Source organism: Paracoccus fontiphilus (assembly GCF_017356265.1).
Classification (GTDB): domain Bacteria; phylum Pseudomonadota; class Alphaproteobacteria; order Rhodobacterales; family Rhodobacteraceae; genus Paracoccus; species Paracoccus fontiphilus.
The window spans coordinates 1-108,537 of the sequence record NZ_JAFNAW010000001.1 but is presented as its reverse complement, the minus strand read 5'-3'; the positions used below and the strand labels follow the sequence as shown (position 1 = coordinate 108,537).

At 66.6% G+C, this 108,537-nt stretch carries 122 protein-coding genes and 1 tRNA gene (1 of these 123 only partly in view); 89 read left to right on the top strand and 34 right to left on the bottom strand.

Features of this window, described 5'->3' with window-relative positions:
* Nucleotides 1–620 carry the 5' portion of a choline ABC transporter substrate-binding protein gene (gene choX, locus J0F76_RS00605; protein WP_207464585.1) on the bottom strand. 322 nt of this gene lie to the left of the window's left edge, so 620 of the gene's 942 nt are visible here — the first part of the coding sequence; its start codon is at nt 618–620; its stop codon lies beyond the left edge, outside the window.
* Nucleotides 621–703: 83 nt separating this feature from the next.
* On the opposite strand from choX, the gene betI reads away from it, so the two are divergent.
* Genes betI through betA form a run of 3 tightly spaced genes read left to right on the top strand, consistent with a single transcriptional unit; the run spans nt 704 to nt 4,339 of the window.
* Nucleotides 704–1,270, top strand: a complete 567-nt coding sequence (gene betI, locus J0F76_RS00600; RefSeq protein WP_207464576.1) for a choline-binding transcriptional repressor BetI — start codon at nt 704–706, stop codon at nt 1,268–1,270.
* Complete coding sequence (gene betB, locus J0F76_RS00595; RefSeq protein ID WP_207464574.1) at nt 1,267–2,712, top strand: betaine-aldehyde dehydrogenase; 1,446 nt, start codon at nt 1,267–1,269, stop codon at nt 2,710–2,712. Before betI ends, betB begins: the two co-directional genes overlap by 4 nt.
* A 10-nt stretch (nt 2,713–2,722) precedes the next feature.
* Nucleotides 2,723–4,339, top strand: a complete 1,617-nt coding sequence (gene betA, locus J0F76_RS00590) for a choline dehydrogenase (RefSeq protein ID WP_207464572.1) — start codon at nt 2,723–2,725, stop codon at nt 4,337–4,339.
* Between the two features lie 75 nt (nt 4,340–4,414).
* On the opposite strand, the gene J0F76_RS00585 is transcribed toward betA, so the two are convergent.
* Nucleotides 4,415–5,155 (bottom strand): DsbA family protein, encoded by a 741-nt coding sequence (locus tag J0F76_RS00585; protein WP_207464563.1) that lies wholly within the window; start codon nt 5,153–5,155, stop codon nt 4,415–4,417.
* Nucleotides 5,156–5,325: 170 nt separating this feature from the next.
* On the opposite strand from J0F76_RS00585, the gene J0F76_RS00580 reads away from it, so the two are divergent.
* The 3 genes from J0F76_RS00580 to J0F76_RS00570 all read left to right on the top strand — a co-directional run bounded on the left by J0F76_RS00580 (nt 5,326) and on the right by J0F76_RS00570 (nt 10,295).
* The gene (locus tag J0F76_RS00580; RefSeq protein ID WP_207464560.1) at nt 5,326–6,462 is read left to right on the top strand and encodes a pyridoxal phosphate-dependent aminotransferase; all 1,137 of its coding nucleotides are present in this window, start codon (nt 5,326–5,328) and stop codon (nt 6,460–6,462) included.
* On the top strand, nt 6,459–7,655 hold the full coding sequence (locus J0F76_RS00575; RefSeq protein ID WP_207464553.1) for an N-acetylmuramoyl-L-alanine amidase: 1,197 nt from the start codon (nt 6,459–6,461) through the stop codon (nt 7,653–7,655). The genes J0F76_RS00580 and J0F76_RS00575 overlap by 4 nt, the downstream gene beginning before the upstream one ends.
* A 90-nt stretch (nt 7,656–7,745) precedes the next feature.
* Nucleotides 7,746–10,295 carry a penicillin-binding protein 1A gene (locus tag J0F76_RS00570; protein ID WP_207464544.1) on the top strand — a complete coding sequence of 850 codons (2,550 nt, stop codon included), beginning with the start codon at nt 7,746–7,748 and terminating at the stop codon, nt 10,293–10,295.
* Here the strand turns inward: J0F76_RS00570 and J0F76_RS00565 are convergent.
* On the bottom strand, nt 10,289–12,535 hold the full coding sequence (locus J0F76_RS00565; protein ID WP_207464542.1) for a patatin-like phospholipase family protein: 2,247 nt from the start codon (nt 12,533–12,535) through the stop codon (nt 10,289–10,291). The genes J0F76_RS00570 and J0F76_RS00565 overlap by 7 nt on opposite strands.
* 64 nt (nt 12,536–12,599) lie before the next feature.
* Nucleotides 12,600–13,115, bottom strand: a complete 516-nt coding sequence (locus J0F76_RS00560; RefSeq protein WP_207464540.1) for an MgtC/SapB family protein — start codon at nt 13,113–13,115, stop codon at nt 12,600–12,602.
* A 139-nt stretch (nt 13,116–13,254) separates the two neighbouring features.
* Between J0F76_RS00560 and prfB the strand changes: the two genes are divergently transcribed.
* The 4 genes from prfB (at nt 13,255) to J0F76_RS00540 (ending at nt 16,197) form a co-directional block, all read left to right on the top strand.
* A complete protein-coding gene (prfB, locus tag J0F76_RS00555) occupies nt 13,255–14,382 on the top strand; it encodes a peptide chain release factor 2 (RefSeq protein ID WP_207464537.1) in 1,128 nt (375 codons plus the stop codon).
* Nucleotides 14,383–14,449: 67 nt separating this feature from the next.
* Nucleotides 14,450–15,517, top strand: coding sequence for a patatin-like phospholipase family protein (locus J0F76_RS00550; RefSeq protein ID WP_207464780.1), 1,068 nt, complete (start codon nt 14,450–14,452; stop codon nt 15,515–15,517).
* On the top strand, nt 15,517–16,131 hold the full coding sequence (locus J0F76_RS00545) for a histidine phosphatase family protein (protein WP_207464535.1): 615 nt from the start codon (nt 15,517–15,519) through the stop codon (nt 16,129–16,131). The genes J0F76_RS00550 and J0F76_RS00545 overlap by 1 nt, the downstream gene beginning before the upstream one ends.
* Nucleotides 16,122–16,197, top strand: a tRNA-Val gene (locus J0F76_RS00540). Before J0F76_RS00545 ends, J0F76_RS00540 begins: the two co-directional genes overlap by 10 nt.
* Nucleotides 16,198–16,217: 20 nt before the next feature.
* Here J0F76_RS00540 and J0F76_RS00535 read toward each other — a convergent pair.
* From J0F76_RS00535 to J0F76_RS00470, 14 genes are all read right to left on the bottom strand, one after another.
* The gene (locus tag J0F76_RS00535) at nt 16,218–17,363 is read right to left on the bottom strand and encodes a tyrosine-type recombinase/integrase (protein WP_207464527.1); all 1,146 of its coding nucleotides are present in this window, start codon (nt 17,361–17,363) and stop codon (nt 16,218–16,220) included.
* Nucleotides 17,353–17,625 carry a helix-turn-helix transcriptional regulator gene (locus tag J0F76_RS00530; RefSeq protein WP_242689892.1) on the bottom strand — a complete coding sequence of 91 codons (273 nt, stop codon included), beginning with the start codon at nt 17,623–17,625 and terminating at the stop codon, nt 17,353–17,355. The genes J0F76_RS00535 and J0F76_RS00530 overlap by 11 nt, the downstream gene beginning before the upstream one ends.
* Nucleotides 17,625–18,329, bottom strand: coding sequence for a hypothetical protein (locus J0F76_RS00525; protein WP_207464519.1), 705 nt, complete (start codon nt 18,327–18,329; stop codon nt 17,625–17,627). The genes J0F76_RS00530 and J0F76_RS00525 overlap by 1 nt, the downstream gene beginning before the upstream one ends.
* Nucleotides 18,326–20,494, bottom strand: coding sequence for a DNA cytosine methyltransferase (locus J0F76_RS00520; protein ID WP_207464517.1), 2,169 nt, complete (start codon nt 20,492–20,494; stop codon nt 18,326–18,328). Before J0F76_RS00520 ends, J0F76_RS00525 begins: the two co-directional genes overlap by 4 nt.
* Nucleotides 20,495–20,595: 101 nt before the next feature.
* Nucleotides 20,596–21,648 (bottom strand): recombinase family protein, encoded by a 1,053-nt coding sequence (locus J0F76_RS00515; protein ID WP_207464515.1) that lies wholly within the window; start codon nt 21,646–21,648, stop codon nt 20,596–20,598.
* A gap of 2 nt (nt 21,649–21,650) precedes the next feature.
* Entirely contained in the window at nt 21,651–22,616 is a 966-nt protein-coding gene (locus J0F76_RS00510) for a YqaJ viral recombinase family nuclease (protein WP_207464513.1), read from the bottom strand.
* On the bottom strand, nt 22,613–22,924 hold the full coding sequence (locus tag J0F76_RS00505; protein ID WP_207464511.1) for a hypothetical protein: 312 nt from the start codon (nt 22,922–22,924) through the stop codon (nt 22,613–22,615). The genes J0F76_RS00510 and J0F76_RS00505 overlap by 4 nt, the downstream gene beginning before the upstream one ends.
* Entirely contained in the window at nt 22,921–23,235 is a 315-nt protein-coding gene (locus J0F76_RS00500; protein WP_207464509.1) for a hypothetical protein, read from the bottom strand. The genes J0F76_RS00505 and J0F76_RS00500 overlap by 4 nt, the downstream gene beginning before the upstream one ends.
* Nucleotides 23,232–23,531, bottom strand: a complete 300-nt coding sequence (locus tag J0F76_RS00495; protein ID WP_207464507.1) for a hypothetical protein — start codon at nt 23,529–23,531, stop codon at nt 23,232–23,234. Before J0F76_RS00495 ends, J0F76_RS00500 begins: the two co-directional genes overlap by 4 nt.
* On the bottom strand, nt 23,528–23,737 hold the full coding sequence (locus J0F76_RS00490; protein WP_207464506.1) for a hypothetical protein: 210 nt from the start codon (nt 23,735–23,737) through the stop codon (nt 23,528–23,530). The genes J0F76_RS00495 and J0F76_RS00490 overlap by 4 nt, the downstream gene beginning before the upstream one ends.
* Entirely contained in the window at nt 23,737–24,117 is a 381-nt protein-coding gene (locus J0F76_RS00485) for a hypothetical protein (RefSeq protein ID WP_207464504.1), read from the bottom strand. The genes J0F76_RS00490 and J0F76_RS00485 overlap by 1 nt, the downstream gene beginning before the upstream one ends.
* A gap of 94 nt (nt 24,118–24,211) precedes the next feature.
* A complete protein-coding gene (locus J0F76_RS00480) occupies nt 24,212–24,436 on the bottom strand; it encodes a hypothetical protein (protein ID WP_207464502.1) in 225 nt (74 codons plus the stop codon).
* Nucleotides 24,436–24,636 carry a hypothetical protein gene (locus tag J0F76_RS00475; RefSeq protein WP_207464500.1) on the bottom strand — a complete coding sequence of 67 codons (201 nt, stop codon included), beginning with the start codon at nt 24,634–24,636 and terminating at the stop codon, nt 24,436–24,438. The genes J0F76_RS00480 and J0F76_RS00475 overlap by 1 nt, the downstream gene beginning before the upstream one ends.
* Nucleotides 24,636–24,821 carry a hypothetical protein gene (locus J0F76_RS00470; RefSeq protein ID WP_207464498.1) on the bottom strand — a complete coding sequence of 62 codons (186 nt, stop codon included), beginning with the start codon at nt 24,819–24,821 and terminating at the stop codon, nt 24,636–24,638. The genes J0F76_RS00475 and J0F76_RS00470 overlap by 1 nt, the downstream gene beginning before the upstream one ends.
* Before the next feature lie 193 nt (nt 24,822–25,014).
* On the opposite strand from J0F76_RS00470, the gene J0F76_RS00465 reads away from it, so the two are divergent.
* Entirely contained in the window at nt 25,015–25,212 is a 198-nt protein-coding gene (locus J0F76_RS00465; RefSeq protein ID WP_207464496.1) for a hypothetical protein, read from the top strand.
* 48 nt (nt 25,213–25,260) lie between these two features.
* Here the strand turns inward: J0F76_RS00465 and J0F76_RS00460 are convergent, their stop codons facing one another.
* The 3 genes from J0F76_RS00460 to J0F76_RS00450 form a co-directional block, all read right to left on the bottom strand.
* Nucleotides 25,261–25,956, bottom strand: coding sequence for a DUF1828 domain-containing protein (locus tag J0F76_RS00460; RefSeq protein ID WP_207464494.1), 696 nt, complete (start codon nt 25,954–25,956; stop codon nt 25,261–25,263).
* Between the two features lie 553 nt (nt 25,957–26,509).
* The gene (locus J0F76_RS00455; RefSeq protein WP_207464492.1) at nt 26,510–26,746 is read right to left on the bottom strand and encodes a hypothetical protein; all 237 of its coding nucleotides are present in this window, start codon (nt 26,744–26,746) and stop codon (nt 26,510–26,512) included.
* Nucleotides 26,747–27,093: 347 nt separating this feature from the next.
* Nucleotides 27,094–27,354 (bottom strand): helix-turn-helix domain-containing protein, encoded by a 261-nt coding sequence (locus J0F76_RS00450; RefSeq protein WP_207464490.1) that lies wholly within the window; start codon nt 27,352–27,354, stop codon nt 27,094–27,096.
* A gap of 105 nt (nt 27,355–27,459) precedes the next feature.
* On the opposite strand from J0F76_RS00450, the gene J0F76_RS00445 reads away from it, so the two are divergent.
* From J0F76_RS00445 to J0F76_RS00215, 48 genes are all read left to right on the top strand, one after another.
* Nucleotides 27,460–27,693, top strand: a complete 234-nt coding sequence (locus J0F76_RS00445; protein WP_207464488.1) for a hypothetical protein — start codon at nt 27,460–27,462, stop codon at nt 27,691–27,693.
* 156 nt (nt 27,694–27,849) lie between these two features.
* Nucleotides 27,850–28,287: a hypothetical protein gene (locus tag J0F76_RS00440; RefSeq protein ID WP_207464485.1), complete on the top strand. Its 438-nt coding sequence runs from the start codon at nt 27,850–27,852 to the stop codon at nt 28,285–28,287.
* Between the two features lie 2 nt (nt 28,288–28,289).
* On the top strand, nt 28,290–28,691 hold the full coding sequence (locus J0F76_RS00435) for a DUF2312 domain-containing protein (protein WP_242689891.1): 402 nt from the start codon (nt 28,290–28,292) through the stop codon (nt 28,689–28,691).
* Nucleotides 28,691–29,128, top strand: coding sequence for a VRR-NUC domain-containing protein (locus J0F76_RS00430; protein WP_207464483.1), 438 nt, complete (start codon nt 28,691–28,693; stop codon nt 29,126–29,128). Before J0F76_RS00435 ends, J0F76_RS00430 begins: the two co-directional genes overlap by 1 nt.
* Before the next feature lie 142 nt (nt 29,129–29,270).
* Nucleotides 29,271–30,665 carry a replicative DNA helicase gene (locus J0F76_RS00425; RefSeq protein ID WP_207464481.1) on the top strand — a complete coding sequence of 465 codons (1,395 nt, stop codon included), beginning with the start codon at nt 29,271–29,273 and terminating at the stop codon, nt 30,663–30,665.
* A gap of 4 nt (nt 30,666–30,669) precedes the next feature.
* Nucleotides 30,670–31,494 carry a helix-turn-helix domain-containing protein gene (locus J0F76_RS00420; protein WP_207464479.1) on the top strand — a complete coding sequence of 275 codons (825 nt, stop codon included), beginning with the start codon at nt 30,670–30,672 and terminating at the stop codon, nt 31,492–31,494.
* A 54-nt stretch (nt 31,495–31,548) separates the two neighbouring features.
* Entirely contained in the window at nt 31,549–32,322 is a 774-nt protein-coding gene (locus J0F76_RS00415; protein WP_207464477.1) for a hypothetical protein, read from the top strand.
* Entirely contained in the window at nt 32,319–33,152 is an 834-nt protein-coding gene (locus J0F76_RS00410; RefSeq protein WP_207464475.1) for a hypothetical protein, read from the top strand. The genes J0F76_RS00415 and J0F76_RS00410 overlap by 4 nt, the downstream gene beginning before the upstream one ends.
* A 109-nt stretch (nt 33,153–33,261) precedes the next feature.
* A complete protein-coding gene (locus tag J0F76_RS00405; protein WP_207464473.1) occupies nt 33,262–33,456 on the top strand; it encodes a hypothetical protein in 195 nt (64 codons plus the stop codon).
* A gap of 77 nt (nt 33,457–33,533) precedes the next feature.
* Entirely contained in the window at nt 33,534–33,848 is a 315-nt protein-coding gene (locus tag J0F76_RS00400; protein WP_207464471.1) for a hypothetical protein, read from the top strand.
* 209 nt (nt 33,849–34,057) lie between these two features.
* Nucleotides 34,058–34,180 carry a hypothetical protein gene (locus J0F76_RS21115; RefSeq protein ID WP_278250389.1) on the top strand — a complete coding sequence of 41 codons (123 nt, stop codon included), beginning with the start codon at nt 34,058–34,060 and terminating at the stop codon, nt 34,178–34,180.
* Between the two features lie 96 nt (nt 34,181–34,276).
* Entirely contained in the window at nt 34,277–34,909 is a 633-nt protein-coding gene (locus J0F76_RS00395; RefSeq protein ID WP_207464469.1) for a putative metallopeptidase, read from the top strand.
* Between the two features lie 272 nt (nt 34,910–35,181).
* Nucleotides 35,182–35,658, top strand: coding sequence for a DUF2280 domain-containing protein (locus J0F76_RS00390; protein WP_207464467.1), 477 nt, complete (start codon nt 35,182–35,184; stop codon nt 35,656–35,658).
* A gap of 7 nt (nt 35,659–35,665) precedes the next feature.
* Nucleotides 35,666–37,012: a PBSX family phage terminase large subunit gene (locus J0F76_RS00385; protein ID WP_207464465.1), complete on the top strand. Its 1,347-nt coding sequence runs from the start codon at nt 35,666–35,668 to the stop codon at nt 37,010–37,012.
* The gene (locus tag J0F76_RS00380) at nt 37,009–38,334 is read left to right on the top strand and encodes an anti-CBASS protein Acb1 family protein (protein ID WP_207464462.1); all 1,326 of its coding nucleotides are present in this window, start codon (nt 37,009–37,011) and stop codon (nt 38,332–38,334) included. Before J0F76_RS00385 ends, J0F76_RS00380 begins: the two co-directional genes overlap by 4 nt.
* A 2-nt stretch (nt 38,335–38,336) precedes the next feature.
* Nucleotides 38,337–39,449 (top strand): hypothetical protein, encoded by a 1,113-nt coding sequence (locus J0F76_RS00375; RefSeq protein ID WP_207464461.1) that lies wholly within the window; start codon nt 38,337–38,339, stop codon nt 39,447–39,449.
* Nucleotides 39,449–39,889, top strand: a complete 441-nt coding sequence (locus tag J0F76_RS00370) for a hypothetical protein (protein ID WP_207464453.1) — start codon at nt 39,449–39,451, stop codon at nt 39,887–39,889. Before J0F76_RS00375 ends, J0F76_RS00370 begins: the two co-directional genes overlap by 1 nt.
* A 10-nt stretch (nt 39,890–39,899) precedes the next feature.
* Complete coding sequence (locus tag J0F76_RS00365; RefSeq protein ID WP_207464451.1) at nt 39,900–40,895, top strand: major capsid protein; 996 nt, start codon at nt 39,900–39,902, stop codon at nt 40,893–40,895.
* Between the two features lie 58 nt (nt 40,896–40,953).
* Nucleotides 40,954–41,142: a hypothetical protein gene (locus J0F76_RS00360; RefSeq protein ID WP_207464443.1), complete on the top strand. Its 189-nt coding sequence runs from the start codon at nt 40,954–40,956 to the stop codon at nt 41,140–41,142.
* 52 nt (nt 41,143–41,194) lie between these two features.
* Nucleotides 41,195–41,614, top strand: a complete 420-nt coding sequence (locus J0F76_RS00355; RefSeq protein ID WP_207464441.1) for a head-tail connector protein — start codon at nt 41,195–41,197, stop codon at nt 41,612–41,614.
* Between the two features lies 1 nt (nt 41,615).
* Nucleotides 41,616–41,969 (top strand): hypothetical protein, encoded by a 354-nt coding sequence (locus J0F76_RS00350; RefSeq protein WP_207464439.1) that lies wholly within the window; start codon nt 41,616–41,618, stop codon nt 41,967–41,969.
* Nucleotides 41,970–42,276: 307 nt separating this feature from the next.
* Entirely contained in the window at nt 42,277–43,362 is a 1,086-nt protein-coding gene (locus tag J0F76_RS00345) for a phage minor head protein (protein WP_207464437.1), read from the top strand.
* A 2-nt stretch (nt 43,363–43,364) separates the two neighbouring features.
* Nucleotides 43,365–43,817 carry a hypothetical protein gene (locus J0F76_RS00340; protein WP_207464435.1) on the top strand — a complete coding sequence of 151 codons (453 nt, stop codon included), beginning with the start codon at nt 43,365–43,367 and terminating at the stop codon, nt 43,815–43,817.
* Nucleotides 43,814–44,233 carry a phage tail terminator-like protein gene (locus J0F76_RS00335; RefSeq protein ID WP_207464433.1) on the top strand — a complete coding sequence of 140 codons (420 nt, stop codon included), beginning with the start codon at nt 43,814–43,816 and terminating at the stop codon, nt 44,231–44,233. Before J0F76_RS00340 ends, J0F76_RS00335 begins: the two co-directional genes overlap by 4 nt.
* Nucleotides 44,234–44,247: 14 nt before the next feature.
* Nucleotides 44,248–44,703, top strand: coding sequence for a hypothetical protein (locus J0F76_RS00330; RefSeq protein WP_207464431.1), 456 nt, complete (start codon nt 44,248–44,250; stop codon nt 44,701–44,703).
* 97 nt (nt 44,704–44,800) lie between these two features.
* The gene (locus J0F76_RS00325; protein WP_207464428.1) at nt 44,801–45,343 is read left to right on the top strand and encodes a hypothetical protein; all 543 of its coding nucleotides are present in this window, start codon (nt 44,801–44,803) and stop codon (nt 45,341–45,343) included.
* Nucleotides 45,344–45,414: 71 nt separating this feature from the next.
* Entirely contained in the window at nt 45,415–45,612 is a 198-nt protein-coding gene (locus J0F76_RS00320; RefSeq protein ID WP_207464426.1) for a hypothetical protein, read from the top strand.
* Nucleotides 45,613–45,651: 39 nt separating this feature from the next.
* Nucleotides 45,652–45,927 carry a hypothetical protein gene (locus J0F76_RS00315; protein WP_207464424.1) on the top strand — a complete coding sequence of 92 codons (276 nt, stop codon included), beginning with the start codon at nt 45,652–45,654 and terminating at the stop codon, nt 45,925–45,927.
* 348 nt (nt 45,928–46,275) lie between these two features.
* The gene (locus J0F76_RS00310; RefSeq protein ID WP_207464421.1) at nt 46,276–48,816 is read left to right on the top strand and encodes a hypothetical protein; all 2,541 of its coding nucleotides are present in this window, start codon (nt 46,276–46,278) and stop codon (nt 48,814–48,816) included.
* On the top strand, nt 48,817–49,479 hold the full coding sequence (locus J0F76_RS00305; protein WP_207464418.1) for a hypothetical protein: 663 nt from the start codon (nt 48,817–48,819) through the stop codon (nt 49,477–49,479).
* Nucleotides 49,479–50,075 carry a hypothetical protein gene (locus J0F76_RS00300; RefSeq protein WP_207464415.1) on the top strand — a complete coding sequence of 199 codons (597 nt, stop codon included), beginning with the start codon at nt 49,479–49,481 and terminating at the stop codon, nt 50,073–50,075. Before J0F76_RS00305 ends, J0F76_RS00300 begins: the two co-directional genes overlap by 1 nt.
* Nucleotides 50,057–50,458, top strand: coding sequence for a GNAT family N-acetyltransferase (locus tag J0F76_RS00295; protein ID WP_207464406.1), 402 nt, complete (start codon nt 50,057–50,059; stop codon nt 50,456–50,458). Before J0F76_RS00300 ends, J0F76_RS00295 begins: the two co-directional genes overlap by 19 nt.
* A complete protein-coding gene (locus J0F76_RS00290) occupies nt 50,458–52,527 on the top strand; it encodes a phage tail protein (RefSeq protein WP_207464404.1) in 2,070 nt (689 codons plus the stop codon). The genes J0F76_RS00295 and J0F76_RS00290 overlap by 1 nt, the downstream gene beginning before the upstream one ends.
* Nucleotides 52,528–52,590: 63 nt before the next feature.
* A complete protein-coding gene (locus J0F76_RS00285) occupies nt 52,591–54,261 on the top strand; it encodes a hypothetical protein (protein WP_207464402.1) in 1,671 nt (556 codons plus the stop codon).
* The gene (locus J0F76_RS00280; protein ID WP_278250388.1) at nt 54,261–56,033 is read left to right on the top strand and encodes an FAD-dependent oxidoreductase; all 1,773 of its coding nucleotides are present in this window, start codon (nt 54,261–54,263) and stop codon (nt 56,031–56,033) included. The genes J0F76_RS00285 and J0F76_RS00280 overlap by 1 nt, the downstream gene beginning before the upstream one ends.
* Nucleotides 56,030–56,551, top strand: a complete 522-nt coding sequence (locus J0F76_RS00275) for a hypothetical protein (protein ID WP_207464398.1) — start codon at nt 56,030–56,032, stop codon at nt 56,549–56,551. The genes J0F76_RS00280 and J0F76_RS00275 overlap by 4 nt, the downstream gene beginning before the upstream one ends.
* A 2-nt stretch (nt 56,552–56,553) precedes the next feature.
* Nucleotides 56,554–56,841, top strand: coding sequence for a hypothetical protein (locus J0F76_RS00270; RefSeq protein WP_207464396.1), 288 nt, complete (start codon nt 56,554–56,556; stop codon nt 56,839–56,841).
* Nucleotides 56,841–57,464, top strand: a complete 624-nt coding sequence (locus J0F76_RS00265) for a collagen-like protein (protein WP_207464395.1) — start codon at nt 56,841–56,843, stop codon at nt 57,462–57,464. The genes J0F76_RS00270 and J0F76_RS00265 overlap by 1 nt, the downstream gene beginning before the upstream one ends.
* Before the next feature lie 15 nt (nt 57,465–57,479).
* On the top strand, nt 57,480–57,965 hold the full coding sequence (locus J0F76_RS00260) for a hypothetical protein (RefSeq protein ID WP_207464393.1): 486 nt from the start codon (nt 57,480–57,482) through the stop codon (nt 57,963–57,965).
* Between the two features lie 5 nt (nt 57,966–57,970).
* Nucleotides 57,971–58,906 carry a glycine-rich domain-containing protein gene (locus tag J0F76_RS00255; protein WP_207464390.1) on the top strand — a complete coding sequence of 312 codons (936 nt, stop codon included), beginning with the start codon at nt 57,971–57,973 and terminating at the stop codon, nt 58,904–58,906.
* On the top strand, nt 58,903–59,238 hold the full coding sequence (locus tag J0F76_RS00250) for a hypothetical protein (protein WP_207464388.1): 336 nt from the start codon (nt 58,903–58,905) through the stop codon (nt 59,236–59,238). The genes J0F76_RS00255 and J0F76_RS00250 overlap by 4 nt, the downstream gene beginning before the upstream one ends.
* The gene (locus tag J0F76_RS00245) at nt 59,235–59,729 is read left to right on the top strand and encodes a helix-turn-helix domain-containing protein (protein ID WP_207464386.1); all 495 of its coding nucleotides are present in this window, start codon (nt 59,235–59,237) and stop codon (nt 59,727–59,729) included. Before J0F76_RS00250 ends, J0F76_RS00245 begins: the two co-directional genes overlap by 4 nt.
* A gap of 2 nt (nt 59,730–59,731) precedes the next feature.
* The gene (locus tag J0F76_RS00240) at nt 59,732–59,908 is read left to right on the top strand and encodes a hypothetical protein (RefSeq protein WP_207464372.1); all 177 of its coding nucleotides are present in this window, start codon (nt 59,732–59,734) and stop codon (nt 59,906–59,908) included.
* Nucleotides 59,908–60,150: a hypothetical protein gene (locus tag J0F76_RS00235; RefSeq protein ID WP_207464370.1), complete on the top strand. Its 243-nt coding sequence runs from the start codon at nt 59,908–59,910 to the stop codon at nt 60,148–60,150. The genes J0F76_RS00240 and J0F76_RS00235 overlap by 1 nt, the downstream gene beginning before the upstream one ends.
* A 163-nt stretch (nt 60,151–60,313) precedes the next feature.
* Complete coding sequence (locus tag J0F76_RS00230) at nt 60,314–60,712, top strand: hypothetical protein (RefSeq protein WP_207464368.1); 399 nt, start codon at nt 60,314–60,316, stop codon at nt 60,710–60,712.
* Between the two features lie 148 nt (nt 60,713–60,860).
* A complete protein-coding gene (locus J0F76_RS00225) occupies nt 60,861–61,691 on the top strand; it encodes an N-acetylmuramidase domain-containing protein (protein ID WP_207464366.1) in 831 nt (276 codons plus the stop codon).
* A complete protein-coding gene (locus J0F76_RS00220; RefSeq protein WP_207464359.1) occupies nt 61,688–62,059 on the top strand; it encodes a hypothetical protein in 372 nt (123 codons plus the stop codon). The genes J0F76_RS00225 and J0F76_RS00220 overlap by 4 nt, the downstream gene beginning before the upstream one ends.
* A gap of 1,043 nt (nt 62,060–63,102) precedes the next feature.
* Nucleotides 63,103–64,512 (top strand): DUF6538 domain-containing protein, encoded by a 1,410-nt coding sequence (locus J0F76_RS00215; RefSeq protein ID WP_207464357.1) that lies wholly within the window; start codon nt 63,103–63,105, stop codon nt 64,510–64,512.
* Here the strand turns inward: J0F76_RS00215 and J0F76_RS00210 are convergent.
* Nucleotides 64,454–65,893, bottom strand: a complete 1,440-nt coding sequence (locus J0F76_RS00210) for an IS1182 family transposase (protein WP_207464355.1) — start codon at nt 65,891–65,893, stop codon at nt 64,454–64,456. The genes J0F76_RS00215 and J0F76_RS00210 overlap by 59 nt on opposite strands.
* A gap of 152 nt (nt 65,894–66,045) precedes the next feature.
* On the bottom strand, nt 66,046–66,810 hold the full coding sequence (locus tag J0F76_RS00205) for a bestrophin-like domain (RefSeq protein ID WP_207464353.1): 765 nt from the start codon (nt 66,808–66,810) through the stop codon (nt 66,046–66,048).
* 124 nt (nt 66,811–66,934) lie between these two features.
* Between J0F76_RS00205 and J0F76_RS00200 the strand changes: the two genes are divergently transcribed.
* Nucleotides 66,935–67,951 (top strand): GlxA family transcriptional regulator, encoded by a 1,017-nt coding sequence (locus tag J0F76_RS00200; RefSeq protein WP_207464352.1) that lies wholly within the window; start codon nt 66,935–66,937, stop codon nt 67,949–67,951.
* 48 nt (nt 67,952–67,999) lie between these two features.
* Here the strand turns inward: J0F76_RS00200 and J0F76_RS00195 are convergent, their stop codons facing one another.
* Entirely contained in the window at nt 68,000–68,989 is a 990-nt protein-coding gene (locus J0F76_RS00195; RefSeq protein ID WP_242689890.1) for a GlxA family transcriptional regulator, read from the bottom strand.
* 110 nt (nt 68,990–69,099) lie between these two features.
* On the opposite strand from J0F76_RS00195, the gene J0F76_RS00190 reads away from it, so the two are divergent.
* The 4 genes from J0F76_RS00190 to J0F76_RS00175 are packed head-to-tail and all read left to right on the top strand — an operon-like array spanning nt 69,100 to nt 74,176.
* The gene (locus tag J0F76_RS00190) at nt 69,100–70,353 is read left to right on the top strand and encodes a sarcosine oxidase subunit beta family protein (RefSeq protein WP_207464348.1); all 1,254 of its coding nucleotides are present in this window, start codon (nt 69,100–69,102) and stop codon (nt 70,351–70,353) included.
* Nucleotides 70,354–70,363: 10 nt separating this feature from the next.
* A complete protein-coding gene (locus J0F76_RS00185) occupies nt 70,364–70,657 on the top strand; it encodes a sarcosine oxidase subunit delta (protein ID WP_207464346.1) in 294 nt (97 codons plus the stop codon).
* Nucleotides 70,654–73,635, top strand: coding sequence for a sarcosine oxidase subunit alpha (locus tag J0F76_RS00180; protein ID WP_207464343.1), 2,982 nt, complete (start codon nt 70,654–70,656; stop codon nt 73,633–73,635). The genes J0F76_RS00185 and J0F76_RS00180 overlap by 4 nt, the downstream gene beginning before the upstream one ends.
* Before the next feature lie 10 nt (nt 73,636–73,645).
* A complete protein-coding gene (locus J0F76_RS00175; RefSeq protein WP_207464341.1) occupies nt 73,646–74,176 on the top strand; it encodes a sarcosine oxidase subunit gamma in 531 nt (176 codons plus the stop codon).
* An 81-nt stretch (nt 74,177–74,257) separates the two neighbouring features.
* On the opposite strand, the gene J0F76_RS00170 is transcribed toward J0F76_RS00175, so the two are convergent.
* Nucleotides 74,258–74,500 (bottom strand): hypothetical protein, encoded by a 243-nt coding sequence (locus tag J0F76_RS00170; protein WP_207464339.1) that lies wholly within the window; start codon nt 74,498–74,500, stop codon nt 74,258–74,260.
* Nucleotides 74,501–74,574: 74 nt separating this feature from the next.
* On the bottom strand, nt 74,575–75,816 hold the full coding sequence (locus J0F76_RS00165) for a S8 family peptidase (protein WP_207464337.1): 1,242 nt from the start codon (nt 75,814–75,816) through the stop codon (nt 74,575–74,577).
* Nucleotides 75,817–76,157: 341 nt separating this feature from the next.
* On the opposite strand from J0F76_RS00165, the gene J0F76_RS00160 reads away from it, so the two are divergent.
* The 3 genes from J0F76_RS00160 to J0F76_RS00150 all read left to right on the top strand — a co-directional run bounded on the left by J0F76_RS00160 (nt 76,158) and on the right by J0F76_RS00150 (nt 80,074).
* Entirely contained in the window at nt 76,158–78,194 is a 2,037-nt protein-coding gene (locus J0F76_RS00160) for an HAD-IIB family hydrolase (protein WP_207464335.1), read from the top strand.
* Between the two features lie 131 nt (nt 78,195–78,325).
* Nucleotides 78,326–79,258, top strand: coding sequence for a DMT family transporter (locus J0F76_RS00155; RefSeq protein WP_207464333.1), 933 nt, complete (start codon nt 78,326–78,328; stop codon nt 79,256–79,258).
* 84 nt (nt 79,259–79,342) lie between these two features.
* Nucleotides 79,343–80,074 (top strand): peptidoglycan-binding domain-containing protein, encoded by a 732-nt coding sequence (locus J0F76_RS00150; protein WP_207464330.1) that lies wholly within the window; start codon nt 79,343–79,345, stop codon nt 80,072–80,074.
* 17 nt (nt 80,075–80,091) lie between these two features.
* On the opposite strand, the gene J0F76_RS00145 is transcribed toward J0F76_RS00150, so the two are convergent.
* Together J0F76_RS00145 and J0F76_RS00140 are read right to left on the bottom strand one after the other, a co-directional pair.
* Nucleotides 80,092–81,489 carry a sensor histidine kinase gene (locus J0F76_RS00145; protein WP_207464328.1) on the bottom strand — a complete coding sequence of 466 codons (1,398 nt, stop codon included), beginning with the start codon at nt 81,487–81,489 and terminating at the stop codon, nt 80,092–80,094.
* Nucleotides 81,489–82,157 carry a response regulator transcription factor gene (locus J0F76_RS00140; protein ID WP_207464326.1) on the bottom strand — a complete coding sequence of 223 codons (669 nt, stop codon included), beginning with the start codon at nt 82,155–82,157 and terminating at the stop codon, nt 81,489–81,491. Before J0F76_RS00140 ends, J0F76_RS00145 begins: the two co-directional genes overlap by 1 nt.
* 76 nt (nt 82,158–82,233) lie before the next feature.
* Between J0F76_RS00140 and J0F76_RS00135 the strand changes: the two genes are divergently transcribed.
* The 6 genes from J0F76_RS00135 to J0F76_RS00115 all read left to right on the top strand — a co-directional run bounded on the left by J0F76_RS00135 (nt 82,234) and on the right by J0F76_RS00115 (nt 88,007).
* The gene (locus tag J0F76_RS00135) at nt 82,234–83,310 is read left to right on the top strand and encodes an ABC transporter substrate-binding protein (RefSeq protein ID WP_207464325.1); all 1,077 of its coding nucleotides are present in this window, start codon (nt 82,234–82,236) and stop codon (nt 83,308–83,310) included.
* Between the two features lie 65 nt (nt 83,311–83,375).
* Nucleotides 83,376–83,738: a UxaA family hydrolase gene (locus J0F76_RS21235; RefSeq protein WP_341351539.1), complete on the top strand. Its 363-nt coding sequence runs from the start codon at nt 83,376–83,378 to the stop codon at nt 83,736–83,738.
* A 32-nt stretch (nt 83,739–83,770) separates the two neighbouring features.
* A complete protein-coding gene (locus J0F76_RS00130) occupies nt 83,771–84,901 on the top strand; it encodes a UxaA family hydrolase (protein ID WP_341351538.1) in 1,131 nt (376 codons plus the stop codon).
* A gap of 144 nt (nt 84,902–85,045) precedes the next feature.
* The gene (locus tag J0F76_RS00125) at nt 85,046–85,990 is read left to right on the top strand and encodes a tripartite tricarboxylate transporter substrate binding protein (RefSeq protein WP_207464323.1); all 945 of its coding nucleotides are present in this window, start codon (nt 85,046–85,048) and stop codon (nt 85,988–85,990) included.
* Nucleotides 85,987–86,493: a tripartite tricarboxylate transporter TctB family protein gene (locus J0F76_RS00120; RefSeq protein ID WP_207464320.1), complete on the top strand. Its 507-nt coding sequence runs from the start codon at nt 85,987–85,989 to the stop codon at nt 86,491–86,493. The genes J0F76_RS00125 and J0F76_RS00120 overlap by 4 nt, the downstream gene beginning before the upstream one ends.
* Entirely contained in the window at nt 86,490–88,007 is a 1,518-nt protein-coding gene (locus J0F76_RS00115) for a tripartite tricarboxylate transporter permease (RefSeq protein WP_207464318.1), read from the top strand. Before J0F76_RS00120 ends, J0F76_RS00115 begins: the two co-directional genes overlap by 4 nt.
* 34 nt (nt 88,008–88,041) lie before the next feature.
* Here the strand turns inward: J0F76_RS00115 and J0F76_RS00110 are convergent, their stop codons facing one another.
* Nucleotides 88,042–89,556 (bottom strand): winged helix-turn-helix domain-containing tetratricopeptide repeat protein, encoded by a 1,515-nt coding sequence (locus J0F76_RS00110; RefSeq protein ID WP_207464316.1) that lies wholly within the window; start codon nt 89,554–89,556, stop codon nt 88,042–88,044.
* Nucleotides 89,557–89,670: 114 nt separating this feature from the next.
* Here J0F76_RS00110 and J0F76_RS00105 point away from each other — a divergent pair, with 114 nt between their 5' ends.
* The 6 genes from J0F76_RS00105 to J0F76_RS00080 all read left to right on the top strand — a co-directional run bounded on the left by J0F76_RS00105 (nt 89,671) and on the right by J0F76_RS00080 (nt 94,456).
* A complete protein-coding gene (locus tag J0F76_RS00105; RefSeq protein WP_207464314.1) occupies nt 89,671–90,747 on the top strand; it encodes a PLP-dependent cysteine synthase family protein in 1,077 nt (358 codons plus the stop codon).
* A 5-nt stretch (nt 90,748–90,752) separates the two neighbouring features.
* Nucleotides 90,753–92,207, top strand: coding sequence for a pyridoxal phosphate-dependent decarboxylase family protein (locus J0F76_RS00100; RefSeq protein WP_242689889.1), 1,455 nt, complete (start codon nt 90,753–90,755; stop codon nt 92,205–92,207).
* A gap of 86 nt (nt 92,208–92,293) precedes the next feature.
* On the top strand, nt 92,294–92,467 hold the full coding sequence (locus tag J0F76_RS00095) for a hypothetical protein (RefSeq protein WP_207464310.1): 174 nt from the start codon (nt 92,294–92,296) through the stop codon (nt 92,465–92,467).
* 145 nt (nt 92,468–92,612) lie between these two features.
* Nucleotides 92,613–93,479: an EamA family transporter gene (locus tag J0F76_RS00090; RefSeq protein ID WP_207464308.1), complete on the top strand. Its 867-nt coding sequence runs from the start codon at nt 92,613–92,615 to the stop codon at nt 93,477–93,479.
* Between the two features lie 76 nt (nt 93,480–93,555).
* Complete coding sequence (locus J0F76_RS00085; protein ID WP_207464305.1) at nt 93,556–94,269, top strand: SHOCT domain-containing protein; 714 nt, start codon at nt 93,556–93,558, stop codon at nt 94,267–94,269.
* Nucleotides 94,270–94,300: 31 nt separating this feature from the next.
* The gene (locus J0F76_RS00080; protein WP_207464303.1) at nt 94,301–94,456 is read left to right on the top strand and encodes a hypothetical protein; all 156 of its coding nucleotides are present in this window, start codon (nt 94,301–94,303) and stop codon (nt 94,454–94,456) included.
* A 149-nt stretch (nt 94,457–94,605) separates the two neighbouring features.
* Here the strand turns inward: J0F76_RS00080 and J0F76_RS00075 are convergent, their stop codons facing one another.
* Nucleotides 94,606–95,358: a DUF2243 domain-containing protein gene (locus J0F76_RS00075; RefSeq protein WP_207464300.1), complete on the bottom strand. Its 753-nt coding sequence runs from the start codon at nt 95,356–95,358 to the stop codon at nt 94,606–94,608.
* Between the two features lie 200 nt (nt 95,359–95,558).
* Between J0F76_RS00075 and msuE the strand changes: the two genes are divergently transcribed.
* The 7 genes from msuE (at nt 95,559) to J0F76_RS00040 (ending at nt 101,639) form a co-directional block, all read left to right on the top strand.
* Nucleotides 95,559–96,116, top strand: coding sequence for an FMN reductase (gene msuE / locus J0F76_RS00070; RefSeq protein WP_207464298.1), 558 nt, complete (start codon nt 95,559–95,561; stop codon nt 96,114–96,116).
* Between the two features lie 18 nt (nt 96,117–96,134).
* A complete protein-coding gene (locus J0F76_RS00065) occupies nt 96,135–97,040 on the top strand; it encodes a TauD/TfdA dioxygenase family protein (protein ID WP_207464296.1) in 906 nt (301 codons plus the stop codon).
* A gap of 11 nt (nt 97,041–97,051) precedes the next feature.
* The gene (locus J0F76_RS00060) at nt 97,052–98,398 is read left to right on the top strand and encodes an LLM class flavin-dependent oxidoreductase (RefSeq protein ID WP_207464294.1); all 1,347 of its coding nucleotides are present in this window, start codon (nt 97,052–97,054) and stop codon (nt 98,396–98,398) included.
* A 4-nt stretch (nt 98,399–98,402) separates the two neighbouring features.
* Nucleotides 98,403–99,209 carry an ABC transporter permease gene (locus tag J0F76_RS00055; protein ID WP_207464292.1) on the top strand — a complete coding sequence of 269 codons (807 nt, stop codon included), beginning with the start codon at nt 98,403–98,405 and terminating at the stop codon, nt 99,207–99,209.
* Between the two features lie 26 nt (nt 99,210–99,235).
* Nucleotides 99,236–100,204: an ABC transporter substrate-binding protein gene (locus J0F76_RS00050; protein WP_207464290.1), complete on the top strand. Its 969-nt coding sequence runs from the start codon at nt 99,236–99,238 to the stop codon at nt 100,202–100,204.
* Nucleotides 100,201–100,977 carry an ABC transporter ATP-binding protein gene (locus tag J0F76_RS00045; RefSeq protein ID WP_207464288.1) on the top strand — a complete coding sequence of 259 codons (777 nt, stop codon included), beginning with the start codon at nt 100,201–100,203 and terminating at the stop codon, nt 100,975–100,977. Before J0F76_RS00050 ends, J0F76_RS00045 begins: the two co-directional genes overlap by 4 nt.
* Before the next feature lie 116 nt (nt 100,978–101,093).
* Complete coding sequence (locus J0F76_RS00040; RefSeq protein ID WP_207464284.1) at nt 101,094–101,639, top strand: PRC-barrel domain-containing protein; 546 nt, start codon at nt 101,094–101,096, stop codon at nt 101,637–101,639.
* 252 nt (nt 101,640–101,891) lie between these two features.
* Here the strand turns inward: J0F76_RS00040 and J0F76_RS00035 are convergent, their stop codons facing one another.
* On the bottom strand, nt 101,892–102,995 hold the full coding sequence (locus tag J0F76_RS00035) for a ParB/RepB/Spo0J family partition protein (RefSeq protein ID WP_207464282.1): 1,104 nt from the start codon (nt 102,993–102,995) through the stop codon (nt 101,892–101,894).
* Nucleotides 102,988–104,394, bottom strand: coding sequence for an AAA family ATPase (locus tag J0F76_RS00030; RefSeq protein ID WP_207464274.1), 1,407 nt, complete (start codon nt 104,392–104,394; stop codon nt 102,988–102,990). Before J0F76_RS00030 ends, J0F76_RS00035 begins: the two co-directional genes overlap by 8 nt.
* A 527-nt stretch (nt 104,395–104,921) precedes the next feature.
* On the opposite strand from J0F76_RS00030, the gene J0F76_RS00025 reads away from it, so the two are divergent.
* From J0F76_RS00025 to J0F76_RS00015, 3 genes are all read left to right on the top strand, one after another.
* Nucleotides 104,922–106,115, top strand: a complete 1,194-nt coding sequence (locus J0F76_RS00025) for a replication initiation protein (protein ID WP_207464273.1) — start codon at nt 104,922–104,924, stop codon at nt 106,113–106,115.
* 63 nt (nt 106,116–106,178) lie between these two features.
* Nucleotides 106,179–107,156, top strand: coding sequence for an SDR family oxidoreductase (locus J0F76_RS00020; RefSeq protein WP_207464270.1), 978 nt, complete (start codon nt 106,179–106,181; stop codon nt 107,154–107,156).
* A gap of 2 nt (nt 107,157–107,158) precedes the next feature.
* A complete protein-coding gene (locus tag J0F76_RS00015) occupies nt 107,159–107,896 on the top strand; it encodes a DUF4336 domain-containing protein (RefSeq protein WP_207464268.1) in 738 nt (245 codons plus the stop codon).
* A 12-nt stretch (nt 107,897–107,908) separates the two neighbouring features.
* Here J0F76_RS00015 and J0F76_RS00010 read toward each other — a convergent pair whose 3' ends face one another.
* Both J0F76_RS00010 and J0F76_RS00005 read right to left on the bottom strand, forming a co-directional pair.
* Nucleotides 107,909–108,220, bottom strand: coding sequence for a hypothetical protein (locus J0F76_RS00010; protein WP_207464266.1), 312 nt, complete (start codon nt 108,218–108,220; stop codon nt 107,909–107,911).
* Nucleotides 108,220–108,516: a hypothetical protein gene (locus tag J0F76_RS00005; protein ID WP_207464264.1), complete on the bottom strand. Its 297-nt coding sequence runs from the start codon at nt 108,514–108,516 to the stop codon at nt 108,220–108,222. Before J0F76_RS00005 ends, J0F76_RS00010 begins: the two co-directional genes overlap by 1 nt.
* Nucleotides 108,517–108,537: the final 21 nt, after the last annotated feature.

Sequence of the window (108,537 nt, the reverse complement as noted above, 5' to 3'; positions counted from 1 at the left end):
GCGTTCATCGGATGGGGCTCCCATCCCAGGAACACGACCGGCTGGCCTGCCGCGTCGGCGCGGGCGACCTGCGCCAGCATCCCCTGTTCGCTGGATTCGACCACCTCGAAGGTGCCAAGGCCGAACTTGTCCTCGGCCACCATCTCCAGCAGCAGGCGGTTGCCGTCGTTGCCCGGCTCGATCCCGTAGATCTGGCCCGACAGCGCGTCCTTGTGTTCCGCGATCTTGTCGAAATCGGTGATGCCCAGATCGGCGCCCGCCTTGTTGGTGGCCAGCGTGTATTTCGCGCCCGTCAGGTTGGTGCGCACCGTGTCCACCGTGCCCGCGTCGCGATAGGGGGCGATGTCGGCCTCCATCGTGGGCATCCAGTTGCCCAGGAAGACATCCACATCGTCGGTGGACAGCGCCGTATAGGTCACGGGCACGGACAAAAGCTTTATTTCCGTCTCGTATCCCAAGGCCTGCAGGACCGTCGTGGCAAGCGCCGTGGTCGCGGTGATGTCGGTCCAGCCCACGTCGGAAAAGACCACCTGGCGGCATTCGTCGGGTTCTGCCGCGACGGCGGGTCCGGCAAGCACGGCGCCGACCGCAAGGGCGTTGATCAGACGGATGGGGGTCATGGATGCTCCCTGTTCTTGATTGGTTGATCAATTAACGATACACGGGCTTCGAATAGCAACACATTCTTTCAACAGGTGCCACCTTGCCCAAGATTGGGGCCGAGCCTATCCGAAAAGCCGCGCTAATCAACGCCACGATCTTCGAGGTCGGGCGGACGGGGTCGCTGGACGTCACCGTGGCGCAGATCGCCAGGCGGGCCGGGATGTCGCCGGCGTTGGCGCATCACTATTTCGGATCGAAGGAAAAAATCTTTTTATCGGCAATGCGTTACATCCTGCGGACCTATGGCAGGTCGGTCGCGGAACGGCTGCCGGGGCATGGCAGGCGCGGGCGTCTGGACGCCATCGTGCGGGCCAGTTTCGCGCCGCAGAATTTCCAGCGCGAGACCGTCAGCGCCTGGATCAACTTTTACGCATTGGCGCTGATCAACCCCGAGGCCGGTCGTCTTCTGCGCGTTTATCACCGCCGGCTGCGGTCGAATCTGGTGCTGGCGCTGCGGCCCCTGGCCGCCGATCCGGTCCGCGTGGCCGAGACGGTCGGGGCGCTGATCGACGGGGTTTACCTGCGCGCGGTGCTGACCCCCGGCGGGATAGATGCCGTGACGGCCGAGAAACTGATCTTCGATTACCTGGACGAGGTCCTGCAATGACCCGCGACGCCCAACCTGCCGCCAGCCTGTTCATCGACGGTCAGTTCGTCGAGGGCGAAGGCGCGGTGCTGCCCGTTCTTTACCCCTACACGGGCGAGCAGATCGCCTCGCTGCGCGAGGCATCGGCCGGACAGGTCGCGCTGGCCTGCCAGGCGGCCGCCCGCGCGCAGCCCGAATGGGCGGCGATGGCGCCTGCGGACCGGGGCCGCGTGCTGTCCCGCGCCGCCGCGATCATCCGCGACCGGAACGAGGCGTTGTCGCGGCTGGAAACGCTGGACACCGGCAAGCCGATCCAGGAAACGCTGGTGGCCGACTGGGCCTCGGGTGCCGCCGCGCTGGAATATTTCGGCGGATTGGCCGCGACCGTGACCGGCCAGATGATCCCCCTGGGCCGCGACTGGGCCTATACCCGGCGCGAGGCGCTTGGCGTCTGCGCGGGCATCGGCGCCTGGAACTATCCCAGCCAGATCGCCTGCTGGAAGGCCGCCCCCGCGCTGGCCATGGGCAACGCCATGGTCTTCAAGCCCTCCGAGGAAACGCCGCTGGGTGCGCTGAAGCTGGCGGAGATCCTGCTTGAGGCGGGTGCGCCCCCCGGCATCTTCAATGTCGTGCAGGGGCGCGGCCATGTCGGCGCGGCGCTTGTCACCGACCCGCATGTCGCCAAGGTCTCGCTGACCGGATCGGTGCCCACGGGCCGCCGCGTCTATGCCGCCGCCGCCGAGGGGATGCGCCACGTCACCATGGAACTTGGCGGCAAGTCGCCCTTGATCGTCTTCGACGACGCCAGCCTTGAGGATGCGGTCGGCGCGGCGATCCTGGCGAACTTCTACTCCTCGGGGCAGATCTGTTCCAACGGCACGCGGGTGTTCCTGCAGCAGGGCATCGCCGCGCGCTTCCTGGACCGGCTGGCCGAACGGCTGGCCGCGATCCGCACCGGCGACCCGCTGGACCCGGAGACGCAGTTCGGCCCGATCATCAACGGGACGCAAGCCGCCAAGATTCGCGCCGCCATCGTCGCCGGGCAGCAGGCAGGCGCGCGGCTGGTCTGCGGCGGCGCGGGAGAGGGGGCCTTCATCCCGCCGACCGTCTTCGCCGACGCTTCCGACGCCATGGCGATCACCCGCGACGAGATCTTCGGCCCGGTGATGACCACCCTGACCTTCGCCGACGAAGCCGAGGCCGTGGCCCGCGCCAATGCGACCGGCTTCGGCCTTGCCGCCGGGGTCTTTACCCGGGACCTGACCCGCGCGCATCGCGTGGTTGCGGCGCTGGAGGCCGGCACCTGCTGGATCAACGCCTACAACCTGACGCCGGTGGAAATGCCCTTCGGCGGCGTCAAGATGTCGGGCCTGGGGCGCGAGAACGGCACCGCCGCCATCGAGCATTATTCGCAACTCAAGACCGTCTATGTCGGCATGGGCGCCGTCGAGGCGCCATATTAGGGGACCAGCCATGACCGCTGATTACGTCATCGTCGGCGCCGGGTCCGCTGGCTGCGCGCTGGCCTATCGCCTGACCGAGGCGGGGCACAGCGTCACCCTGATAGAATACGGCGGCACCGACATCGGGATCTTCATCCAGATGCCCGGCGCGCTGTCATACCCGATGAACATGCCGCGATACGACTGGGGCTTTTCCAGCCAGCCCGAACCGCATCTGGGCGGGCGCAGGCTGGCTACGCCGCGCGGCAAGGTGCTGGGGGGGTCGTCGTCGATCAACGGCATGGTCTTCGTGCGCGGCCACCGCAAGGATTTCGACCACTGGCGCGACAGCGGCGCGGCAGGCTGGGGCTACGCGGACGTGCTGCCCTATTTCAAGCGGATGGAAACCTGGCACGGCGGCGCGTCGGAATGGCGCGGCACCGACGGCCCGCTGCACGTGACGCGGGGCCGCCGCCGCAACCCGCTGTTCGACACCTTCATCCAGGCAGGACAGCAGGCGGGCTGGCCCTATACGCCCGACTACAACGGCGAACGGCAGGAAGGCTTCGGCCCGATGGAGGCCACGATCTGGAAAGGTCGCCGCTGGTCCGCCGCCAATGCCTATCTGCGCCCGGCGATGAAGGCGGGACGGCTGCGGGTCGTCCGCGCCCTGGCCCGCCGCATCCTGTTTCAAGGAAAGCGTGCCTACGGGGTTGAGGTCGAAGGCAAGCGCGGGATCGAGGAGATCCGGGCCGGACGAGAGGTCATCGTCTCGGCCAGTTCGATCAACACGCCCAAGCTGCTGATGCTGTCGGGCGTCGGACCCGCCGACCACCTGCGGAGCCACGGCATCACGCCCCTGGCCGACCGTCCAGGCGTGGGCGCGAACCTTCAGGACCACCTTGAAATATACATGCAGTACAAGGCGCTGAAGCCGATCACGCTTTACACCTACTACAACCTCCTGGGCAAAAGCCGGGTGGGCGTCGAATGGCTGCTGCAAAAGACCGGCCTTGGCGCGTCGAACCAGTTCGAAAGCTGCGGCTTCATCCGGTCATCGGACGCGGTGGACTATCCCGACATCCAGTATCACTTCCTGCCGCTGGCCGTGCGCTATGACGGCAAGGCGGCGGCGCAGGGTCACGGCTTCCAGGCCCATGTCGGGCCCATGCGGTCCAAGTCGCGCGGCACGGTGCGGCTGGCCTCGGCCGATCCGGCAGCCGCGCCCGAGATCCGCTTCAACTACATGGCCCACCCCGACGACTGGGCCGAATTCCGCGCCTGCGTCCGCCTGACCCGCCGGATCTTCGACCAGCCGGCCTTCGAACCCTACCGAGGGGACGAAATCCAGCCCGGCGCGCAAATCCGGACCGACGACCAGATCGACGCCTTTATCCGCGACCATGCCGAATCGGCCTATCACCCCTGCGGCACCGCCCGCATGGGTGCCGCGACCGATCCCATAGCCGTGGTCGATCCCGACCTGCGGGTGATCGGGGTGGAAGGCCTGCGCGTGGCCGACAGCTCGATCTTCCCGCGCATCACCAACGGCAACCTGAACGGCCCGTCGATCATGGTTGGCGAAAAGGCCGCCGACCACATCCTCGGCCGCGCCGCCCGTGCCGACGAACGCCTGGCTGCCGAATAGCCGCTTCTTCGTTGTCCAAATACCCCCGCCGGAGGCACCCGCCAGCGCCACGGGCGCCGGCGGGCCGGGGTCGGATCAGCCCTTGCCCTCCCGGGCTGCGGCGACGCTCGGCTCCAGCCCTTCGGCGGGCATCCCGCGCAGCAGGGTGTCGCCGATCACGAAGGTGGGCGTGCCCATGATCGCCATGCGCTCGGCCAGTTGCCGGTTGTCGCGCAGCACCGCCGTCACGGATTCGGCGTTCATCGTGTTCATGACCTCGTCCGGCTCCAGGCCGATGTCCGAGGCGATCTCGCGCAACGCCTCGGGCGAGGGGGCGCCGCGCAGCGCCATCAGCGCCTCATGGGCCTGAACATAGGCCTCGTCCCCGCCGACCTGCTTGACCGCCACCGCGAACCGGGCCGAGGTCTCGCTCTCCGGCCCAAGGATCGGGAATTCCTTCAGGATCAGCCGGATATTGCCGTCGTCCTTGACGATGTCATGGACCTGATCGTTGAACTTGCGGCAATAGCCGCAGCGATAGTCGATGAACTCGACCATCGTGACATCCCCCTCGGGATTGCCGCCGATCCAGCTGTGCCCGTCGTTGAAGATCGCGTCGTGGTTCGACGCGACCAGGGTCACGTCGTTCTGGGCCTCGGTCGCGACGCGGCGTTCCTCCAGCACGTTGATGGATTCGACCAGGACCTCGGGGTTGGCCATCAGGTATTCGCGTACGGCCTGGCCGAAGGCGGCCTTCTCATCCTCGGACATGGCGCCGATGTCGAAGGCCATGGCGGGGGTCGCGGTCAGAAGCAGCGCGGCGATCAGGCGTTTCATCGAAGTCCTCGTTGTCGGGTCGCCCCAAGCTTGCCGCGCGCGGCCGGGCTTGGCAAGGAACCGGCTGACAAAGCTGCGTGACCGGCAGGGCCCAGGGGGCTTTTCGTGCAGGCCGCGCCCGCGTAAGACAGGAAAAAAATACAAAAGGCCCCCAGGGCACGAGGAGAGCAATGAGGAAATCCGCCCGCGGACAGGTCGATCCCTTCATCGTCATGGACGTGATGGAGGCAGCAAGCCGCGCCGAAGCCCAGGGCCGCCACATCATCCACATGGAGGTCGGCCAGCCTTCCACCCCCGCCCCCGAGGGCGCGCGCCGCGCGCTGGCGGCGGCACTGGAACATCCGCTGGGCTATACCGTGGCGCTTGGCCTGCCCGCGCTGCGGCAGGGGATCGCGGACCTTTACGGGCGCTGGTACGGTGTCGATCTGGACCCGGCCCGCGTGGTCGTGACGCCCGGCAGCAGCGGGGCCTTCATCCTGGCCTTTTCGGCCCTGTTCGACGCGGGCGACCGGGTGGCGATGGGCTATCCCGGCTATCCCAGCTATCGCCAGATCCTGCGGGCCATGTCGCTGGAGCCGGTGGGCATCCCGACCCGGCCCGAGGACCGCTATCAGCCGCGCCCGGCCGACCTGCCGGATGGCTGCGCGGGGCTGATCCTCGCCTCTCCCGGCAATCCCTCGGGGACGGTGCTGCGGACGGACGAGCTTCGCGCACTGTCCGATGCGGCGAAGGCCAGGGGCATGGCGCTGATCTCGGACGAGATCTACCATGGCCTGTCCTATGGCGACCGATGCCATTCCGCGCTGGAGGTGACGGACGAGGTGTTCGTCATCAACAGCTTCAGCAAGTATTTCTCGATGACGGGCTGGCGGGTCGGCTGGATGGTCGTGCCGCCGGACCACGTCCGCACGGTCGAACGGCTGGCGCAGAACATGTTCATCTGCCCGCCCCATGCCAGCCAGGTCGCGGCACTGGCCGCGCTGGACTGCACCGGGGAAGCCGACGCCAACCTGGCCGTCTATGCCGAGAACCGCCGGCTGATGCTGGAAGGGCTGCCCCGGGCGGGTTTCGACCGCATCGCCCCGCCGGAAGGGGCGTTCTACATCTATGCCGACGTGTCGCACCTGACCGGGGACTCCGTCAGCCTTGCGGCGGAAATCCTTGAAAAGGCGGGCGTGGCCGTCACGCCGGGGCTGGACTTCGACCCTGAACGCGGACGGCAGACCCTGCGCTTTTCCTATGCACGGGCGACGGCCGACATCGCCGAAGGCTTGCGCCGGCTGCAGGATTTCATGGCCGCGCGATGAGATGGCTTGCGCTGATCCTGTCCCTGCTGCTGGCGCTGCCCGCATGGGCGGACCCGGCGCGGCTGGATCTGGGCGGATCGGCTCTGGTCGCGACGGGGCGGGGATGGGGCGGCCCCAGGCCGCTGGAACTGCGCCTGTCGCTGACGAAGGCGGTGCCATACCGCGCCTATCTGGTGGGCGATCCGGCGCGGCTGGTCATCGACCTGCAGGACGCCGACCTGGGCATGGCCCGGCCCCAGGATCTGTTCGGCGCCAACTTGGCTTCCGCGATCCGGTGGGGTCCTTGGCGCGACGGGTGGTCGCGGATCGTCGTTGAACTGCCCGGTCCCTATCGCATCGACACGGCGGGCCAGCAGGCACGGGCGGCCTTGTCCCAGATCACCGTCGCGCTTGCCCCGGTGGCCGAGGAGGACTTTGCGCCCCGCCCTTCGGCCGTTGCCGCCTTGCGCGACGTGCCGGAACCGGCGGACCTGCCCGACCCCGGGCCTGACGACCGCTTCACCGTCATGCTGGACCCCGGCCATGGCGGCTTCGACCCCGGCGCCCTGGCCGAGGGCGAAAGCGAGGCAAACCTGGTGCTGGTCTTTTCGCTGGAACTGCGCGCGGCCCTGCAGGCGCGGGGCGTGGACGTCCAGATGACCCGGCAGGACGACAGCTTTGTCGCGCTTGAACAGCGCATGACCGCAGCGCGGAAGGCGCGGGCCGACCTGTTCATCTCGCTTCATGCCGATGCGCTGCCGCAGGGGCAGGCGGCGGGGGCGACCGTCTATGTCTGGAACCCGGCCGCCGACAGCCGCGCCGACGAACAGCTTGTGACCCGCCACGGGCGCGACGACCTTCTGGCGGGCATCGACCTGACCGGCCATGACGACGCGCTGACGGGGGTCCTGATGGACTTCGCGCGCACGGACACGCAGCCCCGGTCGCGCAGCTTTGCAAGCTGGCTCGTCTCGCGCATGTCGTTGATGGGGATCGGAATGCACGGGCGGCCGGTGCAGGGGGCCACCTATTCGGTCCTGAAGTCGCCCGACATCCCCTCGGTCCTGCTGGAGCTTGGCTTCATCTCGGACCATGACGACCGGGCGAACCTGCTGAACCCCGAATGGCGCGGGCGCATGGTGCAGGTCGTGGCCGAGGCCATCACCGGCTGGGCGCGGGACGAGGCCGCGCGGGCCGCGATGCTGCGCCGGTAGGGGACACGGGCGCGTGATCGGCCAGTGTTGTTTTGACCGGAACGGCAGGCAAGGCTATAGACGGGCCAAGTCCACGAAAGGCCCATGTCCTTGCTGCGCCCCATCCTGTCCTTTTTCGGTGCCATCTTCTCGTGGTTCGTCACCGCGAGCTTTTTCATCGCGCTGACGCTGGGCGCGATCTTCTGGATCTATTCGCGCGACCTGCCCAGCCACGAAACGCTGGCCCAGTACACGCCCAAGACCATCAGCCGGATCTATTCGGGCGAGGGGATGCTGATCGACGAGTTCGCGGAAGAACGCCGCCTGTTCGTCCCGATCGAGGAGATCCCCGACCTGGTCAAGCACGCCTTCATCAGCGCCGAGGACAAGAACTTCTACAACCACCCCGGCTATGACGTGCGCGGCATTATCGGCGCGGCCTATCAAGCGGTGGCATCGCGCGGATCGTCGGTGCGGGGCGCGTCCACGATCACGCAGCAGGTGATGAAGAACTTCCTGCTGTCATCCGACCGCAGCGTGGAACGCAAGGTCAAGGAACTGATCCTGGCCTCGCGGCTGGAGCGCACGCTGTCCAAGGACCAGATCTTGGAACTGTACCTGAACGAGATCTTCCTGGGCCAGAACAGCTTCGGCGTCGCCGCAGCCGCCCAGACCTATTTCAACAGGTCGTTGGCCGAGCTTGCCCCGCACGAGGCCGCGATGCTGGCCGCCATGCCGCAGGCCCCTGGCCGCTACCATCCCGTGCGCGCCAAGGGCCGCGTGACGGAACGGCGCAACTATGTCCTGCGCGAGATGTGGCAGAACGGCTATATCGACGAGCCGACCTACGAGGCCGAGGCCACGCTGCCGCTGAAATCGGTGCAGAACGGCGATTATCCCGCGTTCCAGCAGCAACTGCCGCCGCGCGATTACTTCACCGACGAAATCCGCCGCCAGTTGTCAGCCCAGTTCGGCAATGAGGAATTCTTCGGCGGCGGGCTGACCATCCGCGCGACCGTCTCGCCCGATCTGCAGGCGGCGGCGGCCGACGCGCTGCGCGAGGCGCTGGAGGATTACGACCGCGGCACCGGCGTCTGGCGCGGCACGCGCGAAACGATTCCGGCCGACCAGTTGGGGAACGAGGCCGCATGGCGCGGCGCCCTGTGGCAGGCGCAGGTTCCGCGCGACATTCCCGGCTGGCACCCCGCCGTCGTGCTGGAGGTGGGCGAGAGCGACGCCCGCATCGGCATCGAAGGGATCGAGGAAGACGCGGACGGCCACTGGATCCCGGCCAAGGACGTGCAATGGGCGCGCAAGCGCGGCCCCGACGGGCGGCTTGGCCCGCGCGCGCAGGTGGCGGGCGATCTGGTCGCGGTGGGCGACGTGGTGCTGGTCCGCGCCATGACGCAGGACGGCGACGGCAGCTTCATTCGCTGGACCCTGCGCCAAGTCCCCGAGGTGCAGGGCGGCTTCATGGCCATGGACGTGAACACGGGCCGCGTCATGGCGATGCAGGGCGGCTTTTCCTACCAGTCGTCGGTCTTCAACCGCGCGACGCAGGCGCAGCGCCAGCCGGGATCGTCCTTCAAGCCCTTCGTCTATGCCGCCGCGCTGGACAACAACTACACCCCCGCCACCATCGTCGTGGACGAGCCGATCAGCATCAACACGCCCTATGGGCTGTGGGAGCCCAAGAACTCCAGCGGCAAGCACTACGGGCCGACGCCCCTGCGCACCGGCATCGAGATGTCGCGGAACCTGATGACCATCCGCATCGCTCAGGACATCGGGATGGAGCGGGTGGCCGAATACGCCGAACGCTTCGGCGTCTATGACGACCTGAAGCCGTTCCTGGCGAACGCCCTGGGCGCGCAGGAAACCACGCTGTTCAAGATGGTCGCGGCCTATGCCATGTTCGCCAACGGAGGCGAGCGGGTGGAACCGACGCTGGTGGACCGCGTGCAGGACCGGCGCGGGCGCACCATCTATCGCCACGACCAGCGGGTCTGCGAGACCTGCGGCCAGCAGGCATTGCCGGCGGGTCAGGGTCCGGTGATCGACACCAACCGCGAACGGGTCATGGACGCGGTGACGGCCTATCAGCTGACCTCGATGCTGGAAGGCGCGGTGGAACGCGGGTCGGGCAGCGGGGTCGATCTGCCGGTGCCGATCGCGGGCAAGACCGGGACCACGAACGACGCCAAGGACGTGTGGTTCATCGGCTATTCGTCGAACATCGTCGCGGGCTGCTATCTGGGCTATGACCAGCCGCGCACGCTGGGCTCCAACGCCTATGGCGGGACGCTGTGCGTGCCGGTGTTCAACGCCTTCATGCGCAAGGCCGTGGCGGAATTCGGCGGCACTGAGTTCGCCGTCCCGCCGGGCGGCTATTGGGTCAAGATCGACCGCACGACCGGGCAGCGGCTGTCGGACGACGCTTCCGGCCCCAACGTCGTGGCCGAGTATTTCCGCGACGGCACCGACCCGGACTGGGGATCGCCGCTGATCGTGTCGGGCTTCGGCGACGGCAATGTCGTCCTGCCCTGGCAGGCGGGGGCCGGTTCGGGGGCGGGGACCGCCATCACCACCTCGACCGGGGAACGCAAGGTGATCCCCCGGCAGACCGACTTCGGGACCATGTCCTCGGGCGGGCTTTACTGACAGCGCGGCCCTTCGCCGTTCAGCGCCTGGGCGCGGTGGGAAAGCTTGCGTTGCCGATAGCCTTCCAGCAGCAGATCGTTCAGGTCCTTCTCGATCCCGCAGAAGGTGTTCTGGTTCAGGTACCAGCTGACGGTGTAGTTGTGCCCGTTCAGCGGCAGAAGGTACTGGACGATCGGCACCGCCTGGTCGCTGTTCAGCTGCCTGCGCGTCGTGTCCCAGTAATCCGCCGCCCGGTGGCGCGACATCTGCATCCGCGAATGCCAGGCGCCCAGGAAGGTGGTGACCGGGGCGCCCAGCGGGCCCTGCATCCGGTCGGGCGCGCATGGCCGGTAGGGCTCGTCCAACGGACCGGGAGGGGCGACGGTGGCGCAGGGCCTGTAGGGTTCCGCGTTCTTCAGCGTGGTCAGCATGATGACCCGGATGTTCCGCCAGGGCGCGTCGTCGGGCAGGCGGCGCAGAAGGTCATGGATCGTCTCGATCCCGGAATTGTCGAAATAGCCGCCATCGACGAACTGCCGGACGCCGCCGTCCACCAGGATGCGGGCGGGTGCCGTGACGCCGGGAAACCGGGCCGAGATGAACGCCCCTGTCGCTACCGTGATGTCCCCGCCGCCATCGGGTTCGATCCGCAGGGGCAGGTCGGGATAGAACGGCGACTGCGCCGTGGCGAAGGGCGACTGGATGATCCGGTTGCCGCTTTCCACCCGCGTGGCGTTCAGGAACAGCGCCGGCACCTGCGCCGGGGGCGTCCAGCTTGACGCGAGGCCTTGTGCCAGGCCGCTGCCCGAGGGTCCGGCATGGCGGACCAGTTCGCGTTCCAGTTGCGTCGCCCGCTCCAGCCGCCAGGTGGCGTCCAGCGACGACACGGGCAGCACCGTGTCCAGCAGATCCCAGGTGAACAGGCGTGCCAGCACCGGGCTGAGGTAGTCGCGCGCCAGCATCTCGCGCACCTTCTGCTGGTGGCAGTCGGGCGCCGCGTCCGGCACCGCGCAGATGCCCGAATGGCGGATGGCCCAGAACGCCGCCGCGCCGACTGAGCCGCCGGATACCCCGCTGATGGCAAAGACCGACCGGGCGAAATCCTCGCCCTCGGCATCGCTGCGTTTGGCCAGATACATGGCGGTGTAATAGGCCGCGAACAATCCGCCCCCTTCGGCCGCGATGAAATGGATCGGGGTGTTCGCCTGGTCCGGCGGGCGGGCGGCCTGCCAGGCGGTGAAGGAGGACCGGAATTCCTGCGGGGCAGGGGCGGCCACGCCCGCGATCAGGTTGCATCCGGCCAGCGACGGACAGACGCGGTGGTTCCGGAAGGCCCAGAAGCTGATCGCCGCCGCCGTCAGCAGCAGGACAAGCGCAAGCCCGCGTTCACCGCGCGATGCCTTGCCGGGATGGATGAAGCACGCAAGGCCATAGATCAGCATCGCCGCAAGAAAGACGGCGCTGCCCGTCCTGCCGGTGGCGGCGACGCCAAGCCCGACAACGGCAAGGATCAGGGGGATGCGGCCATAGCTGAACCGCGACGACATCCGCGTCAGGCCCGCCAGCGCCATCGCCGCCACCGCGACGAACAGCGCGGCCACGGTGATCGGGCCCAGCCATGCCGCGATGGGGGGATGGATGCCGATCACCAGCAGCAGGACCGCCGCCGCGACGCAGACCGCGACATGGTATCTTTCGCCCAGGGCCTCGACCCGGCGATACAGGCCCCAGAGCGGCGCAAGCAGCCGTCCCGTCCGGCCATCGCGCCACCGGCCCTGGCCGAAGACGTGCAGCCCGGTCAGGACGAAGAACAGAAGGACCGGCAGCACCACGAGGATGGCACCGCGTGCGAAGGTCGTGATGTCGTCCTGTCCCGCCAGGATATGCACCAGGGCGGCAATGGCGGCGATCAGCGGAAGCCGCCCGACCCAGGCGAGGATGATCGGCTCGACCAGCCTGCAATGCGGGCCGAAATGGCGGGGCGTATGAAGCGCGTGCCGGGCTGCCGAATGAAGGATCGCCGGCAGGAACAGGAACATGACCAACGTCGCCCCTGCGGCGACCATGCCCGCGGTATCGCGCCAGGTATTCTCGATCACGCTTGTCAGCGCCTCGTGCGAGGGATCGGGAACCGCCAGGGCCAGTGAAAACAGGACGGAACACAGCACCGGGCACCAGGCATGTTCCAGCGCATTGCCGATTTCCTCGCTGCAGGACGGATGCTTGGCGGATTCGCGCCGGATATGACCTGAAACACCCATTACCAAACGCCTTCGAAAATATAATGGGTGAATGATTGTTTATATTTTCGATTCGTTCAATAAATCACTCGGGCGTTTTTATATTATCTTTTGCTTGGCGTTTTCTATTTGCATGGGCCGGCGTGCTGATGAACCGGGCCATCCACAGGATGACGACCGCCAGCCCCGCGCCGATCACCGCCAGCAGCCCGTTCCCCGTGCCCGAGGCAAGGCCCACCGCCCCCGCCAGCCACATGGAGGCGCCCGTCGTCACCCCGCGCACGCTGCCGCCGCTGAAGATGATCGAGCCGGCGGCAAGAAAGGCCACGCCTGCGGTCACCGCCTCGATCAGGCGCAGGGGATCGATCCGGAGCGTGTCGTCCCCCTCCACGGGGAAATGCGTCAGCTCCATCGCGACAATCGTGAACATGGCCGCCGCCAGAGAGATCAGCATATGGGTGCGCAGGCCTGCCGCCCGGGCGCTGATTTCCCGCTCCCACCCGATGATGCCGCCAAGCACCACGGCAAGCGCAAGCCGCATCGCCACCACCGGCAAGGGCATGGATTGCAGCGGCTGAAACAGGTCCTGAAGATGTGTCATGACGGCAGTGTGACGATTCGGTGACGCTTGTGTCGCAACGCCCGGCGGGGCGGCGCAGTTGCACGGGACCCCGACCCTTGCCGCGCGGGGCGGCCCGCGTTATCACCCCTGACCTGACGCCAGCCTTAAGGATTCCGCCATGCGCGCCGAGACGCAGTCCACCATCGAGGCCATCAAACGCTCGCTGACCCTGCTGGGGCAGCGGATGGACTGGCAGACCGCCCCTCACCGGCTGGAGGAGATGAACGCCATGATCGAGGCGGGCGACCTGTGGTCCGATCCCGCCCGCGCGCAGAAGCTGATGCGCGAACGCCAGGCCCTGTCGGACGCGATCGAGACCTATCGCCGGATCGACGGCGACCTGTCCGCCAATGCCGAGATGGTCGAGCTGGCCGAGGCCGAGGGCGATCCCGAGCTGGTGGCCGAGGCCGAGGCGAACCTGAAGGCCCTGGCCGAGATGGCCGCGCAAAAGGAACTGGAGGCCCTGCTGAACGGCGAGGCCGACGGCAACGACACCTTCCTGGAAATCAACGCGGGGGCGGGCGGCACGGAAAGTTGCGACTGGGCGTCGATGCTGGCGCGCATGTATGTGCGCTGGGCCGAGAAGAAGGGCTACGAGGTCGAGCTTCTGTCCGAAACGTCGGGGGACGAGGCGGGCATCCGCAGCGCCGCCTACAAGATCAGCGGGCGCAACGCCTATGGCTGGCTGAAGTCGGAATCGGGCGTGCACCGCCTGGTCCGCATCAGCCCCTATGACAGCGCCGCGCGCCGCCATACCAGCTTTTCCAGCGTCTGGGTCTATCCGGTCGTGGACGACAACATCGAGATCGACATCCCCGACCGCGACATCCGCATCGACACCTACCGGTCGTCGGGCGCGGGCGGGCAGCACGTCAACACCACCGACTCGGCCGTGCGGATCACGCACCTTCCGACCGGCATCGTGGTGACGTCGTCGGAAAAGTCGCAGCACCAGAACCGCGCCAACGCCATGGCCGCGCTGAAGTCGCGCCTCTACCAGATGGAACTGGACCGCCGCAACGCCGAGATCAACGCCCAGCACGCCGCCAAGGGCGACGCGGGCTGGGGCAACCAGATCCGCTCCTACGTCCTGCACCCCTACCAGATGGTCAAGGACCTGCGCACCTCCGAGGAAACCAGCGACACGCAGGGCGTCCTGGACGGCGACTTGGACGCCTTCATGGCCGCCACGCTGGCCCTGGACGTCGCCGGCAAGAGCCGGGCCGAGGCGAACGCCGAGGACTGATCCGCCCGCAAGGATGGATTCAGCGCACCTTGCCGCTATGCTGCACCTGCAGAAAGCGGGAACGGTGATGGAAGAAAAGCGGATAAACCTGGCCTTGCAGGGCGGTGGGGCGCATGGCGCCTTTTCCTGGGGCGTGCTCGACCGTCTGCTGGACGAGGACTGGCTGACGATCTCGGCCATCAGCGGCACCTCGGCCGGCGCCCTGAACGGGGCGGCGCTGAAGGCCGGGCTGTCGCGCCACGGGGGACGGGCAGGGCGGCGCGCGGCGCGCGAGAACCTCGACCATCTCTGGGCGCAGGTCGGCCGGATCAGCGACAACCGCATCGTGCGCTGGATGCATTCGCTGATCCCCACGCCGCGCGGCATGGACCGGCTGACCGAGCTGTTCTCGCCCGCCGCATGGCTGGACAACCTGACGCGCGTCTTCAGCCCCTACGACTATGGCCCGTTCTACGTGAACCCGCTGGGTTCCGTTCTGCGCGAGCTGCCCTGGCCCGACTTCGGCAACGCGCGGGGCCCGCAACTGTTCGTCGCGGCCACGAACGTGCGGACCGGGCGCATCCGGGTCTTCACCAATGCGGCGGCGACGGTCGAGGCGGTGATGGCCTCGGCCTGCCTTCCGAACCTGTTTCGGGCGGTCGAAATCTGCGACCCGGACACCGGCAGGCTCGAGGCGTTCTGGGACGGGGGCTTTACCGGGAATCCGGCGATGTTTCCCCTTTATGCGCCGCACCTGCCGCGCGACATCGTCATCGTCAACATCAATCCCCTGATGCGAGAGGGTCTTCCCAAGACCCCGGTGGAAATCGCCGACCGCATGAACGAGGTCAGCTTCAACGCCTCGCTGATGAGCGACCTGCGCGCGATCAACTTCGTCAAGCGCCTGTATGCCGAGGATCGGCTGCACAACCGCCCCATGAAGAACCCGCTGATCCACATGATCCTGGACGACACGCTGATGAACGACCTGAACGCCCGGTCGAAGCTGACCCCAGGACCCGGCCTGCTGGCGCGGATGAAGCTGGCGGGGCAGGCCGCCGCCGACGCGTTCCTGCGCGACCATGCCGATGCGCTGAACCGCCGCGACACGGTCGATCTGCCCGCGCTGTTCACGGGTTCGGGCATCATCGGCTGATGGACCTGCCCGACCTGTATCTGATCCGGCACGGACAGACCCGCTGGAACGCCGAAGGGCGCCTGCAGGGACGGCTGGATTCGCCCCTGACCCAGCTTGGCCGGGCGCAGGCGACAGCCCTGCGGCCGCTGGTCGACGGGGTGCGGGCGGCGCGCCTGTGCAGCCCCCTGGGCCGCGCGGTCGAGACGGCGCAGATCCTGTTCGGCCGGGACTTCGACACCGACCCGCGCCTGGCCGAGATCGACGTCGGCGCCTTCACGGGGCGCCTGCTGGCCGAGTTGCGCCGCGATATCCCGGAGGCCTTCGCCGGCCGTCCGCACGAATGGTATGACCGCGCTCCGTCGGGCGAAGGGCTGTCCGGCCTGCAGGCCCGGCTGTCGGCGGTTCTGGCCGACCTGCCCGGCCCTGCGATCATCGTGACCCACGGCATGGCGCTGGCGATGCTTTGCGCCCTGGCGACCGGCAAGCCGCTGGCCGATGTCCACCCGGCCTGCCAAACGCAGGGAGCCCTGCACGTCATCCGGGCCGGACACCACGACATTCTTCCGGCCGTCGAAGTTGCCACTGGCCAAGGGCGGCGGGGGACGCTAGAAGGCAGCCCGGCGGGCGGTTAGCTCAGTTGGTAGAGCGCTTCGTTTACACCGAAGATGTCGGGGGTTCGAGTCCCTCACCGCCCACCATATTTCAAGCACTTAGCAGGTCATTCCTCCGCTGTGTTCCCAATCCAAGCTGGCGTGTTCCCAATCTCGGGAATGAGCAGCAGGGTTTCGGTGTTCATATGTTCTACTTCTGCGCGTCTTGCGTAGTGCCGTGCCATCTTCTCGGACAGGTGCCCCAGCATGGCTTTCACGCGCTGAATGCCGCCGAAAACTTCCGCATTGCGGGCGACTGCAGTGGCGATCTGTGTCGCGTTCGTATGCCGCAGGCCATGGAAGGTCGGGGCAAATGCACCTTCCTCATATTCGTCATTTCTCGCTGGCCGAAGCCCCAGCCTGATAAGTTCCGTCCGCCAGGACGCCCCGAAGCCGCTGGTCGTCCAAGGTTTCCCGCGCGAGTTGGTCAGCAGTGGGCGGCGCGGATCGACCATCCCGGCTTTGCGCCGTGCGGCCCGCTCAATTTCTAGAATCGCCAGAACTACAGGATGCAGTGGCACCGGCACGGCATTGCCAGTCTTGCCCTGTTGCAGATACCACGTCCCGCCGTCGATACTGTGATCGGTGAGCCGCTGAGTTACATCACCCCGGCGCTGGCCGGTATAGACCGCAGCCAAGGCCACCTTGACGATCTCGGGCTTTCCTTCACTGAGCAGCTTTTCCAGCGCCTCCTCCGGCCAGGGTTCATAGGTCCCCTCGCTCTGCACCCGCTCGATCCGGCTGCACGGATTGGCATCGACAAAGCCGCGGGGCTTGCCCCATCCGAAGACTGCGCTGATGTCGTCCAAGCGGCGGTTGGCGGTCGCGGGCCGCGCAGCCAAGCTGTCATAGAGGGCCTGCACATGGACAGGCCGAATGGCTGCCGCCTCGAACTTGCCCCACCGTTCATCCATCAGGGCCAGTGCCAAGTTCCGCAAGGTTTTCGAGGCAGAGGGAAGCTTCTTGTACTTCTCGCTTTCCCGGTGTTGGCGCGTCATGGCTGCAACGCCGGTGGGGCTTTCTGCCGCACCCGGCGCAGAGCCGAAGACGGCCCGGTGAGCGGCGTCATAGGCCGTCCGATACTCGGCCGAGAAGGGATGCGGCAGCGGCGTCCGCGTCTCCTTTCCAGCGCGAACCACGCGGAAATAGAAGAACTCCCGCCCTGCCCGGATCTTGCGCTGGACGTATCGCTCAAGCCTCACATCAGCCGCCACGGCTCGCCCTCAAGATCGGATCGTCATCGCCCTCGATTTGAGGCGCGATGTGCTTTTCAACATCAGCCCATTTCCAACGCGAGGAAACCCCGATCTTCACCGGGCGCGGCAGCAGGCCTTTGCGGACCCACTCCCACAGAGTACTCTCGCTGACGTCGAGCATCTGGCACAACGTGGCCGAGCCGACATAGGCGATGATTCGCGGCTCTAGGTTCACGCGATCGGGTAGGGTTGACGGTTGGATGTGTTGGTGCCTGCCCATCAGAAAAGTCCTTCCTGCCTCGCATCACCCTTCGGCTTATCCATGAACCGCAGCGCGGACTCGCCCTGCCAGCCGCGCCGCCAGACGAACCAGGCGTTGCGCTGCGGTGGGCTGCCTTCCCCGGTGAAGTCCAGCTTCCACCGCAACAGGTAGCAGTAGGAAAACGGCCGCGCGTCGATCAGTTCGCCGAGGCCGTTGGCCTTGGCCGCCGGCCAGTCCCACGATAGCAGCAGCGCTAGATAGTCCCAGCCGGGCATGTCCAGCGTGTGCCGCAGCCAGCGGCCGTGACCGTCGCGCGCGTTGATCAGCGAATATGGCGGGTTGGTGATAATCGCCCGGCCGCGCGACCGAAAGCAGGTGAAGAAATCGGCGGTCCAGCTATCCGGACAGCCCCGTTCGATCAGGTCAGACGCGCAGCAGGGGATTCCAGCGTTTCGGATTTCCTTGACCAGGGCGCCATCGCCGCAGGCCGGTTCCCAGACCGATCCGCACGCCCGGATCACGTCGCCGTCGCGTTCCAGCAAGCCCCTGATCGCCTCGGGCTGGCCTGTGGGGTAGAAGTCATGGGCCCGGCGCTCGGGATCCGGCTTTCGCTGCGTGGGCAGCTCGTCATAGAGCGTCGGAGCCGAGGCGCGGCTGCGCCCCGACTGTGCGCGGAACAGCGCCTTGCTGGTGTTAGACTTGGGGCGGGCAGGGGCGTTCATGCCTGCGCCTCCTCGCGTTCCTCGACTGCCAGATGCCCGCAGTTCGCGGCCACCAGAGCCTCGGCCAGAGGCGGGCAGACGCTGTTGCCACAGCAGCTGACCTGCACGTCCTTCGGAAAAGTGCGGAAGTGAGGCGTGTCAGTGTCCAGCCCTTCCCAGACGCCCTCGATCACATAGTCGGCCGGGAAGCCCTGCGCGTTGAACAGTTCGCGCGGGGTCAGCATCCGCATGCCTATGTCTACAACCACGAACGTCGCGCCCTCGACGGTCAGGGTGACGAACTCGCCGCCGTCCCATGCGTCATGGGCGCGGAGGAAGTCGGCCACTTGGCGGGCGCGGGCTTCGTGCTCGGTCGAGAAGGGCGGCACGGCCAGCTGCGCGACCTCGATGTCGAAGCGGTCCTTTGTCGTGACCGTGTGCATCGGTTCGCCGATGCGCGGATCTTGATCAGTGCCGTACCACTTGGCCATCCATGCCGCGACCGGCATTTGGTGGCTGCCCGTCGACGTGATCGTCGCCATCGGTTCATCTGCCCGGCGGCCGGGGTTCACGCCACCGATGCGGCGGCTGTCGTTGTTGTGCTGGGCAAGGAAGGCGGCGATGGGCGCATGCTTCGCGCCACCCGCAACTATCGTGCCAAGGGGCGCGGCCACGTCCAGCGCACGGGGCGCTTGGCCCTGCCGTTCGCCATAGCCGGTCTGCACCATCGTTGCGGCGATCAGGCTGTTCTGATCCTTCCTGCTGGCGCAAATGGTGTGGTGCGGATCGCGAGCATCGCGGTTGCGGCCGCCCTGCTGGGCATGGGTCAGGACCGGGGCGACGACAGTCAGCCCTGCGCCGCCGGCGGTGATCGTGTGCGCGGGCTCATCCGCGCCCTGCCACGGCTTTTGGCTGTTCCGCATGGTGGCAAGGAAGGGCGAGATCACCGCATGCTGGATGCCGCCGACCGTGACGGTGCCGAGAGGATCGGATAGCGGATACTCCCGACGCCCGCCGCTGTAGCCATGCGCGATGCTGGCGAGGTTGGGCGCGAGGATGCCCAGCGGCGCTGCGCCACCCGGCTTCTTGATCCAGCTGTTCGCTGTGACGGTTGCGAGCGGGTCGCGCACGTCCTGACCGGTCGCGCCGCTATTGAAGCGCTGAATGCTCGCGGCGACCAGAGCGCTGTGCCCGCCGCCAGCAAGCACGGTCGGGTGCGGCACTGTTGCGGCGCTGTCGCGGCGGGCCGTGCCCTTCAGGCTCATCAGCGACGGCACCACCGCAGCCTTTTCGCCCCGGTGCGCCCCGGTGATCGTCTTGAACGGCTCGGCTGCGTCCTCGACCCGCCCGCCATGCGTCAGGTTCACCAGGAAGGGCCGGTCGGCTTCGATGACATAGCGCTTCATGCCGCGCGCCACGCGGGCCAGCGTGTTCCCCGCCAGCGGGCGGACGGCGCGCAGGCCGTGCTTAGCCATGATCTCGGCCCCGGTGTCGAAGATGCTGGGGCATGGCAGCGACCAGTCGATGCACTCGGCTGCGCTGCGCCACGGCAGCAGCTTGCCGTTGCGGACCTCGGCCGAGACCGGGTTGCCATGCGTCGGCTTCGGCCAGACGATGGGGCGCCCGTCGCGGCGCGCGACCAGGAACCAGCGCTTGCGGATCGTCGGTGCGCCATAGTCGCAGGCACGCAGTTCGCGCCACTGGACCTTGTAGCCGGCCTTGCGCAACCGCTTGACCCACAACTTGAAGGTCTGGCCCGCGAACTCCTTGATCGGCTGGCCGTCGTTGTCGACCGGGCCCCAGGTCACGAACTCCTCGACGTTCTCCATGCAGATGACGTCGGGCTTGGCTTCCTCGGCCCACTTCACCACGACCCATGCCAGATCGCGAATGTTGCGGTCGCGGGGTGCGCCGCCCTTGGCCTTCGAGAAGTGCTTGCAGTCGGGTGAGGCCCACAGCAAGCCGACATGGCGACGGTTGGTAACGGTCAGCGGGTCCACGTCCCAGATGTTGCTGTCCAGGTGCAGCGTTTCGGGGTGGTTGGCCGCGTGCAGGGCGAGCGCATTGACGCTGTGGTTGATCGCCACGTCGGGCGACCGGCCAAGGGCCTGCTCGATGCCGGTGGACGCGCCACCGCCGCCTGCGAAGCTATCGATGATAAGGGGGAGTTGCGGCTGATAGCGCATGGGGTGCCTCGATGTTTGGAAAAGGCCCGGCTGGCGCTGGCTGGCAGGACCAGCCGGGCAGGTGGCCGCGACCCGATCTGACGCGGGTTGCGGCGGGCAGATCAGGCCGGGGTGCCGTCGCGCTCGGAGACAATCTTCTCGTACTCGGCCATCATCTCGGCGTGTTCGTCCGGAGCGCCTTCGAGGATCTTGGCCAACTCGTCAGCATAGAAGCTCAGCGTTGCCTCATAGGGCGCGCCGTTGGTCAGCTCGCGGCGGATGCCGTTGTCGGTGTTCTGGATCAGGTCGGACAGCGACGTTCCGGCTTTCGGCTGCTCGACCGGCGCCTTGAGGGCTGCAAGGCGGTCGGAGTAAGCCTTGCGCGCCTCATCCTTCTCATCGCCCGACAGCTTGCCGCAGTCAGCGCCGACCTTCTTCAGGTCTTCCTCTGTCTTGGCGGCCGCGATCCGCTTCTTCACATCGTCCAGAGTGACGGCAGGTGCCTTCTTCTCGGCGATCTTGTTGCGGACCTTGGCGCTTGCCGAGGCCGGCCCCTCGATCACGTCACCCTCGGGCGTCACGTCGCGCATGACAGGCGTGTCGCGCACTTCCTCGGCTATGGCAACGCCACGCAGCACGTCGGCGAAGGCATCCCGAAGGGCAAAGCCACGGGCGCGGAGCTGCAGCATCCGGCGCGGGTACTGCAGCCAAGGCCCGGCCTTGCCAGCCAGCCCCGCCTTCTTCGCTTCGTCCATGGTGAACTGGCGCACGACCGGGTTTGCTTGGCCGCGACGGCGGATGGTGCAGGTCGCAACCTGACCGTCTTCGCTGATCTGCTCATCGATGGACTCCAGCACGCCGGACCCTTGAACCAAGGCCAGCATGGCGTCGCCCCAGATCGACGGGCGGCCGTTGATGACGGCGATCGACTGCATGGCCTGCAGCGGTGCCAAGCCGATTTCCGCGCCCCATTGGACGGCAACCAGGACGTTGCCCGGCTTGCCCATGAAGTCCTTCGGCACGATGGATGAGTCGGCCAGCAGCTTCGCCATTTCCATCGCCTCGGCCAGGTTGGTCGGGTTCAGAATGCCCATCGAGGGGCGGTTCTGCGGCGCAATGGCTTGCCCTTCGGGTGCTATCGCCAGCGCGCTCGATTGATGCGTCATGGTGTTCATGGTCAGTCCTTCTTGGATTTGAGGCGCAGGACGCGCGTCGTGGATTCGGTGCTGTAGAGGGCAGCGATTTCGGGGTGGTCTTTGCGCAGCGCCTTGGTGTCGATCCGCTCGGCCGTCTGCGTCTTCCAGGTAGCGATCGGCTCGCCCATGTCGGTCAGGACTTCGGCGTCCTGCATGTCCGCCATGATGACCAGCTTCAGTTCGTCCTCGCGGCGCTTGAGGTCGGCCATCTGTTCCTTGACCTCGGCAAGGTCATCGACGGCACGCGCGGCCGCACCGCTGGCCATGTGCGTCTTGGCCTTCACATGCTGCGACCAGCGAGACTGCGCGTCGGCCACGGTCTGCGGATCCGGCGCGATGCCGTCCTCGACCAGCTTCCAGAAGGCCGCGGCTTCGGTCAGCAGGTCCGCGAAAAGCTCAGGGTGCGCCTCAATCGTGTAGCTGCGGTAATCGCTGCCGCCGATCAGCACGGCCAGATCGGCATAGCGGGCGCCGGTAATGCCCATGTACCACTGCACCTGGCAGAGATAGCTTTCGGGAACTTCGTCGGTCCCGTCGGCGCCCCAGACGCTGGCCGCAAAGCCGTTGGCCGTCTTGCACTCAAGGATCCGGTCGGTGGTCAGCCGTCCGTCGATCCAGCGGACGTTGCCGCGGATATCCGGGTTCACGACGGCGCGGTCGATGTTCGCCATGGCGAAGTGATGTTCGGGGTGGATCAGCTGCGCGTTGACGCGCTGGACCTTGGCACCGGTGCGCAGGGCGTATTCCCGCGCCACCACGTCCTCAAGGATCGAGCCCCAATAGAGCCAGGGCTTGTCGCCATCTTCCTCGACGGCCTCGCCGCGCTTCGACAGCCACACGTCATAGGGCGTGGCGAACTTGGACAGGCCGACGATGGCTGCGATGTCGGACCCGCCGATGCCATGGCGGCGGCGCGTCAGAAATTCACTGCGGGTAATCTGGTTCATTGCTGAGCTTCATCCTTTGAAGGGGCATCATTGGGCTGCGGATGCGCGGCAGCCGCGTAGAACATCGGGCAGAAGTGTTCCGCCTTGGTGAGCAGCCAAGCTGCATAGCCAGAGGCATCAGCTGCGGCTGCTGTCCGGTCGCTGTGTTCGTCGTTCATGACCCGCTGGTAGAGGCCGTCTTTGTCCGCCCATTGGGTCATGTCTTCGACGTGCGGGGTGCGGGCGCACCGACCGAACGACTGACGAACAGGCTCCCATTCGTCGCCGTCGGGCTGCTGCCAGAATTTACAGGCATCACAGCGCATCATTCCGCCGCCATGAGGGCAAGGGCTGGCGCGTCCTCGATCCGGCGCACGGTCGGCCAGTCGAGATCGCGGGCGATGCAGACGTTCTGCAGTTCGCGCTCAAAGGTGTCGGTGGCGTCCTTTAGGCAGACCGGAAGGCCGCCATGGGTGGCGATCTCCCAGACCGCGACCGGGCGGCCGCTCTCGGCGGCATCCGCGAAGTTGTCATAGGCCGTGTCACGGCTGCCGGTCACATCGCCGCTGCCGATGCCAAAGCCGGGGCCGAAGTCCTGCACGACCAGGTAGAGGATCGGGGGCATGGGGGTGCGGATCATGCTGCGCCCTCCGCCCGAAACGCTGCCTCGGCCTCAGTCTCCCAAGCCCGCACCGGCTGCTCAAAGCAAAGCGCATCGCGACGTCCAAAGCTGACAGTATCGCCTTGCACGCGCACCAAGCGAACCATGAGATCGCCATCACGGTGCTGCGTCGCCACAAAGACCGCCTCGCGCGGCTCAGTGCCATGGTAAAGCTGCCACTGGACCGTGCGCTTGATCTCGGCGTGGAGAATGCGGCTAGGCTCGACCTGGGCAGCCTGCGACTGCCGGAACTGGTCCATCATGTGCGGGATCATGCTGCACCGCCTTTCAGACGGGCGACGCGGGCATCCCAATCAGCCTGTGCGGCCGCCTTGGCGGCTTCCTCGCTGTCGTAGGGCGTCCCGTCGCCATCGTGGCCGATGAACAAGACGCCATCGAGGATGCTGTAGAGGCCGAAGTCGTCGCAGATGTCCGCGTCATTCCAGTCGGGGGATTGCTGCCATTGAATAGGAGTTGCCATCACGGCCACCCGCACTTTCCGGGACCGACGCCCCTGATTTCAGAGATTGAGGTTTCCAGCCGTCCCATCGCGCGCCACATCGGCCGGGCGAACAGCGCGCCGACTGCCACGATCAGCAGGACCAGCGACGGAGGCACCGGCACCGGGGCGGGCGGATAGTCCACCATGCCCCATGCGGAGGCTTGCTCGGCCTCGCAGGCGATCAGCAGGACGCCGAGGGCGCTGGCGCATGTCACCTTGCCGCCCATCGGAGCGTCGTTGATCGCGCAGGCGGTGCCGGTGTCCTCGACCGGGCGGAAGCCGAGCCCGGACACCCAGCAAGGCGCATCGGGTGTGCAGGCGGTCTGGGGGATATGCGGGACGGTAGCGGCGGGGATCATGCGAAGACCCTCCACAGCACAAAGCCCCAGAACAGGATGACGCCAAGCGCCATGCTGCCCCACACGGCGCAGCGAAGGGGATCGAGGCGGAGCATCAGAACCTCCCTTCCTGCGCGAGGAGCATGCAGGCCTCGGCATCAAGCCCAGCGCAGGCGGCGGGGCGGGGCTGCCAAGTCGCGGCCCACTCCATCAGGAGCGGAGCGGCGACGATCAGCGCGGCCACGAACACGGCAAGCAGGGCGAATTCTTCCCAGCCAATCCGCCGCGCGGGGCGGCGCGGGCTGACGATGATTTCTTCGGGGCGGATGTGGAGGGTCATCAGCGTGCCCTTTCCAGCTTTTCCAAGCGGTCGAGCATGTGCTGCCGGTCAGCGTAAGAAGCGCGTTCCCTCATGTCCTGCGCCAAGTTACGCACGGAGGATGCCTTAACCCTCCCGAAGGCCGTGTAAGCGCACAGCGCATCCAGCCTGTCGGCGAAGTCCCGGAGTGTTTGGGTGGAAATATTCGGGCGGCTATCCATCAGCGCACCCTCCCTAGCCTGACGGCTTTGTTGAGCAGCTCAGCCGTTACATTCAGCAGATCGACCGCCTCGGAGAGCTTATGGGCCGTGTCCGCGAGCGCGCGGGTGGTATCGGCCAGGGCGCGCTCGGCCTTGATCCTGTTGCGGATCGACCTGCGGTACGCCCTGTTAGAGATACGGAGCATTCTGGTGTTCCTCCATCTGGCGCGGGATGCGCCGTTGAGAGGAAAGTAACTTCGCAATATGCGTAGTGTCAATGTAAAAACTACGCAATGCGCGAAGTTATTTTGCCGGCATGATTCGAACCTGCTAAGCTGCCCCTGTCAGCGCCGGGCGGCGGCGCTTGCGACTCGCGCGCGATCGGGCCATCACGCAGCCATGAAGATCACCCACGACGACAAGACATTCACGATCACCGGCCAGCAGTGGGCAGGGACGTATCCGTTGGACGATCTGGGTAAGTGGCTGGCGTTCTACAGGCGGCAGCGGGCTGACTTCCCGAAGGCTGGAGCGGTCTATGACGCCACGATTGCAGGACTAGAGGCGCTGGCTCAGGAACTGCAGGTCAGCGCATGAAAAAGCCCCGCGCGGGGCGGGGCCTCTTGCTTCACGCCAAGCTACTGGTCAGCTTAACACAGGGTGCTCAAGTTCTTCTCTGATCCGCTCTACTGCGCTCTCATCTTCACCGGAGTAGACCGCCCAGGCATCCAGTCTATTGACCGCTCTTAACCGTGTCTTCGCCGTCCCCGACTGCTCCTTTTCGAGAAGAGCCGCAACACGCGGCCGCCCTGGCAAGCCTTTTGTTTCAGACTTCAGCAGCATCGCTTCGAACAGGGGCACATCACTTTGAACGAGGTATAGGGCAACAGGGGCAACGCCAGGGGAGCGCAGAACAACGTCAGCGCGAAGATCCTTGACCCGCTCATCTGGAATAGCATCGAATTCCATCGTCACGCCTTCAGGAAGCATCGCCTCAAGTTTGGCTTTGACATCATCCTTGAATGTGCTGCGAATTCTATCGTGCGTCCAAAGCGCCAGATCAGCAACTCGCGAAATAGTAGAAAAAAACCGCACAGCTGCAGCGGGAACTTCCTGTGCAGTGAGCATTGCTGAGTGTATCTCTAGTGCGTCCTCATCGAACTGTAGACCGTTTGATGAAACTATTGCCGAAAGAGCATCCCGCCGCTGAGACGAGGCAATGTCATATCCAGAAGATATGACCATCGGCAGAATCCATCCGCCGTCATCCAGCCTCCAGAGGCCATTCCTATCAGGGCCTATTGCGTAGATGCCGACTGGATCACCGTTGGCTTGGAACATGGTGCTGCTGATGCCAAGACCGCCAGGGATCTCGTGCACGGAAATGCTATCGCAAAACGCGTGGCAAATTTCCTGTTTCACAGCATATCACCGATCGGTCCTTCCTCGCGCAAGCCAAATGCCTTCACTACAAAGGTTATAGCCCACGCCTCGAAGCCCGTCACCCGCTTTGAACTGAAATCATCCCCTTCGCCGCAACTCCGCCTACGCATCTCAGGAAAGTTGACCACACCTTGGAAGAAGGGTCGCCTAGCCTGGTAATGTACGTGCCACCCTGGATGTGAGCCATGATGCTCCACCCGGCACAGTACGGTGTCGGGCTGTCCACAATGAACCAACATTGCCATGAAATCGTAACGCTCAGGTCTGCATTTTATCAGTACAGAGTAATGCTCGCTGCCCGCCTGAAATTTAATCTGCCGCCATGACCACTGACTTGAGACCGGGTAATGAGCTCGCAGGTTCAGCCCACTTTTAGGAAACTTCTGGCCTGCTTTCCATGAGCCGAGGTCCACCCTCAGCTTCTTCGCCTGTCTAATATCAGATACTGATATCATTCCTCATCCCCAAGCAGCTCACCCACTTCCTGCGCCCATTCGTCCAGCAACTTCGCCGCCCCATAGTCGCCCTGCCGGTCTCGCTCCTCTGGCGTCACCATCAGCATTGCTGCAGCGGTTTCGCGATCCACGCGCGCAGGACTTGCCAGTGTCAGCCGAAGCGCGCCCAGCAGGATCGTGGCCGCAATCTCGTGCTGCTCCATCTCCTCGATGGTCGGCCTATCGTCGGTCATGACCTATCCAAAAGGTTAGTTTTCGAGGTCATTTCACGCCCGCTGGTTCGCCGAAGGTCGCCAAGTTCCGCGAAATTCTTGGCTAAGAAGACAGCTAACCATAGGCGAAAATTCGCCATACTGATCAACCGCAAGTCGTGAAGGCGACGACGACAGCAAGCTCCTCCAAGGCGTTAAGGCGATCTTCCGGGTTGTCCGGCTAGCGATGTTCTTGCTATGTTCTATTTGAGCGCGCATACATTGAGGGACGAAGTGAAAGACGAGACGCTGCTTGAGACCATGAAGAAAGCTCGCGCTGAGACGGGGCTGCCCTTGGATTTCTGGGCAGACCTGACGGATGGCATCCCTCACAACTTTGCTGCGATCTTGTGCGGCAGGTCGTCTATTTTCCCGAAATACATGAACTCCAAGGTCAACCCATGAGCCTTACGGAGCTTTTTGGCAGCAACTAGGCTGAGGGGGCGCCCACCGTTCTCAAATGGGCCATAAGTCTGCTCACCCATCCCGGCGCGTTCCGCAAACTCTCTCTTGGTGAGGCCTAGAGCTCGGCGAGCTGCTTGCAGTCGAGCAGCTACAGCCTCGACCGCATCTTCCTGTTCCTCAAGCATTCAGTGACCTCGCTTCTTTGCGAGGATCATAGCTACGCGCCTTGCGAATTTAACTGATCGGTTTGCGTATTGACTGAGGCTTCGCAATATGCGTAGTTTGTCTGTATGAAAAACCTTTCTCACATCAAGCACGTCTGGCCGAACCCGATCGATCTCGCTCGAGATCTGGGTCTGCCCTATACGACGGTTCATTCGTGGGAACAGCGCGGCCGAATACCGCCTGACCGCGACTTTGACCTCATCGACGCAGCGGCGAAGCGCGGTGAAAAGCTGACGCTCGAACAGCTCGCCGCTGCCCGCAAAGCTGGCGCGCAAACGACCAAGGGCGCGGCAGCCTAACCGCCGCCGCGCCCTTTTTTTGCATTCCCACATCCGCCCCACACGGCACGCAGGCGAGACTGATGACACGCCAAATACTCCACTCTGAACACCAGCAGTCCCCACGATCCGAAAGTAACACGGGCGTGAGACGCCTCAAAGAAATCGAGGTTTCCCATGGCTGACCTCAAGTTGATCATCGGATCGCACATGCGCGCGATGGTTGGCCGTCTCGGTTGCTTCGACGCCGTGGCGGAAACCATCAACGCCCGCTGGGGCGCCCACACCGTCAAGGGCACGATCAGCCGCAAGGTCAGCGGCTCGCTGAACTGGGACGTGTTCGACATCGTGGCGCTGGAAGATGCCTTGGGGTGCGATCCGGTCACGCAGACGCTGGTTCGTCGCAACATCGAGGCGGCCGTCAGCGGCAACAACATCAGCCCGATTACCGACGCCGCCGTCATCTCGAAGGAGAACGGTGAAGCCATCGCGGCGCTGATCCAGGCGGGCCAGTCGGACTGCGCCGGCCTGCGGGCCGAGGCGATCTGCCAGCTGGAGGAAGCCGAGCGGGCGATCAGGGCCGCCAAGGCGCGGCTGATGCAGGTGGGGAAATAACGATGCCGAAAGACACCACCATCACGATCAGCGGCGGCGGCCAGTCGGTCACCATGAAGGAAGACGAGTTCTTCGCCGCGGCAAAGCGCATGGGCGAAGCAGACCGCAAGCGCCGGAAGGCGCCGCCTGTCAAAGAAACTCCCGAGGACAAAGCCGTGTCAGACCAAGCCTATTCCGTGGCCGCCGACGAGCTGCGCCAGTTCATCGAACAGTACGAGCAACTGGAAGCCGAGAAGAAGGACATCACCGAGCGCCAGAAAGAGGTGATGAGCGAGGCCAAGGCCCGCGGCTACGACACCAAGGTCATGAAGAAGATCGTGGCCCTGCGGAAGCGCGACCGCGACGACGTGGCCGAGGAGGAAGCGATCCTCGAAATGTACAAGCAAGCTCTGGGGATGGGCTGATGGCCACCCGCATGACAGCCGCTGAGCTGGTCAACAGCCAGAACCGAAAGTCGAAGCCAAGGGACATTGAAGGACCGATTCATAGGTCGATCCTGGCGCACCTGCGCCTTGTTCTGCCCAAGGGCTCCATCGTCCACCACAGCCCGAATGCCATCGGGCTGTCCGGCATCCAGGTCATGAAGCAAATCGCTCGTGACAAGGCGATGGGGACGGTCAAAGGCTTTCCAGATCTCCTCTGCCTGCTTCCTGGTCCGCGCGTTTGGGCCTTCGAGGTCAAAGCCCCCGGCAATCACCCCGACAAGGATCAGCGCGAACTGCACGAGACCATGCGCGCCCAAGGCATCCGCGTGGCCGTGGTTCGCAGCATCAAGGATGTGGATGAGGCCGTAGCGCAGTGGACTGTTGAGGGCACCGGCCAGTGGGGGATGCAGAAATGAAGCCTACGCCAGAGCAGACCCTTCGCGCCTTGGATCGCGTCAGCCGCGGCCTAGTCTGGAACGCAACCCCGCAGCGCGATCCGTGGAAGCATGTCGCCGCTGCTGCGGCTGGCATGATCCAATATCCTCAAGAGGCAGCGGAATGACCACGGTTACCGCGATCCGGCCCGACGCTGGCCACCAGTCCTTAGAGGCCGAGCAGCAGCTTCTGGGCGCCTTGATCATGGATGATCGGATGACGCCCATTGCCATGCGCGCAGGGGGTGCTGATCTGTTCGCCCATCCTCTGCACGCTGAAATCTATGAGGTGATCGAAGCCCGCGCCAACAGCGGCGAGCTGGTCAGCCCTGTCACGCTCAAGGCGGCCCTGCAGGGTTCCCGCGACCTCGATGAAGCTGGTGGGCCCGCTTATCTGGTGCGGCTGGCAGGATGTGCCCTTTCCGGCGACCGTGAGGCTGTCCGCAGCCTCGCCGACCTGCTGGCCGAACAGACACGCAAGCGCGCGCTGACCGCTGCCATTTCGGAAGCCCAGGTCGGGCTTCTCCGGGGCGACATGCCGGCGCGCGAAATCGCGCTGCAGCTGGAGCGCCAGATCGTCGCCGCCGAGTTTGCCAGCCAAGCCGACCGCCCGACCTCGATGCTTGCCGCAGTCAGGGAAGCGCTGGCTCAGGCTATGGAGGCCTATCATGGCGGCAACACCGACCTGGTGCGCTTCGGCATCCCCGCGCTCGATGGCATCGTGCCGGGCCTTTATCCCGGCGAGCTGACGCTGCTGGGCGGGCGCCCGGCGATGGGTAAATCTGCCGTGGCCTTGACCATGGCGCTGAACGCCGCCCGCGCCGGGCATGGCGTGGCCATAGCCTCTCTGGAAATGACCCCGGCTGCCATGGCGCAGCGGGCGCTGTCAGAGGCATCGGCGCGCGCAGGCCGCGCGGTGCCCTACATCAACATGCGCAGCGGCGACATGTCCGAGGATCAGGCCCGCGCGCTGATCGAACTCGGCATGGACGTCGGCAATCTGCCGATCACCTTCCTGTCGCGCTCCTATGCGAACGTGGACGCCCTTGTCAGCGGCGTGCGTCAGATCGCCCGCACGACGCCGAACCTCCGCCTGCTGATCGTGGACTATGCGCAGCTCCTCAAGGCGCAGGGCCGCGATCGTTACCAGCAGGTCACGAACATCAGTCTGGCCCTCAAGGGCATGGCGATGTCTCTGGAAATCCCAGTGCTGGCCCTGTCGCAGCTGTCGCGCTCGATCGAGAGCCGCGATGACAAGCGGCCCGTTCTCAGCGACCTGCGCGAGTCGGGCCAGCTGGAGCAGGACGCAGACAGCGTGCTGTTCTGCTATCGGCCGGAATACTACCTGGCGCAGGAAGAACCCGATCCCGAGGATCTGGATGATCAGGCGGACTGGCAGAACGCTATGGCCGCAGCCAAGGGCAAGCTGGAAATCATCGTCGCCAAGCAGCGCATGGGCACGACGGGTACCGCCCGGTGCATGTGCGCGCTCTCCACCAACACCGTCTGGTCGGAGTAGGGCGATGAGCTTCCGCCTGGTCGAGATGGTGCTGGAAAGCGCGATAGAGGATGCGACAGAAGTTGCTGTCCTGATCGCCCTAGCGTCGCACGCTGACAAGTTCTTCTCCTGCTATCCCTCGATCGCCCGCCTCTGCAAACTGTCGCGCTACAAGGAGCGTGCCGTTCAAGGGGCCATCAAGCGGCTTGCAGAACGCGGCGTCATCACCGTCAAGACCGGCGGCGGACGAGGCGGTACCAGCTTCTACACTATCAATCCCGCCGCCCTAAAACCCGCAGCAGATGCGCCCTTTCAGGACGATAAACCCCGCAGCAAAAACACCGTTTCTGACGACAAAACCCCGCAGCAAATGCGCGAAACCCCGCATTTGACGACAGAAAACCCCGCAGCAGATGCGGACGAACCTTCCCAAGAACCTGTCAAGAACCATGCTGCGCGTGCGCACGAGGGTGAGAAGTCAGATCGGATACTGTCTCTCAGGGCGGGTCTGCTGGATGCCATGGGTCTCACCGGATCCGAACTAAACACCAGCGCCGTGTTCCCGGTCCGCAGCATGTCACCGGCCGAGCTTCAACTGAGCCTCGATGTCTGGACCAAGGACGGGCTGACCGACCAGCAGATCATCGCAGCCGTCAGCGCCAAGATGCAGGCTGAGCGGGAGCGCGACGGATCGTTCCTGCCAAAGTCCGTCAGGTTCTTCGATGGCGCGATCAGCGACCACGCAAAACGCCTGAGCCGCCCAGCAGGCAGAGGCGCATCCACCGCCACAGCCCAAGCAGAAACCCCCGAGCAGCGCAGCAGGCGCCGCCGCCGACTGATCGGAGGATGAGCGAATGACCCACACCCCACAGCCTGACCCCCGCCTGACCAAAGGAACCCCACAATGACCATGCACTTCCTCCGCCCCACCAACCGCCAGCAGATCGTTGAGCGCGCCGATGCGATCCTCCTCGAAGCCGAAGCCATGCGCGACCTGGCAGCCGCCCTCGGCCGGTTCGAGGAGGCCACCGGCCGCAGGGTATTCGTCTCGGATGCGGTCTACGACACGAGCATCGCCGAGGCGCAGTGGCTGGCTGACAGCGACGCGGGCGTCTACGAAACCGACATGCCCGTGGAGATCGGCGGGGCCGACCTGCCGTTGGACCTGTCCGGCATCGAGATCGAGAACGCCGCGCAGGCTGACCTTGGCGAATGGGTTAAGGTCGAGGGCGACGGATCGGGCGAGGCGCTGCCGCCGCTCGAAGCCGACGCCGAGGATTCGGTCGTTGATGTGCATGAAGCGCCCGCCGGTGAGCCACAACCGGCCTTGCCGTCTTCGGATAGACCACAAGCCGCGCCCGCGGCCCGCAAGCAGAAAGCCGAAGACCGCCCCTGGGGCAAGCTGACCCTGCCCGAGCGGCAGATCGTCAAGCACCTGGAGCGGCTGCCCAAGACCTTCACGCCGGAGGATGACCTGCGCCTCGTGGAGCTGCTGACCGGCGGCAACAAGATCGATGCGGCTGCGGCGTTCCTCGAAGTCGAGCCGGACGTCGCGCTGACCCGCTGGAAGTCGTTCCTGACCGAGGACGTGATCGGCGCGAACGGCAAGCCGACCATCGACGGCCAGCAGCGGCTGCTGAACGCGCTGCGGTACCGCGTGGAGACGGCCGACGCATGAGCATCCACCAGCCCATCAACGACCCAGACCGCGCGCTGATCGACGCTTACCTCGAAAAGCACCCGGTTACGGTATGCCCGTCGCAGTTCCGGCAGCCCGCGCGGAAGGGGCGGCGCAGGGCGGCGGCGGTCGAGCCTCAGCCCGAGGCCACCACCGACGCGCCACGGATCCGCACGACCGACCGCTCTGACCAGGCAGGCCCGCGCGTCATGTCGATCCAGCAGGCGCTGGAATGGGCGTTCCTGACCGAGAAGGCGCAGATCGACTTCGACCAGTACGGCGCCCATGAGTTCGACCGCGTGGGCGTGGACCCGCTCTGGCGCGGCATGCAGATGGCGATCCTCGGCACGGCCGTGGACGGCGGCGGTACCAGCGACCCGGCGGCGGACGCGCAGATCATCGCGTCCTACGTCGAGGCGCTACCCGAAAGCTGCGGTGGCCGGCGCATGGCAACCCAGGTGGCCGAGCTGGCGCGGCTTCGCAGCGTGCCGGACTGGGGGCAGGGCGAGCGGCTGGCCATCGTGCCGTGCGGGTGGGAGCCCTGCGGCTGGGATCCGGAGAAGCGCGCGGCGATCTTCACCGCGACCACGGAGAACACCGGCAGCATCTGGGAGTGGCGGGACAAGTACCGCAAGCGGCGGGTGAAGGCCGGCGAGGTCTGCCCGGTCAGCTACACCGGGACGGCTCGCATGATCAGGGCCAAGCGGGAGAACTACCTGCAGTGGTGGGGCGCGCTGCTGCACCTGGCGGCCAGTCTTCGGGGGTGCCTGCACGGGATCGAGCTGACGGATGTGATGCCGGTGATGACGCCTTGGAGGGCAGAGGAATGAGCGACGGGACCAAGCACCCCCAGGATGAAGCCGCGCGGCGGTGGGTCGAGGTAGAGCTTCCGGTTCCCGATGCCGAAGATGCGGTAGTGCTAGGAAAGGCTTTGTCAGAATGACCAACATGAAGATCACTGTCGTCCGCTTTCCTGATGGCTCCTGGTCGCACGGAGGATCACCTGATGATCCTGACTACGCGGAATGTGACGTTTGGGTCATTGATGACAGCATTCCGCGCATGGCGATCCGCAAGGCGCAAGCAAGGTATCGTCGGTGGAAGGTCAAGCAAATCAGAGAAGAGACGCCGTGATCCCGCTAGAAGTCGCCCTGAACAGTTATACCGGCGATCAGAAAACGGCCGATTGAGAACGGGTATAGGAAAAGAACATGCCTGAAACCACCGCCTGCGAAACCTGCACTAGCCTGTTGCACGAAGCCTTGAACCTGACCGTGCGCGGGCGAACCCTAGACGGCATCCAGAGACGGGCCGACACGCTAGCCGCATCGCGCGAACCAGAGGAATGGCAAGCCTCGGGCCGCTTTGACGATCACGTCACCAGGCACAACCTGACCTGCGATCCGTGGAAACAGATTGAGACACGCAGCGCCACCCCGCAACTATGGGTGGAAGATCAATTCCAACGCGAGTTGCACGATTGGGAAGCGCGGGCGCGAAAGCACCTGATGAACACAGATCACTGACCGCTTGGCAGGCGTTCTTAAACGGTCCAATGAAGAATGACCGACTGCCCCGCAGCAGAGCCTTGACCTGCGGACGTACTGGCAGGGGCGCAAACGGGCCAGCAAGATACCTGTTGACTTTGCGCCCGTTTTGCTTGACGAATGCAGCTACCCGAATTGCGCCCGAAGCTGAAAGGCTTGCGGGCGTTTTGCATTTCCGGACCCCCAACATGCCGCACATCGCCTTCGCGACCGACCCGCGCTGCTGGTCATTCGGCACCACGATCACCCGCGACGCCCATGGCGAATATCGCTGGTGGCACTTCGGCCCACTCTGCTTCTGCTGGGCCTGACATTCCCAACCGCCGCGCCACGAGCTGCGAGCGGGGAGGGCGCGGCCCCGGTCTCCTCCCGTGCGTGGCCCCCTCCGAAATTCACGAGGCCCTGACATGCTCGACCGCAACACGCTGCGCCGGCCCATGCCGCCAGCCGAGCAGGTCGAGGGTTTCGAGGCATGGTTCGGCCCCGCGCCTGACCTGGCAGAATGGGCCAAGGCAACCTTCATCGCCGATGGTGCCCCGCTGCAGAACCCGGATCACCAGCATCTGCGCTCGGCCGCGATTGGGTTCCTCTGGACCAACGTGGACAACAGCAAGAAGGGCCGGATGGTGATCGGCACGGCTGAGCCGGGGCAGCCTCAGGGCGCCATGGGCAAGTGGGGCCGCGCCAAGGCGACGCTGCAGGTCACGCAGTGGTTCGGCATGGTGCCGGACTTCATTATCACCATCGATGCCTCCTGGTGGCTGCAGGCGTCTGATGCCGAGGCCTGCGCCCTGATCGAGCATGAGCTTTACCACTGCGCCCAGGACCGCGACGAATACGGGGCGCCGAAGTTCAGCAAGCAGACCGGCAGGCCTGTGTTCACCATGCGCGGCCATGACGTTGAGGAGTTTATCGGCGTGGTGCGCCGCTACGGGGCCGATGCCGCCGGCATTCGGGCGCTGATCGAGGCCGCCGAGGCCGGGCCAGAGATTGCCGCCGCCGAGATAGCGCAGTGCTGCGGGACGTGCCTGAGGGCTTAGTCTTCTCGCCCAGTTGTTAGGTCCAGCTCGCCAAGGTCGTCCCAGTCATAGCGAGTGCCGGATGAGGTCAGGACGTAACATCCCCACCGCCTTGAACTCGGCATGTCCTTCAAGGCCCACGTGACAGCATCCGAAAGGCTGGTGAAGTCGCGGGTGTCGCGGCGAGAGAGCAAGCGCCCATGTTCCAAATCAGGGCCGAGGAAGACCGTTGCGCCCTTCGCTTCATGCAGTTCGCCCAAAGCATCCTCTCCTTCTGACAGAGCCCGACGATTATGGCAGGCGCCAAGCTGAACAACGAGATCCGGACCTTCATCGTTCAATCCCTGGCCTGTTTCGACGCCCCGTCGACCGTGGTCAAGGCTGTGCAGGATGAGTTCAAGATCACCATCGCCCGACAGTCCGTCGAGACCTACGACCCGACCAAGCGAGCGGGCAAAGACCTGAGCCAGAAGTGGCGCAGCATCTTCGAGGAGACGCGCAACGCCTTCCTGGAGGATACCAGCAAGATCGGCATCAGCCACCGCGCCGTGCGCCTGCGGGCGCTGCAGCGCATGGCCGAGAAGGCCGAGACGCAAGGCAACATGGTCTTGGCGTCGTCCCTGCTGGAGCAGGCCGCGAAGGAAATGGGCGGGGCGTTCACCAACCGACGCGAGGTGACCGGGAAGGACGGCGGGGCTCTGGAGGTGAAGACCCTTGCCGACTTCTATGCAGACCTTGCAGGGGCCAACCCTCAACCCGGCGCTCCGTAACTTCTGGATGACCCCCGCGCGCAACCGCGTGCTGTATGGGGGCCGGGCATCCTCGAAATCATGGGACGCGGCCGGATGGGCCGTGTTCCTCGCCACCAAGTGCCGGATCCGCGTGCTGTGCGCCCGGCAGTTCCAGAACAAGATCGCCGAGTCGGTCTACACGCTGCTGAAGATCCAGATCGAGCGGTTCGGGCTGCAGGCGCAGTTCACGATCACCGACAACTCGATCAAGCACAACATCACCGGCAGCGAGTTCCTGTTCTACGGCCTCTGGCGGCACATTGACGAAATCAAGTCGCTGGAGGGTATCGACATCCTCTGGCTGGAGGAAGCGCACAACCTCACGGCCGAGCAGTGGGAAATCCTGGAGCCGACGATCCGAAAGGAGGGCTCGCAGGTCTGGATCCTGTTTAACCCCCGCCTGGTGACGGACTTTGTCTGGCGCCGGTTCGTGGTCAACACGCCGCCCGACACGATCAAGCGGCACATCAACTACGGCGAAAACCCGTTCCTGTCTGAAACCATGCTGCGGATCATCGCAGCAAAGGAAGCCGAGGACGCCGAGGAGTTTGCCCATATCTACCTGGGCCAGCCGCGCGAAGATGACGACGCCGTTGTCATCAAGCGGTCTTGGATCATGGCGGCGCTCAACGCCTGCGAACGCCTTGGCATCGCCAAGGGTCCGGGCCGCCGGATCGGCTTCGACGTGGCCGACAGCGGCAACGACAAGAACGCCCAGGTGTTGATGGAAGGCATCGAGGCGAGCTTTGTCGAGGAGTGGAAGGGCAAAGAAGACGAACTGCTGAAATCGGCAGGCCGGGTCCACAAGAAGGCGCGCGAGGCCGGCGCAGAGATCGACTATGACAGCATCGGCGTGGGCGCCTTTGCTGGCGCGCACTTCCAGGCGCTCAACACCGAGTTTGGAGTGAGCATCGCCTATCGCCGCTTCAATGCCAGCGATGGTGTCATCAATCCCGATGACAAGGTCGATCCGGATGACCCGCAGTCGCCAGCCAATGGCGATTACTACGCCAACCTGAAGGCGCAGACCTGGTGGGACGTGGCCCGCCGCTTTCGCAACACCTTCAACGCGGTCGAACGGAAGATGCACTACGAGCCGCACGAGCTGATCAGCATCAGCCCGGCCTGCGATCATCTCGACCGACTGATTGACGAATTGGCCACGCCCCGCCGCGACTTCGACAACGCGGGCCGGGTCAAGGTCGAGAGCAAGAAAGACCTGAGCAAGCGCGACATCGCGTCGCCGAACCTGGCCGACGCCTTCGTGATGGCGAATGCGCCGCGCGAAGCCGCGCCGCAGGTTGCCATGATCCTGAGAAAGCACCGCCGATGAACCCCATCGCCATGATCGTCAACGCGGCTCGCCGCCTCGACGCGCTGCTCCCCGGATACTTTCCGGAGACGAAGCACCAGCACGCCAAGGACTTCGGCTGGCCTGATGATGTGCGGTTCGAGGATGCGCTGCGCATGTATCGCCGCCACAGCATCGCGCGGGCGGGGGTCAACAAGACCGTCCTCAAGACCTGGCAGGACTTCCCCGCCCTGTGGGAAACCGAGAAGGCGGGCAACACCAAGGCTGAAACGGAGATCGCGAAGCACTTCCGCAGGATCGGGTTATGGCGGGCACTGGCTGAGGCCGATCGCCGCGCCATTGTCGGCGGCTATGCCGGGGTGATCCTGCGGTTCGCTGACGGCAAGGCGTTCGACCAGCCAGTCGGCGTTGTGCCGGGCGGGCTTGAGGGTTTGGTCGAGGCCGTGCCGGTCTGGTGCAACCAGCTCGCGGTGGCCGATTGGATCGACGATGCGAGCAGCGATGCTTACGGGCAGCCCAAGTCGTTCACCTTCAACGAGGCGGCGATCGGCGGCACGGCGGGCCGGTCGTTCACCGTGCATCCCGACCGGGTGCTGATCTGGTCGGCCGATGGCACCGTGGCGCCCCGATCGGACTTGGAGCCGGGCTATAACGACCTCCTCGACATGGAGAAGGTGAAGGGCGCCGGCGGCGAAGGCTTCTGGAAGAACGCCAAATCATCGCCCGTGCTGGAGGTCGACAAGGAAGCCAAGATCGCCGAGATGGCACGGGCCATGGGCGTGCCCGAGGACGAAGTCGCCGACGCGATGAACGACCAGGTCGAGGAATGGCAGAAGGGCTTTGACAAGCTGCTGATGCTGCAGGGCATGCAGGCCAAGACGCTGAACGTCACGCTGCCGAGCCCCGAGCATTTCCACAGCATTCCACTGCTGTCCTTCGCGGCATCGCTCGGCATCCCCGCCAAGATCCTGATCGGGTCGCAGACGGGCGAGCGGGCCTCGACCGAGGACGCCGACGAATGGGACCGGACCTGCAATGCGCGGCGCGAGAACATCGCCAAGCCCCGTATCAAGGCCTTGGCCGATCGGCTGGTGCGGTTCCGCGTCCTGCCCGATCGTGACTGGTTTGTCGGCTGGTCCGACCTGACCGAAGCGAGCCCCGGCGAGAAGATCGACCGGGCCGTCAAGATGGCCAGCATCAACCAGACGCAGCGGGATGAACCGGCTTTCACAGCTACGGAGATCCGCGAGCAAGCCGGCTTCGAGGGGAAGGCGCCCGCGCCCTACTACGACGAAGCCGACCTGCAAGGCCCGCCTGACGATCCCGACAAAAAGGACGAATAGCCATGGCGCAAGTGCGCGTGAACGTCCGCAGCATCGCCAACGCGGCTGCGGTGAGAGAGGTCGTGCGCAACGGGCGCACCCTGAAGATCGTCCCGAGCGCGACCTTGCCCGATGACGTCGTGATGAACGGTATCCTCTATCCGGCAACGGAGATCGAGGCGTCGTTCGCCAGCCTTGAGCGCACCCCTGCGCCCCTCGGCCATCCGACCGTCAACGGCAAGTTCGTCTCGGCGACCGACCCCGAGGGCATCAACATCGGCTACATCGGGGCCTGGAACGAGAACGTGCGCCGCGAGGGTGGCCGCGTGCTGCTCGACAAGGTGATCGACGTGGAAGTCGCGAACCGGTCGGAGGGCGGCAAGGCCGTGCTGGCGGCGATCGAGGCCGGCGGCCCGATCCACACCTCGACCGGCCTCCTGGCCAACATCGAGAATTCCAAGGGCGAGGGCTACGAGCGCATCGCCCGCGGCATCGTCTTCGACCATGACGCGATCCTCCTCAACGAGGACGGCGCGGCGACCCCTGACCAAGGCGTGGGGATGCTGGTGAACGGCCAGCAGGTCGAGGTGATCAACTCGGCGGTCGAATGGGCCGACCGGGATCTGACATGGGCAGCGGAGAGCGCCCTTGGCGCACTGGAGCGGCGTGAGCGCGCCGGGATGGTGGACGCCTTCAAAGCTTTCCTTGTCGAGGCATTTTCCGGCCTGCGGAAGCCTCAAACTGAAAAGGAGCCTGCTGTGGCAGACGACAAGACGCTGGCCGAGCTTTCCGCCAAGGTGAACGGCCTTGAGGAAACCATGAAGGCCATCCCGACCACCATCGCCAACGCGGTGGCCGAGGCCCTGAAGCCCGTGACCGAGGCCCACGCGGCCCAGATCGCCAACCAGAAGGCCAAGGAAGACGCCGAGAAGGCCGTTCTGGTCAACAAGGTGGTCAAGGCCAACCTGCTGACCGAGGCCGTGGCCAACGGCCTGACGCTCGACGCGCTTCGCGAGCTGGCGCCGAAGGGCGAGCCGGGCAAGGCCGCTGCGCTGAACGCCTCGGCCGGCGGCGGCAAGGATGCCGACCCCTGGGCGGGCTATGACCTCAACGCCAACATGAAGGATGCCCAGTAATGGCTGGCCCCAACGTGATCTATCGCGGTCCGGCTGACCGCACCCCGAAGACCGTGAACGACCGCAAGGTCAGCGGCGCGCTGCTGCCCGGCACCTTTGTCGAGGACAACGGCACCAACCTGGTGCAGCTGACCACAGCCGTGGGCAAGCGCCCGCTGGTCCTGGGCATTCAGGACTATATCGGCCAGCATCCGGACACCGCCTACACCTCGGGCGACACCGGCGTGGCCTACGAGGCGAACCCGAACGATGTGTTCAGCGCACGCCTTGCGGCCGGCACCTATGCCGCCAACGCGCCTCTGACCATCGCCGCCGCTGGCCGCCTGGCGGCTGCCGCCGCCGGGTCGGTCGTGGTCGCGTTCTTCGACGGCGTGCCCGGCACCTTCGCTGCGGGCGACCGCGCGGATGTGCGCATCGCCAATTCCTACACCGCAGCCTAAGGAGACCCCTGTGCTTCGATTTTCCCCCGAGCAGCAGGCGGCGGTTATCGCAAACCGCCGCACGATGGCTGCCCAGGCCGCTCTGCTGGCCAACCAACTGACCGCCACCGGCGAGGTGATCGGCAACGCGCTGTCGCTTCCCCGCGATGTCTGGGGCGAGTGGGACAGCGAGTCCGTCACGATCCAGCGCGCCGAGATGGTGATCTTCAACGATCTGGCGGCGACCCTGTCGCGCCCCATGCCGATCGGCAAGCTGATCCACTACTTCCGCACCGTGTCGGACAGCGGGTCGGTCAACGTGTCGCTGGATGGCCGCTCGAAAGCCAACCTCGACAAGCCCGTGTTCGACTACCAGGGCACTCCGGTCCCGATCATCGACAGCACCTTCGGCTTCGGCTGGCGCGAGATGGCGGCGGCGCAATCCGAGGGCTTCGCGCTGGATGATGCGGGCCGTGTGAACGCCGTGGACAAGGTGACGAAGAAGCTGGAAAGCCTCGCGCTCGATGGCGATGCAAACATCGTTGTCGGCGGCGCACCGCTCTACGGCCTGCGCAACCACCCGAACCGCAAGACCCGCACCACCGGCCAGGCGCTGAACGGTGCGACCGGTGCGCAGTGGCTCTCGGAAGTCACCGCGACGGTGAAGCTGCTGCGCGATGCGGACATATGGGCGCCGGTGACGATCTACGTCAACGCGGGCGACTGGTTCTTCGCTGGCAACCGCGACTATGCCGCGAACTATGCCGGAACCATCGCCAAGCGCATCCGCGAGATCGACGGCATCGCCAACATCGTCCCGTCGCCCACCGTGGCGGCTGGCCAGATCATCGCCGTGGTCAAGGATCGCCGCGTGCTGTCCGTCCTGAACGCGATGCCGGTCACGACCCGCGCGATGTTCCGGGCGAACCCCGAGGACGATTACAACTTCGTCACGCTGGCGGCCGCCGCCGTGGAGATGAAGCCCGACGCCGCCGGCAACCTGGCCGTGGCGGTTTCGTCGCTCTGATCTGATGGGAGGGGCTTCACGGCCCCTCTCACCCGCAACCACAGCAAAGGGCCATCCCATGAAGCTGAAGATCACCAAGCCCGGCTATCACGACCAGAAGGGCGAACCTGTCGAGGTCGGCACTGTCATCACCGTGTCGGGCGACAAGATCCCCGCCGCGCTGATCAACAAGTGCGAGCAGCTGGACGACGACACGAAGGGCAAAGAGCCCGTGACCGGCCAGAAACAGGCCGACGCGAAGGCCTGATCTTTGGTGCGCGGCCGTGCCTCGGCCGCCATCCCAAGCGCAGGAGACGCCCATGCTTAGCTATACCGTCCTGGCTGTCACCAAGGCCGAGGCAACAGCCTATACCGGATCCGCAGGCATCGCGGTCACGCTGCAGGAAACTGACCTGATGCGCGCCCAGCGATACATCGCGGCCCGGTTCAACAGCCGGTGGCGCGCGCCGTTCGGTGCCGACGAGGTGCCCGAAGCCGTCAAGCACGCCATCATCGAGGCTGCGATTGTCGAGGCCAAGAAGCCGGGCATCCTGTCGCCGACTACGACGCCGGCGACTGACAAGGTACTGACCGGGGCCAAGGGACTGACGTGGGAGCTGGTGGGTGGAGCCAGCGGACCAGACGCCTACATTCCGCGCATCGCTGCCGTCGAAGGGCTGCTTGCTCCGCTGATCCGGCCGGAGAACTGCGGCCTGTTCCTGCGAGCCATAGGGGGCTGACATGGCCGAGGATTGGACCGCCATCGCCGCTGAGGTCGCGGGCGCCTTGAGCGATGTGGGCCACGCTGGCACGCTGCTGCGCAAGGGCGGGTTTACCGGGCCGGAATATGACCCGACACCCTTGCCTGATCAGCAAATCCCCGTGCGGCTGCTCGGCGACACGATGGCGCTTGGCCTGATCGACGGCAGCACGATCCACGCGGGCGACCGGCGCGAGATGATGGCAGCCGAGGGCACCGTGCCGACGCCGGCCGACCGGCTGCGCATCGGCGCGACCGAATATGCGATCGTCCGGGCCGAGCCTTACGCGCCGGGCGGCGTGCCTCTGTTCTTCGACCTGATCTTGAGGGTTTAAAGAATATCCTTGAGGCGTCCGCGTTTCCTTGGTGCCTTCCGGATGACCCGCTTTACCGCTTCCATACGCTCTCGCTCAGCGGCCATTCGCTCTTTAGCGGAAAGTGTTCGGTCCGCTTTGGCTGTTGGAGTCCTCCCAGCTAGGCGTTCGAGATCAATGTCTGCGTAGGGTTTGATGGCATTGCTGTCGCGCTTTACCCCATGACCGCTCACCCACGTACGGGTGCCATCTGAGAGAGTCCGCCAATGTCCGGTGCGCTCAAACTCAGCCATCAACACCTCCTGTTCCCATCAGGAACGAGTAAACCATGGCCCCGAAACTCCCAAGTGATATTCAGGACGCGCTAGACCGGCTGGAGCCAGCCCTGCGCGACGCCTTCCTTGAGGCAATCGACCAGATCACCAACGCAGTCCGACTGCAGCAGCTTGAGACGCTGATCCGGGCAGGGGATATCGAGGGCGCCATCGACGCCCTGCGGCTGGAGCAAGGCTTTTTCGGTCCGCTCTACGAGGCGCAGCGCGATACCTACATGACCGGCGGCCCGTTGGCTCTATCCGGCTTGCGCATCCGAGATCCGTACGATGGCAGCAAGTTCGTGTTCAGCTTCAACGGCCGCCACGACAGGGCCGAACGATGGATCCGGGAACAGTCTTCGCGCCTGATCACCGAAGTGATCGAGGAACAGAAAGAGCAGGCCCGCATCGTCATCAGGGAAGCCGCGGAGGCAGGCGAGCACCCCCGCGACACGGCTCGCGCCATCGTCGGCAAGGTCGACCCGGCAACCGGCAAGCGTGCCGGCGGGATCCTCGGCCTCGATCGCGCCCGCCGCGGCGTGTTCCAGAAGGTCATGGACGCGATGAAGACGCCCGAGGGCGTGCGCGACCTGGTGACGGTGCCGCGCGACGGCTCGGCGCCCTATGTGACGCTGACCTCAGTCAATGAGGCCACCAAGCAGCGCATCCTGCGCGCCTATGCCAAGGGCGAAGCCGTGCCCGCCGCCGATCAGGCCATCAGCCGCAAGCAGCTGCGCAACAAGCTGCTCAAGGATCGCGGCGATACGATCGCCAGAACCGAGGCGCTGAACGGTCTGCGGGCCGGGCGGCATGAGGGCATGGAGCAGCTGGTGGAAAGCGGCGCGGTCCGGCGTGATCAGGTCCGCATTCGCTGGCAGGCCACCCTCGACAGCCGCGTGAGGGACACCCACCGGCATCTGCACGACCAGACCGTCAGGCTGGGCGAGTTCTTCAACCCGGCCGCGGGTGTGTTCATGCGGTACCCCGGCGACCTGGAGCATAGCCCCGGCAACCCGAAAGGGCTGGCGGCCAACACGATCCAGTGCCGCTGCCTCGCGGTCTATCGGATCCGCAACGACCTGATGCGCTACGAGGATTGAGCATGGCCGACCGTTCTTTCGCCGCCTCGATCGCGGCCTTTGCCGACAAGACCAAGGCACAGATGCAGGCGGTCCTGTCCGAGAGCATCCAGGACGTGATGGACATCGCTCAGACGCCTGTGGCCAACGGCGGGCGCATGCCAGTGGACACCGGGCACCTGATCAACAGCGTCGTAACCGAACTGAATGGCTCGCAGATTGGCACAGCCGCCACAGCTGCCAGCAAGAGCGGCGCCAACTCGACGGCGAACATTGCCCTACTGGTTGCGGAGATACAGCCGGGCGACGTGGCGCGGATCGGTTGGACTGCTGCCCACGCCCTCAGAATGCATGAGGGATTCGTCGGCGAGGACAGCCTTGGCCGGGAATATGACCAGGGCGGGAATTTCTGGGTCGACGGTGCCGCTGCACAGTGGCCGCAGATCGTCGCCCGCAACGTCTCAAGGCTGAAATGAAACATGCACCCGAGGCCGCCCTCAAGGCGCGGCTGGCGACGCTGGCGGGCATCCCGAAGGCGTGGCCAAATCAGGCCTTCGACCCGGCCGCACCGGGCAACGTGCCTTACATCGCCTGCACGATCGTCAGGGCCGGGACCAGCGACGATACGCTCGACGCCGAGGCCCCGATCGTCACCGGGCGGCTGATCGCCTCGGCCGTGGTCAAGGCCGGGACGGGCGAGGCCAGAGCGAACGAAATCGCGGAGCAGATCGCTGACCTGTTCCCGATGGGAGAGCGGATCGAGGCGCCAGGCGCTGAAACCGAAGTCCTGCAGCCGCCGCACATCCGCGAGGGCCTGCCGGACGGCGCTTATTGGCGCGTGCCTGTCTCGATCCCTATCCAGATCACCAAACGCCCTGACAGCGGGGCTTAACCGGAGCATCCGCCATGACGGAAACCAGCATCAAGAAACGGCTGTTCATCAGCGCCACCCCTGCCGCCACCCAGACCCTCGCGGGTTATCAGGCTCTGACCTGGGTTCAGGTCAAGCGCGTGGTCACCATCGGAGCAATCGGGTTCAGCCACGACACCATTGCTGCCCCCGACCTGGAAAGCGGCATCACCGCCACCCTCAAGGGCGCGCGCAGCGGTACCGCCGGGCAGATCGCCTATCGCACCGAAGAAGGCGACGCTGGACAGGCTGCGGTGGTCGCGGCCAACGAGGCGGAAACTGAAGTGTCGATCCAGATTGTCGATCCTGATGGTGTCAACGCGACCTATTGGACGGGCATCGTGCACAGCCATACGGACAACGAGTCCAGCGTCACCAGCTATGAGGGCGCCACGTTCAGCTTTGTCCCGAACTACGCCAAGGTTCGCGGCGCCGCCGACTTGCCTGCCTGATCCGGTTCCAGGGTTTCCCTCCCCGGATGACCGGCGGGGCGGCAGGCGTGGTTCGACCTGTCGCCCCCTCTGAACCAGAACCACCCAAGGGAACATCATGGATTTCACCAGCTTCGACAGCCGGAGCGTGGCCGATGAAGGCCGCCCGCTGCACCTGCGCCACCCGTCCACCGGGGAATTGCTGTGGGATGATCAAGGCCCGCACCTCGACGATGACGGCGCCGAGGTGCCACGCGAGAAGCCGTGCCTGGTCTACGTCCTGGGAACCGAGGGCCGCGTTGCGCAGGAAGCGTTCCGCGAGGCCGCCAAGCTGCCCAAGCTGCCCGACGATGCTACAATGCAGGACTATCACGACCGTCTGTGCGTTACGGCGCGCAAGCTGGTCGTTGGCTTTGAAAACGTCGATCGCAACACCCGCGCGGCGACAATGGCAGATGTCGACTGGTTCCTTGCCCTGAATGTGTCGAACCCGGTTGCGCGTGGGAAGGGCCGCAGCTTCGCTGAGCAGGTGCTGGCATTTTCGAACGACCGGAGCGCCTTCCTGGGAAAGCCCGAGGCCAGCTCATCCGCGCCGCGCAGCAGATCGGCTGGCAGAACGCCCGCCCTGAAGGCTGGACGCAAACGCGCGGGCAAGACCTGATCGACGGCGGGGCCACGCTGCCCCGCTTCGAGGATCTGGAACGCGGCGACCTGCTGGCAGCCTGTGCGGCCTTGGGCTTCGCCGCCCCGGCGGGAATGGGCGGCTGGATGCCGCTGCCCTATGCCGAGCTTGAGGCCTACGGGCGGGTCACCGGGCGGCTGTCCACCCCGTGGGAATATGAGACGGTGCGCGGCATGTCCGAGGCCTATGTCTCGGGGCTGGTGGAAGGGCGCGACCTGCTGTCGATCATGCCTCTTGATCGAGAATGAAAAATTCTCTCTCGTGTGATCGTCTTACAAGGAGGTGACATGAAGGGTATTCTACTTGCGGCAGTGTTGGTTGTCGCTGGATGCGCAACTGCAGTCATGCAGGGGCTCGTCGGCAAACCGTTGGATGAAGTGATTGCAAAGTATGGCCCGCCAGCAAACAGTTTCGACGCTGGCAGCAAAGGAACTGCATATCAGTGGCAGCTGGGATACTCGCCCACAGGCTCTAAGTGCTTCTACACCCTCTACGCCCAACGAGGGCCTGATCAGAAAATGACGATCACGGCTTATGAGCAGCCGAGAGGGCTGTGTGAGTAAGAAGCGCCCCCGAAAGGGGGCGTTTTGCTTATTGCCCCGCAGCAGCCTTAAGTTCCTCTATTCTGAGCGATTCTCGGCAAAGCTCTGTGTAGCTTTCCGCTCCGGCTGATCCAGCTTCTTCGGTTGCGGGTCGCTTATCTCCAGCATCAAATGCCGCAACTATTTCTGAGCACCTAGCCAGATCCGCCCCTCTTCTTATCTCCCTCGCCATTTCCTCCGCTTGGGCTTCTTCCTGGGCGGCTCGATATTGGCTGATCCCCCACCATGCAGTTGCAGCGATGACGCATATGCATGCGGCTCCGACAAGGATGCCCAATGCTTTGCTCATAATATCCTCCGAGGCTCTAAATGTCTGATTTTGCCACGCTGGTTTTAAGTGCCGACGCATCGGGCCTCAAGCAGGGCGAGCAAGCACTCGACAGCCTCGCCAGCAAGGGCGAAGAAACCGAGGGGAAGCTCGCCCAATCTTCCGCCAATCTGTCCAAGGAGTTCGACAGGGTTGTCGCCTCGATCGCCAATGTGACCGAGGCTCAGAACCGCGGCAACACCATCGCGGCCCAGCAGGTCGCAGCGCTGCGGGATCTGGTCGAACACACGCGAGCAATGGGCAATGCCGCCAACCTGGCGCAAGCGCCTGTCACCGGGCTGCAGGTGGCCCTGAAGGAGACGGCCCAAGAGGCCGAGAAAACAGGCCGCATTTATCAAGCCGTGAACCAGATGTTCACCGGCAACGCTGGCACGCCAACAGGCATGCAGGCCCAGATTGAGGCGATGACCGGCGTCACGCGGGCTAGCGATGAAGCTGCGCGGAGTGCTGTGGCGTATGGCGCCGAGCTTGACTTCCTGCGAGCGCAGTTCAATCCGCTGTTCGCCGTATCGCGTCGCTATGAGAAGGACTTACGCGACATCGCGGCTGCCGAGCGGATGGGGGCCATTTCTGCAGCCGAGGCAGCCCGCGCCAGAGAGATGGCAGCGCAATCCCTCGCGCCCCTTAACCGTTCGGTGAATGACGGTTCGGATGGCATGAGCAACTACGCGCATCGCGTCAGCCAGGCCAGTTTCCAGATCCAAGACTTCGCCGTTCAGGTCGCGTCCGGGCAAAGCGCCATGATGGCGTTCACTCAGCAGTTCCCGCAGCTGGCAGGGTCACTTGGCGCGACGGGTAAGCTGGCCCTCTATGGGTCCCTGATGGGGACGGCAGTGGCCGTAACGGCTGCTATCGTGCCGCATCTGATAGACGCAGGTGACGCTGGTCGGTCTCTTGACGACGTGATGGGCGACCTTGCCGACAGCGTGGATCGCTATGCCGACGCCATCGAGGCATCGAGCGCACCGCTGGATGAACTGATCGAGAAATACGGGCGCGCAGCGATCAGCGCACGGGCTCTACTGAAAGAGGAGCAGGAACTGCGGCGCGTGCAGGCCATGCAGGAACTGAACGATGGGGCTGGGAAGATCGCAGGCGAGGTTCAAGGCATCTTCGGCGGCATGACCTATCGGTCGGCATCGTGGACGCGCGAACTGGCCGAGGATCTGGAAATCTCAGTAGATCAGATGGCCCGCCTTCTGGACCTGAACCAGCAGCTTGAGACGGCGCAAGGACCCCAGGCGCAAGCCACAGCGGCAGCCGATATGCGGGATTACTTCCTGGAGGTCTACGGCACCGTCGACAACATCCCGCCGCGCCTTCTGGATATCTATGACGCCCTGATCGACAGCGGGAAGGCTGCAACGCAGTTCCAGTCCTTGACAGAGGATGCAGGAACGTCCGTCGAGGCAGTCTCCGTAAGCGCTGCGGCGGCCAGCATTGAAATCTGGTCCATGTCTGATGCAGCAAGCGGCCTTGCGGGTTACTTCAACGCGGCCAACACTGCCACCGGCGGGCTTCTAGGCACGCTCCAGTCGGCCGCCGCAGCGGCATGGGACTTGGCGAATGGTCGCGTGGCCGCTCAGCGGACCGCTCAGCAGATTGCGACCCAGACGGAACTGGACCCGCTTGGGGCATTCACTGGCGGCCAAGGCGCAGCCATGCGCGTGCAGGTCGGCGCCGGTGGCGTCATCCGCACACCAACCGCCCCGACGATTGCGCCTGCTTCTGGCGGCGGTCGGCGGCGTTCCGGTGGCGGTCGCACACGGTCCGGAGGTGGCGATGGTCGGGAACGGCTGAACGGATACGAGCGCAGCGTCGCGGATATCCAATCCGAAACCGAGGCTTTCCTGCGCCAGGCTGACGCGATCGCCCAGTTGACGGCGGCGGGTGGCGATTGGGAACGGGCCCTTGCCGTGATCGAGGAGGAGCAGAAGCTCCTCAACGACGCGCAAAAGGCAGGGGTCGAAATCACCCCGCAGGTGCGCGCGAGCATTACGGAGATGGCCGAGGCTTGGGTCGACGCCGAGGAAAGGCTCGAACGGATCCGCACTGCCACTGAAAAGGGGCAGGATACGATGGAAGGCTTTTTCGGGTCGATCACTGGCGGCGCTGATGGGGTCATTGATGCCCTCTCGGGCATCCTTGAGCAGATCGCCAAGGTGCAGCTTGCCAAGGCGGGCATGGGTCTGCTTGGCGCTACGTCCTGGGGTAGTGGCGCAATGGAAAGCCTCGGTAATCTGCTGTCTATGGATGGCGGCGGCTACACCGGCAACGGCGCGCGTTCTGGCGGGATGGACGGCAAAGGCGGCTTCCTTGCGATGTTGCACCCGCAAGAAACCGTCATCGACCACACCAAGGGCCAATCCGCCGGCGGCGCGGTCGATGTGCGCGTCTACATGGATGATGACGGCACCTGGCAGGCGCAGGTCGAGCGTATCAGCGGCGCCGTGTCGGCCCGCACCGTCGCGCAGGACCGGCTCAAGCAGGCCAACCAGCAATACCTGAAAGGGGGGCGCTAAGTGCAGATCACGTTCCCCTTTCCGGTGAGGGTGCAATCGGCCATTCCGAAACTGGAAGGGCTGCGGCTTAATCCGTTCACCAACGTGGACGGGGAAACCTTCGCGCAACCCACGCTCAACGGCTTCTGGCGCCTCAACATGCAGGTGGGTGCGCATAATATGCAAAGCCACCTCGCCCTCGATGCCTTCCTGACGGCGATGGAGGCACCCGGCACTGAATGCGTGGTGCCCGTGTTCGTCAAGTATCGGCCCCTTGGGAGCAATGGCCGGATGCTGACCCGCGGCGGCCCGGCGGCGCCATGGACCGCCGATCATGTCGGGTTCAGTTCCGAGCCGTTCGGGGGATTCACGCTGCGCGCGGCGGCGGCCTATCGCGACAGCTTCATCGACGTGAACATGCCGGCGCTGTCGCGGCTCTGGCCGGGGCACTACATCAGCCTGGGCGACCGGCTGCACAAGGTCGTCAACGTCACACCGCTGGATGAGCATCCGCAGCGCGCCCGCGTGTCCGTCATGCCCAACCTGCGCGCGGCCCATGCGGCCGGAACAGTCGTGATCGTGGATCAGCTGCGGCTGCGCTGCATCATGGAAAGCGGCGACCCGATCGGCGCTACCACGTCACCATTCCAGCAATCGGCGCTTTCGCTGATCGAGGCTTTCTGATGTCGGTCCACGATATCCCTGATGCCGAGTTGCGGCGTGGCACCACTGGCCTGACGATCCTGTGCCAGATGGAATTCGCCACCAACCCGCAACGGTGGTGGCTTGGCTATGGCGATCTGACGGCCGGCGGCACGACCTACAAGGGCACCGGCGACGTGATCCAGATTTCGGCGCTGTCGCTGACCTATGGCATGTCAGCCGGCATGGTGACCTTCACCGTGCCCAACGCCTCGCCGCAGATGATCGCGCGCTGCGACAACCAGGCGGCGGAGGTGAACAACCGGCCATGCCGGATCTTCTATCAGCTCTTCTCGGCGACCGAGGCGGGCGATGGCGGCGGGCACCGGGGTCGGCTGATCGGCGATCCCATCAGCATGTTCACCGGCCGCATGCGGGACATGCGCAGCACCTCAAGTCATACCGATCGCTCGATTGAGCTTGAGGTCTATGGCCGCATGTCCTGGCAGGGCCGCCCGCCGCATGGCCGCTGGACGAGTGCAGACCAGAAGGCACGGTTTTCCGGCCTTGGGGATACTGGCTTTGACCTGCTGGCGAGCCTCAAGGACAAGGCCATCACATGGGTTCCTGCCGACTAGCAGGCGAGGCGGACATTCCCCGCATCATCGACCTGATCGAACGCCTTGCGGCTGCCGTGGGCGGTCCGCAGCGCGTCTGCCGCATCAAGACCGGCGAGACCCTGGCGGGCCTGCTGCAGGATCCGCGGGGTGTGGTGCTTGTGACAGAGCGCGGCTTCATTGCCGGCTGCATCACGCAGACCGTGATCAGCCCTGACCCCGTGGCGGTCGAACTGGGCTGGTATGCCGAGGATCGCTCGGGGCTTGCCCTGCTGCGGGCTTTTGAGGCTTGGGCGGACCAGCAGGGGGCGACCCTGATCAAGCTGTCCTGCAATGGCGGGGCGGCGCAACGCATCCTTGAGCGGGCGGGATACCGGGCCGCCGAAACGGCAATGGTGAAGTAATGGCGATCTTTTCCGCGATCGGTTACGCGTTCGCGTACGCCGCCAGTTTCCTCGCGGCATCGGTCGGCCTGTCGGCTTCCACTGCCGTGGCGATCGGCACCTCAGTCGGCCAGGCTGCGATGGCTGGCGCGGCCATGCTGATCAACCGCGCCCTGACGCCCAAGGTCAATGTTCCGCAGTCGGATATCCAAGCGGTCATCACGCAGGCCGACGCGCAGCGCAGGGTGCATGTCGGCGAGAACCTGGTCGGGGGGATTCGCGCTTTCTTCGATGTGAAGGATGCAGTTCTGTACCAGCTGGTCGTGACCAACCACGGCCGCATCAACAGCTTCAAGCAGTTCAGGATTGATGGCGAGCCTGCTCCCGTTTCCGATATGGGAGCAATCACGAGTGGCCCGACTGCGGGCAGCGTATGGGTCGCAACCCGGGACGGCTCGGGGATCGGGGGGGATTATCCATCCTTGGCCGAGAAGTTCCCGACGCTCTGGCCTGCCAGCCGGCGCTTGCAGGGTCAGGCAACGTTTCTCGTCACAGCCAGGGCACGGGGGGCGGAAGATTTTCCGAAGGTTTTCCCGAAGGGCTCCAACACCCTTTATCAGTGGGTGATCGAGGGCGCCCTTGTCTATGACCCGCGCACCGGTGCAACGGTCTATTCCGACAACGCCGCCCTGGTCATTGCCTATTACCTGACGCACCCGGACGGCTATCGCCTCGATCACTCGGAAGTCGATTGGGACAGTGTTGCGGCCATGGCCGACTGGTGCGACCTGCCCATCGCGCAGCGCGCCGGCGGCGCGGCCCCGAACATGCGGCTCTGGGGCTATTGGACGCTGGACGAGGATCCGAAGCAGGTTCTCGACCGGATGGCGGCATCGTGCGGCATCAGGCCCTACGAGATGCAGAACGGCAAGATCGGCCTGATTGGAGGGCCGTTCGGAACGCCCGCCTGCACGCTCACGCACAAGGACATCTCGGACATCCAGACCCGCGAGGCGATCAGCGAGCGGGAAGGCTACAACACGCTGCGCGTGTTCCACATGGCGGCCGAGGCCAACTATACGGTCTCGGAAGTCGATATCTGGTCTGACCCCGATCGGCTGGCCCAGGAAGGCGAGATTGCCGAGGAAATGCGCCTTGAGATGTGCCCCAACACGTCGCAGGCGCGGCGCCGGGCCAAGCGGCAGATGCACGACGACAACCGGGGCAAGGTCGAAATCATCACCAACCTGGTCGGGTTCAAGGCGCGCTATCCGAAGAAGCACGGCCAGCGCCACACGATCATGCTCGACTATCGTCCGCAGGACGGATCGGGGCGCATCATCGCGGGCGAATACGAGGTGCTCGACCACGAGGTCGACCCCCAGGGCCTGCAATGCCGGATCGACCTGGCCAGGGTGGACCGGGCATCCGAGGCATGGAACCCCGATACCGAAGAAGGTGATCCGCCTGCCTCGGCCGTCAATGGGGCGAATAACCCGCCGCCTCCGATCGAGGCGGTGCTGTCGCAGCGCGTCATCGACAGCGGCGGAGGGCTGATCGCGTCCCTTGAGGTTGCAGCCCTGCCGATCACGGATCGCGACGATCTGCGCGTGCAGGGTCGATATCGACAGGTCGGAGAAACAGCCTGGATCAGCATGCAGGGCACGGGCCTGATCGCCCGGTCCGGCCCGGTGGCCGACCGCACCGAATACGAAGCACAGGTGCGGTGGCAGGGCGTGTTCAAGGGCGTGGACGAGTGGCAGGGCATCGGGCCTATCACCGTCATCGCGAACAGCGTCGCGCCTGGCCGTCCGTCCGAGTTGATCCCCTCGGTCAGTGGCGGCGCCGTGCATCTGAGCTGGCGCAATCCCGCCGGCTCTTTCGACTCGATCCGCATCAAGCGCGGGACCACAACCAACTATGCCGCCGCAACATTGGTCGACACGACCGGCGGCGTGGCGGGTCAGATCTCGGAAGGCAAGGACGCTACCGGCAACACCGGCACGCTCTACCGCTACTGGGTCGTGGCCGCGAACAGCTCTGGTCTTGAAGGTGACCCATTCGGCCCCGTGCAGATCACGGCGCCTTGACCCGACCAACCTTTGACGACGACAGCCCGCCATCGTGCGGGCTTTTTCCATGGAGACAGCCGCATGGCTCTGCTTGACGACATCAACCTCATCCTGCGCGACCATGTCGGCTACAGCGGAGACGGTCAGGGAGGAAACGGCGCATTACCGGTAGGGGACCGATCCACAGCGCGGCACTCCCCTGACCTTCGCGACTGGCGCGAGCTGCTGGCAACCATTGCGCAGGCGATGGGCGACCCTGCCGCCCTGCAAAACATCATTACGCAGCTGGGCGGCAAGGCAAACGCGGCGAACGCCACAAAGGTCTTCAGCAGCCGCGCGGCCGCAGTGAGCGCCGGCCAGGCGGCAATCGACGCCGGGATCGGCAGCATCTTCACCCGCGAGGGAACCGATCTTGTGGTGCGCGGCAGGACGGCAGAAGCCACGGATCCGCTTTTTGAGACTGGCGACCGGTGGGGGATCGTTCTGCGACTTCCCGGTTCCAACGCCTTCGACGCGGCTCTTGCGGCAGCCATCGCTGGGGTTCTGGCGCAGGCCCGACAAGCCGACGCCGAAGTTCTCACCGTAGCGGCCCTTGCAGACGAACGGGCGCAGAAAACCGAAAAGCGCCTCGATCTGACGGCCGAGCGCTTCGACGCGCTGATCGCGCGCATCGGCGCTTTGGAAGAAAATCAAAACGCACAGGAGCAATCCGAAATGACAGCCTACTCCCTGGCCGCGACGGCCGGCACTTCCGCTTCGGTGTTGGTCGCCGCCGGTCCGGTGACCGACCTGAAACTGGTGAACAAGAGCGGGACCGCCACGGTTGGCATCAAGTTCGGCACCGCGCCTGCCGGTCTGGGCGATGCCGGCGTTCTGCCCCTGGGACCGGGCGGGGCTCTGGATCTCGACACGATCCCCGCAACGCCGATCCATGTCATTGCCAGCGACACGGCGGACATCGTGGGCAGCTTCTCGGTGCCGCTGCACGAACCCAACCCGAACTGGGAGACCGACTTCCAGGCGATCATCACGCGCATGGTTGCTGCGGGGGCCGACACCCCCAACCTGGCCTGGCAGGATGCCTATCGCCGCCTTTACTCGGCGCTGCGCCGGGAGAACATCCTGTCGCGCATGGGCGGCCTGTTCGTGCTTGCCACCCACGGCATCGGTGCCGGCCGGGTGAACTGGGCAGGAACGGGGACGATGTCGGTCGGCGGCGGTGCGCCCGCTTTTGTGGCCAAGCGCGGCTATGCCTTCGACGGCAACGATTACTTCGACAGCGGCGTCAACCTCAACGCGTTCGGGCTGTCGCCCACGCAAGCGTCGGCGCTGGTGTGGGCGGAGACAACCAGCCCCGCCGGTGGACAGGCCGCGGCGGGCGACGGTGGCTTCGAACTGCTGCCCACGCTCTCGGCCAGCAGCGGCGGCGCGCGGAGTTGGTCGCCCGATACCGCCGTGGATACGCTCACCGGCCTCAATGGTGTCGGCTTTGTCGGCATCACGCGGGCCGCACCGGATCGCTTCACGCTCTACGGCCCCGGGGCAGCGGGGGAGGTCAAGACCCGCTCGGCGCTTGGCTTCGTTCCCGCGCGCACCTTCTATGTTGGCGCCACCAACAGTTCGACCGGCGTTGGCAAATTCTACAACGGTACCATCCGGGCGGTCATGGCCGGCCATGCGCTCAATGCCGTCCAGGTGCTGGCGGCCCAGGCGGCCCTGTCGCGCTATTTCAAGCAGATCGAGGCGCTCTGATGCAGGTCGACGTTTTTGTGCACGGCGCAACGCCTTGCGGGATCATGGCGGCGATTGTGGCTGCCCGCGCGGGCCTGACGGTGGTGATCCAGGCCCCCGAGAACGGCATCGGCGGCATGCTGACCGGGGGGCTTGGCATCGGCGATGCGCCGCTCGACTTCCAGAACTGGCGCGGGGTGACGCAGGAGTTCACCAACGCGATCATTGCCCTGACCGGATACACCGCAGGCGCCACGAATGCCTGGCACTTCCTGCCCTCGCAGGCGCTTGCGGTGCTGACAGGCATGATCGCCGCAGAGCCCAACATCATCCTGCGGCTGCGCGAAAGCATCGATCGGGTCGACCGCAACGAAGTCAAACAGCAGAACGGACAGATTGCATCCTCGACGGATGCGCGGGCGACGCAGATCAGCGCAATTCACACCGTGCCTTGCACCTGGCTTTCGGGGGCGCCTGCCGCGGGAGATACCTACGAGGCCAAGGTCTATCTCGATGCCAGCTACAACGGCGGCCTGATGCTGCACGCCAAGGTGCCGCACCGGGTCGGGCGTGAGGGCGCGGACGAGTTCGGCGAATGGCCTTATGCCGGCGTCCTGGTCGGACACGAGCACAACTTCACCTCCACGGTCGATCTGGTCGATGACCGGGGGAACCTCCTGGGCTATGGCGGCTGGCAGCCGCTGGAGGCGTTCGGCCAGGCCGACCGCCGGTTCATGGCGCTCGGCTACCGCAACTGCATCACGAACATCGCAGGCGCGAACAACCTCGGCTTTCCGCCGCCGCCCGGCTATGACCCGGACGATTTCACGGACGAGGTGCAGATCGGCAATGCGGTCCATCCGGGCGGCGGTCTGTCGATCCTGACCCGGTCCTATGCGTTCAACCCGCTGCGCCGGTCGGCCCTGTATGACCCCGTCAAGGCGCAGGTCGCCCTGGCCGACACCTGGGACGACATGACCGAACGGGAGCGTCAGGAGGGCTGGTTTCGCTACGCCAGCACCGAGGCGCAGCTCGGCCAGTTTCCCGACAAGTTCATGACCAACGGGTCGGACATCCGTGGCTCGGTTGCCTGGGAGTTCACGCTGACGGCGTCGGACCGGCGCCGCCACGAGATCCGCGAGCAGACGGCCTACCGCGAGCTGGGGCGCCTTCATACCTTCCAGAACGATGCGCGGGTGGATCCCGCCGTTCGGGCGCGTTTTGCCGGCTGGGGGCTCTGTGCCGACGAATGGCAGACAGACCATATCCTGCTGCCCGGCTGGCCCTCGGAAGTCTACGAGCGGCACGGGCGGCGGCTGATCGGACAGGAAACCGTCACCTATCGCCATGTCGCCTACCGGACCAACTGGCCCGATCAGATCGCGGTCGGGGCCTACTTCATGGACAGCAAGGCCAAGTCGATCTGGGCGCTGCCCTATGGCGGCAACGAGATCGAGGGCAGCTACGAGGTCCAGAACTTCGTGGATGCCGATGGCGACACGGTCGGGTCGTCTAACTACAACACCTTCGGCATTCCGATGCGCGCGGTGCTGCCGCCGGTCGGCACCTGTGACAACCTTGCGGTCTGCTGGAACGTCTCGGCCTCGGAACTGGCCTTCAGTGCCATCCGCCTTGAGCCGTTCCTGTGCGCGGTGGGCGAGGCAGTCGGGCACATGGCCGTGGAGTCGGTCGCAACTGGTGTGCCGATGGCGCGCCTGAAATACGAACCCGTCAAGGCTCGCCTGCAAGCGGCAGGCCTGATGATCCAGCGTTACGCCACGGTGACACCATGAGCTTTATTTCCTACCCCACAGGCGGCGGCGCGGCCGCCGCGGCTTCGCCTTCGCAGTCAAGCCGTCAGGCGCTCACATCGTCGGGCGCGGTCCGCATCATCGGGGGATCGCATATCGTCCACGTCGCCCCGCTCGGCGCGATGACCCTTGACCTGGCGGCGACCGATCCGGCGGATCTGGTGCTGCCCATGCAGGCGCAGGGGCGCTACCTCTTGGACGAATTTGTTTTCCACGATCTGCGGGGCTCGCCCGGTAACGTCGCGGTGACGATCCGTACGCTGGACGCGGCGCGCGGTGGCGGCGTCCTGCTGGTCGATCAGCAGCCCCTTGCGTCCCTTGCGGTCCGGCACGGCCTTATCCGCATCCCGCCGCCCGAGGTAGCGATCTGGGAGGCCCCGCACCTGTACGTGACGCTGACCGGGTCGGGATCCGGCACTGTGCTGATCCGCGCCCTCGGGACTGTGGTCGCGCCAGAAGATCCCGAGCATCCGATGAGCGATCCAAGGAGGATCGGTTAGCCATGACTACCATTCCCCTGCGCCTCGGCGGATCGGAGCCGCTTGTTATCCGGCCCAAGCAGCCAGACGGCACGATGCCCGACCTGACGGGCAGCACCATGCAGCTGCGGATCGGTTCGGGTGATGCCTGCATCATCGTGCCGGGCGTCATCACCGATGACGGCTACGATCTGGACGTGAACGACCTTGATCTGCCTACCAAATTGCATACCGCCTCGATCTGGATCGATTGGGGCCAGGGCTGGCGCTGGCAGGGCGAGGTTTTCCTTAACATCATCGGGGGCTGCTGATGGCTTTGATCGATGTGGCGGTGCAAGAGCCGGAAATCGTGCTGCTTGAGGTGGGTTTTCGCGGGCCAGCGGGCAGCAATGGGGCAGGCGGCGCAGACATCAGCGACGAGCCGGGCAACGTCCTGCAGATGCGGGCCGATGGGCTGTTCGTGGGCGCGACGGCCGGGCCGCAGGGCGAGCCGGGACCTCAAGGGCCAGCAGGCCCCAAGGGCGACGCCGGGCTCGCAGGGGCTCAAGGCGAGCCGGGACCGCGGGGCCTGAAAGGCGACCCGGGGGAGCCTGGCGCGCAAGGCCCGCAGGGCATTCCCGGGCCTGCCGGACCCAAGGGCGATACTGGCGCGGCCGGCCCGAAGGGGGATCAAGGCGAGCCGGGGCTGAAAGGCGACACTGGCGCCGCCGGGCCACAAGGTCCCCAAGGCATCCAGGGCGATACGGGCGCGCAGGGCCTGCAAGGGATCCAAGGGCCGAAGGGCGATACCGGAGCCGCAGGCCCTAAGGGGGACCAGGGGGCAACAGGCCCGCAGGGAGCATCCGTCACGGTCGACTATTTCACCACGCAAGCGGCCTTTGATGCGGCCGTGTCCACCGACGATCTGCATTTCATTGTCCGGCTTCCGGGCTAACAAAGGTTCAACGTCATGCCTCTTTCGCAATTCCCGACCGCCATGCCGGCGGCCGTTTCCGCCGTGCTGCGCGTGGCTGCCGCCCTGCGCTATATCCGCGACAGCAGCGGCGACCTGCCGTTTCGCGCCCTGGACGAACTGCAGGACGCCCTGCGCGCGTCCAAGATCACGACCTTCGCCGCCCTGTCGGAAGGCGCCAAGGCGCCCGAGGCGGCCGAGGCCTTCATGTCTGGCCTGGGCGGTCCCGTCACCTTGGCCGCGTATGAGGCGGCCGCTATGGACATCGAGGCCAAGGCGAGCGCCTGGAATACCTATCTTGGCGGGGTGCTGCAGTCGCTGCCCGTCGACGCTGTGATCGGGATGGTGACGATTTCGACTGACGGCGTCGACACCCGGCACATCGAGCGGCGGGCCTTCATGCCGGCAGCCTATGCCGATCCGCTGCGCGCCTCGCAGGAGCTGGCGGACCTGGCGGCAGCGTTCGAAGCGGTCGGGGCCTGACGGCGGTGCCTTATGCGGTTGTCGCGGCCCACAGCGGCGCGTCGAAAACCACCGTCACCATCGGCGGCGTGTCCTATGACGTCTACGAGTTCGCCAGCGTCGGGGGCGGGAGCGTCGAGTTCGCCGCGGCCGGTGATGTTGACTATCTGATCGTCGGAGGCGGCGGCGCGGGGGCGTCGGGGCGCTACTACGCCGGATCGGGCGGCGGCGGCGGCGACGTGCAGCAGGGGGTGATTGCCGTTCCTGCGGCGGCTCACAGCATTGTCGTCGGCGCGGGCGGCGCTGGTTCCCCTGCCCACGACACGCAAGCCCACGCCGGGATGATGGGCCAGAACAGCGCGGCGCTGGGGCTCACCGCCTATGGCGGCGGGCGCGGCGGCAACCTGTCGGCGCCCACGCCCAACGTGCCGGGCAACGGCGGCGGCGGCTACGGCGCGAACACGGCAGGCGGGCAGTCAACGGCCGGCGGCTACAATGGCGGTTTTTCCGTTGACCAGAGCCTGCCCGGCGGCGGCGCCGGGGATAGCGCAGACGGCGAACAGGGGGAGGTGTTCAATACCCCTTATAAGGGCAGGGGCGGCATCGGCACCGTGTCGTCCATCACGGGTGCGCCCGTCATTTACGGGTCAGGCGGCACAGGCGGCAACCGCTACTCTGCCACGACTATTCCGGCTCCGTCTGGTGGTGGCTATGGCGGCACGAGTTCGGAGGACGGCGGGCCGGGGACAGACGGCTTGGGCGGCGGCGGCGGCGGTGCTGGCAACAACTGCCGAGGTGCAAAAGGCGGCAGCGGTGTCGTGATCTTGCGCGTGGCAACACCCGTCGCTGTGACCATCCCTGGCCCCGGCAAGTTGGACCTGTTCAACGCCCGCCAGATCAAGACGGCGGCGGGCGAATGGCTGGAGGCGAAAGGCCCCGGATGGCACTGGGTGCGGTCATGAGAGCGGCCCTCGCGCGCCTGCTGCATGAGCTGGCCACCCCAACCACCGGGACCGGCTATCTCTGGGCCGTCATTGCCATCGGGCACGTCATGCTCGGCGCCATGCTGCAGGGCCTTCTGGGCGCCGCTGGCGTGGGTGCCCGGCTGGCGATCGGCATTGCCTACTGGCTTGCCAAGGAACGCGGCGACCTGCGGCGTGGCGGCAGCCTGCGCGACGGGCTTGCCGATGCCGCCTTGGTGGCCGTGGGTGCCTTCTATGCCGGGCCGCGCTGGTGGCCGTGCCTGGTATTTGCCGCCGTCTGCGTCGGGGCGGTTATTCGAGAGGCCAAATGAGCGCACTGGCAAAGATCGCCAGCCTGGCGGCTGCTGGCATGGGCGTCGGCATGATCATCAACGAAACCGGTCTGACCAAGTCCGCCGTCTATCACCACGCGCGCAAGCAGGGCGTGGACGTGAGGGGCGGGCAACTGCCTTACACTGTCCAGTCGATCCGAGCGATGGTGCAGGACATGCGCCCGACCGAGGCTGCCGACTATCTGCTGACCATCGTGGAGGAGCTGGCAGGCGATCAGTCCGACATGGACGCGGCGCAGCAGCGCCTCGGCCTAGTCGGGCAGCAGGCGCGGGCCTACTGCGCCCTGTCGCGGCAGGCAGGGCGCATTGTCAGCTTCGATGCGCTGGGATGGGTCATCACGACCGACCCTACCGAACCGGCAAGCAAGGAAGCCCTGACCGTCATCATGTCGCGGGTGCGCAACGCCCTGCCAGAAAACGAGCGGATCACTGCCGCAAGAGGCCGGGGCTACCGGCTGGAAAGGACATAGCCATGCGAATGACGCGGGCCGAATATGCCGTGGATCCGGTGACGATCACCATTGAGGCCGGGCCGGGCGAGATCGTGCCGATCATCAAGGCGACCGCAGTGCAGGCGATGGAATGGACGGACGAAGCAGGCCAGCCGGTACGCGTGACGATTGAAGCGCCTGTGGAGGTCATCACCTGATGGACCCTGCGCAGATCATACAGGAGATCGGCGGCGGCCTCGCTGCCGTCTGCATTGTCGTGCAGGCGTGCGCCATCGTCGCGCTTTACCGACGAAACAACCAGCTGCAGGACAAGCTGCTCGATATGACCCAGGCAATGGGCAAGGAAAACAGTGATCTGGTGACCGACAACAACACGGCGCTTGGGGCCAATGCCGAGATCATGCGGCAGGTCGTTCGCGTGCTGGAGAGGTTCAAATGATGCGCCTGATCCGACAAATCCTAGGCACAAGCCGACGCGAGGCAGAGGCCGATGCCTGCCTGCAAGCCCATCAGCGAGACCACGACAGGAAGGCCCAGGCCGTTCGCGCCAACGTCAGGGCGATTGAGCAGCTGGTGACACATATTCAGAAGGACATTTCACGATGGCACTGATCAGCGGCTTTTTGGCCATCATCATCACCGCTGGTTATCTGGCTGTGATTTACGCCTTCCGGGCCAGCTTTCGCGAACTGAAAAGCGCCACCTGGTGGTTCGCAATGGGCTTCGCAATCTTGGCGGGGGCAATCATCCTGCGGGCCATGTATTGGGACGTTGCCCTTCCCCTGCTGCGTCTCTGGTATCCCGAGACCGCAGCCGCCTGGTCCGAGGCCACGCGAGGCCGGATGATCAACACCTTTTTCAGTCTGCTGAAGATGTCGTCGTTCTTCTGTGCCCTAAAATGCCGTGAGGCCCTGATCCCGCCCGAGGAGCGGCATCTTTGGCCTTGGTGGAAAAGCTGGATGCACCCGCACGCGATCAGGCTGCTGCCGTGGTCTCGCTGAGGCTCTGGCGGGCGCTGATGGCACGCCTTTGGCGGCGGTCGGCGGCACAGGCTTATGACCCGCCACCGATCACAGGCAGGACCGGGCCGAGACCCGGATACTGACACCAGCCCGCCCTAACCGGCGGGCTTTTTTTATTGGAGAAAGCATGTATCCCGCAGGGTTCAAGGGCCGCGCCAGGCGGCTCACCGATATCGACGTGGCCCGCGTCGGTAGACTGATCGGCGTGGGTGAGGACGAAGTGCGCGCCGTGATCGAGGTCGAGACCGCCGGCGGCGGCTTCGACAAGCTCGGCCGGCCCAAGATGCTGTTCGAGCCGCACGTCTTCCACCGCGAGCTTGGCACCGGCACCAAGCGCGACCTCGCCATCAATCAGGGCTTGGCCTATCCCAAGTGGGGCGCCAAGCCCTATCCGGGCGACAGTTACCCGCGCCTGGCGCTGGCGATGAAGATCGACGCCACGGCGGCGCTGCGCAGCTGCTCCTGGGGCCTCGGCCAGATCATGGGGTTCAACCACAAGGCCGCGGGCTATGCCTCGCCCGGCGACCTGGTGGCGGCCTTCTGCGACGACGAAGCCGCAGGTCTTGAGGCCATGATCCGCTTCATCGAAAGCGAAGGCTTGGACGATGAGTTGCGCCGCCATGAGTGGTCGGCCTTCGCTCGGGGCTACAACGGCGCCGGCTATGCCAAGCACGGCTATCACACGAAGCTAGCGGCCGCCTTCAAGCGGTGGCAGGCCATCCCCGATGTGCTGGCGCCTGCCTATCCCAAGGTCGGCCTCGGCTCGCGCGGGGCGGCCGTGCGCGTCGCCCAGGAGCGCCTGCTTGCCGCCGGCTTCGACCCCGGCCCGATCGACGGCATCTATGGCGCTGCCACGCGCACCGCGGCCATTGCCTTCCAGTTTTCCGCCGGCCTCGCGCAGGACGGCATCACCGGGCCCCAGACCTGGGCGGCCCTCATCCCGGAGCTTGTATCGTGATCAAGACCATCGCCCCTATCTTCATCCTGAAGACCCGCAGCTTCTGGCTCGGCATCCTGCCCTTGCTTCTGACCGGCATCGACTCGCTGCTGTCCGGAGTTGCCGCCGGCGGCGACGGCGGACCGCTCGTCCACCTGGTCGCGCAGATCCTCGGCTATGACCCGGCCGCTATCCGGTCGTTCCTGCTGGCCATCACCCCGGTCTGGGGCCTGATCTTGGCACAACAGCGCGGCGGGTTTGCTGGCGGCATCCCGCGCCCCTACACAATGAACCCGGCCAAGGAGCGCCAGATCATCGAGGCCATCGAGAACGGCAAGACGGCTTTCGAGGCTGGCAAGAAGATTGGTAAGGCAGTCAACGCGATCTGAGCAACTCCTGCCGAACGCTTGAGGCTGCTCGGGTAAGCCTGTCCATCTGGACAGGTTTAACACGGAGCGCGCTGGCCATATGTCTAATTTGGTTACGAGTTGTATTCGGTTTGCGGTTCGCTGTTTGCCCGGTTCTTACGGGCCCGATTTCGCTTGCCGATTGTTTGTCGGGAAGTGTCATGCAGAACCTTTGTACAGATGAAGATCCCTGCCTCTATTTCTTTCCTGGCATGGGATATCGGCCAGCGGTCCATACCATCCAACGCGATCAATATGGCGACCGAATAGCTCTTGTCGTGGGGGATGATTCACCCATCGATGGGAAGGTCTCAGCCGCCTACGAAATACTTGAGTTCCCAGTGTTGCCGGATGCTGTCTTGGCCGGGATGCCCAGCATCCTGCCATCCTTTGCGCAGCCCACCACACCTGGTTCTTCGGCGGTGCCAGACTACTCGTTCTCTGGCTTTGCCCCTTCGATCTGGGGCACTAGCTCCAATCCTCGCAGTTCGGGCGATGACTACCCAAGCTGGGGGGGCAATCCCGGCACACCGTCAGTTCCCGGAAAATCGATACCGCCGATCCAGCCAATGCCTCACGAGCCGGGTTCACCACATCCACCGGGGCCGGGCATTGATGTTCCTGGCATACCGGACCCGCCCCCAATCGCGCCGGTCCCTTTGCCCGGTGGCGGGACGCTGATGCTGTCTGTTGCATTGGGTGCTGTGGTGATGCGTGTCCTTCAGCAGCGGTCCGGCCGAAACTAGAAAACCGCCCCTCGGTTCAAAGCCGGGGGCGGCTTTCATGCGTTCTGGCATACTGCAATTCGTGTTCCCAAAACCCCGTTTTGTTCTGGTCGAAATCGTCCATTTCCGGGTTTGGAATGGGAACACCTTCGCTCGTATCATCAGAAGGGTAGGGGCTATATGGTCTCGTTTACACCGAAGATGTCGGGGGTTCGAGTCCCTCACCGCCCACCATATTCCAGATTATCAAAGCCTTAGATGCTGCTTCCCTGCTAGTGCGCCACAAGAGTGAGCCACAGGATGCGCCTTGCCGCCTATTTGACACGTTCCCGCCATGGGTTGTTCTACTTCCGCTGGCCGATACCGGCCCGGCTGCACCCCGCCCGGAGGCGCAGCCATGTGCGCCTGTCGCTGCGGACAAGATGCCCGGCCACGGCGCAGCGGCTGTCTCGTGCGCTGGTGCTGGCTGGACAATCCACGATTGAAGCGGCATCTGCGCAAGCCATGAGGTACGCAGAGATCAGACAGCATGTGCTGGATCACTTCCGGGGAATGCTGGGGCGGTTCAAGGACGGCGTGGACGACAGCGGGCCGATTGGTCCTGTCCGGTATGCGGCACTGGAAACGACACAGGGCCTTGCTGACAGCGATCTGGATACCTGGGCAGGCTTTATCCATCCCGAAGGGCCCGATGGCCTTGTGCAAGCGTTCTGCGCCCAGCGCGGCATCCCGGCTGCCGATTTGTCAGTCCAGCAACAGACTTGGCTGCTTGATGCGTTGCGGAAGGGGCATCATGCCTTTGCCAAGGCGGCGCTGGGCCATGTTGATGCGCTGGATCGGTTTGACCTAGACATGCCACCCGGCAGTGCGGCTGGTGGTGGCATTGCTGACGATGATGCCGCCCGTGGTCAGACCCAGCTAAGCTATCAGGAAGTTGTGGATCAGTACTTCGCCGAAGTGGCACGTTCGGGCGGGGTGGCGGTCAAGACGGATGCCGACAAGCGCGCGGCCTTGAACCTGCTGGCGGAGATCACAGGCGACAAGCCAGTGGCGGCAATCACCAAGGCCGATGCGCAGCAGGTCAAGCAGGTGCTGATGCAGTATCCCGCTAACCGTCAGAAGAACCGCATCACAAGAGGGAAGCCGCTAAGTGAAGTGCTAGACTTGCCCGGTGTTCCCAAGATCGCAGCCAAGACGATGAACAGCTATCTAAGCAATATGGAAACCTTGATGGGCTGGGCTGTCAGGAACGGCCATGCAGACGCCAACCACTTCGCTGGAATGCAGGTCAAGGTACAGCGGGCCAAGGCCGATCAGCGCGATCCGTTCACCGATGCGCAATTAGCCCGATTGTTCGAGCAGTTAACCGAGAACCCCATGAACTTGGTCAAGACTGATGCCGCTAAGTGGGGCAGCTTGGTCGGCATGTTCACGGGTATGCGGTTGAATGAGATCGCCCAGCTTGAGACTGCCGACATCAAGCAGGTTGACGGGGTATGGATTATCGACGTGCCAGATGTTGGCGAGGGGAACCGGAAGCGGCTTAGCCTGTGTGGAAACTCTCCGCACCGGGACTGGTGTGTGCTCGGATTGGGCGTAGCACTGCAGAAGCGCGGTCGGCACATAAAGAGCGGAACTTCACTCTGCCTTCTCAGGTCCGGATTGCGGCCAGGAAGTTCCGGATGCCGATCAAGGCAACCATCCGCTTGATGTTGTAGGCCAGCACGTTCAGCGCCATTTCGGTCTTCACGTTAGGCAGCCGCCTGGTCAGGAAATGGGTTGCACCCATCCACGCCTTGATCGTGCCGAACGGATGCTCGACGGTGGATCGGCGGACCGTCATCGGCTCTGACGTGCTTTTCAATCTTGCCAGAGCCTCCTCAATCAGATGCTCATGCTCCCATCGCGTGATCCGGCGTTCCTGGCCGGTGGTGCAGCGTGACTTGATCGGGCAGTTGCCGCATTCGCCGGTCCAGTAGCGCCGCAGCTGGAGACCGTCTTCCTCGGTGGTGTAGCGATAGCTCAGCGCCTCGCCCGCCGGGCAGCGGTAAACATCCGCGTCCGGTTCGTAAGCAAAGTCGGCTTTCACATACATGCCCTTGGCGCGGTTGCCCGAGGTCTCGGGACGCGGCACGGTCGTTGTGATGCCCCTCTCATGACAGAGGAGGATCTCGCGACCGCTGAAATAGCCCTTGTCCGCCAGCGCATGCAGGTCGTCTCGCTGCAGGGCATCCTTTGCGGCTTGTGCCATGGGCGCCAGAAGGTCTCGATCATGGACCTGATTGGTTACGTCGTGCGCCACGATCAGATGGGTCTCGGTATCAACGGCCATTTGGGCATTGTAGCCAACCATGCCACTGTTCTTTGCACTGGTGGCCATGGCGCGGGCGTCGGGATCGGTCAGCGAGATCTGCCCGTCGGGAGCCTCGGCCAAAGCCCTGTCCATGGCTTGCAGATATTGGATCTGTTGGCGAATGCGCCCATATCGCCGGGCAAGGTGCGCCACCTTCTCGGCCCGGACCTCGCCCTCCTCCTGACGGTCCACCCTGACCATCTCCTGGATATACCGCTCGACGTCAGCCTCCAGATGGGCAATGCGGCTGGCGATCTTGCCCTTGGTGAAGTTGCGGTCGCGGTTGTTCACTGCTTTGAACTTGCTTCCGTCGATAGCCACGCAATCGCCCTTGAGCGTGCCGAGCCGGCGACAAAGTTCCACGAACTGTGCGCAGGTCCTGCGGATGGCAGCGCCATTGTCTCGCCGGAAGTCGGCAATGGTCTTGTGGTCCGGCACCAGGCGGCCGGTCAGCCACATCAATTCGACATTGCGACCAGCCTCACGCTCCAGCCTGCGGCTGGACGAAATGCGGTTCAGATAACCATAGATGAACAGCTTGAGCAGAACCGCGGGATGGTAGCCCGGCCGCCCCGTCCGGGCCGGTGCCGAGCGCACAAAGCCAAGGCCCGGGAGATCCAGTTCGTCGACAAAGAGATCAACAACGCGAACCAGGTGATCCTCGCTGATCCAGTCCTCGAGACGATCCGGAAAGAGAACCGTCTGCCCGCGCTCGACACCCTCGATGAAGCCCGACATGCTGATCCCCCGCAGCCATGTCATAGTCTACCACGAACACCAGTTTCCACACAGCCTCGGCTCGGAGCCGTCATGTGAGTGCTTCGCTCAAGACTGCCGGCCACGAGCCGATACCTTGCTTCCATCCGGGATCTTATGCCAGGTGGTAAGCGCTAGGGCGCCGCGCGCCGCAGTTCTGCCAGCGACTGCCGCAGCGGCAGGTCCGAGATCTGCATGGGCCCGGAAAACGGCACGTTCATGTCCAGCACCAGATACAGCGATCCCGCGATCAGCGCCGCCGCCGACACGAAGGTCAGGTCGATGACCGCGTTCCGGGGCGCGCGATAGCCGAAGCTGGCAAAGATCAGCACCAGCCAGCCCGCCAGCATCAGCGTCAGCTGGATCGGCAGGCGGCCCTGCCCCGCCTCGATGATGGTCCACCGCTGCTCGACGATGTCGCGGTATCGGCGGGCGGCATCGGCCAGCAGGGCACGGCTGCGGTCGTCTGCAGGCACGATGGCGGAAAAGGAATCCGAGACCGCCCTCAGCCGGTCCTCGGCCTGGTAGGATCGCAGCGATTCGTTTCGCTGGACGCGGGCCGGGTTCTCGACGGCGGCCTGCACATAGCCGGCAAGCAGGCGCCGGGCGTCATCCGCCTCGGGGCCAACGGCCGCCAGGGTCCGGTCCAGCAGGATCAGCCGCGCGGCATAGGACTGCACCTGATCGCCCAGCGTCTCGAAGCTCGCGCGGGAAGAATTGATCAGCAGGCCGAACACGAGCGAGGTCATGACCACGAACAGTCCCGCGACCAGGCGGACCACCGTGTTCGTTTCCTCGCTGACGTGATGGGCCCGCATCCGGGTCGAGGCCCAGCGCGCGGCAAAGGCGGCGGTCGCCAGCGCCGCAAATACGGACAACGTCAAGATGATCTCGGTCATGGGGGGCCCTGGCAGGATCTGGCGCAAGCTTCACATCGTTCTGCCGCATTTGTCCACCGTTGCAGCCCGGCAAACTGTCACGCTTCTGTCGCATGACCCGCAGCCTTCGCGACGGAGAGGACCCATGGCATCCACCACCCGGCGTTTCACCTTCCTGCTACTGGACCGCTTCACCATGCTGCCCTTCGCGGCCACGCTGGACGCCCTGCGCCTGGCCAACAAGATGTCGGGGCGCACGCTTTACGAATGGCGGCTGGTGGGCATGGAGGGGGATTTCGCCACCTGCTCGAACGGGTCGCGGATGGCCCTGGACGGCGGCCTTGGCGACGACGCGACCGTCGCGCGGGACGAGGCGGTGATCGTCTGCGGCGGCGACGACATCACGGCGCAGGCCACGCGGCCGATCCTTGCCTGGCTGCGCAAGCAGGCGCGCGCGGGCGCCATCCTGGGGGCGGTCTGCACCGGCAGCCATGTTCTGGCCAAGGCGGGGCTTCTGGACGGCCGTCGCGCCACGATCCACTGGGAAAACCACGATTCCTTCACCGAAACCTTCCCGGACGTGGACCTGCAGCATCAGGTCTTCGTCGATGACGGCAGCCGGCTGACGGCAGGGGGCGGGACGTCGTCCATCGACATGATGCTGCACCTGATCGGGCAGGCGCACGGGCCCGACCTGGCCTCGCAGATCGCCGACCAGATGCTGCATACGGCGATCCGCACCGGGCGCGACCGCCAGCGCCTGTCCATCGCGACCCGCATCGGCATCCGCCATCCCCGCCTTGCCGCCGTGGTGGAACGGGTCGAGGCGAACCTGGAAAATCCCATCAGCCCCTCGCAACTGGCCGAGGACGCGGGCATGTCCACCCGCCAGTTGGAACGGCTGTTCATGCGCTATCTGAACCGCAGCCCCAAGCGGTACTACCTGGACGCCCGCCTGTCCCGCGCGCGCCACCTGCTGCTGAACACCGACCTGCCCCTGATCGAGATCGCCATCGCCTGCGGCTTCGCCAGTTCGTCGCATTTCTCGAAGTGCTACCGGGAGCGCTACGGAACCTCGCCCTATCGCGAACGCGGGGTGCAGAAAGCCGCGGTGATCGCCATGCCGACACGGTCCGAGACCGTGCTTGCCTTGGCCAGCTAGGCGGTCCTGCGCGGCCGGAGCACGGGCTATCCGCCCCTGTCCGGCGCCTCAAACCCCTTCGCGCTGACCCTTGCGCCACTGTTCGGGCGTGACGCCCATCACGTCGCGGAACACCCGGATCAGGTGGGATGCGTCGCAGAAGCCCGTCTCGGCGGCGATCTGGCTGATGGTGCGGTCGGGGCGGCCCAGCAGCATCCGCACCTGCGACAGGCGCACGCGCATGAAGGCCTCGGCGGGCGACATGGACAGGGACGCCGCGAAATGGCGTTCCAGCTTGCGGCGGCTGACCTGGAGATGGGCCGCCACATCGGCCACGCCGGGGGGCGTGTCCATGTTCTGCTGCAGCATCAGCAACGCGCGGCGGACCAGCGTGTCCTGGGTCTTCAGCTCCAGCGGCAGGCCGGGCTGCGGGTCGTCGGCTGCCATGGCCTCGTCGATGATCATGATATGCAGGCTTTTCTGCGCCGCCGCCCGGCCGATGTGGCGGTCGATCAGGAAGGCCGCCAGATGCGCGGAACTGGCCCCGCCCGAACAGGTCAGCCGGTCGCGGTCCACCACGAAGATGCGGTCGGACACGGGGCGCAATCCGTCGAACTGTTCCAGGAAATCCTCGTGGTGGAACCAGCTGACGCAGCAGCGGTATCCGTTCATCAGCCCGGCGCGGTGCAGGATGAAGGCGCCGGTGCAGACGCCCACCAGCGGCACGCCCGCGCGCGCCGCGCGGTGCAGGAAGGCGGTGTATTCGGGCTCCAGCCGCTCGATCTCGTCGATCAGGCCGCCGACCACGACGATATAGTCGAAGCGCGACGGATCGCCCAGCTTCTCGTCCGGGGACACGGCGATGCCGCAGCTTGACTGGACGGGCTGGCTGGATGTCGCCAGCACCCGCCAGGAACAGCGGATCGGACGGGACCGGTCGCCTTCGTCCGCCGCCAGCCGCAGGACGTCCACGAAGTTGGCGAAGGCCGACAGGGTGAAGCGCCGCGCCAGAAGAAATCCGACACGCAGGCGCAGGGAATCCGCAGGGGCTTGGGGCATGTCGCGCATGACGCAAATGTAACACTTCACTGGCGCGGAGATCCAGTCTCCGGTGACGCGTTTCTGTCATTTTCCAGGACAACGGAATCGCCGCACAAGGTTTGCCCCGCATGACCCATTTCTCCGCCTTTTCGCTGCTCAAGCAGGCGCTCAACGGCCACAAGGGCTGGCGAGAGCAATGGCCCGACAGCCAGCCCAAGGCCGAATACGACGTGGTGATCGTCGGCGCGGGCGGGCATGGATTGGGCGCGGCCTATTACCTGGCCAAGGAACACGGCATCACCAATGTCGCGGTGATCGACAAGGGCTGGCTGGGCGGCGGCAACACCGGCCGCAACACCACGATCATCCGGTCGAACTACCTGTATGACGAAAGCGCCAAGCTTTACGATCACGCGCTGGACCTGTGGGACAACCTGTCCCAGGAACTGAACTACAACGTCATGTATTCCAAGCGCGGCGTGCTGATGCTGGCGCACAACGTCCATGACGTGCAGTCCTTCCAGCGCCACGTGAACTCGAACCGGCTGAACGGCGTGGACAACCGCTGGCTGACGAAAGAGGAATGCAAGGCCTTCTGCCCGCCGCTGAACATCAGCCCGGACGCGCGCTATCCGGTGATGGGCGGCGCGTTGCAGATGCGGGCGGGCACGGCGCGGCACGACGCGGTGGCCTGGGGCTATGCCCGCGCGGCGGCGGCTCGGGGCGTGGACATCATCCAGAACTGCGCGGTCAACGCGATCCGGCGCGGGCCGGACGGCGCGGTGATCGGGGTCGATACCGCCAAGGGCTTCATCCGCGCGAAGAAGGTCGCGGTCTCGGCGGCGGGCAACACCAGCGTCGTGATGGACAGCGCCGGGCTGCGGATGCCGCTGGAAAGCTTCCCGTTGCAGGCGCTTGTCAGCGAGCCGGTGAAGCCGATCTTCCCCTGCGTGGTCATGTCGAACACCGTCCACGCCTATATCAGCCAGTCCGACAAGGGCGAGCTGGTGATCGGGTCCGGCACCGACCAGTACACCAGCTACAGCCAGCGCGGCGGCCTGCCGCTCATCGAGCACACCGTGGCCGCGATCTGCGAGGTGTTCCCGATCTTCACCCGGATGCGGATGCTGCGCAAATGGGGCGGCATCGTGGACGTGACCCCCGACCGGTCCGCCATCCTGGGCAAGACGCCGGTCAAGGGCCTGTACGTCAACTGCGGCTGGGGCACGGGCGGCTTCAAGGCCACGCCGGGCGCCGCGCACCTGCTGGCCCATACCGTCGCCCGCGACGAGCCGCACCCGTTGAACGCGCCCTTCACGCTGGAACGCTTCACCACCGGCCGTCTGATAGACGAAGCCGCCGCCGCCGCCGTCGCGCACTGAGGAACCCGCCATGCTGCTGATCCACTGCCCTTATTGCGAAGACACCCTGCCCGAGCTGGAATTCACCTATGCGGGCGAGGCGCATATCGCCCGTCCCGCCGATCCCTCGGCCCTGTCGGACGACGAATGGCGCGACTTCCTGTTCATCCGCACCAACGCGCGCGGGCCGCATTACGAACGCTGGCGCCACATCGGCTGCGGGCGCTTCTTCAACGCCCTGCGCGACACGGTCAGCGACCGTTTCCTGACGACCTACAAGGCGGGCGAAGCCCGTCGTCCCTTGACCAATGAGGCCGCAGAATGAGCCGCTATCGCATCTCGGGCAAGGGCCGCGTCGATCACTCCGCGCCCGTGTCGTTCACCTTCGACGGCAAGACCTATCGCGGGCTGCGCGGCGACACGGTCGCGTCGGCGCTGCTGGCCAACGGCGTCCACCTGATGGGCCGGTCCTTCAAGTACCACCGCCCGCGCGGCGCGGTGTCCGCCGGTTCCGAGGAGCCGAACGCGCTGATCGGCACCTCGCGCGGCAAGGGGCAATTTGAACCCAATACCCGCGCCACTGTCCAGGAACTGCGCGACGGCCTGGTCACGGAAAGCCAGAACAAGTGGCCACACCTGTCCTTCGACATCGGCGCGGTGAACGACCGGGCCTACATGCTGTTCTCGGCCGGCTTCTACTACAAGACCTTCATGTGGCCGAAGTCCTTCTGGGACAAGATCTATGAACCCGTGATCCGCGGCGCGGCGGGCCTGGGCAAGTCGCCGACCGAGGTCGATCCCGACAGATACGCCAGCCGCTACCTGCACACCGACGTGCTGGTGATCGGCGCGGGCGCGGCAGGGATTGCCGCGGCGCTGTCGGCGGCGCAGTCGGGCGCCGACGTCACGCTGGTCGATGAGAACGCCGAAATGGGCGGATCGCTGCTGTCCGACCCGGCCGTGCAGATCGACGGCAAGCCCGCCTGGGACTGGGTCGAGGCGCAACTGGCCCGCCTGCGCGCCGCCGGTGTGCGGCTGATGACGCGGACCACGGCGATCGGATATTACCACCAGAACATGGTGGGCCTGTGCCAGCGTCTGACCGATCACCTGGACAACCCGCCCGCCAACGCCCCGCGCGAACGCATGTGGCGGGTGCGCGCCGAACAGGTCGTGCTGGCCCAGGGCGCGCTGGAAAAGCCGCTGGTCTTCGACGGCAACGACCGTCCCGGCGTGATGCTGGCGGGCGCCGCGCAGACCTATCTGCACAAGTACGGCGTCAAGGTCGGCGACACCCCCGCCGTCGTGACCAGCCATGACAGCGCGTATTTCGCCGCTTTCGACCTGGCCGACAGCGGCGCAAGGGTCGCGGCGATCATCGACACTCGCGACGCCGTGCGTCCCGATCTGCTGGAAGGCGCCCGCAAGCGCGGCATCCAGGTCCTGTCCGGCCACACCGTCACCACCACCAAGGGCCGCCTGCGCGTGAAGTCCGTCCGCGCCAACCCCGTGCGCGGCACCCATGTCGGCGCGGGCCGCGACATCGCCTGCGACTGCCTGCTGATGTCGGGCGGCTGGACGCCCTCGCTGCATCTGTTCTCGCACACGAAAGGCTCGCTGGGCTGGGACGCTGGCAGCAACACCTTCCTGCCCGACCGCAAGACCGAAGCCTGCGAGATCGCGGGCGCCGGGCGCGGGCTCTGGGGCTACGAGGCCGTTCTGGCGGACGGCGCGGCGGCGGGCCTGCGGGCGCTTGAAGGGCTGAACCGCGCAGGGCATTCCGCCGCCTTCACGGTTGCCAACGACCGTCCCGGCACCGGGGTCACGCACACCGAATTGCCGACCGACGGCAATCCGGGCAAGGCCAAGGCCTTCATCGACTTCCAGAACGACGTGACCGCCAAGGACATCCGGTTGGCCGTGCGCGAAGGGATGCGGTCGATCGAGCATGTGAAGCGCTATACCACCAACGGCATGGCCACCGACCAGGGCAAGATGTCGAACATCAACGGATTGATGATCGCCGCCGACGCGTTGGGCAAGCAGCCGCCGCAGGTGGGCCTGACCACCTTCCGCCCGCCCTACACGCCGACCAGCTTCGGCGCCTTCTGCGGCTATCTGCGCGGCGACACGTTCCAGCTGACCCGCAAGACGCCCATCGACCCTTGGGCCGAGGCGAACGGCGCGGTCTTCGAACCCGTCGCCCAATGGCGCCGCGCCTGGTATTTCCCCAAGGCGGGCGAGGACATGCACGCGGCCGTCTTGCGCGAATGCAAGGCCACCCGCGCCTCGCTGGGCATCTTCGACGCCTCGACCCTGGGCAAGATCGAGGTTGCGGGCCCCGATGCGGTCGAATTCATGAACCGCATGTACACGAACCCCTGGACCAAGCTGCAACCGGGCCGCTGCCGCTATGGCCTGCTGCTGGGCGAGGACGGCTTCATCCGCGACGACGGCGTGATCGGGCGGCTGTCGCCTGACCTGTTCCACGTCACCACCACAACCGGCGGCGCGGCGCGCGTGCTGACGATGATGGAGGACTACCTCCAGACCGAATGGCCGGACCTAGACGTGTGGCTGACCTCGACCACCGAGCAATGGGCGACGGTCGCGCTGAACGGGCCGAACGCGCTGAAGATGCTGAAGCCGCTGGTTGAGGGCGTGGACTGGGACGACTTCCCGCACATGTCCTGCGCGGAATGCACCGTGGCGGGCCTGCCCGCGCGCCTGTTCCGCCTGTCCTTCACCGGCGAGGTCGGCTTCGAAGTCAACGTCCCCGCCCGCCACGGCCTGACCCTGTGGACTGCGCTGATGGAGGCCGGAAAGCCCTACGACATCTGCCCCTACGGCACGGAAACCATGCACGTCCTGCGCGCCGAGAAGGGCTACATCATCGTGGGCCAGGACACCGACGGCACCGTCACCCCGCAGGACGCGGGACTGGACTGGGCCATCGGCAAGGCCAAGAAGGACTTCGTGGGCAAGCGTTCCTTGTCGCGTCCCGACATCGTCGCCAAGGGCCGCAAGCAACTGGTGGGCCTGCTGACCGAGGACGGCAGCCTGCTGCAGGAAGGCGCGCAGATCGTGCTGGACCCGAACCAGCCGAAACCCATGAAGATGGTGGGCCACGTCACCTCGTCCTATCAGTCCACCATGGGCCACCCCATTGCCATGGCGGTGATCGAAGGGGGCTTCGACAAGATGGGCGAGACGGTGTTCATCCCCATGCCCGACGGCGTGCGCAAGGCCAGGATCACCTCGACCGTGTTCTACGACCCCGACAACGCGCGGCTGAAGGCGTAAGGAGACAGTGATGACCAACCAGAAGCATCAGTTCGACGCCTCGCCCGTCGTGGTCGAGGACCTGGCCCCCGCCCTGCGCCTGTCGCTGCGCGTGAAGCCCGCGCATCGCGAAACGCTGGGCCGGGCGCTTGGGCTGGACCTGCCGACCCGCGTGGGCAGCCGCGCCGCGGCGAATGGTGCCGAGGCGCTGTGCCTCGGCCCCGACGAATGGCTGATCGTGGCGCCCGAGGGCACGGACCTGGCGTCCCCGGCCCGCGCCGCCTATGCGGACGCGCCGCACAGCCTGGTGGACATCAGCGACCGCGAGATCACCCTGCGCCTGTCCGGACCTGCCGTTCTGGACCTGCTGGCGGCCTGCTGCCCGCGCAACATCGCGGCCATGCCCGTGGGCGCTGCCGCGCGCACCGTCTTTGACAGCGCGACCGTGATCCTGTGGCGCGACGGCCCGACCGACTTCCGCATGGACGTGTGGCGCAGCTTCGCCCCGCATGTCCGGTCCCTGCTGACCCAGGTCCGGACGGAAATCGCGGCGGGGCTGTAGAAGTCCCGCCGGAACAGGATCGGACCCGGCGGCATCGCGTCCCCGCGCGGAACGGCGGCGACAGTCGCCGCCGCCGGCCGCCTATTGCGGGATCTTGGGGTTCATCGGCGGGTGGCGGATGACGCCTTCGGGGCGAACCTCCATCACGCCTTCGATGCTTTCAAGCTTGCCGCGATCCGTGTCGCTGCCGGTCGCCTGGATCGCCCCGGCCCCCTTCACGACACGGTTCACGGTCAGCCCGTGATCGCTGACCAGTTTCGCGATGGCGTCCACGGCATCCACATGGGCCTCGTCCACGGTGATCATGTAGGTGACATCGGCCATCGGGGTTCTCCTGCTGACGCCGCCGCAGCCTGCGGGCGGCCATGCCCCAGCCTAGCAGTTCGGCCACGGCCCATCTAGGCGATCGGCGCCGCTTCATCGCCACCCGGCGCCTGGACCATGCCGGCACCGACATCCGAAGCGGGATGGGACATCGGCTGGGCGGACCGCACCAAGGCATCCCAAAGCGACTGGCCGCGAAGGCCGGGATCGGATTCGGCCCAAAGCGCCGCGATCCCCGCGACATGGGGACAGGCCATGCTGGTGCCGTTCAGCGTATCGTAAAGCCGCGGACGCGGGACCGACGAGAACACCGAAACGCCAGGCGCGGCAATGTTCACCTCGCCGCCATTCGTGTTGATCCCGCCGGACGAGAAGTTGGCGACATTGTCCGACGCGTCGACCGCCGCCACCGCCATGATCGAGGGAGAGTTCGCGGGCGCCCCCACCGGCGCGACAAAGCCGAATTCCCGCGTGCTGTCGTTGCCGGCGGCGGCGGCGATCAGCGCGCCGCGGTCAAGGGCCATCCTGCCCAGCCGCTCATAGGCGGCGCTTGGCTTCTCGCCGGTCTGGGTCGGGCGCCCCAGCGACATCGAGATGACCTGGCACCCCTGCTCGATCGCCCATTCCATGCCGGCCAGGATATCGGTCTCGGTGCCAACGCCCCGGTTGTTCAGCACCTTGCCCACGTAAATCTCGGCCTCGGTCGCGATGCCGTAGCGGGGCAGGTTGGCGCCGCCCCGGGGTCCGGCGGCTGTGCCGATGCAATGGGTGCCGTGGCCCTGCCCGTCCATCACGTCCTCGCCCGGGACGAAGCTTTGATGCACGATGGTGCGCCCCTGGAAGTCGGGATGGTCAAGATCGAAGCCGGTGTCCAGAACGGCGACCCGGATGCCCCGGCCGGTGAAGGGGCTGTTTTCCGCCCCGGTGCGCGCGACGCCCCAGGTGCGGAACAGGTCGTCGCTGGCCAGGACGCTGGGCGGCATGGCATACATGAAGAACTCGGGCCGCGCCTCGTTCACGCCTTCCTCTGCCCGGAAGGTCTGGGCGACCGCCGCGATGCCGGCATGTCCGGGCACGTGGATGGTGCCGATGCCCAGGCCGCGCATCAGGATGGGCTGCGGCAGATCCAGCGTGTCGATCCGGGCCACGTCGTCCGCGGCCAGGGCAAGTGCCTGCGCCCCGGCCCCCATGCTGCGCGATCCCTTTTCCAGAATGCGCAATTGCTCGTCCTCGGGAATGTCGCCGAAGACGATGATGACGTTTCCGGTGGGACGGGGCGCCTTGAGCCTGAGAAATGGAGAAGTCTCGTCTGTCATTTTGTGCAACCTTTGCTACTGAAAAATGGCCGGTTTTAATTAGCCGAAACACTGAAAAAAAAATGTCTTCGATTCCAGTTTTAATATTACCATAATATTTGGAATACATATATTCCATTTCAACTCCCCGTTTTGGGGATATGCGCCGGGGCCGGCCATCGGCATATTCGCCGCCGCATGTCCCGCGTTGCAGCCGTGTGGCCCCAAGCGACCCGCAACGCGGATCGGATCGCCTTGCCGCGGCCGCCTTTCCGGAACCCGGCGCGACGGCTCACGTTGGACTGTCGCAGCGAGGGGCAGGCCTTGATCCGCTGCGCACCGCCACACGAGACGAGGTTCCGATGTATGTGATGCACATCGCCCTTGGCGGCTGCATCGAGCAGCCTCCGATCAGCCATGACCCGGCCCCGCACGCCGAAGGTCGCATCGCCCATGTCCTGGGCGCGGCGGCGGCGCAGGCCCGCCTGCCCGGCGTGTCGCGCGTCGACATCCTGACCCGGCTCATCCGCGATCCCGCCCCGGGTCCCGGCCACGACGTCCCCCTCCAGCAGATCGGGCCCAAGCTTCGCATCCTGCGCCTGAAAGGCCCGACCGACGCCCGTCCCGAAAAGGAGGCGTCCGAGGCGGACCTGCCGGCGCTGGCAGAGGCGTTTCTCGACCTGCTGGCGCATCTGCCGCGCAAGCCCGACATCCTGCACTGCCACGGGGCCGATGCCGCGGAACTGGGTCTTGCGGCGCGGGCACGGTTTCATGTCCCGATGCTTTACACCCCCCATCTGCCGGGGACCGGGACGCAGGGCCGCGCCACGGGCGAGGCCAATGCCGCCATCGGGCGCGAACGTCGGGCGATCGCCGGCGCCGACGCCATCATCGCCGCCTCGCAGGACGAGGCGGAACGACAGGTGGCCGCCCTTGATCCCGACAGCGCGGGCCGGGTCTGGCGGATCAATCCGGGCATCAGCCTGCCCCTGTCATCAGGGGATGAGGCGGCGGCAAGGATGCTGGGATCCGGCCTGGACCGCCCCGGACTGCCGTTCCTTCTGGCGGTCGCCCGGCCGGGCGAAAGGCTGAACCTTGCCGGATTGATGCAGGCCTTCCTGTCGTCGGCCGACCTTCGGACAAGGGCTAACCTGGTCATCCTGTCCTGCGGCGACAAGGCCGGGCCGGACCGGCGGGGCGTCCTTGCGGAACTAGCCACCATGGCGAAGGCCGCGCCCGGCAAGGTGCTGCTGGCCCCCTGCCACGACGCGGCGCTGGTGCCGCAGTTCTACCGCCGGGCCGTCCTGCAGGGGGGCCTCCTCGTGAGCCCCGCCCTGCACGAGACATTCTGCCCCTCCCTGGTCGAGGCCGCGTGTTTCGGCCTGCCGGTCGCCGCGGCGCGGCATGGCGCCTCGGTCGATATCCTGGGCGCCATCGGCCACGGGCTGCCGGTCGATCCGCAGTCCCAAACCGGGATCGCCGCCGCCTGCCTGCGCCTGCTGGGCGATCCTGACGAATGGAAGCGCCGGTCGCAGAACGCGCTGGCGAACCACCAATGGTTCGACTGGGACGCCTGGGCAGAGCGGGTCTTCCTGGTCTGCCGCCGCCTGACGCGCAAGTCCGCCCCGCTGCGCCCCGGACCCTTGCCCCGGACGGTGCTGGCCTTCGACATCGACGGGACGCTGACCGGCTGCCCGAAGTCGGCACCGGCCTTCGCGCGATGGATCGCGGGCACCCGCGGCCGCCGCCAACATGCCATGATCGCCACCGGCCGGTCCCTTCCCGAGGCGCGGCGCATCCTGGCCGACTGGTCGATACCGGAACCGGCGGTGATGATCACCTCGGTCGGGTCCGAGATCTGGCGCACGAACCGGCGCGGCGCGCTGGCGCTTTGCCCCGACTACGCCGCATGGATCGGCCGGGACTGGCAGCCCGAGGCGATCCGCAGGCTGCTGTCTGGAATGGCCGTCGTCTGGCAGGCCCCCCACGATCAGCGCCGCTGGAAGATCAGCCTGTTCGGGTCCGAGGCCGACGCTTGGGCCATCCAGGACGCGCTGACCGACGCGCAGCTTGCCGCGCGGGTGATCCCCTCGCACGGGCGCTTCATCGACATCCTGCCGCAGCGGGCGGGCAAGGTCGGCGCCTTGTCGTTCGAGGCCCGCCGGCTGGGCCTGACGCTGGCGGATTGCGTGGCGGCGGGCGACAGCGGCAACGATGCCTGCATGTTGGCGGCGGCGGGCCGGGCCATCGTCGTGGGCAATGCCTGGGCCGAACTGCGGCTGGCGGACCGCCCCGGCCTTTACCGCGCCACCGCCGCCCACGCCGCCGGCGTCCTAGAGGGGCTGGCCCATTTCGGTCTGTCCGACGCCCGCCCGGCCGAGGTCGTGCCTGCAGAATGACCGTCAGTCTTGCGCCTTTCGCGCCAGCCTTGTGGCCTAGGCGCCATGAATTTTGCATGAACTGCAAGCGGCCCCTTGTGCCCCCCTGCGCCGCCGCCTAACGGTAAGCTGTCCGAAAGGCGGTCTGCCCCATGCCCCACCAGAACCCGATGCAGGGTATCCTGCTGAAATGCGCCAGCGTGGCCATCTTCACGGTCATGGCCGCCATGGTCAAGGCGACCTCGGAGACCGCCGCGGTTCCGGCGGGCCAGCAGGTGTTCTTCCGGTCGTTGTTCGCGATCCCCGTGATCCTGGTCTGGCTGGCCGTCCGGAGAGAGCTTGGCGTGGGCCTGCGCACCGTCCGTCCGCTGGGCCACTTCTACCGCGGCATCGTCGGCACCGCCGCCATGGCGCTCAACTTCTCGGCCCTTGCGCTGCTGTCCTTTCCCGAGGTGACGGCCATCGGCTATGCGGCCCCCCTGCTGGTGGTGATCTTCGCCGCGATGTTTCTGAACGAGGATGTGCGCCTGTTCCGCCTGTCCATGGTCGGCATCGGGCTGACGGGGGTGCTGATCGTCCTGTCGCCCCAGTTGCGGCTGGATGCCGATCCCGACCCCTACCGGATGCTGGGCGCGGTCGTGGCGCTTGGCGGGGCGGTGGGCGCGGCGCTGGCGCAGATCTTCGTGCGCAAGCTGGTGCAGGAGGAACGCACCTCGGCCATCGTGTTCTGGTTTTCCTTCACCTCGACGATTCTGGGGCTTCTGACGCTGCCCTTCGGCTGGGTCATGCCGGACGCGCAGACCGCCGTGCTTCTGGTCGGCAGCGGCATCCTGGGCGGGATCGCGCAAATCCTGCTGACCTCGGCCTATCGCCATGCCGACGCGTCCCTGGTGGCGCCGTTCGAATATGCCTCGATGCTGCTGGCCATCGCCATCGGCTGGTACGTCTTCGGCGAGGTGCCGACCCGCGTCGTCCTGATCGGGGCGACCCTGGTGATCGGGGCGGGCATCGCCATCATCTGGCGGGAACGCCAGCTTGGGCTGGAACGCAATCGCCAGCGCAAGGCCATGACCCCGCAGGGTTAAAGGCGCCGGAACCGAAAACACCTGCTCTGCGCTATAGCTACGGCGCCCCCGGGCGGGGCACGATTCCGAATGGGAGGCCATCAGATGGTCAGGACGATGCTTTCCGCGGCGCTTGTCGCCGCATCTTTGGCCGCGCCGGCACAGGCGCAGGATCTGGGCGACATCGTGGGCGGTGTCGCGCGCGAATACCTGTCGCAGGAACAGGACCGGGCCGCCTTCGAACAGGCGCAAAGCCGCAACACGCTGCGGGGCTATCAATCCTACCTGCAGCAGTTCCCGAACGGGCGCTATTCCGAACAGGCCCGCGACCAGATCGAGCGTCTGGGCGGCGGAACCACCGCCAACCGCAACGATCCCTACCAGGGCGGCACAAGCGGGCTGACGCGGCAGCAGCGCATCAACATCCAGCGGCAACTGAACGCGCTGGGCTACAGCACCAACGGCGCCGACGGTAACTTCGGCCCCGGCACGCGTCGCGCCGTGGCCCTGTGGCAGCGTGACCGCGGCTATTCGCAGACCGGATCGCTCAGCACCGCGCAGGCCAACGAGATCCTGCGCGGCACAGGCACGGCCAGCCGTACCTCGGGCAGCGCGGCGGGCGTCGGGGTCGCGGGCGCCGAGGACGACATCGGCCTCAGCCGGTCGCAGCGCGCGGCCATCCAGGCGGCGCTGACCCGGCGCGGCTATGACACCCGCGGGATCGACGGCTCCTTCGGACGGGGCACCCGGGGCGCGATCGCGTCCTGGCAGCAGGCCAACGGGATGCAGGCGACCGGCTACCTGACGGCCGCCCAGGCGGACAGCCTGCTGCGCTGACCGGCGATTACGACGGATCAGAGGCCCCCTGCCGCTTGCGGCGGGGGGCCCTTGTCGTCGCCGCAGGCCTGTGGCAGCCACAGTTCGGCCCTGAGGCCGCGCCCGCCGGACCCTTCCGACAGCGTCAGGCTGCCGCCGAACAGGGCGGCGATCTCGGCCACGATGGCCAGGCCAAGACCCAGCCCCTCGGCCTGACCGGCATTGCGGCTGAAGCGGGTGCCAAGCCGGGTGCGGGCCTCGGGCGGAATGCCGGGGCCGTCGTCGGTCACGCCAAGAACGGCATGACCGCCGTCCCGGCGCACGCCCACCGTGACAACGGCCCCGCGCCCGGCATAGGCCAGCGCGTTGTCGATCAGGTTTGCCAGCGCCTCGGCCAGCAGGACCGGCTCTGCCCTGACGCGGGCGGGCTCGCCCTCGAAGCCCAGGTCGATGCCGGCTTCGGCGGCGCGGGGGATCGCCTCGCCCGTCAGGTCGCGGGCAAGCCGGTCAAGATCGACCACCGAGGGCGCCCCCTGGCCCGGAGCGGCATCGACGCGCGCCAGCAGAAGCAGTTGCGCCAGAACCCGCTCGGCATGGGCAAGCGCCATGTCCCCCTTGGCAATGGCGGCCTGCATGGCCTGGGGCGTGTCAGCCCGCCCCGCTAAAGCCAGTTGCGTGCGCAGGACCGCCAGGGGCGTGCGCAACTGGTGGCTGGCATTGCCGGTGAAGTTCCGCAGCGCGTCAAGCGCGGTGCCAAGGCGGGCCATGAAGGAATTGACGGCCTCGACCAGTCCCTGCACCTCGTGGGGCACGGGTTCGCGGATCGGCGACAGGTCGCCGGGCGACCGGGTGGCGATCGCCTGGCCCAGGCGATGCAGCGGGCGAAGCGCCAGCGGAACCGAGATCCAGACGATCAGCGCGGCGCCCAGGATCATGCCCGACAGCCGCAGCGCGGACCGGATCAGGATCGACCGCGCCAGGTCCCGCCGCGCCAGCGTCGATTCCGCGACGGTGACGGCGAAGGGGATCGACTCGACGCCGGTGGACACCGTGCGCGCCAGGGTGATGACGCGCACCCGTTCGCCCGCATGGACGCTGTCCGCGAAGCCGCGCCCGTCCCGGTCGGTGGCGGCAGGCATCAGGTCGGGATAGCCGGTCAGGAAACCCAGCGGACCATCCACGCGATAGAACACTCGGTCCTGCGCGGTCGAGGTCAGCATCTCCAGCGCGGAATAGGGGATGTCCACCTGCAGGCCCCGATCCTCGTCCACGGTGACCCGTTCGGCGATGGCAAGCGCCGATCCGGCCAGAACCCTGTCGGACACGCGGGTCGCGGTTGTCACGGCCTCGCGCCAGGTGTCGGCCAGGGCCAGCAGGCCCAGCACAGCGGTTGCCGCCAGAAGCCAGCCCAGCAGCCGGCGCCGCAGCGATCCCATCAGGCCGACCTGTCGATGTAATAGCCGATGCCGCGCGCGGTGCGCAGGTGCACGTCATGGGGCGCCAGCCTGCGGCGCAGGCGGCTGGCATATTGCTCGATGGCGTTTTCGGACAGGCTGTCGTCCAGGCTGGTCAGCGACTGCACGATGGCGTCCTTGGTCACGACCTTGCCCGCGCGCATGAACAGCAGTTCCAGCAGCGCCAGTTCGCGGGCGGGCAGGTCCAGCGCCACGCCCCCGGCGGTGAAGCGCCGCGCGGCCAGGTCCAGCGTGACGTTGCCCACGGTCACGACCGCCGCGCGCAGCCCCGCCTGCCGCCGCAGCAGGGACCGGACGCGGGCCTCGAACTCTCCGATGTCGAAGGGCTTGACCATGTAGTCGTCGGCGCCCAGGTCCAGCCCGCGAACCCGGTCCTCGGGGGCGCCCCGCGCGGTCAGGATCAGCACCGCCGCCTGGTTGTTCCGCGCCCGCAACTGGCGCAGCACCGACAGCCCGTCCATCTGCGGCAGGTTCAGGTCCAGGATGATCAGGTCGAAGCGTTCGGCCGCAGCCAGCGCCTCGGCCGAGGCGCCGTCGGCCACCCGGTCCACGGCATGGCCCGCGCCCGCCAGCAGGGTCTGCAACGCCTCGGCAAGCTGTTCATTGTCCTCGACCAGCAAAAGCCGCATTGCCGTCCCCCTTGGCCGCAGGATAGCCGCGCGGAACGACGTTGTGAACCGGCGGCGGCGCTGCCATCATGGACCCATGATCCCGCGCCTGACGCTTGCCCTGGCCCTGCTTGTCCAGATCCTGCCTGCCGCACCGGGCCGGGCCGAGATGTTCGTGTATGACGCGCCATCGGGGGCGCCGGACCAGGTCCTGACGATCTATTCGTCGCTCGACAACCACCTGGCCGCCCCGCTGATCGCGGGCTTCCAGGGCCAGAACCCCGACATCGCCGTCCATTACGAGGAACTGCTGACCGGAGAGCTGAACGACCGCATCGTCGCGGAAACCGATGCGGGGAAGACCACGGCGGATTTCGCGTTCTCCTCGGCCATGGACTTGCAGATCAAGCTGGCCAATGACGGCTATGCCCGCGAAGCGATCACCCCCGACAGCCCCGGCTGGCCCCGCTGGGCGAACTGGCGCAACACCGCCTATGCCCTGACCTTCGAGCCCGCAGTGCTGGTGTATCACCGCCCGGCCTTTCGCGACCGCGCCCCGCCGTCGTCCCGGTTCGAGCTTGTGGACTGGCTGGCCCGCGGCGGCGCGGCGGTCCGGGGGCGCGTGGGTACCTATGACATCGAAGGGTCCGCCGTGGGCTACCTGTTCCTGGCCCGCGACCAGGAACATTTTCCCGACATCTGGTCGGTGATCCGCGCCATGGGCCGGGCGGGCGTGCGGCAGTTCCCGACCAGCCGGCAGATCCTCGACCGCGTGGCGGACGGGCGGCTGCTGATCGGCTACAACATCCTCGGCTCCTATGCCGCGGACTGGGCGCGCGACCACCCCGACGTGGGCATGGTGCTGCCGCGCGACTTCACGGTCGTCGTTTCTCGCGTGGGGCTGGTGCCGCGCGCCGCCGCCCGGCCGGACCTGGGCGCGCGCTTCCTGGGCTTCTTCATGTCCAGGGCGGGCCAGACGATCCTGGCCGAAAAGCTGCGCCTTCCGGCCGTCAGCCTCGAGGTGGCCGACGACAACAGCGCCCGGACCATGCAGGCGGCGCTTGGCGCGCAACTGCGTCCCGTCCCCGTCAGCCCCGGCCTGCTGGTCTATCTGGACCAGGCCAAGCGCGCCCGCCTGATCGAACGCTGGCGCCGCGCCATCCGGGGGGATTGACGCGCGCGGCCCGCGCCCCCTTAACTCGGCCTGTCCCGTGCATGGGGCACCGGGGGGAACCAGCCATGGACAAGCCGCAGATCCTGCGACTGAACGAAGCGGACAATGTCGTCATCGCGATCGCCGAGCTGCGCGAAGGAACGCCGGTCGAGGGCAGCGTCCGCGCCAGCCGCCGCATCCCGCGCGGCCACAAGATCGCCAGCCGGGCCATCCCCTCGGGCCAGCCGATCCGCAAGTTCGGCCAGATCATCGGCTTTGCCAGCACTGACATCGCCCCCGGCGACTGGGTCCACGAACAGAACGTTTCCATGGGCGGCGACTTCGAACGCGACTACGCCTTCTCCTCCGAGGCCGGGGCCCGGAAGGCCTGCGCCAAGGCGAGGTTCCGGCGCATTTCCAAGGGTTCCGCCGCCCCGACGGCCGCGTAGGCACGCGCAACTATATCGGCATCCTGTCGTCGGTGAACTGTTCGGCCACCGTGGTCGATTACATCGCCGACCAGGCGGTGCGGTCGGGGATGCTGGACGATCACCCGGACATCGACGGCATCGTGGCCCTGCCGCACGGGCAGGGCTGCGGCATGGCCTCCCAGGGCGAAAGCTTCGACCTGCTGGCGCGCACGCAATGGGGCTATGCCAGCCACCCCAACTTCGCCGCCGTGCTGCTGGTGGGCCTGGGCTGCGAGGTGTTCCAGATCGCGCGCCTGAAGGACACCTACGGCATCTGCGAAGGGGATCACTTCCAGTCGCTGACCATCCAGGACAGCGGCGGCACCCGCAGCACCATCGACGCGGGCGTGGCGCGCCTGCGCGACCTGCTGCCCGTCGCGGCGAGGGCTCGGCGCGAGCCGGTCCCCGCATCCGAACTGACGCTGGCGCTGCAATGCGGCGGGTCGGACGGCTATTCCAGCCTGACGGCCAATCCCGCCTTGGGCGTCGCCGCCGACACCCTGGTGCGCCAGGGCGGCACCGCGATCCTGTCCGAAACGCCCGAGATCTTCGGCGCCGAACACCTGCTGACCCGCCGCGCCGAGACGCCGGAAATCGGCCAGAAGATCGTCGATCTGATCGCCTGGTGGAAGGACTACACCACCCGCAACGGGGGCGAGATGAACAACAACCCCTCGCCCGGCAACAAGGCGGGCGGGCTGACGACGATTCTGGAAAAGTCGCTGGGCGCGGTCGCCAAGGGCGGCACGGCGACCCTGCGCGGCGTTTACCGATACGCCGAACGCATCGACCGCAAGGGCTTCGTCTACATGGACACGCCCGGCTATGACCCGGTGGCCGCGACCGGGCAGGTGGCGGGCGGGGCCAACGTGCTGTGCTTCACCACCGGGCGCGGATCGGCCTATGGCTGCAAGCCCGTCCCCTCGATCAAGCTGGCGACCAACACGCCCTTGTTCCAGCGGATGGAGGGCGACATGGACATCAACTGCGGCGACATCGTCGATGGCGTGTCGCTGGAGGAAAAGGGCGCCGAGATCTTCGACACCATCCTGGCCGTCGCATCGGGGCGAAAGACCAAGTCCGAGGACCTGGGCTATGGCCGCAACGAATTCGTGCCCTGGCAGATCGGCGCGGTGATGTAGCCCCCCGACTGCGGACTTGTCACGGGCGCCGTGGCTTTTTCTGGGCGCTCATGTCAGCTTGGTGACAGGTTCTTGGTGTTTTGTCGCCCCATCCGGGCTGGAGGGTCCGGCCCGCGCTATGCGCATTCGGGAGGAATGAAAGACATGAAGCACACCCTTTTCGCGGGTTTGATCGCGGCCGCCCTGGCGGTTCCGGCCTATGCCGAGGATTACACCATCATCGCCCCGGCGGCGCCCGGCGGCGGCTGGGACCAGACCGCCCGCACCATGCAGGAAGCCCTGCAGGCCGAAGGCATCTCGGACACCGTGCAGGTCCAGAACGTGCCGGGCGCGGGCGGCACCGTGGGCCTGGCGCAGTTCGTGGCCTCGGGTCAGGGCAAGGCCGACCAGCTGATCGTGGGCGGCTATGTGATGGTCGGCGCGATCCTGACCAACGCCAGCCCCGTGTCGCTGGCCGACGTGACGCCCATCGCCCGCCTGACCGGCGAGTATGAGGCCATCGTGGTTCCCGCCGCGTCCGAGATCAAGGACATCAACGGCCTGATCGAGGCGCTGAAGGCCGATCCCGGCGCGGTCAGCTGGGCCGGCGGCTCGGCGGGCGGCGCGGACCACATCGCCGTCGGCCTGATCGCCAAGGCGGCGGGCGTCGATCCCACCAAGATCAACTACATTGCCTATTCCGGCGGCGGCGAGGCCCTGGCCGCGATCCTGGGCAGCCAGGTGACGGCGGGTATTTCCTCGCTGGGAGAGTTCAAGGCACAGGCCGACGCGGGCACGCTGCGCATCCTTGCCGTGTCGTCGGACGAACGGATCGAGGGTGTGGACGCGCCGACCCTGAAGGAAGCGGGGCTTGACGTGTCGATGCAGAACTGGCGCATGGTCGCCGCCGCGCCGGACATCACCGACGAGCAGAAGGCCGCCATCGCCGCCGATATCGAGAAGATGGCGCAGTCCAAGACCTGGCAGGACGCGCTGGCCACCAAGGGATGGGCCGACACCTATCTGGCGGGCGCGGACTTCCAGGCACAGCTGGACAAGGACATCGCCGCCATCGAGACGATCCTCAAGGACATCGGTCTGGTGAAATGAGCGGGTCCACCCCCGGAACGCGTCGCCCCGATGGGGCGACGCTTGTCGTCGCCGTCATCCTCGCCGTCCTCGCCGTCGTGATCTGGACGGACGCCGCGCGCCTGCCGCAGGCGGGCGGCTATGCCGGCGTGGGTCCCGCCGACGTGCCGCGCTGGATCGCGGTGGGCCTGGCGGGCCTGTCGCTGTGGTCGGCCATCGAGGCCTTCCGGTCCGGCAAGTCCGAACGCGAGCCGCAGAACGCCGGCCCCGTCCTGTGGATCGTGGGCGGGCTGGCGGCGCAACTGGCGCTGCTGACGACGGTGGGCTTTTCCATCGCCACGGGATTGCTGTTCGCCGCGACGGCGCGGGCCTTCGGCAAGCGCAACCTGTTGCTGACCGTGCCGGTGGGGATCGCCTTCGCCCTGGCCGTCTATCTGATCTTCGCCGGGCTTCTGAAGCTCAGCCTGCCCGCCGGTCCGCTTGAAGGGCTGGTCTGGGGCCTGTTCCGGGGGACGCCTGGGTGAACACATTCGATTTCCTGCTGCAGGGCCTGTCGGTCGCGCTTGACCCGATGATCCTGCTTTACGCGCTGATCGGCGTGACGCTGGGCACCGCCGTGGGCGTGCTGCCGGGCATCGGCCCGGCGCTGACGGTGGCCCTGCTGCTGCCTGTGACCTATGGCCTCGACCCCGCCGGGTCGCTGATCATGTTCGCGGGCATCTACTACGGCGGGATGTATGGGGGGTCCACGACCTCGATCCTGCTGAACACGCCGGGCGAAAGCGCGTCCATCGTGACCGCGCTGGAAGGCAACAAGATGGCGCGGGCGGGGCGCGGCGGGCCCGCGCTGGCCACTGCCGCCATCGGGTCCTTCATCGCGGGCCTTGCCGCCACGGTCCTGCTGGCCTTTGTCGCGCCGACTGTGGTGAAGCTGGCCCTGGTCTTCGGCCCGCGCGACTATTTCGCGCTGATGGTGCTGGCCTTTGTCACCGTGTCCTCGGCCTTCGGGGAAAGCGCGCGCAAGGGCCTGATCTCGCTCTTCATCGGCCTGGCGCTGGCGCTGGTGGGCATCGACCAGCTGACCGGGCAGGCCCGGCTGGCCTACGGCGTGCCGCAGTTGCTCGACGGGATCGAGGTCACGACGCTGGCTGTCGCCATGTTCGCCGTGGGCGAGGCGCTGTTCGTCGCGGGCCAGCGGAACGCCGTCGATGACGAGGTGATCGCCGTCAAGGGATCGGTCTGGATGACGGCGCGCGATTGGGCGCGCTCCTGGAAGCCCTGGCTGCGCGGCACGATCATCGGCTTTCCCATCGGCGCCATGCCCGCCGGGGGCGCGGACATCGCCACCTTCCTGTCCTATGCGACGGAAAAGAAGATGTCGAAGCACCCCGAGGAATTCGGCAACGGCGCCATCGAGGGCGTGGCGGGCCCCGAGGCCGCCAACAACGCCTCGGCCGCAGGCACCTTGGTGCCGCTGCTGACCTTGGGGCTGCCCACCACGGCCACGGCGGCAATCATGCTGGCGGGCTTCCAGCAGTTCGGGCTGCAACCAGGGCCGCTGCTGTTTGCCACCAACCCGCAACTGGTCTGGGGCCTGATCGCGTCCCTGCTGATCGCGAACTTCATGCTGCTGGTGCTGAACCTGCCCTTGATCGGGCTGTGGGTGCGGCTGCTGACCATCCCGCGCCCCTGGCTTTACGCGGGCATCCTGGTCTTCGCCACGCTGGGCACCATCGGCGCGAACCCCTCGCCCGTGGAACTGTCGATGCTCTTGATCTTCGGCGTCATGGGCTACGGGATGCGGCTTTACGGCTATCCGATCGCGCCCGTCGTGGTGGGCCTGATCCTGGGGCCGATGGCCGAACAGCAGTTGCGCCGTGCCTTGTCGATCAGCCAGGGCGACCTGACGACGCTGGTCGGATCGCCGGTCTCGGCCACGCTGCTGGCCTTGTCGGCCATCGCGCTGATCGTGCCCCTGATCCTGCGGGCGCGCGGCAAGGGCGCGGTGCTGAACCAGCTCGCCTCGGACGAGGACTGAAGGAAAGGCCCCGCATCGCCGGGGCCTTTTCGTGTCAGGCGAAGCCGCGCCGCGCCAGTTCCGCCCCGATCCGCTGCCGTGCGCCGTCGTCGCGCAGCGGAAAGGCGGTGAAGAACAGTTCTCGGCTGGCATCGGGGCGCAGGACGCGGACATGGCGGCCCCAGCTTTCGGCCTGACCAGTGCGCCCGGCCAGTCCGTTCGCGGCCATGGCGATCATGCCGATCAGGAAATGCGCGTGCGGCGCCGATGCAGCCCTGTCACCCCAGTCCGCCGCGCAGGCGGGGTCATCGCCCTGCAGCAGCGACAGGGCGCGCGTGCCGAACATCCCATACAGCAGCGGGTCCAGCGGGGACAGCCGCAGGGCGCGGTCCACCCCCTCCTCCGCCTGGTCGCGGCGCGCCAGGATCGTCGCCAGGATTCCCTTGCAATAGAAGCCCTGCGCGTAGTTCGGGTTCAGGTCCGTCGCCCGCGCCAGCCAGCCCGAGGCCACGTCGATCTGGTCCGTCAGCCAGTAGGACCGGCCCAGCGTGAAGGCCCCGAACGGGTCCAGCGGGTCCAGTTCCAGGCTGCGTTCCGCATGGGCGCGGGCCGCACAGGCCGCCCGGTCACGGTCGGGTCCATAGCGCAGGAAGGCATCCTGGAAGCTGGTGAAGGACAGCCCGGCATGGGCGCGCGCAAAGCCGGGGTCCAGCCGGATCGCCTGGCCGAAGCATTCCGCCGCGCGCCGGTTTCCCTCGGCGGTGAAGTGGAACATCTGTCGCAGTCCCAGGTGATAGCTGGCCCAGGCATCCAGGCTTTCGATGTCGCGCCCTTCGGCAAGGTGCGCCTCGTTCAGGGGAACGTGCAGTTCCAGCGCCGTGCACAGCGCGGCGACGATGGTCGCCTGCAACTCGGCCAGCCGGTCCAGGGGCGCGGACAGCCGGTCCGCCCAGAGGATGCGGGCGCCTTCGGCCTCGACCAGTTCGGGGCTGACGGTCAGGATGTCGCCCGACAGCTCGACCGTGCCGGTCAGCAGATAGCGCGCCCCAAGCCGGGCGCCGATGGCAGACAGGCCGCCATCGGCGCGGCCAAAGCGGAAGGACGATCCTCGCGCGATCACCGTGAGCCAGCGCAGCCGCGACAAGGCGCGCAGGATCTCGTGGGCCAAGGCCTCGGTCAGGATGGCGCGATCGGGCGGCAGGCCGGCGGTCCCGAAGGGCAGCACCGCCAGCGAGGGCGCGCCGGGGGCGGCGCCCGCCTGCGGGACGGCGCTGACCGGCTGCATCAGCCGGAAGCCCCGGCCATGCACGGTGCGGATCACGGCCTGTCGCTCGCCGTCGTCGCCCAGGGCGGCGCGGGCGGCGCGGATGCGGCTGGCGATGCTGGCATCCGACACCGCGCCGCCCCAGACCACGTCGGCCAGTTCGTCCTTGCCGACCAGACGCCCGCCCGCGCGCAAGAGTTCGCGCAGCACAAGAAACACCTGCGGCTCGACCGGGATGGGCGTGTCCTTCCGCCGCAGCTCGAACCGCTGGTCGTCCAGTTGGTGATCGCCGAACCGGTAGATCATGCGCCAGTATAGCGCCGAACGGGGGCGTTCTGCATGATTTCTTCATGCCTGCATCAAGCTTTTCGGCGTCTGCCGGGCTATGATGCCGCCAGTTTCGCTGAGGAGTAGCCGTTCATGTCAGACACCATCAGGACCACCAAAGGACGCGGCAGGCTGTATGACAGCATCCTGGACACGGTGGGCGACACGCCGACCATCCGCGTCAACAACCTGTCGCCCGAGGGCGTCACGATCTACGTCAAGGCCGAGTTCTTCAATCCCGCCGCATCCGTCAAGGACCGCCTGGCCCTGAACATCATCGAGGCGGCCGAGCGCGCGGGCACCCTGCGCCCCGGCCAGACCGTGGTCGAGGCGACCAGCGGCAACACCGGCATCGGCCTGGCCATGGTCTGCGCGCAGAAGGGCTATCCGCTGGTCGTGACCATGGCCGACAGCTTCTCGGTCGAGCGGCGGCGGCTGATGCGGATGATGGGCGCCAAGGTCATCCTGACGCCCCGCGCGCAGAAGGGCACCGGCATGTACAACAAGGCGGTGGAGCTTGCGGAAAAGCACGGCTGGTTCCTGGCCCGCCAGTTCGAGACCGAGGCCAACGCCGACATCCACGAATCCACCACGGCGCAGGAAATCCTGGGCGATTTCGCGGGCGGTCGGCTGGACTACATCGTCACCGGATACGGCACCGGCGGCACGGTGACGGGACTGTCCCGCGTCATGCGCCGTGAACGCCCCGACACCAAGATCGTGCTGAGCGAGCCCGCGAACGCCGCGCTTGTCGGCAGCGGCACGCCCCAGGAACGCGGCCCCGACCACGCCCCCGCCGCCAGCCACCCGGCCTTCGAACCGCATCCGATCCAGGGCTGGACCCCCGACTTCATCCCCTATGTCCTGCAAGAGGCGCTGGACAACGGCGGCTATGACGAGCTGATCCCCGTCTCGGGCGCGGACGGCACGGCCTGGGCGCGCAAGCTTGCGGCGCAGGAAGGCATCCTGACCGGCGTGTCGGGCGGATCGACCTTCGCGGTGGCCATGGGAATCGCGGAAAGGTCGGACCCCGGCACGGTGATCCTGGCCATGCTGCCCGACACGGGAGAGCGCTACCTGTCCACGCCGCTGTTCCAGAACATCCCCGAGGACATGGACGACGAGGAACGCGCCCTGTCCGAATCGACGCCCGGCTATCAGATGGGATGACGGCCATGGAAACGCTGGACCCCGCTGACTGGGGCGAATTTTCCCGCATCGCCCACCGGGCGGTGGACCGGGCCATCGCCCGCACCGCCGCCCTGCGCGACCGCCCCGTGTGGCGGCCGGTCCCGCAAGCGGTGCGGGACAGCCTGCGCCAGCCGCTGCCGGTGGCGCCGACGCCTCTCGACCAGGTGGTGGATCAGGCCTGGGACACGGTGCTGGACTATCCCATGGGCAACACGCATCCCCGGTTCTGGATGTGGTACATGGGCGCCTCCAGCCTGACGGGGGCCCTGGCCGATTTCCTAGCCGCCGCCGACGGGTCGAACCTGGGCGGGGGCAACCATGCCGCCGCCGACTGCGAACGGCAGGTGATCGACTGGCTGCGCCAGATCATGGGCTTTCCCGAAGGCGCCAGCGGCACGCTGACCAGCGGCGGGTCGGTCGCCAACCTGATCGGCCTGACGGTGGCGCGGAACCGCATGGCGGGCGTGGACCTGCGCGAGGGGGGCGTGGCCGCCCTGCCCCGGCCCCTGCGTTTCTACGCCTCGGACCAGGTGCATGGCTGCCATCAGAAGGCGCTGGAGCTGCTGGGCCTGGGCAACCGCGCCCTGCGGCGCGTCCCGACCGGCCCCGACTGCCGCATGGACATGGCGGCCCTGGCGCAAGCCATCGCCGAGGATCGCACCGGCGGCTGGCAGCCCGCCTGCGTCATCGCCAGCGCGGGCACCGTCAACACCGGGGCCATCGACCCCCTGCCCGCCCTGGCCGACCTGTGCCGCGACCAAGGGCTGTGGTTCCATGTCGATGGCTGCATCGGCGCCCTGGCCCGGCTGTCGCCCCGCCACGCCCCCCTGCTGGACGGGATCGAGCGCGCCGACAGCCTGGCCCTGGACCCGCACAAGAGCCTGCACGTTCCCTTCGAGGCGGGCTGCGTGCTGGTGCGCGACGCGGCCGCCCACCTGGGCAGCTTCGCGCTGCATTCCGAATACCTGGACCCGGCCCTGCGCGGGATCGCGGCGGGGGGCTGGCTGTTCGATCTGGGGGTCCAGACCTCTCGCGGGTTCCGGGCGCTGAAGGTCTGGATGATGCTGCGCGAACACGGCACCGCGCGGTTCGGCCGGATCATCGGGCGCAACATCGACCAGGCGCGGCGCATGGCGGACAGGATCGACGCCCATCCCCGGCTGGTGCGGCTGTCGCCGGTCACGCTGGACATCGTCTGCTTCCGCCATGATCCCGGCGGGCTGGACCCCGCCGCCCTGGCCGCGCTGAACGGAGAGATCATGATGCGCCTGCAGGAACAGGGGGTCGCCGCCTTCTCGGACACCACGGTCCATGGCCAGCACGGGCTGCGGGCGGCGATCTGCAACCACCGCACCACGGACGAGGACATCGACGCGGCGCTGGCGGCGGTCCTGCGGACGGGCGACGAACTGACCGCGACCCATGCAAGGTCGGCATGACGGATCTGCACAAATGCTGCGTTGCGGCATGGCGGGGAAAGGCCCATCTTCCCCTTGTCAACCAAGGACAGAAAGAGAGACCTGCCATGACCGCCCTCCGCAACGCCATGATCCGCCTCCGCGCGTTCCTGGACGTGATGGATGCCGCGATTTCCGCTTCGGCCGCCGTGCGTTCGCACCACGTGCCCGCCCAGGCCGACCTGCGCCGCCTGGGGATCGAGCCGACGGGCGCCGCGATGGCCGCCATGTCGCGCGCCTGATCCGAACAAGGCAGCATGACCGACCCGGCCCGCCATCGGCGGGCCTTTTGTTTGTCGGCCCCCCTCTTTCGCCCCGCCCGGCTTCGGCCTATGGTCCGGCGGTTTTCCGGGAGGGGACGAGATGTCCGACATCACCTAGCCTGCCGTGGCCGACAACCGCCAGTTCCTGCACGGGCTGGCCTGGATGGCGCTGGCCATGGGGTCCTTCATCGGCATGTCGGTGGGATCGCGCGAACTGGCCGCGACCCTGTCGATCCGGCAGGTCCTGTTCTTTCGCGCGCTTGTCGGGCTGTTCGTGATCCTGGCGGTCGGCCGCAGCCTGTGGCCCGAGGTCCGGCGCGCCGCGCAGATCCGCCTGCACCTGTGGCGCAACCTGATCCATTTCACCGCACAGTATTTCTGGACCATCGGCGTGGTGCTGCTGCCCTTGGCCTCGGTCTTCGCACTGGAATTCACCATGCCGATCTGGGTGACGCTGTTCGCCTGGCTGCTGCTGAAGGAACGCCTGACGGGGCCGCGCCTGCTGGCGACGGCGGGCGGGTTCCTGGGCGTCCAGGTGATCGTGCGCCCCGGCATCGCCATGGTCGATCCGGCGGCCGCGCTGGTGCTGATCGCCGCGGCGGGATACGGGCTGTCGATGATCCTGGTGAAGCGGCTGACGCGCCATGCCTCGCCCGGCGCGATCGTCGTCTGGATGATCCTGATCCAGCTGCCGCTGGGCCTGGCCGCGGCGCTGACCGACTGGCGGCCCGTGTCGATCGCCGACATTCCCTGGATGCTGCTGGCGGGATTGGGGGCGCTGTCGGCCCATTACGGCATGGCGCAGGCCTTGCGGCGGCTTGACGCCTCGATCCTGATTCCCGTCGACTTCCTGCGCGTGCCGCTGGCCGCCCTGGTCGGCTTCGCCTTCTATGCCGAGGCCATCGACCTGTGGGTGTTTTTGGGCGGGGCGATCATCCTGCTGTCGAACTTCCAGGCGGTGCTGGCGGAACGGCGCAGGATGGGCAGGTAGCCCCGCCGCCCGGCCCTTGACAATGCCGCCCGGCAGGTCCGTCCTGACAGGGCGCACCAGGATCGGAGGCCTTGAGATGCACCTGACGGACGAACACCGCCGACGCGCTGCCGCCATAGCGCATCGGCACGGCTTCAGCCCCGCCGCGGCCGAGGCGATGCTGCTGTCGCTGGCAAGGGGGGGAGGCACGCAGGCGCAGTTCGACCATTCCGAATTCGGCGGCATGGGCCAATGGTCCGGAGGGATGCTGATGATCGGCGCCATGTTCGACAACGGCCTGAAGGCGCGGGTCGAGGCGCTGATCGGCGACCTGTCGCACCTGGCGGGACAGGTGGCGCAGGCACGGCCGGAAACGGACGACGCCGCCGCGTCGGAATGGCCGGCATCGCTGGGGGTGCCGTCCGCGGCCGGATCGCAGGGCGGCACGAGCTATGCGGTCTTTCCCGCCACCCGCCGGCTTGCGGTCAGGCGCGGCGGGCGGACCGTCCTTTACGACACGGGCGACCACCGGATCGGCGGCGTGTCCCAGCAGCAGGGCACGGACGGGTCGCTGGCCTTCAACAGCCAGCACGGGCCTGTCTCGCTGGACAGCCTGAGCCCCGCCGATCTTCCCCCGGAAGCGTCCAAGGGATCGACCGGCCCGGACCTCGGCCCGGCAAAGGCCGATCCTCCTCGGGCCGAAGCGTCGATCACCGCCACCATCGAGCAGCTTCATGCGCTGCTGTCGCGGGGCGTTCTGACGCAGGCCGAATTCGACGCGAAGAAGGCGGAGTTGCTGGGCAGGCTCTAGGCCGGGTCAGGCCCGGACTTCAAGGGCGTCCATGATCGTCTCGAACCGATCGGCCGACCCTGTCGGGCAGGTCCTCGGGCTGCACGTCATCGCCGGGCCGGATGGGCAGGAAGCGCGGCTCGTGGATCATCGGCCCTGGTCATTGCGGTTCAGCATCTCGACCTCGTGGACCTCGGCAAGGGCGTGAGGGACGGACAGTCATCGTGCGGCTTGCATCGGACATTCTCCGGAAGATGGAAGCCATGAACGGGGCTGCCGTCGCGCGGGTCGGTCAGGCGGGACGCGGCGACCTGGAAAGTGGCGCTGGATGTGCCGGTGGATGGTCGGCTGGCCCCTCTATGCGGCGGACCAGCTGAAGCAGCCGGGCGGCAGGCCCGCGCCGCTGACCAGAAGCGCGCCCCGGCGATAGAGGTGCCACTTGCGTCCCTGCGGCAGGTCGATCAGCACGACCCCGTTTCCGTCCGTCCAGACCAGCTCCGCACCCGCTTCCTTCAGCACGGCGTCGATCCCCGCCTGGCCCAGCGACTGGCGGAACACCGCGGCGGTCAGCGGCTGGTCCGGCGGCGGCCGCAGGGCGATCGCGCCGGCCCCAAGGGTGACAAGCGACAGAAACAGCCCCGCCACCCGCGATCCGCGCCGCGACAGGCCGCCGCCCGTGCCGCGCAGCAGCCGCAACCCCAGCGCGGCGGGCAACAGGCCAAAGACCACAAGCCACAGCAGGTCCCAGAATAAGGGGTTGGGGCTGTCCACCTTGATGCGGTGGATGCCCAGGATCCAGTGCGACAACAGCGTATCGACGACATGCCAGGCGCCAAAGCCGATCAGCGCCGCGCCTGCCAGACCCCGCCCCGGCAAGGGCGAGCCGCGCCCGGTCCGCCACAGCAGCCACAGGCCAAGGGCTGCGATCCCATACATCAGCGCATGGAAATAGCCGTCCCACATGACCTGGGTGCGCAGTTCGGTCACGGCGGGCACCAGGCTGAGCAGGTGATGCCATTGCAGGATCTGGTGCAGCAGGATGCCGTCGAAAAAGCCGCCCAGGGCGAAACCCAGGGTTGCGCCCGCCATGATCCAGGATCGGTCCGCCATGTCACACCTGTCCTTGCCGATGCCCCTGCGGGGCAACCCCGTTCCCTCCCGAATGTTCCCAGGCGGCGATGAAACGCGGGTTCTGCCCCGGGCAGGTCGGGCGACAGGATGCTTCCCTTTTCGACCCGATCTTTGGAATCGCCAAAAGCTGCCCCGGCCGTAAATATCGACAAAGACAGTCGTGATACGGAGACACCCCCATGACATTCCGCATTGCCGGTCTTGCCGGCAGTCTCAGCCGCCCCTCGAAGACCCGCGCCCTGGTCGATCATGCCGTGGCCCTGGCGGCCGGACGCCATGGCGCGCTGGCCTCGACCTATGACCTGGGCGATCTGCAGCCAAGCCTGGGCCAGGCCGCATCCACCGGAGACCTGGACCCGCTTGCCCGCAAGATCGTCGAGACGATCCTGTCGGCCGACGCGCTTGTCATCGGCAGCCCGGTCTACAAGGGCAGCTATTCCGGCCTGTTCAAGCACCTGATCGACCTGATCGATCCGGCGGCCCTGCGCGGCAAGCCCGTGCTGCTGACCGCGACCGGCGGCGGCGACCGGCACGCCCTGGTCATCGAACACCAGTTGCGCCCCTTGTTCGGCTTTTTCGAGACGGCCACCCTGCCCACCGGCGTCTATGCCAGCGCCGCCGATTTCGCGGACGGCCTCCCCTCCTCGGCCGCGCTGCTTGAACGGCTGGACCGCGCCGTCGATCAGTTCGCCCCCTTTGTCCGCCGCGACAACCCGGCCCTGTCGGTCGCGGCCTGACGCCCAAGGAACAAACCCATGACCCGTCACGAAACCTTTCCCGCCGCGATCCCCGCCGCCGACGTGCTGCCGGTCACCCCGCGCATCGGGGCCGAGATCCGCAACCTTTCGCTGTCCGCCGACCTGCCGGACGCGATCCTGTCGGACATCGAGGCGCTGCTTCTGCGCCACAAGGTGCTGTTCTTCCGCGGCCAGCATCACCTGGACGATGCCGCGCAAGAGGCGTTCGCCCGCCGCCTGGGCGACCTGGCGCCCCACCCCACGCAGGCCGTGGTGCAGGGCACGGCCTCGATCCTGGAACTGGACGGCAGCCGGGGCGGCGGGCGGGCGGACCGCTGGCACACGGACGTGACGTTCGTGCCCGCCTATCCCAAGGCCTCGGTCCTGCGCGGCGTGGTGATCCCGCCGGTGGGCGGCGACACGATCTGGGCCAACACCGCGACCGCCTATGACGACCTGCCGCCTGCGCTGAAGACCCTGGCCGACGGCCTGCGCGCGGTCCATTCCAACGACTACGACTATGCCGCGCAGCGCCCCAGGGCCAGCGAGCAGGACCGCAGATACCATGCCGAGGTCTTTGCCCGCACCGTCTTCCAGACCGAACACCCGGTTGTCCGCGTCCATCCCCGCACCGGCGAGCGCGTGCTGGTGCTTGGCAGCTTCCTGCAACGGATCGTCGGCCTCTCGCGCGAGGAGTCGCTGAAGATCTACGAAACCCTGCAGGCCCATGTCACCGCGCCGGAAAACACCGTGCGCTGGCGCTGGCAGGCGGGCGACGTGGTGATCTGGGACAACCGCGCCACCCAGCATGTCGCGGTGAACGACTATGGCGACGCGCACCGCGTGGTGCGCCGCATCACCCTGGACGGCGATGTGCCGGTGGGCGTCGACGGACGCGCCAGCATCGCCCTGACCGCAGCCTGAAGGAACATCCCATGACCCGCAAGATCCGCCTTGGCGCCTTTCTTCCCGGCGGCGGCCAGCATATCGCAAGCTGGCGCCACCCCGACCAGCCTGCCGACGGCGCCGTCAGCCTGGACTTCCACGTCCGGCTTGCGCGCGAGGCCGAGCGCGGCCTGTTCGACGCCTATTTCCTGGCCGACGGCCTGGCGACCGGGGGCACCTCGGAAGGGGGGCCCGCCCGCATCGCGGGGTTCGAACCCGTGACGCTGTTCGCGGCGCTTGCCACGCAGACCACGCATCTGGGCTTCATCGCCACCGCCTCGACCACCTATGAGGAACCCTACAACACCGCGCGCAAGTTCGCCTCGCTTGACCTCATCTCGGGCGGGCGCGCGGGCTGGAACGTCGTGACCACGGCGACCGAGGCGGCGGCGCGCAACTTCAACCTGGACACGCAGCACCCCCATGCCGTCCGCTACGCCCGCGCGGCCGAGCATGTCGATGTCGTGCGCAAGCTGTGGGACAGCTTCGAGGACGACATCTTCATCCGCGACAAGACCAGCGGCGCCTTCCTGGACCGCGCCAAGCTGCACCGCGCCCATCACAAGGGCCAGCACTTCAAGGTCGAGGGGCCGCTGAACGTGTCCCGGTCCCCGCAGGGCCATCCGGTGATCGTGCAGGCGGGCCAGTCCGAGGACGGGCGCGGCCTTGCCGCCGCCACGGCCGAGGTGATCTTCACCGCCCACCAGCGGCTGGACACGGCCCGGGACTTCTACCGCGACATCAAGGCCCGCGCCCGTGGCCTAGGCCGCGACCCCGGTCACATCCTGATCATGCCGGGCGTATCGCCCTTCGTGGGCCGCACCGAATCCGAGGCGCGCGAGAAATACGAGGAGCTGACCAGCCTGATCCTGCCCGAGGACGGGATTTCCCTTCTGAACGGGCTGACGGGCGGCACGCTGGACCTGTCGGGCTACGACCTCGACGGTCCCCTGCCCCCGGCGCCCCCGACCGAGGGGATGAAGTCGCGCCAGGCGCTGATCCGCCAGATCGCGGACGACAACGACTTCTCGATCCGGCAGCTTTACCAGTGGGTCGCCTCGGCCCGCGGGCATTATACCATCATCGGCAGCGCCACCCAGGTCGCCGACATGCTGCAGGACTGGTTCGAGAACGAGGCCGCCGACGGCTTCAACATCCTGCCGCCTTGGCTGCCGACCGGCCTGACCGACTTTGTCGATCTGGTGGTCCCCGAACTGCAGCGGCGCGGGCTGTTCCGCACCGCCTATGAAGGCAGCACCCTGCGGCAGAACCTGGGCCTGCCCTTCCCCGTCAACCGTCACGCGGTAGCCCGTGCGGCAGCCCAGGCGGCGGAGTAAGGCCATGACCCTGCAGAACCTCGACACGCCCGCCCGCCGCGCGCGCGGCCTGCCCGCCCCGCCCTTGCGTGCCTTCCTGTCGCGCTACAGCCTGGTCATCGCCTTTCTGGTCCTGTGGCAGGCATCGGGCAAGCTGGGCTGGATCAGCCCCGCCGTCCTGCCGCCGCTGGACGCGATCCTGGGGGCATTGTGGACCGGCATCGCCAGCGGCGCCTTGGTCGATGACATCGCCATCAGCCTGCAGCGCGCCGGGCTGGCCTTTGGCGCCGCCGTGGGCCTCGGCATCCCGCTGGGCCTGCTGATGGGCCAGTTGCGCCCCGTGGAACGCGCGCTCGACCCGATCCTGCAACTGTTCCGCCAGACCTCGGCCCTGGCGCTTTATCCGGTGTTCATCCTGCTGCTGGGCCTGGGCGAGACGTCGAAGATCTTCGTGATCTTCTGGGCCACGCTGTTTCCGACGCTGCTGGCCACGGTCGGCGGCGTCAAGCAGGTGGACCGCAAGCTGATCGAGATGGCCGAAAGCTATGGCGCGGGCCGGGTGCAGGTGTTCCGCCGCGTGGTCCTGCCCGCCTCCGTCCCCGCGATCTTCGTGGGCCTGCGCCTGTCGGCCACGACCGCGCTGCTGCTTCTGATCGCGGCCGAGATGATCGGCGCCAACAAGGGCATCGGCTTCCAGGTGATGAACGCCCAGTACAATTTCCAGATCCCGCTGATGTTCGCCGCCATCCTTCTGATGGCCGCGCTGGGCCTTGCCGCCAATGCCGTCCTGGTCCTGCTGCAGCGCCGCCTGTGCCGCTGGTCGCTGGACTGAACCCAACCCATCCAAAGGAACATGCCATGAAACACGTCCTGATCTCGCTTGCCCTTTCCACCGCGCTTTCCGCCCCCGCCTGGGCCGACGAGGTGGTGATGCGCTACATGCCCAGCCACGGCGGCGTCAGCGCCCATGACCTGGCCGAGGAGCTGGGCTATTTCGAAGGCACCGGCATCGTGCTGGAAAGCGCGGGCTACGCCTCTGGCGGGCCTGAATCGCTGATGGCCCTAGCCGGCGGCTCGATCGAGATCGGCAGCGCGGCCACGGCCGCGGTCCTGAACTCGATCATCGGGGGCAACGACTTCGTCGCGGCCTATCCCACCAACGGCATCAACGACCAGGTCCAGTCGCTCTTCTACGTGCTCGAGGACAGCCCCATCCGGTCCATCGCGGACATCGCAGGCAAGACTGTTGCGGTGAACACGCTGGGCGCGCATCTGGATTACACCGTGCGCGAAGGGCTGCGGCAGGAAGGGCTTGCGCAGGACGCGGCCAACCTCGTGACCGTTCCGGGGCCGCAGCTTGAACAGGTGCTGCGGTCGGGCCAGGTCGACGTCGCGGCCTTCGGCTATTGGCAGACCACCTTCGAAGGCGCGGCCCGCGGGAACGGCGGATTGCGCGCGATCTTCGACGACACCGACGTGTTGGGAGAGATCGCGGGCGGCTTCACGGTCCTGCGCAAGGACTGGGTCGCCGATCATCCCCAGGCCGCGCGCGACTTCGTGACGCAATCCGCCCGCGCCCTCGACTATGCCCGCGAACACCCCGAGGAAACGCGCGCCATCATCGCCCGCGTGCTGGGGGAACGCGGCGAGAACCCCGAGGTCGCGCAGTACTTCGCGGGCTTCGGCGTGCGCCCCGGCGGGCTTGCCACCGAACGCGACATCCAGTTCTGGATCGACGTCCTAGTGCGCGAGGGCAAGCTGCCCGAAGGCAAGCTGACGGCCCGCGACGTGCTGCTGGTCACGGGCGAGGAGGTAGCAACGAAATGACCCTCGACACCCTTGGCGACGCGACGGCCAGGGGCGCGGTGTCGCTGCGCCACCTGACCAAGTCCTTCACCCTGAACGGCCAGCCGCTGCCCGTGCTGCGCAACCTGTCGCTGGACATCCGGGGCGGCGAGAGCCTGGCCATCGTCGGCCCCAGCGGCTGCGGCAAGACCACGCTCCTGCGCCTTCTGGCGGGACTGGAAAGCGCCGACGGCGGACAGGTGCTGATCGACGGCGCCCCCGTCACCGGGGTCGGCACCGAGCGGGCGGTGATCTACCAGGAGCCGCGCCTGCTGCCCTGGCTGACCGTGCTGGAGAACGTGGCCTTCGGGCTGGAGGTGCGGGGCCTGCCCCGCGGCGCCGCCCGGGACCGCGCGCGCCGCCATGTCCGCCTTGTCGGCCTGTCCGACTTCGAGACGGCCTATCCCCGCCAGCTTTCCGGCGGCATGGCCCAGCGCGTGGGCATCGCCCGCGCCCTGGCCGTTCAGCCCGAGATCCTGCTGCTGGACGAGCCGCTGGGCGCGCTCGATGCCATGACCAAGCTGACCATGCAGGAGGAACTGGCCCGCATCTGGCACGAGGAGAAGGTCACGATGATCCTTGTCACCCACGACCTCGAGGAAGCGATCTTCCTGGCGGACCGGGTGCTTGTCCTGTCGGCCGACGGAACGCCGCCCGCCGTGATCCCGGTCGACCTGCCGCGCCCCCGCGACCGCAACACCGGGGACTTCGTGCGGATGCGCCGGATGCTGATGGGGCGGTTCGGCCTGCACTGACAGGCGGGCGGCAGGCGATCACGATTTGGTTTGCCGGGTAACGGGCATTTTCCGGAACTTTGCGGCAAAGTGCAGGTTTTCCAGACAGTTCGCTTTGGACTCAAAGGAGACATCCCATGACCAAGCTTCTGACTTCGACCGCCCTGATGGCCATGCTGGCCGGCCCGGTCCTGGCCCAGACGGCAGAGCCTGCCGCCCCGGCCCCTGCCCCGGCCACGACCGAAACCATGCCCGCCGGCGATGCCGCGACCACCCCCGCGCCTGCGGGTAACATGGCGGCCGCCACCCCAGCCGCCACCAACATGGGCTTCGGCTACATGGCGACGCCTGCCGACATGTCGGCCGAGACCTTCATCGACAAGAACCTCTATGCGGCCGAAACCGATCCCGACACCAGCGCGACCTATAACGAGGCCGACGAAGGTTGGGATAACATCGGCGAGATCGAGGACCTGGTGATCGACGAGACCGGCCAGGTCAAGGCGGTGCTCGTGGACATCGGCGGCTTCTTGGGCCTGGGCGAACGGACGGTTTCCGTGGCCATGGATCAGCTTCGCATGATCCGCGACGGCGATTCCGAGGACGACTACTTCATCGTCTTCACCGCCAACCGCGAGGCGCTGGAAAACGCGCCTGCCTTCGAATGGGCCGTCCGCGACTGACCCTTTCCGGCCCGACCGGCACGCAAGGCGGCCCGAAGCGCAAGCTTCGGGCCTTTCGCTTCCTGAAGCCTTGGCGGGGCTCCGCGACCTCGGGTCTGTCAGCGGACAGCTTGATCCCCGGCGCCCTCGGAAGGCCCGACGCGTCTTCCTCACGCTCTTCTCACGGATCAAGGCACCGCTGTTCGACGTCGATGTTCCTAAATTGTTCCAACACTTGCGCCGGCTCGGCAGCCGCATGTTTCGCTGCGAAACCTATCGCTCCAACAAGACCCGTATCTCGCTCATCAGGCTGTCCATCAGATCGCTGCTCAGCGATGCACCTTCCAGCCGTAAGACATGGGCATCGCCGTCGCGCGCCCGACGTATGGTGATCCCGGCCGTGGTGCGGATGGTCATGTCGTCGATCCAGCCATACTGCACAGGCGCCTTGCCGCGCGGTCGTCCTCCGCGCGCGGCATTGCGGGGCGCGCTGTCGGCCTCTGCCACGGCGGGTTCAAGAAGCTGCCATTCCTCCTCGGCGTCCTCGGGCGTGCGCACCGCCAGCGCCCGGCGCAACCGGCCTTCGGCGCCATCGCGTAGCGCGGCCGACAGGCGCAGGCCGCGCTTCTCGGTCAGCGCCTCCGGAAAGCGCAGCATGTCGCCCAGTTCCTCGAAGATCAGCGCGAAAGAACGGACCTTCGACCGCTTCGCCTTCGATCCTGTCGCGTAAAGACGGTTCACCGCATCCTCGACATTGGCGAAGGCGCCCTGCTTGGCGGCGATGACGGCGATGCGGCCCCGCTCGAAATGGCTCAATTCCTCGCGGACTTCGTTCTCCTCGACCATGGCGACGAAGGCCGCGTCGGCCTCGGAGCGCGGGCGGACCAAGGCGCGGATGCGGGCATAGCTGTCAGACCCGGTCAGTTCGCGCAGGCCTCGGACCGCAGCCAGACGGCGATAGCCTGACAACAGGCCATAGCGCTGCCCCTGCCCTTCCAGCTTGAACACCTCGATCGGCAGGCGCAGCCCATTCGCGGCGATGGAAAGCCGCAGTTCCTGCATCTCGTCCTCGCCCATGACCATGCGGTCGCGGATCATCGCGCCCTCGTCGATCTGGTCGATGGGCAGTTCGGCGATCAGCAGCCCCTGCCCTTCGGCCTGCCGCAGCCTTTCGGCATCGGCTTGGTCGCGAGCCCGCGCCACGCGGGACTCGGCGCTTTCGGCGGTCGCCGCCGAGGCGGTTTCGGCAGCGACCTGCGCCACCGGCGCAATGCCCGGCCCGATGGAAGGCCGCCCCGAGGTTTCGCGGCGAAACTCCTCTTCGATCCGGCTGAGATCCTCGTTGCTGGGGGTTTCCAGACGCCTGCGCTTAACCATGTGCCTTCTCCTCGCTCTCGCCCTCATCCGCCTGCGCCATCTTCAGGTCGCGCCACCAGGTGCCCAGGATCAGTTCCTTCACCTCGGCCCAGGTACGGTCGAAGGTTTCCCGTCCGCGGACATAGGTGTCGCGGTTGAACTCGCGGTAATCGGCCTCGTAGATGCCGTTCACCTGCTCGCCTGCCTGGCCGATCATGGCCGTGACCTCTTGCCGGAAGGTGGTCATGAAGTCGCCGAAATAGGCCTGGATCACGTTCGCCAGATCGGTCTGCTGCGCCGCGTCGAAGCGCGTGATGATGGCGCGGACCGCGTCCCATTCGAAGCGGATCTCGGGCAGGCCTTCGCGGCGGCGGGCGGCGTTCTCTCCATCCTCGACGCTGGCGAAGGTGGAGTAAAGCATGTCGAAGAACCGCCCCGTTGAATCGAACTCCAGGAACGACGCGCCCAGCGGCACCAGCAGGATATCGGCTGCCGCCAGCGCGTTGATCGTCAGGTAGCCCAGCGCGGGCGGGGTATCGAGGATGATGATGTCGTAGTCGTTGACGATGCCGTCGTTGTTCAGCGCATTCCCCAGAGCGTCCCACAACGGCCAGCCGCGCAGGCCCATGCGCCAGACCGGCACCTGGAACTCGGCCCAGTAAAGGTTCAACTGCGCGCCCAGAAGGTCGATGTTCGGCCAGTGGGTCGTCTGGATCAGGTCGCGCGCCGAAACCTTCAGGGCCTCGGTCAGGGTCTCGTCGAAGGGCAGGGGGGGCTGGCCCGCCGCTTCGCGGACCCGGTTCTCGTCCTGCAGGGCAAGGGCATAGTCCTTGGCCAGCAGCGGAAAGGCGGTGGACCATTCATCGGCCACCTTGCCCCCCATGATGGATGTCATGCTGCCCTGGCTGTCCAGGTCGATGACAAGCACCTTGTAGCCGTCAAGCGCCGCCGACATCGCCAGATGCGCCGCGGTCGAGGTCTTGCCGACGCCGCCCTTGAAGTTGGCCACGGCGATGGTCTTGGCGGGCAGCCCTTCGGGGCGCCAGGGACGATACTCGCGGCCTGCCGCGCCTTCCGCCGCGAAGTGGTCGCGCAGGCGCAGGACGTCCTCCAGGCTGAACCACTTCGAGTTGCCTTCGCCCGTGCCCTGGGGCAGGTCCGGGAACTTGCGCAGGACGCGCCGGAAATGGGCCGGGGCGACGGGGATCAGGTACCGGCAGATCTCCCATGTGGAGAAGCGGCGCAGGCGCTTGTGGCCGTCGGGGGCATAGCCGCGCTCGGCCAGGTCCTGCCGCCCGCGGGTGGCAAAGGCCGCCGCCTTCGCGAACCGTGCCGTGTCGATCGGATCGGACAGCCGGCGGGCCGCCTTGGCCGGGTCGATGTTGAAATAGGGGGGCAGGGGGTCCTTGCCTGATGACATATCACTGTTCTCGCGATGTGCTATATTGAGGCGTATTCAAGGCAATCTATTGCACATGAACGGCGCCGTGGAAATCGCGGCATGAGGTTTCGCTGCGAAAACCCCCTTTCGAATGATCCAAAAGCACCAATGCTTTAAAGGATCTATGATTCTCTTTAAGATCTTTGTTCCAGAATCTTCGTTTAATATCATTTATCTATGGCCGGAATGGTACCGGGATACGGGATCAAGGGCACCTGTTTTCAGGATGGCGGGCACCCGATTCCGGGAAGGCGGGGACCGATTCGCAGGAAAGGGCGATTTCGGGCACCGGAGCGGCCTCAGGACCGCTTTCGCTTCTCTCGATGTCGCATTCAATCCCGTAAACGGGTTCCAATGCATCGCCTCCAGAAGCAAAGGCACCCGTTTCCGGGAGGCTTGCGGCTCGGCCCCCTATGTCCCTGCGGTGCCCGACGGAAGATTGCCACAGGGTACCTTATGAGACATAGTCGCCGCCAAACCGATTCACCTTGCCACGGGGCAGCGACATGGACGAGATTCCCCGCGACCAGTTGACGGGCGCGCTACGCCGGGGCGCGGTCAAGAAGCATGTCGCGGCGATCCATGTGTCGGGCAAGCTGACGCTGTTGCAGCGCAAGCTGTCCAATGTCCTTCTGCTGAATGCCTATGACACGCTGATCAGCAGCACGCGCCACCAGATCGACGCCCGGACGCTGTGCCTGATGATCGGCTACAACTCGAACGACATCGACACGCTGAAGCAGTCGCTGCGCGGCCTGGTCGAGACGGTGGCCGAATGGGACATGCTGGACGAGAAGGGCCAGCAGGAATGGGGCGTCAGCAGCCTTCTGTCCTATGCCAAGCTGAAGGGCGGCGTTTGCGAATATGCCTATTCCCCGGCCTTGGCGGAAAAGCTGAACGACCCGAAGGTGTTCGCGCTGATCAACCTCAACATCCAGCGGCGCTTCACCTCGGGGCACGCGCTGGCGCTTTACGAGAACTGCTATCGCTTCGTCAGGACGGGTTCGACGGGATGGTGGCCGATCGACCTGTTCCGGCGGCTGATGGGCGTGGACGGGTCCGCCTATTACGAGACCTTCAAGCACCTGAACGCCAAGATCATCAAGCCCGCCGTGGCCGAGGTGAACAGGACCAGCAACATCGTCGTCACGCCCGAGACCAGGAAGACGGGCAGGGCGGTCACCGACATCCGCTTTCGCATCAACGACAACCCGCAACTGGCGATCCTGGACATCGACGATGGCGGCGGGGTGCGGCACGGGCCGGTCTATGCGCGGCTTCGCGCGCTTGGCGTCAGCGACCGGTTGGCGCGCCAGTGGCTGGGTTCGCACGGCGAGGAGCAGGTGCTGTCCAAGCTGGACTATGTCGAGGGGAAGGAAGGGGTGCGCAGCAAGATCGGCTACCTGACGGCGGCCCTGCAGGGCGATCCCGAACGCGCCGACGAAGCACCCCCGTCCGCCCCGTCGCCGCGCGCCGAACGGCTGCGGCGCATCCTGGAGGCGGTCAAGGCGCGCACGCCGACCCAGCGCGACGCCGACAAGCGGCTGTTCATGAGCCAGTTGCCCGAGGCGCGGCTGCGCGACGACTTCGAACGGCATGGCTGGCTGTCTCCGCTGAACGCCGCCCGGATCGCCCGCTTCTGGCGCGAGATGGTGCCCGAGATGTTCGAGGGCGAGCCCGAGGACGAGATGCAGGCCTAGCGCGGGAACATTCGGTCCGCCCCCGATGTTCTGCAGCAGGTTCGGCGCAGGAAAGGTGGACGGATGAGGAAGCATCGAAACAGGACGGGCGTGCCCACCGTCGTCATCACCGGCGCGTCCAGCGGCATCGGCCAGGCCACGGCCGAGGCCTTCGCCCGCAAGGGCGCGCGGCTGGTGCTTGTGGCGCGCGATGCCGACGCGATCGAGGCGGTCGCGCAGGATTGCCGCGACCTTGGCGCCGAGTCCATGGCCATCGCCGCCGACATCACCGACGCCGTGGCCGTCGCCGAGGTGGCGCAGCGCGCCGCCGACTTCGGCGGCGGGATCGACGTCTGGGTCAGCAACGTCGGCGCCGGGGCGGTCGGCGCCTTTCACGAGGTGCCGCTGGAAGCGCATGAGCAGGTGGTCAGGACCAACCTGATCGGGCACATGAACGATGCCCATGCCGTCCTGCCGTTCTTCCTGCGCCAGCGCCGCGGCGTCTTCGTCAACATGATCTCGCTGGGCGGTTTTGCCGCCGCCCCCTATGCGGCCGCCTACAGCGCCAGCAAGTTCGGGCTGCGCGGCCTGGGCGAGGCGCTGAGGGGCGAATTGCACCACGAGCCCGACATCCATGTCTGCGACATCTATCCGTCCTTTGTCGATACGCCGGGCATCTCGCACGGGGCGAACTATACCGGCAGGGAACTGTCGGCGCCGCCGCCGGTCCTGGATGCCCGCCGCGTGGCCGATGCCATCGTCGATCTGGCCGAACGGCCGCGTCCGACGACCATGCTGGGCGCGCCGACCACGCTGATCCGGCTGGCCCATGCGGTTTCGCCCGAGCTGACGACGCGCGCCATGGCGCTGTTCCTGGAGTCCTATTTCCGCCGCGCGCCCCGCACCGCCGTCGCCCCCGGCAACCTGTTCCGGCCCGCGCGGCAGCCCGGCGGGATCGACGGCGGGTTGCGATCGCCGGCGCAGCGGTCCGGCCTGGCGGGTCTTGCGGTGGGCGCCGCCGCGATCGGCATCCTGGCGGTCGCGCTGAAAGGGCGGCGCTGACGATGGCGCCCGTCACCTATCCCCCGCTCGACACGCTCAAGCCCGCGGCAGAGAACGTCTGGGTGGTGGACAGCGGGCCGATGAAGGCGATGGGCGTCATCCCGATCCCGGTCAGGACCACCGTCATCCGCCTCGCCTCGCGCGAGGTGATGGTTCATTCGCCATCCCGGCTGACGCCGGATCTGCTGCGCCAGATCCAGGACATCGCCCCGATCCGCCATCTTGTCGCGCCCAATGTCGCGCATTGGACCTTTCTGAAGGACTGGCAGCAGCAGGTTCCCGATGCCGTCACCTGGGCGGCGCCGGGCCTGCGCAGGCGGGTCCAGGTCAAGCGGTCGGGCGTGCGGCTGGACCACGACCTGGGCGAAGCCGGAGGCCATGGCTGGCCCGAGGAACTGGCGCAGGTCGCGGTGCACGGGGCAGGGGGCTTCTGCGAGGTCGCCCTGCACCATCGCCCCAGCCGGACGCTGATCCTGGCGGATCTGGTCCAGAACCTGGAGGCGGCAAGGCTGCCGGTGCTGCTGCGCCCCTTCGCGGCGGCGGCGGGAGTGCTGGCGCCCGACGGCCGCGCCCCTGCTTATCTGCGCGCCGTCGTCAAGCTGGGCGGCGCCCGGGCCCGAGAGGCGGGCCGCCGCCTTGTCGCGCTGCAGCCGGAACGCGTCATCTTCGCGCATGGCCGATGGTTCGACTACAAGGGCGCGGAACGGCTTGAACGCTCGTTGCGGTGGCTGGTGCGGTAGGGCGCGAAGGGATCAGCCGCAACTGGAGGTGAGAACCACCGGCAGCAGCGTCACGGCGCTTGCGACCGCGCCCACCCAGTTGCCCGACCGGACCAGTCGCGCCTGGGTGGCGTCGCCGCCGGGTCGGTTAACCGCGATCAGCAGCCCGTGCAGCCCCAGGCCCGCCAGCCACAGCAGGATCAGCACGGCGGGATGCAGGGTCCCGAGGGGGGTGTCGACCGCAGGCCATCCCCGGGCGCAGCCCAGGCCATGCAGCGCATAGACGGCCGAGAAGAGCAGCGACCACAGCAACGGCCCGGCCAGCATCCGCGCGACCCAGGCCATCAGCCGATCTCCTGCAGGACCACGACACCCAGGGACAAGGCGGCGGTGGCCAGCCAGAAGCCCTGGAACAATTGCCAGACGGGCGCGGCGCCCCGGCGCAGGGTGCTTGTCCGCCCCCGCCGGGCATCGGTCAGGCTGCGCAGGCCCAGCATCAGGGCAACAACGCCGTGAAAGGCCGCGTGACCCAGCAGCACCGCGCGCAGGGCGTCGCGGGCGTGGCGGCGCGGATCGTCCAGTTGCCAGGCAAGCCCGCCCAGCAGCGCCAGCGCCAGCCCGGTCGCCAGGACCCCGGCCATCGCTGTCTCTTATACACATCT

What these genes read in the sequence shown, in the direction of transcription:
- J0F76_RS00140 (WP_207464326.1), bottom strand. Translation starts at nt 82,157, where the DNA reads ATGCGGCTTTTGCTGGTCGAGGACAATGAACAGCTTGCCGAGGCGTTG.
- J0F76_RS00075 (WP_207464300.1), bottom strand. Translation starts at nt 95,358, where the DNA reads ATGGCGGACCGATCCTGGATCATGGCGGGCGCAACCCTGGGTTTCGCC.
- J0F76_RS21235 (WP_341351539.1), top strand. Translation starts at nt 83,376, where the DNA reads ATGGACAAGCCGCAGATCCTGCGACTGAACGAAGCGGACAATGTCGTC.
- J0F76_RS00335 (WP_207464433.1), top strand. Translation starts at nt 43,814, where the DNA reads ATGAAACATGCACCCGAGGCCGCCCTCAAGGCGCGGCTGGCGACGCTG.
- J0F76_RS00380 (WP_207464462.1), top strand. Translation starts at nt 37,009, where the DNA reads ATGAACCCCATCGCCATGATCGTCAACGCGGCTCGCCGCCTCGACGCG.
- J0F76_RS00240 (WP_207464372.1), top strand. Translation starts at nt 59,732, where the DNA reads ATGCGAATGACGCGGGCCGAATATGCCGTGGATCCGGTGACGATCACC.
- J0F76_RS00445 (WP_207464488.1), top strand. Translation starts at nt 27,460, where the DNA reads ATGAAAAACCTTTCTCACATCAAGCACGTCTGGCCGAACCCGATCGAT.
- betB (WP_207464574.1), top strand. Translation starts at nt 1,267, where the DNA reads ATGACCCGCGACGCCCAACCTGCCGCCAGCCTGTTCATCGACGGTCAG.
- J0F76_RS00410 (WP_207464475.1), top strand. Translation starts at nt 32,319, where the DNA reads ATGAGCATCCACCAGCCCATCAACGACCCAGACCGCGCGCTGATCGAC.
- J0F76_RS00210 (WP_207464355.1), bottom strand. Translation starts at nt 65,893, where the DNA reads ATGTCGGGCTTCATCGAGGGTGTCGAGCGCGGGCAGACGGTTCTCTTT.
- J0F76_RS00065 (WP_207464296.1), top strand. Translation starts at nt 96,135, where the DNA reads ATGACCCGTCACGAAACCTTTCCCGCCGCGATCCCCGCCGCCGACGTG.
- J0F76_RS00270 (WP_207464396.1), top strand. Translation starts at nt 56,554, where the DNA reads ATGACTACCATTCCCCTGCGCCTCGGCGGATCGGAGCCGCTTGTTATC.
- J0F76_RS00425 (WP_207464481.1), top strand. Translation starts at nt 29,271, where the DNA reads ATGACCACGGTTACCGCGATCCGGCCCGACGCTGGCCACCAGTCCTTA.
- J0F76_RS00175 (WP_207464341.1), top strand. Translation starts at nt 73,646, where the DNA reads ATGACCAACCAGAAGCATCAGTTCGACGCCTCGCCCGTCGTGGTCGAG.
- J0F76_RS00300 (WP_207464415.1), top strand. Translation starts at nt 49,479, where the DNA reads ATGTCGGTCCACGATATCCCTGATGCCGAGTTGCGGCGTGGCACCACT.
- J0F76_RS00030 (WP_207464274.1), bottom strand. Translation starts at nt 104,394, where the DNA reads ATGTCATCAGGCAAGGACCCCCTGCCCCCCTATTTCAACATCGACCCG.
- J0F76_RS00525 (WP_207464519.1), bottom strand. Translation starts at nt 18,329, where the DNA reads ATGAACGCCCCTGCCCGCCCCAAGTCTAACACCAGCAAGGCGCTGTTC.
- prfB (WP_207464537.1), top strand. Translation starts at nt 13,255, where the DNA reads ATGCGCGCCGAGACGCAGTCCACCATCGAGGCCATCAAACGCTCGCTG.
- J0F76_RS00360 (WP_207464443.1), top strand. Translation starts at nt 40,954, where the DNA reads ATGAAGCTGAAGATCACCAAGCCCGGCTATCACGACCAGAAGGGCGAA.
- J0F76_RS00450 (WP_207464490.1), bottom strand. Translation starts at nt 27,354, where the DNA reads ATGCTTGAGGAACAGGAAGATGCGGTCGAGGCTGTAGCTGCTCGACTG.
- J0F76_RS00455 (WP_207464492.1), bottom strand. Translation starts at nt 26,746, where the DNA reads ATGACCGACGATAGGCCGACCATCGAGGAGATGGAGCAGCACGAGATT.
- J0F76_RS00315 (WP_207464424.1), top strand. Translation starts at nt 45,652, where the DNA reads ATGAAGGGTATTCTACTTGCGGCAGTGTTGGTTGTCGCTGGATGCGCA.
- J0F76_RS00080 (WP_207464303.1), top strand. Translation starts at nt 94,301, where the DNA reads ATGATCGTCTCGAACCGATCGGCCGACCCTGTCGGGCAGGTCCTCGGG.
- J0F76_RS00350 (WP_207464439.1), top strand. Translation starts at nt 41,616, where the DNA reads ATGGCCGAGGATTGGACCGCCATCGCCGCTGAGGTCGCGGGCGCCTTG.
- J0F76_RS00400 (WP_207464471.1), top strand. Translation starts at nt 33,534, where the DNA reads ATGCCTGAAACCACCGCCTGCGAAACCTGCACTAGCCTGTTGCACGAA.
- J0F76_RS00330 (WP_207464431.1), top strand. Translation starts at nt 44,248, where the DNA reads ATGACGGAAACCAGCATCAAGAAACGGCTGTTCATCAGCGCCACCCCT.
- J0F76_RS00520 (WP_207464517.1), bottom strand. Translation starts at nt 20,494, where the DNA reads ATGCGCTATCAGCCGCAACTCCCCCTTATCATCGATAGCTTCGCAGGC.
- J0F76_RS00280 (WP_278250388.1), top strand. Translation starts at nt 54,261, where the DNA reads ATGCAGGTCGACGTTTTTGTGCACGGCGCAACGCCTTGCGGGATCATG.
- J0F76_RS00125 (WP_207464323.1), top strand. Translation starts at nt 85,046, where the DNA reads ATGAAGCACACCCTTTTCGCGGGTTTGATCGCGGCCGCCCTGGCGGTT.
- J0F76_RS00185 (WP_207464346.1), top strand. Translation starts at nt 70,364, where the DNA reads ATGCTGCTGATCCACTGCCCTTATTGCGAAGACACCCTGCCCGAGCTG.
- J0F76_RS00250 (WP_207464388.1), top strand. Translation starts at nt 58,903, where the DNA reads ATGAGAGCGGCCCTCGCGCGCCTGCTGCATGAGCTGGCCACCCCAACC.
- J0F76_RS00195 (WP_242689890.1), bottom strand. Translation starts at nt 68,989, where the DNA reads ATGCCCCAAGCCCCTGCGGATTCCCTGCGCCTGCGTGTCGGATTTCTT.
- J0F76_RS00560 (WP_207464540.1), bottom strand. Translation starts at nt 13,115, where the DNA reads ATGACACATCTTCAGGACCTGTTTCAGCCGCTGCAATCCATGCCCTTG.
- J0F76_RS00515 (WP_207464515.1), bottom strand. Translation starts at nt 21,648, where the DNA reads ATGAACACCATGACGCATCAATCGAGCGCGCTGGCGATAGCACCCGAA.
- J0F76_RS00395 (WP_207464469.1), top strand. Translation starts at nt 34,277, where the DNA reads ATGCTCGACCGCAACACGCTGCGCCGGCCCATGCCGCCAGCCGAGCAG.
- J0F76_RS00040 (WP_207464284.1), top strand. Translation starts at nt 101,094, where the DNA reads ATGACCAAGCTTCTGACTTCGACCGCCCTGATGGCCATGCTGGCCGGC.
- J0F76_RS00170 (WP_207464339.1), bottom strand. Translation starts at nt 74,500, where the DNA reads ATGGCCGATGTCACCTACATGATCACCGTGGACGAGGCCCATGTGGAT.
- J0F76_RS00355 (WP_207464441.1), top strand. Translation starts at nt 41,195, where the DNA reads ATGCTTAGCTATACCGTCCTGGCTGTCACCAAGGCCGAGGCAACAGCC.
- J0F76_RS00405 (WP_207464473.1), top strand. Translation starts at nt 33,262, where the DNA reads ATGACCAACATGAAGATCACTGTCGTCCGCTTTCCTGATGGCTCCTGG.
- J0F76_RS00025 (WP_207464273.1), top strand. Translation starts at nt 104,922, where the DNA reads ATGGACGAGATTCCCCGCGACCAGTTGACGGGCGCGCTACGCCGGGGC.
- J0F76_RS00370 (WP_207464453.1), top strand. Translation starts at nt 39,449, where the DNA reads ATGGCTGGCCCCAACGTGATCTATCGCGGTCCGGCTGACCGCACCCCG.
- J0F76_RS00470 (WP_207464498.1), bottom strand. Translation starts at nt 24,821, where the DNA reads ATGCTCCGTATCTCTAACAGGGCGTACCGCAGGTCGATCCGCAACAGG.
- J0F76_RS00285 (WP_207464402.1), top strand. Translation starts at nt 52,591, where the DNA reads ATGGCTCTGCTTGACGACATCAACCTCATCCTGCGCGACCATGTCGGC.
- J0F76_RS00375 (WP_207464461.1), top strand. Translation starts at nt 38,337, where the DNA reads ATGGCGCAAGTGCGCGTGAACGTCCGCAGCATCGCCAACGCGGCTGCG.
- J0F76_RS00585 (WP_207464563.1), bottom strand. Translation starts at nt 5,155, where the DNA reads ATGAAACGCCTGATCGCCGCGCTGCTTCTGACCGCGACCCCCGCCATG.
- J0F76_RS00035 (WP_207464282.1), bottom strand. Translation starts at nt 102,995, where the DNA reads ATGGTTAAGCGCAGGCGTCTGGAAACCCCCAGCAACGAGGATCTCAGC.
- J0F76_RS00085 (WP_207464305.1), top strand. Translation starts at nt 93,556, where the DNA reads ATGCACCTGACGGACGAACACCGCCGACGCGCTGCCGCCATAGCGCAT.
- J0F76_RS00205 (WP_207464353.1), bottom strand. Translation starts at nt 66,810, where the DNA reads ATGACCGAGATCATCTTGACGTTGTCCGTATTTGCGGCGCTGGCGACC.
- J0F76_RS00325 (WP_207464428.1), top strand. Translation starts at nt 44,801, where the DNA reads ATGGATTTCACCAGCTTCGACAGCCGGAGCGTGGCCGATGAAGGCCGC.
- J0F76_RS00245 (WP_207464386.1), top strand. Translation starts at nt 59,235, where the DNA reads ATGAGCGCACTGGCAAAGATCGCCAGCCTGGCGGCTGCTGGCATGGGC.
- J0F76_RS00475 (WP_207464500.1), bottom strand. Translation starts at nt 24,636, where the DNA reads ATGGATAGCCGCCCGAATATTTCCACCCAAACACTCCGGGACTTCGCC.
- J0F76_RS00485 (WP_207464504.1), bottom strand. Translation starts at nt 24,117, where the DNA reads ATGATCCCCGCCGCTACCGTCCCGCATATCCCCCAGACCGCCTGCACA.
- J0F76_RS00150 (WP_207464330.1), top strand. Translation starts at nt 79,343, where the DNA reads ATGGTCAGGACGATGCTTTCCGCGGCGCTTGTCGCCGCATCTTTGGCC.
- J0F76_RS00490 (WP_207464506.1), bottom strand. Translation starts at nt 23,737, where the DNA reads ATGGCAACTCCTATTCAATGGCAGCAATCCCCCGACTGGAATGACGCG.
- J0F76_RS00015 (WP_207464268.1), top strand. Translation starts at nt 107,159, where the DNA reads ATGGCGCCCGTCACCTATCCCCCGCTCGACACGCTCAAGCCCGCGGCA.
- J0F76_RS00430 (WP_207464483.1), top strand. Translation starts at nt 28,691, where the DNA reads ATGGCCACCCGCATGACAGCCGCTGAGCTGGTCAACAGCCAGAACCGA.
- J0F76_RS00550 (WP_207464780.1), top strand. Translation starts at nt 14,450, where the DNA reads ATGGAAGAAAAGCGGATAAACCTGGCCTTGCAGGGCGGTGGGGCGCAT.
- J0F76_RS00340 (WP_207464435.1), top strand. Translation starts at nt 43,365, where the DNA reads ATGGCCGACCGTTCTTTCGCCGCCTCGATCGCGGCCTTTGCCGACAAG.
- J0F76_RS00180 (WP_207464343.1), top strand. Translation starts at nt 70,654, where the DNA reads ATGAGCCGCTATCGCATCTCGGGCAAGGGCCGCGTCGATCACTCCGCG.
- J0F76_RS00415 (WP_207464477.1), top strand. Translation starts at nt 31,549, where the DNA reads ATGACCATGCACTTCCTCCGCCCCACCAACCGCCAGCAGATCGTTGAG.
- J0F76_RS00200 (WP_207464352.1), top strand. Translation starts at nt 66,935, where the DNA reads ATGGCATCCACCACCCGGCGTTTCACCTTCCTGCTACTGGACCGCTTC.
- J0F76_RS00260 (WP_207464393.1), top strand. Translation starts at nt 57,480, where the DNA reads ATGCCTCTTTCGCAATTCCCGACCGCCATGCCGGCGGCCGTTTCCGCC.
- J0F76_RS00230 (WP_207464368.1), top strand. Translation starts at nt 60,314, where the DNA reads ATGGCACTGATCAGCGGCTTTTTGGCCATCATCATCACCGCTGGTTAT.
- J0F76_RS00105 (WP_207464314.1), top strand. Translation starts at nt 89,671, where the DNA reads ATGTCAGACACCATCAGGACCACCAAAGGACGCGGCAGGCTGTATGAC.
- J0F76_RS00530 (WP_242689892.1), bottom strand. Translation starts at nt 17,625, where the DNA reads ATGGGCAGGCACCAACACATCCAACCGTCAACCCTACCCGATCGCGTG.
- J0F76_RS00120 (WP_207464320.1), top strand. Translation starts at nt 85,987, where the DNA reads ATGAGCGGGTCCACCCCCGGAACGCGTCGCCCCGATGGGGCGACGCTT.
- J0F76_RS00420 (WP_207464479.1), top strand. Translation starts at nt 30,670, where the DNA reads ATGAGCTTCCGCCTGGTCGAGATGGTGCTGGAAAGCGCGATAGAGGAT.
- J0F76_RS00565 (WP_207464542.1), bottom strand. Translation starts at nt 12,535, where the DNA reads ATGGGTGTTTCAGGTCATATCCGGCGCGAATCCGCCAAGCATCCGTCC.
- J0F76_RS00095 (WP_207464310.1), top strand. Translation starts at nt 92,294, where the DNA reads ATGACCGCCCTCCGCAACGCCATGATCCGCCTCCGCGCGTTCCTGGAC.
- J0F76_RS00460 (WP_207464494.1), bottom strand. Translation starts at nt 25,956, where the DNA reads ATGTTCCAAGCCAACGGTGATCCAGTCGGCATCTACGCAATAGGCCCT.
- J0F76_RS00145 (WP_207464328.1), bottom strand. Translation starts at nt 81,489, where the DNA reads ATGGGATCGCTGCGGCGCCGGCTGCTGGGCTGGCTTCTGGCGGCAACC.
- J0F76_RS00055 (WP_207464292.1), top strand. Translation starts at nt 98,403, where the DNA reads ATGACCCTGCAGAACCTCGACACGCCCGCCCGCCGCGCGCGCGGCCTG.
- J0F76_RS00385 (WP_207464465.1), top strand. Translation starts at nt 35,666, where the DNA reads ATGACCCCCGCGCGCAACCGCGTGCTGTATGGGGGCCGGGCATCCTCG.
- J0F76_RS00190 (WP_207464348.1), top strand. Translation starts at nt 69,100, where the DNA reads ATGACCCATTTCTCCGCCTTTTCGCTGCTCAAGCAGGCGCTCAACGGC.
- J0F76_RS00440 (WP_207464485.1), top strand. Translation starts at nt 27,850, where the DNA reads ATGGCTGACCTCAAGTTGATCATCGGATCGCACATGCGCGCGATGGTT.
- J0F76_RS00505 (WP_207464511.1), bottom strand. Translation starts at nt 22,924, where the DNA reads ATGATGCGCTGTGATGCCTGTAAATTCTGGCAGCAGCCCGACGGCGAC.
- J0F76_RS00345 (WP_207464437.1), top strand. Translation starts at nt 42,277, where the DNA reads ATGGCCCCGAAACTCCCAAGTGATATTCAGGACGCGCTAGACCGGCTG.
- J0F76_RS00275 (WP_207464398.1), top strand. Translation starts at nt 56,030, where the DNA reads ATGAGCTTTATTTCCTACCCCACAGGCGGCGGCGCGGCCGCCGCGGCT.
- betA (WP_207464572.1), top strand. Translation starts at nt 2,723, where the DNA reads ATGACCGCTGATTACGTCATCGTCGGCGCCGGGTCCGCTGGCTGCGCG.
- J0F76_RS00480 (WP_207464502.1), bottom strand. Translation starts at nt 24,436, where the DNA reads ATGACCCTCCACATCCGCCCCGAAGAAATCATCGTCAGCCCGCGCCGC.
- J0F76_RS00545 (WP_207464535.1), top strand. Translation starts at nt 15,517, where the DNA reads ATGGACCTGCCCGACCTGTATCTGATCCGGCACGGACAGACCCGCTGG.
- J0F76_RS00495 (WP_207464507.1), bottom strand. Translation starts at nt 23,531, where the DNA reads ATGATCCCGCACATGATGGACCAGTTCCGGCAGTCGCAGGCTGCCCAG.
- J0F76_RS00165 (WP_207464337.1), bottom strand. Translation starts at nt 75,816, where the DNA reads ATGACAGACGAGACTTCTCCATTTCTCAGGCTCAAGGCGCCCCGTCCC.
- msuE (WP_207464298.1), top strand. Translation starts at nt 95,559, where the DNA reads ATGACATTCCGCATTGCCGGTCTTGCCGGCAGTCTCAGCCGCCCCTCG.
- J0F76_RS00580 (WP_207464560.1), top strand. Translation starts at nt 5,326, where the DNA reads ATGAGGAAATCCGCCCGCGGACAGGTCGATCCCTTCATCGTCATGGAC.
- J0F76_RS00215 (WP_207464357.1), top strand. Translation starts at nt 63,103, where the DNA reads ATGCGCCTTGCCGCCTATTTGACACGTTCCCGCCATGGGTTGTTCTAC.
- J0F76_RS00500 (WP_207464509.1), bottom strand. Translation starts at nt 23,235, where the DNA reads ATGATCCGCACCCCCATGCCCCCGATCCTCTACCTGGTCGTGCAGGAC.
- J0F76_RS00510 (WP_207464513.1), bottom strand. Translation starts at nt 22,616, where the DNA reads ATGAACCAGATTACCCGCAGTGAATTTCTGACGCGCCGCCGCCATGGC.
- J0F76_RS00020 (WP_207464270.1), top strand. Translation starts at nt 106,179, where the DNA reads ATGAGGAAGCATCGAAACAGGACGGGCGTGCCCACCGTCGTCATCACC.
- J0F76_RS00465 (WP_207464496.1), top strand. Translation starts at nt 25,015, where the DNA reads ATGAAGATCACCCACGACGACAAGACATTCACGATCACCGGCCAGCAG.
- J0F76_RS00235 (WP_207464370.1), top strand. Translation starts at nt 59,908, where the DNA reads ATGGACCCTGCGCAGATCATACAGGAGATCGGCGGCGGCCTCGCTGCC.
- J0F76_RS00435 (WP_242689891.1), top strand. Translation starts at nt 28,290, where the DNA reads ATGCCGAAAGACACCACCATCACGATCAGCGGCGGCGGCCAGTCGGTC.
- J0F76_RS00155 (WP_207464333.1), top strand. Translation starts at nt 78,326, where the DNA reads ATGCCCCACCAGAACCCGATGCAGGGTATCCTGCTGAAATGCGCCAGC.
- J0F76_RS00110 (WP_207464316.1), bottom strand. Translation starts at nt 89,556, where the DNA reads ATGATCTACCGGTTCGGCGATCACCAACTGGACGACCAGCGGTTCGAG.
- J0F76_RS00060 (WP_207464294.1), top strand. Translation starts at nt 97,052, where the DNA reads ATGACCCGCAAGATCCGCCTTGGCGCCTTTCTTCCCGGCGGCGGCCAG.
- J0F76_RS21115 (WP_278250389.1), top strand. Translation starts at nt 34,058, where the DNA reads ATGCCGCACATCGCCTTCGCGACCGACCCGCGCTGCTGGTCATTCGGC.
- J0F76_RS00310 (WP_207464421.1), top strand. Translation starts at nt 46,276, where the DNA reads ATGTCTGATTTTGCCACGCTGGTTTTAAGTGCCGACGCATCGGGCCTC.
- J0F76_RS00295 (WP_207464406.1), top strand. Translation starts at nt 50,057, where the DNA reads ATGGGTTCCTGCCGACTAGCAGGCGAGGCGGACATTCCCCGCATCATC.
- J0F76_RS00575 (WP_207464553.1), top strand. Translation starts at nt 6,459, where the DNA reads ATGAGATGGCTTGCGCTGATCCTGTCCCTGCTGCTGGCGCTGCCCGCA.
- J0F76_RS00290 (WP_207464404.1), top strand. Translation starts at nt 50,458, where the DNA reads ATGGCGATCTTTTCCGCGATCGGTTACGCGTTCGCGTACGCCGCCAGT.
- J0F76_RS00050 (WP_207464290.1), top strand. Translation starts at nt 99,236, where the DNA reads ATGAAACACGTCCTGATCTCGCTTGCCCTTTCCACCGCGCTTTCCGCC.
- J0F76_RS00100 (WP_242689889.1), top strand. Translation starts at nt 90,753, where the DNA reads ATGGAAACGCTGGACCCCGCTGACTGGGGCGAATTTTCCCGCATCGCC.
- J0F76_RS00045 (WP_207464288.1), top strand. Translation starts at nt 100,201, where the DNA reads ATGACCCTCGACACCCTTGGCGACGCGACGGCCAGGGGCGCGGTGTCG.
- J0F76_RS00135 (WP_207464325.1), top strand. Translation starts at nt 82,234, where the DNA reads ATGATCCCGCGCCTGACGCTTGCCCTGGCCCTGCTTGTCCAGATCCTG.
- J0F76_RS00265 (WP_207464395.1), top strand. Translation starts at nt 56,841, where the DNA reads ATGGCTTTGATCGATGTGGCGGTGCAAGAGCCGGAAATCGTGCTGCTT.
- J0F76_RS00160 (WP_207464335.1), top strand. Translation starts at nt 76,158, where the DNA reads ATGTATGTGATGCACATCGCCCTTGGCGGCTGCATCGAGCAGCCTCCG.
- J0F76_RS00010 (WP_207464266.1), bottom strand. Translation starts at nt 108,220, where the DNA reads ATGGCCTGGGTCGCGCGGATGCTGGCCGGGCCGTTGCTGTGGTCGCTG.
- J0F76_RS00225 (WP_207464366.1), top strand. Translation starts at nt 60,861, where the DNA reads ATGTATCCCGCAGGGTTCAAGGGCCGCGCCAGGCGGCTCACCGATATC.
- J0F76_RS00005 (WP_207464264.1), bottom strand. Translation starts at nt 108,516, where the DNA reads ATGGCCGGGGTCCTGGCGACCGGGCTGGCGCTGGCGCTGCTGGGCGGG.
- J0F76_RS00390 (WP_207464467.1), top strand. Translation starts at nt 35,182, where the DNA reads ATGGCAGGCGCCAAGCTGAACAACGAGATCCGGACCTTCATCGTTCAA.